Here is a 110,124-nt window from a genome sequence, read left to right as displayed (position 1 = left end):
GTGACGAACATGATGGCGACGAGAGAGGCTCCGGCGAGAACCACTGGGAAGACCCCGGTATTCTCGATCCCGATGCCCACTCCCACCACGACCGAGACTCCCGAGCAGCGCACCGCGCGGTTCGAGCGCGAAGCGCTGCCCTTCCTGGACCAGATGTACGCCGCGGCGATGCGGATGACGCGCAACCCGTCCGACGCCGAGGACCTGGTGCAGGACACCTTTGCGAAGGCGTACAGCTCGTTCCACCAGTTCACGCCCGGCACCAACCTGAAGGCGTGGCTGTACCGGATCCTGACGAACACCTTCATCAACGGGTACCGGAAGCGTCAGCGGCAGCCGACGCAGTCGCCGACCGAGGAGATCGAGGACTGGCAGCTGACCGCCGCCGAGTCGCACACTCCCGGTGGGCTGAAGTCGGCCGAGGCGGTCGCCCTCGAGCACCTGCCCGACTCCGACATCAAGTCCGCCCTGCAGGCGATCCCGGAGGACTTCCGGCTGGCCGTCTACCTGGCCGATGTCGAGGGCTTTGCCTACAAGGAGATCGCCGAGATCATGGGTACGCCCGTGGGAACGGTGATGTCACGGCTGCACCGCGGCCGCCGCCAGCTCCGCGACCTGCTGGGCGACTACGCCCGCGACCGCGGCCTGATCCCGGCAGCGGACGACAGCACCGAGACAGCTGCGGAGAAGGAGGAGTCGTGAGCTGCGGCGAGCACCACGACGTCGACTGCGGGGAGATCCTGCAACGGGTCTACGTCTTCATCGACAACGAACTCGAGGACGCCAGTTCCGACGAGATCCGCCAGCACCTCGAAGAGTGCGCCCCCTGCCTCGACGAGTACGACCTGGAACGCTGCGTCAAGAAGCTGGTCCACCGCTCCTGCGGCTCCGACCACGCCCCCGACGCCCTCCGCCAGAAAATCCTCCTCAGACTGACCCAAATCCAAATCGAAACAACGATCACCACTACCGACTGATTTTGTCAGAGGAAATGCACCCTGAGGGCGAAGGTGTAGGTTTTTCCCCGCCTCAGCTGGGTTAGGAGCTCGAGGGCGTCGGCTTCGTGGATTGCTGATGCCCCGTGGAGTTTGGTGATCGCGTTGCGCAGGTCGTCGAGTGCCTGCGAACGATCGCCCCGCGCAGCGTCGATTCTGGCCAGGTCGAGGTAGAGACGACCTTCCCGGATAATGTCGCGGGACCGGGCGGCGAAAAGCATGCCGGTGACGATCGCAGCTCGCGCGTCGTCGTATTTGCCCTCCGCGGCGAGCGTGAGCGCAATGAGATGGTGGGACTCAGCCTGCGCGAGCCCGTCCCCGAGTTGCCCGGCGGTGGTCAGCCCTTTCGTCGCCATATCGAGGGCGTCCTGGTGACGACCGACTCGCAGGTGCGACAGCGCCGCGTTGATGTAGCGTTTGAACGTCGACCGCGGGTCGTCCGACCGCAAGGCCAGAGCGATGCCGGCCGCGAACGCCTGATCTGCACGCTCGAAGTCGCCTCTGCGGTCGTAGAGGCCGCCGACGGCAGTCAGCGACACACCCTCGAGTGTCTGGTTCTCGAGCGATCGGCTCAGTGCGAGGGCCTCCTCGCCGTACTCCAGCGCCTCGTCGACCCGGTCGACGACCCCCAGCAGGTAGGCGAGCGACGAGCAACAACGGGCCTGGCCGGAACGGTCGCCGAGCTCGCGGAACATCTTCAGGGCCGTGATGATCCAGTCGACGGCGGTGGCTGCGTCACCGTTCTCCGCCTCCGGGATGGCGGCATCGTGCTGCAGCCACGCCGCGGCAACCGGCAGCCGGTGTGCCAGCGCAGTCTCGACGGCACCCTCGCCGATCTCGACCATCTCGGGCCAGCGCCGCCGGGACTCGTGGTACCCGAAGAGTGCCAACGCCAGTTCGGGAAAGGCCGCCGTACCGGCCAGGGGACTGCGCTTCGCCTGCCGGAACCGGTCCATGAGGTTGCGTTGTTCCTCGTCCAGCCAGTGCTGAGCCGCCTGACGATCCCGGAACACGGGAACGTCGCTGTCCCGAACCGTTGCGAGCGGCAACCGGGGACTCGCCGGATGTGTCAGGGCCTGGCACGCCCAGCCGACCGCGATGTAGAGGTTGAGGACGCGGGCCAGGCTGCTGGTCTGCTCCGTGGAGTCGAGCTGTTGCTCTGCGAGCTCGCGAGCGTACGCACGGATCAGGTCGTGGAAGCGATACCGCTCGGGCGCGACGGATTCGAGCAGGCTCAGGTCGACGAGGCGCTCGAGGAGCAACCGGGTACGCCGCACCGGAAGATCCAAAAGCCTGGAGGCGACAACGGTCAACAGGTCGGCGCCATCCGGAACGCTCAGCATCGGCAGGCTCCGCGCGGCCTGCCGGTCGAGCTCGCGGTCACTGGACTCGAGGAACCGGACCGAGCTTGCGATGCTGGCGCGGACACTGGTCTCGTCGGTGCCGAGACTGTCGAGGCGGCGCTCCTCGTCCTGGAGGATGTCGACGAGATGGTGGATCGGCCAGGTTGGCCGCGTCGCCAGCCGGCCGCCGATCAGCCGGACCGCCAATGGCAAGCGACCGGAGTACATCGCGAGGGCCTTGGCTGCCTCGGGCTCGGCGGCCACCCGGGACTCCCCGATCAAACCACTGAGCAGGTCGATCGACTCTGCGTCGGACAGGACATCGAGGTGGATCTGGCGAGCGCCCGCCAGGTTCACCAACGAGCCACGGCTGGTGATGATCGCAGCCGATCCCGAGCTGCCCGGCAGCAGCGGAGGAACGTACGACGTGTGCGCGGCATTGTCGAGCAGCACCAGGATGCGCCGTTTGGCCAGCTTGGAGCGCAACAGTGCAGCAGCCTCTTCGACATCCTCCGGCAGGAGCCGAATGTCGTGGCCGAGTGAGCGGAGCAGATGACGCTGGGCGTCTGCGACGGACATCGGCTCACCGGGGCCGTAACCGCGGAGGTTGAGATACAGGTGGCCGTCCGGATAACTGTCCGTCAGCAAGTGTGCTGCCTGCACCGCAAGCGTTGTCTTGCCGATACCGCCCATGCCGGTGATCGCCACCAGACCGACCGGCCCGATCCCGCGCGGGTTGCGCAGCACGGACAGGATGGCATCGAGCTGCGCGGCCCGACCGGTGAAGTCTCGCGCTGCCGGCGGTAGTTGCCACGGCGCCGCAGACGCGTCGGATGCATCGGCCGGTCCGGCAGTCCGGTTCGGCGCCGACCGACTGCTCTTGCCGCGGGCAACAGTGAGGAACAGATCGGCTTCAGCGGGTGACAGGTCGAGGGCAGTGGTGAGTGAGCGGACGGTGTCCATCCGTGGGCGGCTGCGGGTCCCGCGCTCGAGGACGCTGATGGCCTGATCACTGAGGCCTGCCTGCTCGGCGAGGGCGGCTTGCGTGAGACCGACCCGGGTACGGAAGGTGCGGAGCAGCTCGCTGAAGGTCGTCGTGGCCGGCTCGCTCACTCCCCACCCTCCTCGGATCCATATCGGTCAGTACCGGAAACATGCCGGGGCTAACTCTAGGTGGATCCGTCTCTGGGTGCTGGCCGTTGTCCACAGGTCCCAGCCGGAGGTTTCGCGAATGTCGAACGATCGTTGAAGGATCGCATTCAGTGTGCAACTGCGGACTCTCCGAATACAGAACCTCTGTTTAGCTGGTCTGCTGTAAAGCTGTGACCAAATCGCAAAGACCCCGGATTTCTCCGAGGTCCTCGCTGTCTGTAGCCGCCTGGGTCAGGCGTTCGGGCGCTTGCCGTGGTTTGCGCCCTTCTTCTTGCGTGCACGGCGCTTCCGGCCGGTCTTTCCCATTCCTAAGCCTCCTTGAAACAACTGCAAAGAGTCACAGTCTCTCATACCATGCCCGAGGTGTTCACGTCGTCCGGCGGGTCACGGTTGGGCTTACAGTGTTTCGCGGCGCGCCTGATGAAGCAAAATCATGAAGAGTCGGCGATGTGCTGTCTTGCCCCCCTACGCCCCCTGCTCTGTGGGGCGTAAGACTGCGACCGCTGATCGGAGGTGACCTGACGTGCTTGGTAGTGACGCCTGGGAGTGGTGACGGTTAGAGTTCACGGGTGAACAGCCGCTGGCCGCTCCGCCTGACGGTGGCGTTCTGCGCCGGTATAGCGGTGATGGCACTCTCCATTGCGCTGTTCCATACGAGGCCTGACGCCGCCACGATTGCGCTTGGCCTCTTGCTGCTGGCGGGTGTACTGCTCCGATCCAAGGTCGGACCGGTGCGCGCCTCACTCGATTACGTTGTCGGTATCGCGCTTTTCCTCTTGTCAGGCCCGGCTGCCGCTGTCGTGGTATCGGTATTGCTGCCCCTGACCCAAGACCGTCGCCTTCCCCTGATGCGACGGGTGTTCAACGGGGCGATGGCCGTCCTGTGCGCCTCTGCCGCCGGTCTGGTCTTTCTCCGTGCGGGTGGTGTTCGCGGAGCTGCCGTCTTGGACGCACCTGGTCGTGCCCTGGTTGCGGCCACGGCGGCGATTGTCACCTGGCTCGCGGTGAGTGCCCTCCTGATGTGCATGGTGCTCTGGCTCGATCGCGGTACGACCTCACCTCTCGACTTCCTCCGCCGGGTCGCGGCACCGACCGTGCTCCCGATGATGGGATACGGACTGCTCGGCGTTCTGCTCGCAGTGGTCTGGATCGGTGGACTGGGTATCTTCGCCGTCTTCCTGGTAGTGGTACCGCTACTGGTCGCGCGGTGGACGCTCAGCCTCTACGAGGCGGAGCGAGAAGCGCAGGCCGCGACAATGCGGGCGTTCATCGAGGTGATCGAAACCAAGGACCTCTACACCAGGGGACACTCCGAGCGGGTCAGTGCCGGTGTCGGCATGCTCGGTCGGCAACTGCGGCTGAACGACGACCGTCAGCAGGCACTCGAACACGCCGGGCTGCTGCACGATGTCGGCAAGGTCGGCGTGCCTACGAGCATCATCCAGAAGCCCGGCCGTCTCGAGGACTTCGAGATGGACGCGATCCGGTTGCATCCGGCGCGCGGTGTCGAACTGATCGGCAACATCCCGTTCCTTGAAGAAGTCAAGTCCGCGATCCTCCACCACCACGAGAAGTACGACGGGACTGGCTACCCAGCCGGCCTGAGCGGCGACAACATCCCGTACTTCGCGCGCATTATCGGCATCGTCGACGCCTTCGACTCGCTGACGTCCACCCGGTCGTACCGGCCGGCTCGTGGGGTCGACGAGACCCTGGAGATCTTGCTGCAGGACCGGCACACACACTTCGATCCGCAGCTCGTGGATGCTTTCGTCGAAGTCATTCGCAAGCATGGCTGGAACGTGCCGATGACCGAGCAGCCAGCTCCGGACGAGAGCGTCCGGGGCGCGATCGACCATGACGACCTCAGCCTGGGTAGCGGTGGTGGTGCGTCGGGTTCAGCGGCCGGACCGGATGCATAGGGGGCTCGGCGTGGACGAAAATACGGCGGGGCATCGGCTGGGGAGCGGAGTCGTCGTCCTGGTGGCGGGTGCCGTGGTCGGTGTGATCGCGTTGGCCTTGACGGCACGCCGTGGCGTCACCGAGTGGCCGTACGCCCTGACCTTCGGGCTGCTGGTCGCCGTCGGCGAGATGATCCAGTTCCGGGTCGACCGGAGTCGTAACCGGGCGCCGATCGCCACCAGTGGTGCCCTGGGCTATGTGTTGCTCCGGCCGCCGGAGGTGGCGATCTCGCCGGACGTCGCGCAGGTCATCGCGGTGGTCGGGCTCGCAACGCTCGCAGGGGTCGTACCGCGGATGATCGCCGGTCTCCGTTGGGACATGGTCGTGTCGGCCCGGCGGCTGCTGTCGGTGGCGGCGGCCGCCGCGATCTTCGCCGCAGTCGTACCTGGGGACCTGTACTGGGACGGGTCGTGGGTGGCGGCCATCGCGCTGACCGGTGCGATGCTGCTGTCGGTCCTCGCGGCTGTGGTGATGGATGCGCTCGTCGGCGCCGGACAGGCGACAGAGCAGTTCAACCAGCCGTTCCCGGCCGCGTTGCGGGACGAGGCAACAGTCGCCGCGCGGATCGGGATGGCGATGGGGATCAGCGGAATGCTCCTGGCGATCGGTACGTCGTTGCTCGGGTTGTGGGGCCCGCCCCTGGTGGTGGTGCCGCTGTTCCTGACGCAGTTTGCGTTTCGGCGGTTTGCTTCGGCGCAGCGGACTTATCGGACGACGGTTCGGTCGATGGCTCGGAGTACGGAGATCGCCGGGTTCAGTAGTCCGGGGCAGAACGCGCGGACGGCTGCGCTGGCGGTGGCTATCGGCAACGACCTGGGGTTGACGCCTTCGCGGATGGAGGCGTTGGAGTATGCGGCGTTGCTGTCCGGGGTGGGGCAGTTGGCGTTGGCGGATCCGAGTCCGGGTGGGGCCTCGTTGTTGCGGACGCGGGCGGAGCGGCAGCGGGCGGCGGAGATCGGGGCGGCGGTGATCGAGCGGTCGGGGGTGCTGGATCATGTCGCCGAGATCGTCCGGCACTCCAACGATCCGTACCGGCACGGCCGGGCCAACGACGCGTCGATCCCGGTGGAGAGCGGGATCGTCAACGTCTCGCTGGCGTACGAGCAGCTGGTCGGTGAAGGGTCGGGGCAGTCGCCGGACAAGGCGATGGAGTCGATCGGGCTGGGCATCGGCGCGGAGTACGACCCGGTCGTCGTGGAGTCACTTCGGCGGGTCGTCGGCCGGGGCTTCAGGTTCTGAGAGTTCGCGGCTGGCCTTCTCGGACAGGTGCAGCACGGCAGGGGTGCCGGCGCAGGGCTCGAGTTCGGCCCAGATCGGTGCCGTGGTTGCAGGTACGCGGCCGTTGGCGCCCATCCCGGCGTACAGCAGCAGTCCGGCGCCGGCGGCGATCAGTACGTCGCCCGGGCTGATCGCCTGTCCCAGCCCTGGCAGGGCGACGGGTACGACGTCGCCGAGCCAGGGGAGGTGGGTCGTCGCGTGGGAGAGTTCGTGGCGCGCATCGGTGATCGAGGCGTCGCCGACCCCCGCGCGCTGCAAGGCGCGCAACGACACCGGCATCGCGCCGTTCAGTGCGACGACGAGCGCGTTGCTGAAGAACCCGAGTGCCAGCAGGCCGACGCCTGGGTGTTGCAGGTTCATCCGCAGGAAGACCGCGATGCAGACCGCGGACCCGATCAGCCCGACCGGGTACGCCGTACCGCCGAAGAGGGAGCCGAGCAGTTGGCCGATCGCGGCCGCCGCCAGCCAGTGGACGCCGGTCACGGTGTTGCCGGCCAGATTGCCGAACCGTCCGCCGGTCGCCAGGGCCGCGCCGGCGGCGAGCACCATGACGAGGAGGACCAGCAGCACGGGTGAGATTCTGCCGAATCAAAGGCCCGAAACCGGGCAAGCTGACCCCGCAGCGTGTCGACTTAACCGCAATAGGTGACGGCGGCCCGGAAACACCGGGCCGCCGTCAACGACCTCAGGGCTTGACCGCAGCCGCTCCGCCGTCCTCGATCACGTCCGCGACACCGGGGTCGCCGCGGTCCGCGGTGTAGTCCGAGGGGTGGGTGGTGTCCTGCCCGTCCGCGACCTTCAGGGCCCGGAGCAACAGCGTCAGCACAACGACCACGATCACGTTCAGCACGAACGCGGTCAGCGCGATGTACGCCTGCGTGTCGGTGAACGGGATCTTCGCCAGCGAACCACCGAAGTGCTTCTTGGTCGCCGGGTTCACCACGTTGTACGCCGAGATCGTGCCGAACACCATCGCCACCGCCCAGCCGGCCAGCAGCGCCCACTTGTGGAACCAGCGGGTGTACAGGCCGACCACGATCGCCGGGAACGTCTGCAGGATCCAGATCCCGCCGAGCAACTGCAGGTTCAGCGCGATCGTCTTGTCCATCGCGAGCACGAACACCAGCGCGCCGACCTTCACCAGCAGGGACGCGAGCTTGGAGACCTTGGCTTCCTGCGCCGGGGTCGCCTCCGGCTTGATGAAGGCCCGGTAGATGTTGCGCGTGAACAGGTTGGCCGCCGCGATCGACATGATCGCCGCCGGTACCAGCGCACCGACCGCGATCGCCGCGAACGCGATCCCCGCGAACCAGGACGGGAACTCCTGGTCGAACAGCCGCGGGATCGCCAGCTGCGGGTTCGCCAGCCCGTCCAGGCCCTTGACGTTGACGTTCGCCTTGATCGCCATGAAGCCGAGCAGGGCGAGCAGCCCGAGCAGCAACGAGTACGCCGGGAGGATCGCGGCGTTGCGCCGTACGACGTTCCGCGTCTTCGTCGACAGTACGGCCGTCACCGAGTGCGGGTACATGAACAGCGCCATCGCGGAACCCAGACCCAGCGTCCAGTACGACACGTAGCCCGCGTCGCCCGGGATGAACGACCCGGTCGGTTTGCCGGTCACCGGGTTCGGCTTGGCCATCTTCTCCTGGGCCGCGTGGAAGATCCCGTCCCAGCCGCCGAGCACGTGCGGCAGGTAGAAGATCGCGACCAGGATCACGACGTAGATCAGGAAGTCCTTGACGAACGCGATCATCGCCGGCGCCCGCAGACCCGACGAGTACGTGTACGCGGCCAGTACGGCGAACGCGATCAGCAGCGGGAGGTCCTTGGCCAGGGTGTTGTTGCCGCCGAGGCCCATCGTCTCGAAGACCGCCTGCATACCGACCAGCTGCAGCGCGATGTACGGCATCAGGGCCAGGATGCCCGTCACCGCCACCGCCAGCGAGAGCAGCTTGCTGCCGTAGCGACCCTGCACGAAGTCGGCCGGCGTCACGTACCCGTGCCGGTGCGAGACCGACCACAACCGGGCCATGAAGATGAACACGATCGGGTAGGCGACGATCGTGTACGGCACCGCGAAGAAGCCGCTGATCGCACCGGTCGCGTACATCGCGGCCGGGACGGCGATGAAGGTGTACGCCGTGTACAGGTCACCGCCGAGCAGGAACCAGGTGATGAACGTACCGAACCCGCGGCCGCCCAGCCCCCACTCGTCGAGGCTGTCGAGGTGGCCGGCGCTGCGCCAGCGGGCCGCCATGAAGCCCATCACGGTGACGGCCGCGAAGATCACGACGACGATGATCAACTGCACCCAGTCGACCTTGGTGTTCACTGGTCGCCCTCCTTCTCGGGGTCACCGAGTCCCTGGGCCGCGCGCCGTTTACGCTCCTCGGCTCGGACCAGGCGGTAGCTGATGCTGACCAGGATCGCGGACAGGAACACCCAGAGCAGCTGGTACCAGTAGAAGAAGGGGAATCCCCACAGGTGCGGGTCCTTCTTGGCGTACGTCGGCACCAGCAAGGGCACCACGATCGCCACCAACAGGAGCACTCCGGAGATCCAGTACGCGGGTTTGACCGCGGACAATCGGGACACTGCAAACCTCCTCGGGACACAGCAGGCGCAACCGAGCACGCTACCGTTCGTCCGGACAAGCGACTAGACCATCAGGTTGGTGCATGGATAACGAAAAGGCATGGTTCGTACGGCGCGTCGTGCTGTCCGTGCTGTTCCTGCTCATCGTTGCCGTGCCGCTCTTTCCGGAGCTGTTCGGCCTGGACGAGCTGACGCCGTTCACCCAGCTGGCCGCGTTCCGCCCCCAGTGCCTGGTCGTCGTACTCGTGCTGGCCCTGCTGATGCTGGTACGGCGCGGCTGGCGGATCGCCTCCGCGCTGGTCGCCGTACTGGCGCTCGTCGGCACGGCGCTGACGGTGCCGCGGGAGTTCTCCCGCGCGCGGCAGGCGCCGGAGGGGGCCAGGGTGCTGACGATCATGGTCGCGAATGTCCTCGGTGGCGGCGCCCGGGCCGCGGACGTCGCGGCGGTGATCCGCGCGCAGCAGCCGGACCTGGTTTCGTTGCCCGAGGCACAGGCCGACGTCCGCGAGCAGATCAGCGTGCAGCTGCAGGACCTGCGGTACAAGGGATTCACGGCCCAGCCGATCCCCGCGGCGCCGAGCGCGACAAGCGTACTGGTGTCGGCGTCGCTCGGCGACGTGACGTTCGCGTCCGAGCCCGGGACGACCTTCGGGAACATCGTCGTGACCGCCGGGAACCTCGGCGCGGTGCAGCTGATCGCGTACCACGGCTACCCGCCGCTCGCGGGCGCCGTGCCGACCTGGAAGCACGACCTGCTGAAGGTCAGGCAGTGGTGCTCGCAGGATGCGCCGACGGTGATCGCGGGCGACTTCAACGCGACCGTCGACCACGCGGACTTCCGCAACGCGCTGAACGGCTACTGCCGCAGTGTCGGGCCGTCGATCGGTAGCGGGCTGGAGGGCACCTGGCCGGCGGATCAACCCGGCGTACTGCGGACGCAGATCGACCACGTGGTGGCGACGAGACAGCTCGAACCCGAGACCTTCGCGACGTACTCGATCCACGGCACCGACCACCGGGCCGTGGTCGCGCGCGTCGCCCTCAAGCCCTAGGAAGTCGTCGCGGGGCGGTAGATGTACGGCTGGGAGGACTGGACTGCCTCGGTGAGCATCAGCAGGAGGTCGGCGCGGGCCTCGATCGGGCGGCCGAAGAGTTCGTCGTCGCCGGGGATCGGGAAACCCTTCACGCCGATCGCGAGCTGGCTGAGCAGGACGTGCAGCACGCCACGGGCGTTGAACACGTTCGGCGACGGCCACTCCGGCAGCGTCTCGTGCATCAAGGGCTGCTGGCCGGCGGTCGCGGCGATCGGCTTCAGCCAGCGCTCGAGCTCGTCGCTGGTCAGCATGTTCCGGTGCAGGACCGTCATCACCGCGTGCGCGACCCGGTCGTGTTCCTCGTGCACCCAGCGGTACGGCGTGTCCTTCACGATCCGGTCCGCCAGTACGTCGAGCAGCGCCCGCAGGACGCCGGTGTCGCAGTGCCGGGACCGTGCCAGCGCACCGATCGCGTCGGCGCCGTGCGCGACCGCGTGCGCCCAGCCGCAGTCCTGGACGTACCCGCGCAGGTCGCGTTCGCGCAGCAGCCAGGTCGCCAGCCGGTCACCCCAGCGCATCACCACCTCGTCGTGTACGAGGAACTCGGCGTTGTCGCGGTGGATCACCTCCGCCAGGGTCAGCGCGGTGAACGAGCGGCGGAAGACGGTGTCGGTTCCGTCCTCGCCGAGTCCGTAGTTCAGGCCGGCGCAGAGGCCGTCACCGAAACCGGGCAGCAGGTCGTCGTACACCCCGCGCTCGAGCCAGGTGGCGAGCGTCGGGTACGCGAGGGCGTCGCGGACCTGTGGGTTGGTGCTGGCCAGACCGCGGACGAGCTCCTCGGTGAGCTCGGTCAGCGTACGGTCGTGGGGTACCGCGTAGTCCGCGGCCATCACGTCCTGCCAGTACGTCGACTCCACCCGAGCATCCTTTCACTAGTCGCTGATCAATCAACACCCACACCCCACCACTTGTCGAGCGAACCACCGCAGGCGCTGGTATAAGACCTCGGTAGCATCGGACCGTGCCGTCTTTGACCGATGTGGCGCGCAACCACACCACGCTCGACCAGGCCGACCTGGACCGTCTGCAGCTGCTCGTCTCGGACTGGCAGATGCTCGCCGACCTGTCGTTCGCCGACCTGGTGCTCTGGCTGCCGGACACCGAAGGGCTCGGGTTCTGGGCCGGTGCGCAGATGCGCCCGACCACCGGACCGACCGCCTACCTCGACGACATCGTCGGCAGCTTCATCCCGCGCGGCCGCCGGCACCTGCTGGACCAGGCCTACGACGGCGGCCGGATCTGCCGCGAGGGCGACCCGGAGTGGCGCGACGACGTACCGGTCCGGGTCGAGACCATCCCGGTCCGGCGCGGCTCCCGGGTGATCGCGGTGATCGCGCGGAACACCAACCTGCTCGGCGTCCGGACCCCGTCCCGGCTGGAGATCGCGTACCTGCAGAGTGCGACCGACCTGGCCCGGATGATCACCGACGGCATCTTCCCGTACGGCGGCGAACGGCTGCTGTCCACCACCCCCCGCGTCGGCGACGGCTGTATCCGGGTCGATCGGCACGGAATGGTGACGTTCGCGAGCCCGAACGCGTTGTCCGCGTACCGGCGGATGGGGCTGGTGACCGACCTGGTCGGCTCCCGGCTGAAGGACGTCACCGCGGACCTGCTGCAGTCCGGGCACAAGGTCGACGACGTGCTCGCGTCGGTGGTGACCGGGCGGGCCGCCAAGGAGATCGAGATCGAGAACTCCGACGCGACCCTGTTCCTGCGGGCGATCCCGCTGCGGTCGGACGGCCAGCACGTCGGGGCGCTGATCCTGCTCCGGGACGTGACGGAGCTGCGCAGCCGGGAACGGGAGCTGGTCACCAAGGAGGCGACCATCCGGGAGATTCATCATCGCGTCAAGAACAACTTGCAGACGGTCGCCGCGTTACTGCGGATGCAGGCCCGGCGGATCACCGTTCCCGAAGGGCAGGACGCGCTGGCCGAGGCGGTCCGCCGGGTCGGGTCGATCGCGATCGTGCACGAGACGCTGTCGGAGTCGTTCGACGAGCACGTGGACTTCGACGACGTCGCGGACCGGGTCGGCGCGATGGTCGCGGACGTGTCGACGGTCGCGACCACGGTGGAGACGCGCCGGAAGGGTTCGTTCGGCGTACTGGACTCGGAGATCGCGACGCCGCTGGCGATGGTGCTGACCGAGCTGATGCAGAACTCCGTCGAGCACGCGTTCGGCGGCCGGGACTCCGGCACGGCCGGCGGTTCGATCGAGCTGACCGCGGAGCGTTCGGTCGGCCGGCTGCACATCGACGTCGTCGACGACGGCCTGGGCCTGCCGGACAACTTCGACTCCGAACTGTCCGGCAACCTCGGCCTGTCCATCGTCCGCACCCTCGTGATCGGCGAACTGGACGGAACCCTGCAGTTCGGCCCCCGCCACGACGGCAAATCAGGTACTCAGGTCACCCTCGATATTCCTGTGAAGGATTAGGCAGCACCGGCGCGATCACCTGGGGAGTGCTGCTGACTGTCAGGCGCAACGGTCGCCCCTTCGAGTCAGTGTTCGTGTCCTTGAGGAGAAGTACCAGCCCGTCGATCAACGACCAAATGCCGAGGCCGCCGAAGGTCAGCAGCTGACCGATCGCGATTCCGATATGGCCGGTGTAGAAGCGGCCGACGCCCCAGACCCCGAAGAAGAGCTGCAGGACACCCGCGACGTTCCGGGACTTGTCGGAGTACGGACGCCCATAGGGGTCATGACCGAATGGGGCCGGGTAGGGAGCCCCGTAGCCGGGGTAATGCATCGGATCTTGCGGCAGCTGGCCTTGGTACGACACTGAGCCTGTCCCTCGCTCTCGGTACTGGACGAGCGGAGCATGTCATCAGGGCCTGAATGCGGGCTGACCCGTCGCTGAAGGCCGTGCCGAGCGGGAAACACAAAGGCCCCGCGGGACTTTCCGCGGGGCCTCGAAGGAGGACTTGCTCAGGCGGTGCGGATGCGTTGGCGGGCGTTGCGGCGCTTCAGCGCGCGACGCTCGTCCTCGCTCAGGCCGCCCCAGACACCGTGGTCCTGGCCGGCTTCCAGCGCCCACGCGAGGCACTGCTCACGCACGTCGCAGCGTCGGCACACCTGCTTGGCCTCCTCGATCTGCATGATCGCGGGCCCGGTGTTGCCGATGGGGAAGAACAGTTCCGGGTCCTCGTCGAGGCATACGGCCCGGTGGCGCCAATCCATGGCGGATCCCATCTCTCTCAGTAGTTGACGTATGCTGACGGGTAGGTCTGTGCCCGATCAGCGGTGCTGTACTCGTCGGTTCGTGAGGCACGGGGGTTTGGTGCCGCGTCTGTTGTGAACGCTTTCACGAACGAGACCATGTTCCCAATCTTGGCGGATCGAAACAAGGGTTATGCAGTTGTCGATCCGATCACAACGCTTCCTTAACACTTCGAACCGGCGCGCAGCGGCGCTCTCCATCCGGTTATCGGACGAAGCGGCCCGTCTGCAAGTACCCGTTCACTGCAGGTAACCGTTCCAACCATCTTTTGGTTACGCAGAACCTCAAATCCCTGTGGGGCCGGGGCTCGCATGACCTCCGGGACCGGCAGCACTCATTAAGCTGGCGAAGTGCCGACCGACTCCCCAGTTGCCGCAGTCCCGAGACCGCTCAAGCTAGCCGCGGCAGTGGTCGCTGTGGAAGGGCTTGTGCTCATTGTTTTGGGATTTGCCCAAGCCTTGACGATCGACAGCGGCCGGCTGGTGCTCGGAGTCACCACCACGGCCTTCTTCCTGGTGTACGGCGTGGGCCTGGTCTTCGTTGCTGTGCGTGGCCTGTGGAAGGCCGCGCGGTGGAGTCGCGGACCGACGGTGTTCACGCAGCTGATCCAGCTCCTGGTCGCGTACAGCCTCTGGAGCGGCGGTACGGCAGTGGTCGCGATCGGCCTTGCCGTACTGGCCGTCGTGATCCTGGTGTGCGTTTTCCAGAAGGCCTCCACCGAGGCCCTGACCGGTGGTGACTCCAACGATCACCCGGTGCTCTGAGCACCTACTCCTTCAGCAGACCGGTCCGGAGTTCGGTCAGCGTACGGGCCAGCAGCCGGGAGACGTGCATCTGCGAGATGCCGATCTCCTCGGCGATCTGGGACTGGGTCATGCCGCGGAAGAACCGCAACGTGAGGATCCGCTTCTCCCGGGTGTCGAGCTGGGCCAGCAGCGGTTTCAGCGACTCCCGGTACTCGACACTCTCCAGCGCCTCGTCCTCGCCGCCGAGGCCGTCCAGGACCGTGGTCGCGTCGGTCTCGTTCTGATCCGGAGCGTCCAGGGACAGCGTGTTGTAGGCGTTCGCGGACTCCAGGCCCTCGATCACCAGGTCCGGTGAGAGCCCGAGGCGTTCGGACAGTTCGGCCACGGTCGGCGCGCGGCCGAGTTCCTGGGTCAGCTCCGCGGTCGCGGCGGTCAGCGACAACCGCAGCTCCTGCAGCCGCCGCGGTACTCGGATCGCCCAGCCCTTGTCCCGGAAGTACCGCTTGATCTCGCCGAGGATCGTCGGCGTCGCGTACGTCGAGAACTCGACGCCGCGCTCGGAGTCGAACCGGTCGATCGCCTTGATCAGCCCGATCGTCGCCACCTGGACGAGGTCGTCGTACGGCTCCCCGCGGTTGCGGAACCGGCGCGCCAGGTGCTCGACCAGCGGCATGTGCAGCGCCACCAGCCCGTCCCGGGCGGCCGGATCCCCCGGGGCGGCCGCCATCCGCTGAAAGAGCTCGGCCGTCCGCGTCCGCAGATCAGGAGATTCCTGAGTGTGCTCGTCTGTCACAGGGTCTCCGTGGCGGTGGCGGTGGCCGTCACGGTGATGGTCAGCCGGCCGTCGATGGTCTCCGCGGCGGCCGACTCCACCAGCGCGGTCAGCACGGTCCAGCCGAACGACGCGGTGTCCGGGCGCCAGCCGTTCGGTACGACGGCACTCGTGCGTACGGTCAGCTGCGGCGGCGCGATCTGGAACACGCACTCCAGTACGCCGTCGGCCGACTGCGGCAGCAGCAGCGCGCACGCCTCGTCGACGGCGATCCGCAGATCGTCGATCGCGTCCAGCGTGAAGTCGTTGCGGGCCGCGAGGTTACCCACCACCGACCGGGGTACGGCGATGTACGCGCTGTCCGCCGGGATGCTCAGGCGAACCTCGGCGGCTCCTGCGCTGCTGGTCACGTCGTCTCCCTCGTATCAACTCCACTCGCCGTACATCATCCAACCTCAACGCGTTCGATGCACGGCGAGCGGGGCCGACCGAGGAAGAAAGAACTGCTACGGGTGTTCGTGCTCCGACCGCAGGCGGGCCAGGAACGCCTGCGTACGCGAGTGCTGCGGGTTGCCGATCACGTCCTTGGGCGGGCCGGCCTCGACGACCACGCCGCCGTCCATGAACACGACGGTGTCCGCGACGTCGCGGGCGAACGCCATCTCGTGGGTGACCACGATCATCGTCATCCCGTCCAGCGCGAGCTCCCGCATCACCGCGAGCACCTCGCCGACCAGCTCCGGGTCGAGGGCGGACGTCGGCTCGTCGAACAGCATCAGCTTCGGCTGCATGGCCAGCGCCCGCGCGATCGCCACCCGCTGCTGCTGACCGCCGGACAGCTGCGCCGGGTACGCGTTGCAGCGGTCCGCGAGGCCGACCCGGTCGAGCAGCTTCATCGCCCGCTCGCGCGCGCTCTTCTTCGACTCGCCCCGGACCTGCGTCGGCGCCTCGACGATGTTCTCCAGCGCGGTCTTGTGCGGGAACAGGTTGAACCGCTGGAACACCATCCCGATCTCACGCCGCTGCGCCGCGATCTCCTTGTTCTTCAGGCGGTACAGCTTGCCGTCGCGGTCGGCGTACCCCATCAGTTCGTCGTCGACCCAGATCCGGCCGCCGTCGATCGTCTCGAGCTGGTTGATGCAGCGCAGGAAGGTGGTCTTGCCCGACCCGGACGGGCCGAGCAGACAGACCACCTGGCCGCGTTCGACGTCCAGGTCGATGCCCTTCAGCACCTCGTTGTGGTGGAAGGACTTGGTCACGTTGACCGCGTGTACGAGCGGCATCAGGCACCTCCCGCCCCGGCCGGGCGCGCGGCCCGCGGCGCCTTGGTCCCGAAGCCGCGACCGAAGTGCCGCTCCAGGAAGTACTGCCCGACCATCAGCACGCTCGTCGCGGCCAGGTAGTACAGCGTGGCCGCGACCGCGATCGGGAACGTCTTGTAGTAGTTGCTGCCGATCGACTGCAGTTGGTAGAACAGCTCGCCGATCACCGGTACCGCGACCAGCAGCGAGGTGTCCTTCAGCATCGCGATCGTCTCGTTGCCGGTCGGCGGCACGATCACCCGCATCGCCTGCGGCAGTACGACCCGGCGCATCACCTTGCCGCTGTTCATCCCGAGCGCCTGCGCGGCCTCGGCCTGGCCCTTGTCCACGCTCATGATCCCGGCCCGGGCGATCTCGGCCATGTACGCGGCCTCGGACAGCCCGAGGCCGATCACACCGGCGACCAGCCCGGTGAACACCTGGTTCGCGTCCAGGTTCAGGAACCGCCAGTCACCCGACAGCCCGAACCAGTCGATCAGCTTCCAGTCGAACGGGAACCCGAACGAGATGCCCTGCGGGAACAGGATCCCGAGCGTGCCCATCGTGAACAGCAGGATGTACCGCGGGATGCTCCGGAAGAACCAGGTGAACACCCACGAGACACCCGACAGGATCGGGTTGTCGGACAGCCGCATGACGGCCAGCAGTACACCGCCGCCGACACCGACGACCATCGACAGCGCGGTGACCAGCAGCGTGCCCTTCAGGAACCCGTTGATCACCGGCTGCTGGTTCATCGCCTGGAAGACGAACTTCCAGTCGAACGCGCTGTTCGTCACCAGCAGGTGCACCAGCATCGCCACCAGGATCGCGATCACCGCGATCGCGACCCAGCGGCCCGGATGCCGCACCGGTACGGCATCGATCGCACCCGGCCGCTCCGGAGCGGCGTCCTGCGGCCGGGCTTCCGTTTCCGTACTCATGATTCAGCTCACGGATTCACGGCGAAGTCGGTGATGGCGCCGGAGTCGTTGTTCCACTTCTGCAGGATCGACTTGTAGGTGCCGTCGGTGTTCAGTGCCTGCAGTGCCTGGACGATCGCCTGCGCGAACGCGGTCTCCGACTTCGGGATCACGTAGCCGTACGGCGCCGCGTCGTAGATCTGGCCGAGCTGCTCGAGCTGGCCGTTGGTCTGCTTGATCGCGTCCAGGACGACGGGGGAGTCGGCCAGCATCGCGTCCGACTTGCCGGACACCAGGTCCGCGGTCGCCTGGTCCTGCTTGTCCCGCGGCAGTTCCTTGAAGGCCGGCTTGCCCGCCGACGTGCACTTCTTCAGCCGCACCGGCAGGTCGTCCTGCTGCTGGGTCGTACCGGTCTGGACCCCGATGGTCTTGCCGCACGGGTCGTCGGCGCTGACCCCCTTCGGGTTGCCCTTCTTCACCGCCCAGAGCGTGCCGGCGCTGAAGTAGCTGACCATGTTGACCTGCTTCTTGCGCTCGGCGTTGATGGTGAACGACGAGATGCCCATGTCGTACTTGCCACCCTGGACGCCGGTGATGATCGTGCTGAAGGTGGCCGGCTGCCACTCGACCGTGACGCCGAACTTCTGCGCCACCGCGTTGAACAGGTCGACGTCCATGCCGACCACGTTCGTACCGCCCTGCAGGAACTCGTTCGGCCGGTAGGTCGCGTCGACGCCGACGACGATCTTCTTGGCGGCCTTGATCTTCGGCGGCAGCGATCCGCTCAGGTCCGGTCCGCTGCTCGACGGAGCGCTGGAGGGGGCGCTCGACGGAGCAGTCGACGGGGACGAGCCCCCGTTCTCGAGAGAGTTCGAACCGCAGCCGGCAGCCGCCAGAACCAGGACGCCGGACAGCACCAGCGCCCTCCGCAGGACAGACATCTGGTCCTCCAAAACCGGGCACCGGTCGGCCCGGTGCCGTGTGTCCGCATCTTGACACAGCGACCTGCGGACAGCGCACGGACCAACCCGGAACAGAGACCTATTCGTAGTCTGACCGCGGCCACGCTGCGTATCCGTCGACCACCCGGACACGCAGCGTGACTGAGATCGTGCTCAGGTCTCCACGTGGGTCGGGTCCAGCACCCGGCGCAGGAAGGTCCGGGTGCGTTCCTCCTTCGGGGCGCCGATCACCTCGGCGGGCGGGCCCTGCTCGACGATCACGCCGCCGTCCATGAACACCACCCGGTCCGCGACCTCGCGGGCGAACGCCATCTCGTGGGTGACGACCAGCATCGTCATCCCGTCCAGCGCGAGCTTGCGCATCACCGTCAGGACGTCGCCGACCAGTTCCGGGTCGAGCGCCGACGTAGGTTCGTCGAACAGCATCAGCGCCGGGTCCATCGACAGCGCGCGGGCGATCGCCACCCGCTGCTGCTGACCGCCGGACAGCTGGGCCGGGTACGCGTCGATCTTGTCGCTCAGCCCGACCCGCTCCAGGTTCGCGCGGGCGACCCGGTCGGCGTCCTCCGCGCTCCGGCGCAGAACGGTGCGCTGGGCAACGGTGCAGTTCGCCAGCACGGACAGGTGCGGGAACAGGTTGAACTGCTGGAACACCATCCCGATCTGCTGCCGGGCCGCGTCCAGGTGGCAGTCCGGGTCGGTGATGTCCTCACCGCGGACGATCACCTGTCCTTCCTGCGGGGTCTCCAGCAGGTTCACGCACCGCAGCAGCGTGGACTTGCCGGACCCGGACGGGCCGATCACGCACACCACCTCGCCCTGCTCGACGGTGAAGTCGATCCCGCGCAGGACGTGGTTGCTGCCGAACGACTTGTGCAGGTTCTTGATCTCTACCAGGGCCATGTCAGCGCGTCCTCGCAGTTCTGGCTTCGAGCCGGCGGGCGAGGATGCCCAGCGGCAGGGTGATCACCAGGTAGCAGAAGCCGCAGACCACGATCGGCGTCAGGTTCGAGTCCGTGTTCGCCAGGTCGCGGCCGAACCCGGTGAGCTCGTACCCGTCGGCGGCGACGCCGATCATGAACACCAGTGACGAGTCCTTGACCAGCAGGATCAGGTCGTTGGTCAGCGGCGGCAGCACGATCCGGAACGCCTGCGGCAGCACGATCTTCCGCATCGCCAGCCCGGCCGGCATGCCGAGCGAACGGGCCGCCTCGACCTGGCCGCGCGGTACCGCCTGGATGCCGGCCCGGATCACCTCGGCCATGTACGCCGACGCGACGATGCCGAGCGCGAGCCACACCACGCCGTACGGGTCCCAGGGGATCGTCAGGCCCGGGAACGCCAGCGGCAGCAGGCTGAACGCGATGAACACCACGATCGCCGGCAGCCCACGGAAGAACTCGATGTAGGCGGTCGCGATCCACCGGTACGGCCCGACCTGGCTGAGCTTCATCAACGCCAGCAACGTACCGCCGCACAGGCCGATGACGAACGCACCGGCGGTGTACTCGAGCGTCTTGAGCAGTGCCTTGAGGACGCCGTTCTCGAACGTCGACTTGATGAACTCCGGCCGGAAGAACACGTCCGCGATCTGGTGCCAGTTCGCCGTGAACACGGCGGCCAGGATCAGTACGACGAGGATCGCGTACTGGATCCAACGGGAGCGCTGGGCCCGCTGCCGCGGACTCAGCCCTCTTCGCTCAACGGTTTGTGTGCTCACTTCTTCGGCTCAACCCCGAACCACTTCTTGTAGATCTCGTTGTACTTGCCGTCCGACTTCGCCTTGGTCAGCAGTTCGTTGAACTTGGCCACCAGTTTCGGGCCGCTGCCGTCCTTGAGCGCACCGAAGCCGTACTGCTCGCCGGTGTTGAACTCGGCCACCACGGCCATGTCCGGGTTGTCCTTGACGAAGTCGTACAGCACGCCGTTGTCGTTGATCGCGGCGTCGACCCGGCCGGACTTCACGTTGTTCTCCTGCAGCGCGAGATCGTTGAACGGGATCACCGTGTAGCCGTTCGCCTTGGCGTTCTCGTCGGCGTACTTCTTGCCGGTGGTGTCGGCCTGGGCGCCGACCTTCTTGCCCTTCAGGTCGGCCAGCGACTTGATGCCGGAGTCCTTCTTCGCCATCAGCACCTGGGTGGCGTCCATGTACGGGTCGGTGATGCTGATCGCCTTCTGGCGCTCCGGCGTGATCGTCATCGCGCCCATGCCCATGTCGCACTTCTTCGCCTGGAACGCGGCGCCCGAGGTGACCTGCGACCACTCGATGTTCACCACGTCGTACTTCAGGCCGAGGTCCTGGGCGACCAGGTCGAGCAGGTCCACGTCGAACCCGACGACCTTGTCGCCGTCCTTGTACTGGAACGGCTTGTACGGCAGGTGCGTGCAGATGGTCAGCTTGCCGGACTTGACGAGCGTGATGCCGGCGGCCTTCGCCTTGTCATCGGATCCGCTACCGCCGGAACCGCCACCACAGGCGGTGAGGGCGAGGGCAAGTACGGCGACCGCGGCGACAGCCTGCGCCCGGCGCTTGCGGAGAGTGGGGACGATGTTCATCGCGGATTCTCCTCGACAGGGGTTGTGAATTCTGAGAATCCTGGCACACCGAGGGGGATGTGGGACCCCTCACAGCAGACCAGTGAGGTCTGTGGTTTACTCATCCGCACGGGCGATCCCCTGCTTCTGAACACTGAATCCGAGTTTTCCGAGAGGGTCCGTCCATGGTCGCCCAACCTGTTGAAATCCCCGTTTCCGATCCCTACGCCGGCGACGCCGTGTTCGAGCTGCACCGCGGCGGCAAGATCGAGGTCACGTCGTCGATCCACGTCAAGGACGCCGACGACCTGTCGAAGGCGTACACCCCCGGCGTCGCCCGGGTCTGCACCGCGATCGCCGAGGACCCGTCGCTGGTCCGGCGGTACACCTGGAAGTCGAACGTCGTGGCAGTCGTCACCGACGGCACCGCGGTCCTCGGCCTCGGCGACATCGGCCCGGCCGCGTCGCTGCCGGTGATGGAGGGCAAGGCGCTGCTGTTCAAGGAGTTCGGCGGCGTCGACTCGGTGCCGATCGCGCTGGACTGCACCGACGTGGACGAGTTCGTCGAGACGGTCGCCCGGATGGCGCCGACGTTCGGCGGGATCAACCTGGAGGACATCTCCGCGCCGCGCTGCTTCGAGATCGAGCGCCGGCTGAAGGAACGCCTGGACATCCCGGTGTTCCACGACGACCAGCACGGTACGGCGGTCGTCGTACTCGCCGCTCTCCGGAACGCCCTGCGGGTGACCGGCAAGCGGATCGAGGACATCCGCGTGGTGATCTCGGGTGCGGGCGCGGCCGGCGTCGCGTGCGCGCGGATCCTGCTGCAGGCGGGCGTCGGCGACCTGGCTGTTGTCGACAGCAAGGGTGTCCTGCACGAGGACCGCGCCGACCTGAACCCGGTGAAGCTGTCGCTGGCCCGGGACACCAACACCGGCGGCATCTCGGGCCGCTTGGTGGACGCCCTGGCCGGCGCCGACCTGTTCCTCGGGGTGTCCGGCGGGACGGTGCCGGAGGAGGCCGTCGCGCAGATGGCGGCCGACGCGATGATCTTCGCGCTCGCGAACCCGAACCCGGAGGTCCACCCGGACATCGCGCACCGGCACGCCGCGGTGGTCGCGACCGGTCGTTCCGACTTCCCGAACCAGATCAACAACGTGCTGGCGTTCCCCGGCATCTTCCGCGGCGCCTTCGACGCGAACGCCTCCCGGATCACCGAGGGGATGAAGCTGGCCGCCGCCGACGCGCTGGCCGGCCTGATCTCGCCGGCGGACCTCCGCCCGGACTACGTCATCCCGTCGCCGTTCGACGAGCGCGTCGCGCCGGCGGTCTCGGCCGCGGTCGCCGCCGCGGCGGTATCGGAAGGCGTCGCCCGGCCTGCCTGAACGCCGAAGCGTTGCTGAGAGCAACTTCTTTGGTTGTTTTCCGCCAGTTATCAAACGCTTCTTGGAAAGGTATTGACTTAACAAACTGCCGCCGCCACCATTGGCCTGGTTTTTCCAGACCCGTACTCATGGTGGGAGGCGTTCATGAAGCTCAGGACCGCATTCGGAGCGGCCGCGGCGATCACCGCCGCGGCCCTTGCTCTGAGTGGGTGCGCGCAGAAGAGCACCGCCACCCAGGGCGGCGGCGCCGGCGATGTGAAGACGGTCAGGGTCTTCATCAGTGGCGACACGAACATCCAGAAGCTCTGGACCGACGATCTCGGCCCGGCGTTCGAGAAGGCCAACCCCGGCTACAAGGTGCAGATCACGCTCGACCTGCACGGCGAGCACGACGCGCAGACGATGGCCAAGCTGTCCGCGTCGGTGGCGCAGAAGAAGGACCCGGGATTCGACCTGGTGGACGGCGGTTTCGTGGCGAAGGCCTCGGCCGCGAACCTGCTCGACCCCGTCGAGGAGTCGAAGTTCTCCACGCTGAACGACATCCCGGCCGACGTGGTGAAGGCCGGCGGCACCGGCGGCATCCCGTACCGCGGTTCGTCGGTCCTGCTCGCGTACGACTCGAAGGCCGTACCGGCGCCGCCGAAGACGCTCGACGACCTGCTCGCGTGGATCAAGGCGAACCCGGGCAAGTTCACCTACAACTCGCCCAAGTCCGGCGGGTCCGGTGGCGCGTTCGTGGCGACGGTGCTGGACAAGTACGTCCCGGCCGACGCGCGGCAGAAGATGACGGTCGGCTACGACAAGGGCCTCGAGTCCAACTGGGACCAGGGCTTCGCGACGCTGCACGGCCTGAACCCGTACGTGTACCAGAAGGGTGTCTACCCGAACGGCAACCAGCAGGTGCTGGACCTGCTCGCGAACGGGCAGATCTCGATGGCGCCGGTCTGGTCCGATCAGTTCACCACCGCGGTCGCGAACGGCGCGATCCCGTCGACGGTGAAGGCCGCGCAGATCTCCGACCCGTCGTTCACCGGCGGCGCGGCGTACCTCGGCGTACCGGCGAGCAGCCCGAGCAAGGACGCGGCCGTCAAGCTCGCGGACTTCGTCCTGCAGCCTGCGCAGCAGGCGATGATCGTCAAGGACATCTCCGGCTACCCGGCGATCTCGCTGGCCAAGCTGCCGCCGGAGCTGCAGAGCAAGTGGGCGAATGCGAACACCGACAACCTGCGCAAGGGCTACTTCGACTCGATGACGAAGGACCTCAACAACCTGTGGGACCAGAAGGTGCCAGGGAAATGAGGGCGGCGGCGGGTAGGTGGGACCAGAAGGTGCCGGGCAAGTGAGGGCGGGGCGGGCGCGCGGGTTCTTGATGGCGCTGCCGCCGATGGTGTTGATCGCGGCGTTCATCGGGTTCCCGGTGGTGCTCGCGCTCGGCTTCAGCCTCGGCTTCACCGGCGGCCTGAACCGGACCGTCGCGCTGATCGGCCAGAACGTCCACTCCGCGCACGGCATCGTGCCGACGTTCTCGGCGTACGGCGAGATGTTCACGAACTCCCGGTTCCTCGGCGACCTCTTCGTGACGGTCGTCGTCACGCTGATCAGTACGTCGCTGGTCGTCCTGCTGGCCGTCGGCATCGGGCTGTACCTGAAGTTCTCGCCCGGCCTGCTCGGCAAGGTGCTGTCCACGCTCGCGGTGGTGCCGCTGTTCATCCCGGTCGTCATCGCGTCGTGGGCGATCCTGGGCTTCTACTCCGCGAACGGCTTCCTGCGCAGTGTGGCCTCGCAGTTCGGGCTCGGCTTCCCGGTGTGGTCGTACACGCTGGTGACCGTCGTCATCGGCTCGGTGTGGACGTCGCTGCCGTTCGCGACGCTGCTGGTCAGCTCGGGGTTGCAGGCCGTTCCGCAGGCGATGATCGATGCCGCGCGGGACGCCGGTGCCTCGTTCTGGCGGGTGGTCGTCAGCGTCGTGGTGCCGATGGCCGGCGTACCGATCGTCATCGCGACCACGTTCACCGCGATCGGCATCCTCGGCTCGTTCACCGTGCCGTACTTCACCGGCCCGAACTCGCCGAACATGCTCGGCGTCGACATGTCGAACTATTTCTCCGCGTTCAACCAGCCGCAGCAGGCGGTGGTGATCGCGTTCATCGTGTTCGCGATCGCGTCCGGGATCGCGGCCGTCTACGTGTGGGCGAACTTCCGCTCCGCCAAGGAAGCCGGGGCGGTCTGATGGCCAAAGGGTTGACCCGCGCCGCGGTCGTCGTGTTCGCGGCCGTACTGGCGCTGTTCATCATCGGGCCGCTCGGCTGGCTGGCGGTACGGGCGTTCGCGACCACCTGGACGTACCCGAACCTGTTCCCGGACGGCTGGACGTTCCGCTGGTGGAACGTCGTGTTCAGCGATCACGCGCTCGCGGTCGCCGTCCAGAACTCGTTGTTCTTCGCGCCGATCACGGTCCTGGTGTCCGCGGTGATCTGTCTGCCGGCGGCGTACGCGTTCGCGCGGTTCGAGTTCCCGGGGCGGCGGTTCTTCCTGATCGGAGTGTTCGCCGCGAACGCGTTCCCGAAGATGGGGCTGTTCGTCTCGCTGGCGGCGTTGTTCTACGCGCTCAACCTGATGAACACGATCCTCGGCATCCTGGTCGTGCACGTACTCGGCACCGTCGTGTTCATGACCTGGATCCCGGCCGCCGCGTTCGCCGCCGTACCGCGCAGTCTCGAGGAGGCCGCCCGGGACGCCGGCGCCTCCAAGCTGCGGACGTTCTTCAGCGTCACGCTGCCGATGGCGCTGCCGGGGATCCTGGTGGCCGCGATCATGAGCTTCCTCGCGTCCTTCGACGAGGCGCAGGGTACGTACCTGGTCGGCGCACCGGACTACATGACGATGCCGACCCAGATGTACAGCCTGGTGCTGAACTACCCGACCCAGGTGGCGGCAGTGTTCTCGATCCTGCTGGCCATCCCGTCCGTCGCGCTGCTGCTGGCCGCGCACAAGCACATCGTCGGCGGCCACCTCGCCGAGGGCTTCCAGATCAAGTAGGGGCAGATGACCACACCAGTTTCCGGCGGCCTCAAGATCGAGGGTCTGCACAAGGCGCTCGGCGGGCGGACCATCATCGACAGCCTCGACATGGAGGTCCGGCAGGGCGAGCTGGTCTCGCTGCTCGGCCCGTCCGGCTGCGGCAAGACCACGACCCTGCGGATGATCGCCGGCTTCCTGACCCCGGACGCCGGTTCGATCAAGGTCGGCGGCCGCGAGGTCGTACACCTCGGCCCCGAGCACCGCCCGAGCGCGATGGTGTTCCAGAACTACGCGCTCTGGCCGCACATGACGGTGGCCAAGAACGTCGGCTTCCCGCTCAAGCTGCGCAAGCGGCCGAAGGCGGAGATCGCCGAACGCGTCGACGCCGCGCTCGCGCTGGTCAACCTGACCCACCACAAGGACTCCCGCCCGGCCCGGATCTCCGGCGGCGAGCAGCAGCGGACGGCGCTCGCGCGGGCGCTCGTCCAGGAGCCGGAACTGCTGCTGCTCGACGAGCCGCTGAGCAACCTGGACGCGAAGCTGCGGGTCAAGGTCCGCGAGGACATCCGCGAGATCCAGCAGCGGCTGCGCATCACGACCGTGATCGTCACGCACGACCAGGAGGAGGCGATGTCGGTCTCGGACCGGATCGCGGTGATGAACAACGGCCGGATCGAGCAGTTCAGTACGCCGGCCGAGCTGTACAGCGCTCCGGCGACGGAGTTCGTGGCGACCTTCATCGGCAGCCTGAACCGGATCGAGGGCCGGATCAAGAACGGCCGGATCGTGTCCGGTGAAGGCGTACTCGGGATCCGCCCCGAGGACGTCGTGTTCGCGCCCGGCTCGGACGCGGGCGGCCTCGCCGCGACAGTCGTCCGCGTCGTACCGCGCGGGCATTTCTCCGAGCTGTATCTGCGGCGGGAGGACGTGGAGCTGCGGGCGTACGTGACCGGTGCCCCGCCCGCTGTGGGTGCGGAGGGATCGGCCCGGATCGAGAAGTGGCTCGAGTTCGAGGACGGCAAGCTCGTGGGGGCGCGCGCGTGAGTACGGCACCAGTTCGGACCACGGCAGTGACCGCGCACCGCGGTGACGTCGAGCGGTACCGGGAGAACACGGTCGCGGCCGTACGCTCGGCCGTCGAGGAGGGCTGCGACTTCGTCGAGGTCGACGTACGGGTGACCCGCGACGGCCACATCGTACTGCTGCACGACGCGACGCTCGCCCGCCTGTGGGGCCTCGACCGGCCGGTCGCCGAGGTCGACTGGGCCGAAGTCTCCGCGCTCGGCTCCGACGACGAGCGGATCCCGCTGCTCGCGGAGGTGCTGCCTCTTGCCGGCGACGCCACCCTCCTGATCGACGTGAGCGAGCCGTCGGTCGCCGAGGCCGCGGTGCCGGTCGTGCTCGACGCCGGCGTGCAGGTCGCGTGGTGCGGCGACCTGGACGCGATGAGGACCGTACGGCGCCTCGACCCGGAGGCACGGATCTGGTTCCCGTGGGACCGCCGCGACGTACCGCCCGCCGACGTGCTCGCCGCGCTGCGGCCCGAGGTGGTGAACTCCGAGTACGTCGTACTCAGCAAGGCGCTCGTCGACGCCGTCCACGACGCCGGGCTCTCCGTCGCCTGCTGGACAGTCGACGACGCGGACGCGATGCGCTGGGCCTTCGGACTCGGCGTCGACGCGGTCACGACCAACCGACTCAGGCTTTTCGGCCAGGTCGTCACGGAAGGCCCGGGGTCGTGGCAAGGCGCGCGGCGGCCGGCCAAGCTGACCGGCGACGAGCTGACCGAGGCCGTCGCCGTCGCGCGGGAACTCGCGGCGTGGGCCAACGACTTCACCGCCCACGCCGACCTCGGCGAGGTCCGTACGAAGGCCGACGCCGCGGACCACGTCACCGCCGTCGACGTCGCCGTCGAGGAACACGTACGGCAGGTCATCGCGGACCGCTTGCCCGGCCATCTCGTCGTCGGCGAGGAGCTCGGCGGTACGGCCGAACCGGGCGTGCCCTGCTGGTACGTCGATCCGGTCGACGGGACGGCGAACCTGGCGAACGGCGTGCCGTGGACCGCGTTCTCGCTCGCGCTGGCGATCGACCGCGAGCCGCTCGTCGCCGTGGTGGGTGATGTGTGGCGCGGCAAGGTGTTCTTCGCGGCCGCGGGTCAGGGCGCCGAGCTCGACGGGCGACGCCTCGACCTGCGCGGTGGCGCGGAATCGAGCCTGGCCGGGAAGATCGTCAGTACCGAGCTGCTGAACCACTCGCCCTGGCCCGGGATGGACGCCTTCGTGGACGGGCTCCGCGAGCGGTTCTGCACGGTCCGGGTGATGGGGTCCGGAACGCTGACGCTCGCCGGACCCGCGGCGGGTCGTGGTGCCGGCGCCGTGATCGAACGCTTCAGCCCGATCGACCACCTCGCGTCGGCGCTCATCGTCCGGGAGGCGGGCGGCGTGTTGCTGGACGACAACGGCAACGAGACCGTCTGGCCCGAATCGGGTGGCATTCTCGCGGCCCGGCCCGAGAACGCGCGGGAGCTGTACGACCTCTGGTCCGCGGCCCGCGCGGTGACATCGGTAACTGACTCCGCGTAGACCACCGCCTAGGGTGGTCCGCATGCTTGCTGCTTATGCTGCGAAGTTCGACGCCGAGAACCCGATCGCCGCGCTGGAGGTGGGGGAGCGGCCCGACCCGACGGTGCCCGACGGTTGGGTGACGATCGACGTGAAGGCAACGGCGCTCAACCACCACGACCTGTGGTCGCTGAAGGGCGTCGGGCTGGCCGAGCAGAACCTGCCGATGATCCTCGGCTGCGACGCGGCCGGCGTCGACCCGGACGGCAACGAGGTCGTCGTGCACGCGGTGGTCTCGGACCCGGCGTGGAAGGGCGACGAGACGCTCGACCCGAAGCGGTCGCTGCTGAGCGAGCGGTACCAGGGCACGCTGGCGCAGAAGGTCGCCGTGCCGGCGCGGAACGTCGTACCGAAGCCGGCCGGGATGTCGTTCGAGCAGGCGGCCTGCCTGCCGACGGCCTGGCTGACGGCGTACCGGATGCTGTTCACACAGTCTGGGCTGAAGCCGGGCGACACCGTACTCGTGCAGGGCGCCGGTGGCGGGGTCGCGACGGCGCTGATCACGCTGGCGCGGGCGGCGGGGATCCGGGTGTGGGCGACGTCGCGCGACGAGGGCAAGCGGTCGAAAGCGCTGGAGATCGGGGCGCACGACGCGTTCGAGTCCGGCGCGCGGCTGCCCGAGCGGGTGGACGCGGTGATGGAGACCGTCGGTCAGGCGACCTGGTCGCACTCGCTGAAGTCCTTGAAGCAGGGCGGCACGCTGGTGATCTCGGGCGCGACCAGCGGCCAGGCGCCGAAGTCCGCCGAGCTGAACCGGATCTTCTTCCTCCAGCTCCGCGTCCAGGGTTCCACGATGGGCACCCGGACCGAGCTGGCCGAGCTCGTCCAGTTCATGGCGAACGCGGGCATCTCCCCGCACATCGACTCGGTACTGCCTCTCGCCGAGGCCCGGGCCGGATTCGAGAAGATGAATTCGGGCGACGTGTTCGGCAAGATCGTTTTTACTGTCTGAATGCAACCCGAGATCAGGCTCGCCACGGTCGACGACGCCGAGGCGGGGGCGTGGTGTCACCTGTTGTGCTGGCGGGAGGCGTACGCCGGGCTCGTACCGGACGACGTACTGCTCGAGCGTACGTCGGACATCGAACGCCGGATCTCGCGGTGGCGGGCCAACCTGGGCGAGGGGCGGACGCGGTGGATCGCGGTGCGCCCGGGCGCGGCGGTCGAGGACCGGGTGGCCGGGTTCATCGGGACCGGGCCGGGGCGGGACGAGGACGCGCCGGTGCCGTTCGAGCTCGAGGCGATCTACACCCGGCAGGCGTACTGGAAGACCGGCCTCGGCACCCGGCTGCTGGACGTTGCCGTCGGCAAACAGCCCGCGTTCCTCTGGGTCTTCGAGGCAAACACCCGGGCCCGCGCCTTCTACGAACGCCACGGCTTCGAACCCGACGGCACCGGCAAGCACGACCCCTACTTCGACCTGTATGAGATTCGCATGGTCCGTCACTAAGTTTCATGCCTGAAACATTGGCGTCGCACCGGGGCAACGCGGCCGAGTCAATCTGTTCCTACCGATCCGCCCGATCGACGAGGAGCAGGGGAACTCATGAGGCCTACTTTGACGGTGATCGTTGACCCGGCCGACAACTGGATGGCGAAGGCCGCGTGCGTCGGCCACGCGCCGTCGTACGACGAGTCGGCCAGCCAGTGGGAGCAGCGCAAGGCGCAGGCGATCTGCCTGACGTCCTGCCCGGTGATCGACCAGTGCCGGGAGTGGGCCCGCCGCACCAAGTTCACCGGCACCGCCGCCGGCGAGAAGTTCCTCTCCGGCCGCCGCCGCGGCCGCCCGGGTCCCCAGGAACGCCGCAACCGCCCGCCACTCACCGCCGAGGTCCTGGGCGGCGAGCAGCGGGCGAGCTGATCAGTTGTTACAGAGGAGCTGCAGCTCGAGGTTGAAGTGGGTGGCGTCATTGGACGTCTCGTAGTACTTGAGCCCGGGGTGCTTCGAGATGTCGAGATCCAGTTTCAGCTCACCGTGGTTGCCAGCGGGCAGCGATCCGGTCTTACCCACCGCACTGTCGTCCGAGGTAAGGAACACGGTGACGGATTCACGGGGGACGTCGATCAGTGACGTCTTCGAGGAAGCCTTGATACACCCGCTGTCGTCGAGGTAGATGTCCGGCCCGAGGTGGGAGTAGTACGCCGTGACCTCGAGGGTGCTCTTCGTGGGATCCTGCGGCACGAGCTGCATTGTATTCACGTGAGAGCTGATCACCTGAACGGGCGACTTGGTGAACGCGCCTCGCCAAACGTAGTGGCTGAAGGACTTAGCTGTCGAGACGCCGGCGCCGAAGGGGCCACGCGCAGCGACAAGGAGGCGATAAGCGTCGACGGAGCCATGGCGAGTGGCGACGATGGTCGCCTTGCCGGCCGTTGTCCTGCCGATCGCTTGATTCACGTAGGTACGCGAGTCCTTGCTGTAGCGCTGCAGGTAGACCAGCGTGCCGTTCGGGGGCGTCGGTACAACGCGGCCCGTCGCCGTGAGCTGGCCAGTCGTGGCGTTCGTGGTTGTGATGGTGTCGAACGCGACTACCTGGGTCGTTACGGGGTAACGCACAGGGCTGAACGCGCGGGCGTGGCCTGATGACCCTGGGAAGTAGACGCGGTAGTCGTAGGCCGAGACCTGCTGCACGGCGAATGTGTAGGCTCCGGTGGACGTCGTCCGTCCCTTGAGCAGGTTTCCGTAGCGAGCGCGCCCGTGGACGGACCGCTGCAGATAGATCGTCGCCCCGGATAGTCCGGTCGTTGTACCGCTCTTACGAACCAGTCCGGTGAGCTTGATCGTTGATCCGTAGGCACCGGATGCCGGTGCGCTCAACGTGATCGATGTCGCCGATGCGGCTGCTTGTGCCGATGGCACGACCAGCAGCGCGGCAAGCGAAACGACGCTAATCGCCGCTCCTGTGGCGATTGCGCGAATCCGAAACATGCACCCCTCATTTCCGTCACTGACGCGAGAACGCGCGTATGTCGGCCCACCGTGCCATGAGGGGATTGAACGGACCTGATGTGAGGCTGAAGAGCTAGACGTTCACCAGTTCGCGTTCCGTCTCGGCTACTGCTGCCGTACGGCGGAACGGGGCGGTGACGGTCTGCGCCAGGTACTTGCGGTTGTGGATCGCCGCGCCGATCGCGAGGACCAGGTAGATCACGCTGATCACGTACCGGCCCGTCTGGCCCGGCACGGCGAACTGGACCGCGAACAGGCCGAGCAGTGTGAACGCCGCCCAGCGAGGGAAGCGGAGGTTCAGCAGGATCGCGATACCGAGCAGGGTCTGTGTCGCGGTCAGCAGGAACTCCTCGACCTGCCGGCCGTCCAGGTGCAGCGCGGCCCCGCCGCCGCCGATCCCGTACGCGATCGGCAGGCTGCCGATCAGCAGGGTCCACTGGTTCACCTTCGCGGAGATCAGCAGGCCCAGCGCGGCCGCGCCCTTGCCCCGCCACGCGAACAGGATCGCGACGATGAACTCCGGCGCCTCGGACGCGAGCGGCGCCAGCCACTGTACGAGCAGGAACTGGTCGATCCCGAGCGCCTGACCACCCGCCACGAGCGAGTCCGCGAACGGCTCCGCGGCCGCCAGGATCACCGCTGCCGAGACCAGGAACATCGCGGTCACGACGATCCGGCGCTGCAGCTGAGGCAGCGCACCGATGGTCGCGGCCGGGCCGATCAGGTCCGGCTCGTCGTCGTGGTCCGCGGTCGCCGCGCGGTACAGGTAGAACGCGAAGAACGCGAGCAGCAGGATCCCGAGCAGCAGGTGGATCTGCCCGGTCACCGGGATCACGAACGCGACCACACCGGCGACCGCGAGGAAGCCGAGCTCCCTCCGGTACCCCGACTCGAGGACCAGGGACTTCACGGTGCGCCCGCTGCGCCGCGAGGCGACGTACAGGCTGATCAGCACGACGGCGGACCAGCCGAGGCCGAGCAGCAACCGGTTCGACCCGGTCATGTTGGCGGCGGCGTACTGCACGTAGTCCGGGTTCGACCCGGCGGTGTGGGCGAAGTACAGGTCGACGGCGTACTCCGGAAGGACCGCGATGACCGCCAGCAGCGCGATCGCCAGACCGCCCGAGATGTCCATCTCCGCGGCCTCCGCCGCCCAGGCCAGCACGAACGACGCGGCGACCACGGCGATGCCGAAGATCGCCATCGACGCCAGCGCCGGCGGGTGGGTGCCGAGCAGCCGGAGGACGACCGCGGGGATCGCCACCAGGAGCAGCAGCAGGACGGGGCGGAGCGCTCGGAACATGGTTCCATCCTGCCTCGGTTTTGATACTTTCGCAATTGCGAAAGTGTGAGACCGTGGTCACCACGGCCCGGCGCGCTGTCCGCTGACCGGTCCACCGGTCACAATGACTGCGCGATGACCAACCCTGATCCGACGAAGGCGCAGCTCGAATCCGCCGCGGGCACCTTCGCCATGCTCTCCGCTCCGGTCCGGCTGCACCTGGTGTCGCTGGCCGCACAGGGGGAGTACGACGTCGGCACCTTGGCGGACCGCGTCGGCGTGAGTATCGCCACCGCGAGCCAGCACCTCGGCAAACTCCGGCTGGCCGGCATCATCACCGCCCGCCGCGAAGGCCGCCGGCACATCTACACCGTCGACGACCCGCACGTCCTGAACCTGGTCGACCAGATCTTCGAACACATCGCCCCGGACGGCTCCCTCGCCCCTGATCCACCTCGCCGCACACGGCCGCCGCACACGGACTGACGCCGCTGGGTGGTCGACCGTCAGAGCAGCGCGTCGATCAGCGCGATCGCAACAGTGTTGGCGGCCGCGAGGACTTCGTCGTCGGTGAACGTCGTCTGCGTGGCCGCGTCGACGGCGGCGTTGATGCTCAGCAGCGCCATCCGGAGTTGCAGCACTTTGGATGGGCTCTGGTCGGGCAGCAGGCCGGTGAGCCGGTCCACCAACTGATTCAGCGTCGAGCCGATGCGGTCGTTGGTGCGGCCTTCGAAGGTACGTCCGATCAGCGGATTGGCGGACAGGAACCGGATGCCGCGGAGCTTCTCGGCGGAGAACGACTGCACCCAGCGGAGCACGGCCGCTCCGACCAGTTCGGGTGTCTGGGGCTGCTCGCCGATCCACTGCAGCAACTGCTCGGCTTCGTCGCCGCGCTCGTCGAACAAGGCGCGGAGAATGTCCTCCTTGCCTTTGAAGTGGTAGTACAGCGACGGCTTCTGAATGCCCAGCTCGTCGGCGATCTCGCGCAGCGACGTCGCCTCGTACCCCTTCTCGGTGAACAGTTCGAGGGCGACGCGCTGGATCGCGGCGCGGGTGTCCGGTCCGGAGCGGCGCCTGCTGATCTGATCCTCCATGGAGTCCAGCCTACCGCACGGTAGGCTGGACTACCTAACGTTAGGTAGGCTAGCTTTGAGGCATGAGCCAGTACACCGTCGTCCGCGAATACGACTACCCGATCGACGAAGTCTGGACCGTACTGACCGATCCGGCGTACGTCGCGCAGTGGACGACAACCGGTCAGGGCGGCCGGCCGGACGGGTTCGCCGCTGTACCGGGAACCAAGTTCCGGTTCATCGGCAAACCGACGATCGGCTGGGCAGGCATCGTCTACTGCGAGGTCGTCGCCGTCGACGCGCCCCGCTCGATGCACTACACGTGGCGCGGGGACCAGGACAGCGACGACATCACCGACGTGAACTACCTGCTAGAGGAAACCACCGGCGGCACCCGGGTCACCTGGACCCACACCGGCTTCACGGGCATCGGCGGATTCGCCATGTCACTACTCTTGGCCAAGGTACGCCGCAAGATGCTGACCAACGGCCTCCCGCCCGTCCTGGCCGCCTACCACGCAACCTTGAGCTAGACGATGTGCCGCAGGTACCGCTCGGGCGCCTGCAGGTAGGCCTTCCAGTTCTGCACAAGCTCCAGCTCGTCCCAGGTGGTCCGCCGCAACCCCACTCCTCGACTTCGACGATCGTGGCCCCCGGCAACGAACACACCACGGGCGAGTGTGTAGCGCACAACACCTGCGCCCCACCAGCGGCCAGCTCCCCCAACACCCCGACCAACGCCAAACTGGAACTGAACGACGCGGGTGAGTTGCAGGTCGCGGGACAAGGACGACTCGGTCTCGCGGGTGGTGAGGCGGGCTCCTGTTGAACCGCCTTCCGGTGACATGCCGAATGCCATCGCGACAGCCTCCACGATGGTGGATTTCCCAGCACCGTTCTCACCGACGAGGAATGTGACGCCCGCGGTGAGGTCCAAGCCTTCGGTCAGGAGTTGGTGGACGGCGGGGATGGTGTGGGGCCAGATGCCGGAAGGACGAATGCCCTCCGCCGCGGCGACCCGGCGTACGGGCTGCGTGGCGAAGGGCATTCGCACAGACTAACTACTCGTCCTCGTCGTCCAACCGGGCCAGCCAGGTGGCGAAGCGTTCGATCGGGGTCTCGAACTCCGGGTTCAGGTCGACGAACTCGCGTAGCCGCTCGGCGACCCACGCCAGCGTGACATCCTCCTCGCCACGCCGCTTCTCGAGTTCCTCGATCCCGCGATCGGTGAAGTACATGTCAGCTGAAGGCCTGCTTGAGCAGCGTCGCCTGCTCGGTGCCGTGCACACCGTGCGAGCCGACCGCCGGAGCGGACATGGCCGGCCGGGACACCCGGTAGAACGGCTTGCCGCCCAGGTGCTCGGTCAGGTTCAGCGCCATGAACGGCCACGGACCCTGGTTCGCCGGCTCGTCCTGGACCCAGCGGATCTCGGTCGCGTTCGGGTACTTCGCCAGCTCGGCGACGACCTCGTCGGCAGGCAGCGGGTACAGCTGCTCGACCCGGAGGATCGCGGTGCCGATCTTGTCCGGCTCGACCTTCTTCCGCTCGGCGAGCAGGTCGTACACGATCCGGCCCGAGGCCAGGATGACCCGCTCGACGGCGGCCGGGTTGGCCTCCGCCTCGGCGTCGCCGAGCACCGGCCGGAAGGTGCCGTGGGTCAGCTCCTCCGGCTGCGACACCGCCTCCTTGCGCCGCAGCAGCTGCTTCGGCGTGAAGACGACCATCGGGACGTGCTCCTCGCCGAGCGTGTGCCGGCGGAGCAGGTGGAAGTACGACGCCGGGGTGGACGGCTGCGCGACGGTCATCGCGTCCTCGGCGCACAGCTGCAGGAAGCGCTCGATCCGGGCCGAGGTGTGGTCCGGGCCCTGGCCCTCGTAGCCGTGCGGGAGCAGCAGCACGACGCCGGACTTCTGGCCCCACTTCGCCTCACCGGACGAGATGTACTCGTCGATGACCGACTGCGCACCGTTCACGAAGTCGCCGAACTGCGCCTCCCAGAGCACCAGCGCCTCCGGACGGGCCACGGAGTACCCGTACTCGAAGCCGAGGGCGGCGTACTCGCTCAGCAGCGAGTCGTACACGTAGAAGTTCGCCTGGCTGCCCTCGTCCAGGTGCTGCAGCGGGACGTGGTCCTGCCCGTTGACCCGGTCGATGACGGCGGCGAACCGCTGGACGAACGTACCGCGGCGACTGTCCTGACCGGCCAGCCGGACCGGCCGCCCGTCGAGCAGCAGCGAGCCGAAGGCCGTGATCTCCGCCGACGCCCAGTCCAGCGGGCCCTCGGTGATCGCGTGCGCCCGGCGCTGCAGCTGGGGCTGCACCTTCGGGTGCACGGTGAAGCCCTCGGGCAGGGTCGTGTACGCGTCGGCGATCTTCTTCAGCGTCTCGCGGCTGATCGCGGTCGCGTCCGGGCCTTCCGGCTTGTCCGGGTAGACCGGGACGGTGACGTACGGCGCCGGGGTGTCGGGCTCGTTCTTGGCGTCCCGGACCTCGGCGAACACCCGCTCCAGCCGCTGCTGGAAGTCCTGCATCGCCTGCTCGGCCTCTTCGATCGTGATGTCGCCACGACCGATCAGGGCCTCGGTGTACAGCTTGCGGACCGAGCGCTTCTGCTCGATCAGGTCGTACATCAGCGGCTGGGTGAAGCTCGGGTCGTCGCCCTCGTTGTGACCGCGGCGGCGGTAGCAGACCAGGTCGATGACGACGTCCTTGTTGAACGCCTGGCGGTACTCGAACGCGAGGTCCGCGACCCGGATGCAGGCCTCGGGGTCGTCGCCGTTCACGTGGAAGATCGGCGCCTGCACCATCCGGGCGACGTCGGTGGAGTACATCGACGAGCGGGACGAGGCGGGCGAGGTGGTGAAGCCGACCTGGTTGTTCACGATCACGTGGATCGTGCCGCCGGTGCGGTACCCGCGCAGCTGGGACAGGTTCAGCGTCTCCGCGACCACGCCCTGGCCGGCGAACGCGGCGTCACCGTGGACCAGGACCGGCAGCACCGGGAACGCGGCGCCGCGGTCCAGGATGTCCTGCTTGGCCCGGACGATGCCCTCGAGCACCGGGTCGACGGTCTCCAGGTGCGACGGGTTCGCCGCCACCGAGACCTTGATCTTGTCGCCGAACTCGGAGACGAACTCGCCCTCGGCGCCCAGGTGGTACTTGACGTCACCGGAGCCCTGCACGGTCCGCGGGTCGATGTTGCCCTCGAACTCGCGGAAGATCTGGCCGTACGACTTGCCGACGATGTTCGCCAGTACGTTCAGCCGGCCGCGGTGCGCCATCCCGATCGCGACCTCGTCCAGCCCGGCGCCGGCCGCCTCCTCGCAGAGCTCGTCGAGCAGCGGGATGGTGGTCTCCGCGCCCTCGAGCGAGAACCGGCGCTGACCGACGTACTTGGTCTGCAGGAAGGTCTCGAACGCCTCGGCCTCGTTCAGCTTGGCCAGGATCCGCAGCTGCTCCTCGCGCGGCGGCTTCGTGTGCGGGCGCTCGACCCGCTCCTGGATCCACTTGCGCTGCTCGGGGTCCTGGATGTGCATGTACTCGATACCGGTGGTCCGGCAGTACGAGTCGCGCAGGATGCCGAGGATCTCGCGCAGCTTCATGAACCGCCGGTCGCTGCCGCCGAACGAACCGGTGGCGAACTCGCGGTCCAGGTCCCACAGCGTCAGGCCGTGGGTGGCGACGTCGAGGTCCGGGTGGCTGCGCTGCTTGTACTCCAGCGGGTCGGTGTCGGCCATGATGTGGCCGCGCACCCGGAACGCGTGGATCAGCTCGAGGATCCGGGCCTGCTTGCTGATGTCCTCCTCGTGGCTGTGCGGGAGGTCGGCGGCCCAGCGGATCGGCTCGTACGGGATCCGCAGGCTCTGGAAGATCTCGTCGTAGAAACCCTCCTGGCCGAGCAGCAGCTGGTGGATCCGGCGCAGGAACTCACCCGACTGGGCGCCCTGGATGATCCGGTGGTCGTACGTCGAGGTCAGCGTCATCACCTTGCTGACCGCGAGCTTGGCCATCGTCTCCTCGGCCGCGCCCTGGTACTCCGACGGGTACTCCATCGCGCCGACGCCGATGATGCAGCCCTGGCCGGTCATCAGCCGCGGCACCGAGTGCTGCGTACCGATCGTGCCGGGGTTGGTCAGGCTGATCGTGGTGCCCTGGAAGTCCGGCAGCGCGAGCTTGTTGTCGCGCGCCCGGCGGACGATGTCCTCGTAGGCCATCCAGAAGTCGGCGAACGACATCTCGTCGGCGCCCTTGATCGACGGCACCAGCAGCTGCCGGGTGCCGTCCGGCTTCTGCATGTCGATGGCCAGGCCGAGGTTGATGTGGGCCGGCTGGACGTGCGTCGGCTTGCCGTCGGTCTCGTCGTACGACGCGTTCATCTCCGGCAGCGTCTTCAGCGCCTTGACCAGCGCCCAGCCGATCAGGTGCGTGAACGACACCTTGCCGCCGCGGGCGCGCTTCAGGTGGTTGTTGATGACGATCCGGTTGTCGATCAGCAGCTTGACCGGCACCTGGCGAACGCTGGTCGCGGTCGGAACGGAGAGGCTGGTCTCCATGTTCTGCGCGGTCCGCGCCGGGGCACCGCGGAGGATCTGCCGCGTGGTGTCGGTGCTGGTCGCGGGGGCAGCCTTGGGCTGAGCGCTGGGCGGCTGGTTCACCGTGCCTCCGGTCGGGGCGCCGGACTGGGCCGGTGCTTGCTTGGCTGCGGGCTGCTGGGGTGCGGCCTGGGCAGCGGCCGGAGTCGGTGCGGAGGGCTGCGCGGCCGCGGTCGTCGCGGCGGGAGCGCTCGAGGCGGGCGCGGCGGCAGCTGTGCCGCGGCTCGGCGCCTCGGGGGTCTTGTTGTCGGACACCGCGTCCGGACGGGGAGCGTCGGCCGGGGTGGTCGTCACCGGCTTCGCTGCACCATCAGGGTCGTACGTCTTGAAGAACTCGAGCCATGCCGGATCCACCGAATTCGGGTCCTGCTGGTACTTCTCGTACAGCTCGTCGACCAGCCATTCGTTCGCACCGAAGGCTGCTAGGGGATTGGTGTCTGATGGCTCGGTGGCCACTTGGCAGTTCGCCTCTTCCGATTTCGGGTCCGGTACCGCGGTTCTTACTGCTGATGTTATGGGTGGTGCCCCAAGCAAAGGCTAATAGCACCGGGACCACTTCCACAGCCGGGTACCACCGGACCAGTGTGTCGAGTGGTCGGCCTCCGGTGGGTCGATCCATCGCCGCCTGAAACACTGCCCACAAAGGTGTTTCAGGCCACACGCCGTCGGCTCGGTCCGGCCGGATGCGGAGAGCGACGGCGACAGTTGCGAGACTCCTTGCAGTTGTGGAGTTCCGGCCGTCTTTCCGGGCCCGCCCGGACCTGGTCCTGAGCGCGGCTGGCCACTGTATGCAGTTGCACGCTCGCCGCCGGTGATGGTCAGCACTGTGCAGAAGTGTGGCCAACGTCACGCTCAGAATCAGTCCACCTGGGCATGATTGGCCTTCATCGGTTGCTGAGTCTGCGGACCAGTTTGAGGCCCGACCAGGTGGCGTCGATCGCGCACACCTTGACGTCGACGACCCCGAGCGGGAGGGCGAGTTCGCGGATGCCGTTCTCGTCCAGGTCGGTCGGTACGCCGGACGACCGCTTCGGCCAGGCGGCCCAGATCATCCCGGCGGTCACGGTCCGCGGCAGCAGTACTGGCAGCCGCTTCGCGAGCCGGTCCCGGTCCGGACAGAACATCAACACAACGTCGTACGGCGTACGTCCCGGCCTGCGCACCACCTCCGTACCCACCGGCAGCCCCTCGACGACGAAGCCCGCCGGCGCGTTGTCGAGCAGGAGGCGATGCTCCGCCTTGATCCCGAGCTTGGCGGCGAGCGGTTTCCCCGAGTAACCCGGCGTCGAGGTCATCCTCGGATGCTAGCTGGCGGCATACTTACGAGATGGCGTTGACGGATGAGGCGATCGTCAAGATCAAGGGGATGATCACCTCGGGGGAACTGGGGCCGGGGGACCGGTTGCCGAAGGAGGCCGACCTGGCCGCCCGGCTGGGGCTGTCGCGGAACTCGCTGCGTGAGGCGGTGAAGGCGCTGACGCTGGTGAACGTACTGGACGTCCGGCACGGTGACGGTACGTACGTGACCAGCCTCGACTCGGCGCACCTGCTGGACGCGCTGAGCTTCATGGTCGACCTGCACCGCGACGACTCGGTGCTGCAGTTCTTCGAGGTCCGGCGGTTGCTCGAGCCGGGCGTCGCCGCGCTGGCCGCGACCCGGATCACCGCGGAGAAGATCGCCGAACTGCGGCTGCTGTGCAGCGACCTGGCCGCCGACGCGGGCGTCGAGGAACTGGTCGCGAACGACCTGCAGTTCCACCGCGGGATCGCCGAGGCGACCGGGAACCAGGTCGTCTGCTCGCTGTTGGACGGCGTCTCCGGCGCCACCCAGCGGGCCCGGATCTGGCGTGGTGTCACCCAGGCCGGCGCGGTCGAGCGGACGCTGTCCGAACACGCCGCGATCCTGGACGCGATCGAGAGCGGCGACGCCGAGGCGGCCCGGGCCTGGATGACCGCCCACATCGCCGGCGTCGAAACCTGGCTCCGCAAGGCTCCTTAGGGGTACATCGGAGGTATGTACGAGCCGCCTCCACCGCGCAGTGCGTTGACGTTGCGGATCGTGCTGTCGGCGTTCGGGGTGGTGCTGTTCGCGGTCAGTACGGCGCTCGCGGTCGGGTACCGCCTGCCGTCGGGGTGGGTGATCGTGTTCGGGCTGCTCACCGGGGTGGCGCTGGTCGACCTGGTGGTCGTTGCCTGGCGCAAGTACTCGGAAAACAGTTGATCGGCTCCGGCGCGGTCCGTATGCTTCAGCTGTCACATTCCCGACGTCAGGGGTTCGAGTTGTCGAACTGAGGCTCTCGCCTTCACCGATCGATCGCCACCTCTCTGGTGCGCGGTCTCGTCCGAGACCTCAGCAGGAGTCGACAACTCATGAGCTTTTCCCTGTCCTGTACCGACCTCTACTTCGCCTGGCCCGACGGCGAGGTGCTCTTCGACGGCCTGACCTTCGTGGCCGGTCCGGTCCGCTCCGGACTCGTCGGCCGCAACGGCGCCGGCAAGTCGACGTTGCTCAAGCTGATCGCCGGCCGGCTCACCCCGCAACGCGGGGCGATCCGCGTCAGCGGCGAACTCGGGTACCTGCCGCAGGACCTGACCCTCGACACCACGCTGCGGGTCGACCAGGCGCTCGGCATCGAAGCGGTCCGGCGCGCGATCACCGCGATCGAATCGGGTGACGCGTCCGAGGAGAACTTCGCGATCGTCGGCGACGAGTGGGACGTCGATGAACGCGCCGAGGCGCTGCTCGGCAAGCTCGGCCTGGGTTCGATCGGCCTGGACCGCAGTGTCGGCGAGCTGTCCGGCGGCGAGACGATCCTGCTCGGGCTGGCGGCCGAGTTGCTCCGGCGTCCCGACGTACTGCTGCTCGACGAGCCGACGAACAACCTTGACCTGCGGGCGCGGCGGCACCTGTACGACGCTGTCGACCAGTTCCGTGGTGCGCTGCTGATCGTGTCGCACGACCGGGAGCTGCTCGACCGGGTCGACCAGATCGGCGACCTGCGCAAGGGCGACGTCACCTGGTACGGCGGCAACCTGACCGCGTACGAGGAGGCGGTCGTGGTCGAGCAGGAGGCCGCGGAGCGGATGCTCCGGGCGGCGGAGGCCGACGTACGCAAGCAGAAGAAGGACCTGATCGACGCGCGGATGAAGATGGACCAGCGCCGCGCCCGGGGGCAGCGTGCCTTCGAGCAGGGCGGGATCCCGAAGATCGTGGCCGGCAACCTGAAGCGCGGTGCGCAGGTGTCGGCCGGCAAGCACCTCGGGATGCAGTCCGAGCGGCTCGAGTCCGCGCAGGAGGCGCTGGCGGACGCGGAGGACAAGGTCCACGACGACGAGACGATCCGCGTCGACCTGCCGAAGACCGCCGTACCCGCTGGGCGCATCGTGCTGAAGCTCGAGGACCACGTACTGCGGACCGGGGCGCACGTCGACCTGGAGATCCGGGGTCCGGAGCGGATCGCCCTGACCGGGCCGAACGGCGCCGGGAAGACCACGTTGCTGCAGTCGGTCGTGGCAGGGGAGTTGCCGGTGGTGCCGTTCCGGTACCTGCCGCAGCGGCTCGACCTGCTGCGCGACGACCTGTCGATCGTCGACAACCTGGCGCTGCTCGCTCCGGGGACGGAGAACCAGGAGCGGCGGTCACGGCTGGCGCGGTTCCTGTTCCGCGGGCGGGCGGCGGATCAGCTGGTCAGTACGTTGTCCGGCGGCGAGCGGTTCCGGGCGACGCTGGCGGCGTTGCTGCTCGCGGAACCGCCGCCGCAGTTGCTGATGCTGGACGAGCCGACCAACAACCTCGACCTCGGGAGCGTGGCGCAACTGAAGGACGCGCTCGCGTCGTACAACGGGGCGCTGGTGATCGCGAGTCACGACGTACCGTTCCTGCGCGAGATCGGGATCACGCGCTGGGTCGAGCTGACGCCGGAATCGCTGTCGGACATCGATCCGCTGTAGGGCCGTCGCCGTAGGGGTTTGCGGCTGCCCCGTCGCCTTCGGGTGGCGGGGCTTTCGCTTGTGCTTGAAACTGATACCCCTAGGGGGTATGGTCTCGGGCATGAGCGAGCACGAGCAGCACCAGCACGGTGGTCACGAGGACCACTCCATGGGTCATGGTGGGCACGAGGGGCACGGGGGGCATGGCGGTCACGGGGATCACGCGGCGCAGTTCAAGGACCGGTTCTGGATCAGTCTGGGGCTGGCGGTGCCGGTGGTGTTCTTCAGCCACATGTTCGCGGACCTGCTCGGGTACATGCCGCCGGAGTTCCCGGGTTCGGGGCTGATCGCGCCGGTGCTCGGCACGGTGATCTTCCTGTACGGCGGGCAGCCGTTCCTGACCGGCGGCTGGAGCGAGCTGAAGTCGCGCCGCCCCGGGATGATGCTGCTGATCTCGATGGCGATCACGGTGGCGTTCGTCGCGTCCTGGGTGACCACGCTGAAGCTCGGCGGGTTCGACCTGGACTTCTGGTGGGAGCTCGCGCTGCTGATCGTGATCATGCTGCTCGGGCACTGGCTGGAGATGCGGGCGCTCGGCGCCGCGTCGGGTGCGCTCGACGCACTGGCCGCGCTGCTGCCCGACTCGGCCGAGAAGGTGACCGACGACGGCGTGGTCGAGGTCTCGCTGCAGGAGCTGCAGGCGGGCGACGTCGTACTCGTACGCTCCGGCGGGCGGGTGCCGGCGGACGGCACGGTGGTCGACGGGCAGGCCGAGGTCGACGAGTCGATGATCACCGGCGAGTCCCGCCCGGTGTCGCGCGCCGTCGGCGACCAGGTCGTCGCCGGAACCGTTGCCACCGACAACGCTCTGCGGGTCGAGATCACCGCGGTCGGCGACGACACCGCGCTCGCGGGTATCCAGCGGCTGGTCGCCGAGGCGCAGGCGTCGTCCTCCCGAGCGCAGGCGCTGGCGGACCGCGCGGCAGCGTTCCTCTTCTACTTCGCGTCGATCTCCGGCCTGATCACGTTCGTGGTGTGGGCGTTGCTGGGCAAGCTGGACGAGGCCGTCACCCGAACCGTGACGGTGCTGGTGATCGCCTGCCCGCACGCCCTCGGGCTGGCCATCCCGCTGGTGATCGCGATCTCCACGGAGCGGGCCGCGAAGGCCGGCGTACTGGTCAAGAACCGGCTGGCCCTGGAGCGCATGCGCACCATCGACGCAGTCCTCTTCGACAAGACCGGCACGTTGACGAAGGGCGAACCCGCCGTCACCGGGGTCGCGGCGGTCGGAGCGGTCTCGAAGGACGAGTTGCTGGAGTTGGCCGCGGCGGTCGAGGCGGACAGTGAACACCCGTTGGCGAAGGCGATCGTTCGGGCGCATGCCGAGCGTGTGCCGGTCGGTGGCGGGCGTGTGGTGGCTTCCGACTTCCGGTCGTTGACCGGGCGGGGTGTGCAGGCTGTGGTGAACGGGTCTGAGGTTGCGGTCGGTGGGCCGGCGTACCTGCGGGAGAACGGGCTGGCTGAGCCGGACGGGCTCCAGACCGAGGTGGCTGCGTGGAAGGAACGGGGTGCGGCGGTGCTGCACGTCGTTCGGGACGGGCAGGTGCTGGGGGCGATCGCGCTCGAGGACGAGGTACGGGACGAGTCGAGGCAAGCGGTCGCCGCGCTGCACCAGCGGGGCGTGAAGGTCGCGATGATCACCGGCGACGCGCACCAGGTCGCCGATGCGGTGGCTCGCGAGCTCGGCATCGACGAGGTGTTCGCCGAGGTCCTGCCGCAGGACAAGGACGCGAAGGTCGCCGAACTGCAGGCGCGTGGGCTGAAGGTCGCGATGGTCGGCGACGGCGTGAACGACGCGCCCGCGCTGGCCCGCGCCGAGGTCGGGATCGCGATCGGCGCGGGTACCGACGTCGCGATCGAGTCCGCCGGGGTGGTACTGGCCGCGGACGACCCGCGGGCGGTGCTGTCGGTGATCGACCTGTCGAAGGCGAGCTACCGCAAGATGTGGCAGAACCTCGTCTGGGCAACCGGGTACAACGTCATCACGGTCCCGCTGGCGGCCGGCGTACTGGCCTTCGCCGGCGTCGTGGTGTCACCAGCCGTCGGTGCGCTGCTGATGTCGATCTCGACGATCGTCGTCGCGCTCAACGCGCAGTTGCTGCGGCGGCTGGACCTGTCCCCGAGCCGGCTCGCCGCGTAGTCCGCTCAGCGTCACCGCCACCAGGCGGCGTACCGCCGCTTTCGACGGTACGGCGCCTGCGGCGTCGAGGGCATGTACGGCGTACGCGGCGAGCTCCTTCTTCGGTACGTCACTCCGTACGTCACCGAGGCGCTCCGCGACGAAGTCGATCAGGTGGTCGCGGGCGTGATCGACGTGCTGCTCCCGGTGTAGCGACGGAGCCGCTGTCGGCGGGTGCTCGTAGCGGATCAACGCGTACGTCTCCAGTACGGCGTCGATCCGGTGGGTGCGATCCCATACGTCTTCGAGCTGCTGCAGGTGGGCAGTTACCTGACGCCGATGCCACGCGGACAACACTGCGTCGGCGTCGCCGTAGTACTTGTACAGCGTCGCCCGCCCGACCCCGGCGCGCTGGGCGAGCTCGGCCATCGTCAAGCCAGTCACCCCGCGCTCGTCCACCAGCCCGGCGGCCGCGTCGAGGATCGCCTCGTGGACCGCGGACCGGTGCGAGGCGATCGTGTGCTCCCACAACTTAGGCATGGCTTGACTGTATATGATCGAGACACAGTGTCTCGAAAAATGGAGTCCGCCATGCCAGCTCTGGAAGCCCACGTGGAAACCCCACGCGCCGACCGCTACCTGACCCAACTCACCAGCCACCTCGCCCACGGCCCCGGCGGCCTCCAAGTCCTGTCCGAGTCCCCGGACGAACTGGTGGTCGACCTCGGCTCAGCCACCTGGACGATCCATTCGACCCCAGATGAGCTGATCCTCCGCCTGCAAGCAGACGACCCGGCCACCCTGGAAGCCCAGAGCAGCCGGGTCACCCACCGCATAGAACAACTCGGCCGCCGAGACAACCTCCAAGTCACCTGGCAACCGTCCTGACGGAGGACTCAGGCGATGGGTGGCGAAGCGGGGTGCCGGCCGGGCCTCCAGCCCACACCCCGACTGCCCCGCCTCCGCGCTCGCGTCCGCCTGGTGGTTAGGCCGCCGGGAGGCGGCCGAGTAGGCGTTGCATGGTGGCGATTTCGGTGGTTTGGGCTGTTTGGATCTTCTTCGCGAGAGCGACAGCCGCCGTGCTCTTGCCGGTCGACTGTTCGGTTTTGGCCATGGTGACTGCGCCCTGGTGGTGCTTGATCATCATCGTGACCCACATGCGGTCGTACATGCTGCCGCTCGCCTTGGACAGGTCGGCCATCTCCTGCGGGCTCATCATGCCGGTCATCGTGTGACCGGCATGCTCGCCTGGCGTCGGGACCGGCTTGCCCCACGCGGTCAGCCACCCGGACATCAGCTTGATCTCCGGGTCCTGCGCCGCCTTGATCGCCGTCGCCAGCTTCTTGACCTCGGCGGTCGTTGCCTTCTGCAACGCAGAGTCCGCCATCTCAACGGCCTGCTGGTGATGCGGAATCATCTGCGACGCGAACATCACGTCCGCGTCGTTGAAGGCTCCGGCGGAGTTGCTCGGCGCTGTCGTCGGCGTCATCGGCATGCTCGAGCCGTGGCTCATCCCCGGCATCGACCCCGAGCCGGTCTTGGAATCACCGCAGCCGGCGAGGCCGAGCGCAGCGGCGAGCAGAGCGGCCGAGGCCGCGGTCGTACGGTAGACGTGCGTCATCACATTCCTTGGTTTGTGTGTAGGTACGGCGGAACAAAGGCGCACGTCGGCCTATATCCGCAGTACTCCCAAGGAAGACAGCACGACCCGCGGCGGCGACCGCTCGCCCAGCACCCGAGTCAGCCGATAGACCGGCACACCGACCGCGCGCCACACCAGCAGACTGCGCAGTCCGAGCAGCAGCGACAGCAACAACACGAGCCCGGTCAGTACGGCCATACAGGCGCCGCCCATGTCCTGCATCTCGTCCGCAGGCATCACATGGACCCCGGCCGGATGCTCCATGACCACCATCGACGTACCAGGCATCGCCATCGCGGCGTCGTGATGGGACGTGAGGCCGTGCATCGCGAACACCCCAGCGACCACGGTGAGTACGCCGAGGACGCGGAGCAGTCGCGCTCCGCAGTTGGGTATGCGTCCGGCCATCGCGACAACAGTACAGACCTGGGCGAGATGCACAGTCGGAACCCGCCGGGTGTGCACACTGGACGGTGAGGCGGGCCACGCGCGGACGTACGTTCGGTGAAATCCCTGAGCTGGAGGTCCCACCATGGCCGGTTCTTCTGTAGGTGCCGACGACTACGCCCTCGCCCGGGTCCCCGAGCATGCGCGGTACTCCTGGTGGTCCGTCGCGACGCAGCGGTTCGGGCAGATCTCGGCGCTCAGCCAGTTCCTGCTCGGTGCGACGCTCGGGTTCGGGATGAGCTTCTGGCACGCGTTCTGGGCGCTCACGCTCGGCGCGGTCATCCTCGAGATCGTCGCGATCTTCATCGGCGTCATCGGTGCCCGCGAAGGGCTGCAGACCTCGGTGATCGCGCGCTGGACCGGTTTCGGCCAGGCCGGCTCGTCGCTGATCGGGCTGGCGATCGGGATCAGCCTGATCGGGTGGTTCGGGATCCAGTCCGCGGTGTCCGCGGCCGGCCTCAGCCAGCTGATCGGCGTACTCCCGACGTGGGGCTGGTCGCTCGTGTTCGGCCTGCTCGTGACGCTGGTCGTCCTGCGCGGTTTCCACTCGATGGCCTGGGTCGCGTACGTGACCGTACCGGCGTTCCTGCTGCTCGTCGGTTGGTCGATCATCAGCGAACTGTCCGACCACAGCCTCGGCTCGCTGGTGAATGCGGCCCCGCCGGGTCCGCACCTGAGCCTGCTGGAGGGTACGACGCTGGTCGCGGGCGGCTTCATCGTCGGCGCGGTGATCACGCCGGACATGACCCGGTACAACCGTACGGTCGGCGACGTCGTGAAGCAGACGGTGCTGGGCGTGACGCTCGGCGAGTACGTGATCGGGCTGGTCGGCGTACTGCTCGCGCATGCCGTTGGTTCGGCCAACGTGATCACGATCGTCACCTCGTCGGTCGGCTGGGTCGGCACGCTGGTGATCATCCTCGGCACGCTGAAGATCAACGACTGGAACCTCTACAGCTCCGGGCTCGGCGTGGTGAACTTCATCGGCACGGTCTTCGGCCGGCGGGTCAACCGGGCGGTCGTCACGCTCGCGGTGGGCGTGCTCGGCAGCGTGCTCGCGGCCGGCGGGATCCTGGACAAGTTCACCGAGTTCCTGATCGTGCTCGGTGTCGCGTTCCCGCCGATCGCCGGGATCATGGTGGCGGAGTACTTCGTGGTGAAGCGCTGGCGCCCCGACCTCGAGGCCTCGCGCGCCGGCGGGACGCTGCCCGCGACCGCGCCGACCTGGGTACCGGCCACGATCGTGATCTGGATCGGCGCGGCGCTGATCGGCAAGTACGTCGCCTGGGGCCTGCCGAGCATCAACTCGCTCGTCGTCGGCTTCCTGGCGTACGTCGTGGCCGGCAAGCTCGGCCTGATCCGCGGCATCGGTACCAGCCGCACGATGGAGACCGAACCCGTCACCGACGTGAACGCCCTCCCGGCAACCAACTGAAGGGACTTCCACGAATGCGTATCGGTATCGATGTCGGTGGGACCAACACCGACGCCGTACTGCTCGACGGCGAGGGTGCCGACGTCAACGTGCTGGCGGCGAACAAGTCCGCGACCAGTGCGGACGTGACCGCCGGCATCATCGACACCCTGGACCGGCTGCAGGCGGAGCGATCCTTCGACCCGGCGCAGGTACAGGCCGTGATGATCGGCACCACGCACTTCATCAACGCGCTGATCGAGGCCCGTCGCCTCGCCCCGACTGCGGCACTGCGGCTCGGTCTCCCGGCGACGGCGTCCCTGCCCCCGCTGGTCGACTGGCCGGAGCGGCTGGTCGAGGCGGTCAGCGGGCGGAGCTACCTGGCGCACGGCGGGCACGAGTTCGACGGCCGGCACATCGCCGAGCTGGACGCGGACGAGCTCCGCCGGCACGCCGCCGACATGCTGCGGCACGGCGTCCGGTCGGTGGCGATCTCGTCGGTGTTCTCGCCGGTCAGCAACGAGTTCGAGCTGCGTGCCGCGGAGATCCTGCGTACCGAGCTCGGCGACGACGTGGCGATCTCCCTGTCGCACGAGATCGGCCGGATCGGTCTGCTGGAGCGCGAGAACGCGACCATCATCAACGCCGCACTCCGCGAACTCGCCGCTTCGATCGTCGACGGACTGGCCAGTGCCGTCGCGGGTCACGGCATCACCGCGCCGCTGTACCTGAGCCAGAACGACGGCACGCTGATGGACGTCGACTTCGCCCGCCGGTACCCGGTCGCGACGTTCGCGTCCGGCCCGACGAACTCGATGCGCGGTGCGGCGCTGCTGTCCGGCCTGGACACCTGTGCGGTGGTGGACGTCGGCGGTACGACGAGCGATGTCGGCGTACTCACCCACGGGTTCCCGCGGGAGGCGACCACCGAGGTGGACGTGGCCGGCGTACGGACCAACTTCCGGATGCCGGACGTACTCAGCATCGGCATCGGCGGTGGCAGTCTGGTTGCCTCGGACAACGATGTCGTGACGGTCGGCCCGCGGTCGGTCGGGTACCGCCTGACCGAGGAGGCTCTGGTCTTCGGCGGCCGGACGCTGACGGCCACCGACATCGCGGTCGCGGCGGGCCGGGCCGACGTGGGTTCCGCGGACGCGGTGGCCGAGCTCGATCCGACGCTGGTGAAGGCCGCGCTGGCGCGGGTGGCCGCGGACATCGCGGACGCGGTGGAGCGGATGCGCACTTCGCCGGACCCGCTGCCGGTGGTGGCGGTCGGCGGTGGGTCGATCCTGCTCCCGGACGACCTGCCCGGCAGCCTCGCCGTCCACCGGCCGGAGAACTTCGCGGTCGCGAACGCGATCGGCGCCGCGATCGCTCAGGTCGGCGGCGAGGTGGACCGGGTGTACGCGATCGACCCGGGCCGCCGCGATGCGGTCGTCGACGAGGCGCGTCAGGAGGCCGTCGACCGGGCGGTCGCCGCCGGCGCCGACCCCGCCGCCGTCCGCATCGTCGACTTCGACGAGGTCCCGATCCCGTACCTCCCCGGCAACGCCACCCGCATCCGCTGCAAAGCCGTCGGCGACCTCCGCCTGGGAGAACCCCGATGAACGCGGATCTGCAGGCCATCACAATCCAACGCCGGGCGACCCGCCCCGCCGGGCGGCTGGCGGCCTCGGCGATTGTGATGGCGTGGGCATCCGCCCCCCACCGACCCGCCGCTGGAGTGGAGTGGTTGGGATGAAGCTGCGGGCTGAGGATCTTGGGGCGCTGGCGCGTGGGGCGGCTGTGTTGGGGACCGGTGGGGGTGGGGATCCGCACATCGGGCGGCTGCTGGCGCAGCAGGCCGTGCGCGAACACGGGCCGGTGGAGATCGTTGCCGTTGGCGACCTTCCGCACGACGCCTGCGTACTGCCGGTCGCAATGATGGGCGCACCAACGGTGATGGTGGAGAAGCTGCCGTCGGCGGACCAGATCTCGGTCGCGGTGCAGACGCTGGCGAAGTACGTCGGGAAGACGCCGACCCACCTGGCCTGTATCGAAGCCGGCGGCGTCAACTCGACCGTACCGGTGATCGCCGCCGCGCAACTCGGGCTGCCCCTGGTGGACGGCGACGGGATGGGCCGGGCATTCCCCGAACTGCAGATGGTGCTGCCGACGCTGGCCGGCATCGAGGCGACGCCGATGTCGATCGTCGACGAGAAGGGCAACCGCGGCGTCTTCGACACAGTCAGCAACGAATGGGCCGAACGCCTCGCCCGCTCCGCAACCGTCGACATGGGCTGCTCGGCGATCGTCTCGCTGTACGCGATGACCGGCGCCGAGGTGCGCGGTTCGTTCGTGGCCGGGACGCTCAGCAAGTGCGTCACGATCGGCCGCGCGATCGAGCGGGCGCAGCGCGCGCACACCGATCCGGTCGCGGCCGTGGTCGACGAGCTCGGCGGGCGGCTGCTGCACGTCGGCAAGGTCGTCGACGTACAACGCCGTACGACCACCGGCTTCGCGCGCGGCGACGCCGCCGTCGACGGACTGGACGCGTCCCACGGACGCCTGCTGGTACTGCGCCTCCAGAACGAGCACCTCGTCGCGGAACTCGACGGTACGGCGGTCGCGACCACGCCCGACCTCATCATCGTGCTCGACACCGAGTCCGGCGAACCGATCACCACCGAGGCCCTGCGGTACGGCCACCGGGTCAGCGTGCTCGCGGCGCCGTCCGACGAACGCTGGCACTCGCCGGAAGGCATCGAGTTGGTCGGCCCGCGGTACTTCGGCTACGACCTGGACCCGATCCGCGCCCTGGAGACCGTATGAGTTGGGAACTCGGCATCGAGCATCTGAAAGATCTCGCCCGCGGTGCGGCGATCCTCGGTACCGGTGGCGGCGGCGACCCGTTGATCGGGCGGCTGCTCGTCGAACAGGCGATCCGCGAACACGGGCCGGTCACCGTCCTCGATCCGGACGAACTGGCCGACGACGCGTTCGTGATCCCGACCGCGCAGATGGGTGCGCCGACCGTGATCGTGGAGAAGATCCCGCGCGGCAGCGAACCCGTCGGCGCGCTGCGGGCGCTGGAGAAGCACCTCGGCCGGCGCGCCGACGCGACGATGCCGATCGAGTGCGGCGGCATCAACTCGATGATTCCGCTGCTCGTTGCCGCGCGCACCGGTCTGCCGGTGGTCGACGCGGACGGGATGGGCCGGGCGTTCCCTGAGCTGCAGATGGAGACCTTCTCGGTGTACGGCGTACCGGGGTCGCCGATGGCGATTGCGGGGGAGCACGACGAGACGGTGGTGATCGACACCGGTACGGACAACCGGCATATGGAGTGGCTGGCGCGCGGGATCACGATCCGGTTGGGCGGGGTCGCGCACATCGCCGAGTACTCGATGACGGGTGCCGAGGTTCGTCGTACGGCGGTACCGCGGACGTTGTCGCTCGGGCTGTCGATCGGGCGGGCCGTCCGCGAGGCGCGGGCGGCGCACGCGGATCCGGTCGAGGCGATCCGGGCCGCGCTGGCGCCGACGTTGTACAGCCACCTGCGGGTGCTGTTCCGCGGCAAGGTCGTCGACGTGGAACGCCGTACGCTCGAGGGCTTCGCGCGCGGGCGGGCGCGGTTCACCTCGTACGACGGTACGTCCGAGCTGGCGCTGCGCTTCCAGAACGAGAACCTGGTCGCGGAGGTCGACGGCGAGGTGGTGTGTACGGTGCCGGACCTGATCTGCGTACTGGAGGGCGACACCGCGGAGCCGATCACCACCGAAGGCCTCCGCTACGGCCAGCGGGTGACGGTCGTCGGCATCTCGACCCCCGATCTGATGCGCACCCCCGAGGCGCTGGCAGTCTTCGGCCCGTCCTGCTTCGACCTGGACGTCGAGTTCACCCCCGTCGAGCGCCGCTCGGACGTGCTCGTCCCCTGACCCTCGGCTCGCCGTGCTGACCCCTCCGCGGCGGGCCGGGGTTCCAACCCGGACTTCCAGCACTCACACCTCCTGGTGCGCGTCCGTCGCACGCTCGGGGGGCGTGCGGCGCGGCCGGTTCGGCGCAGTTGATGAGTGGTGGAGATCCGCGGTGGGAGGATCGGGGGATGGCGACGACGGTTCGCGAGCAGGATCTGGAGGCGCTGGTCGTCGGGGTGACGTTGCTCGGCTCCGGTGGCGGGGGCGATGCGGGCGCGTTCGGGCGGATGCTGCGGCGGCGGCTCGGCGCGGGGGAGCTGGTACTGCGGGATGCATCCGACCTGCCCGGTGTGTCGGTGAGCCCGATCGGGGTGGTCGGGGCGACCAGCGTGTTGATGGAGAAGCTGCCGAGCGGCGGTGAGTTCGAGACCGCTGTACGCGCAGTCAGCCGGTGGACCGGGGTGGACGTGACCGGGCTGATGTCGCTGGAGGCCGGCGGACTGAACGGGCTGACGTCGTTGATCGCCGCGCTCGATCTCGGGCTGCCGGTCGTCGACGCGGATCTGATGGGCCGGGCGCTGCCGCGGCTGGATCAGTTCTCGTGGGCGGTGGCGGGCCGGTCGCTGACCCCGTGTGCCTTGAGCGAGCCGAGCGGCCAGGTGATCGTGGTCGACAACGTCGACGCTGGTGGGTTGGAGCGGGCTGTGCGTAGCTTCGTCGCTCACACCGGCGGGTGGGCCGTACTGGCGCTGGCGCCGACGCCCGTCGAAGCTGCTGCGGTGGATGCGGTCGAGGGGAGTCTCACGCGGGCTCTTGGTCTTGGACGGGCGCATGCTGCGCTTGAGCCGGGCGCTGGGCCTGCTGACGTTGCGGATGGTTTGGGTGGGCGTTTGCTCGGCAGTGGGCGGGTGGAGGAGGTCGCTCGGCACGTGATCGCCGATGGTGGTGCGGCGTTCGGTCGCGGGAGCCTGTGCGTGGTGGACACCGCGAGCCGGGCGGTCATCCGCATCGAGACCGAGAACGAGTACTTGCTGGCGTTGGTCGACGGTGCGCCTGTGGTCACCACACCAGACCTGCTGTGTGTACTGGATCGCCGTACTCTCCAACCGATCGCGGTGGACGCCGTTCGTACCGGCGACGAGGTAGTAGTCGTAGCTCTCCCAGCCCCAACTTGGTGGCACCACCCGGACCGCCTCCCGCACGTCTCCCCAGAAGCCTTCGGCCTCGCCTGCAACCCCCAACTCCTGGAGGCGTCGTGACCACCCTCGCCGCCCTGCTCGCTTCCCCCGGTTGGAAAGACGTAGTCGTCCTGGCTGGACCAGAGCAGGACACCGCTTCCCTTACCGGGTCTTCTGTGGTGCTGGGGGTTGGAGCTCAGCCTGAGGGGCTGGCGGGGCGGGTGTTGGTGGTGTTGGTGGTGGACGATCACCGGGACTGGCGGGTGGATGCCTTGATCAGTCGGGCGGCGGCTGCGGGGGCTGGGGCTTTGCTGCTGGCAGGGACTGAGCGGTTGGGGCGTGGGGCCGAGCTGCTCGCGGAGCGGTTGCAGTTGCCGGTGCTGGGGTGCCCGGATCCGTTGGCGGCACATGAGTACTTGCGACGCGTGACCGCCGAGCCAGAGGTACTGCGATCAGACCTCGTATTGCGAGCGGTTGCCGCGCTCAGGCGGGCCAGTGGTGATCTCACGTCGGTACTACGGACAACGTCCGCCGTCCTGGATCGTCCCGTGACGCTGGCGGGTGCTGACGGCGGCACGCTCGCTGGTGATCCGCTGGAGCCGGAGGATCGCGCTGCGCTGGCGGCCGCGCTGCCTCAGGTGCCAGTGGCGTGGGCGGCGCCGTACCGGGTGGATCTGGCGAGCGGGGCTGTGCTGCTGGCCGTGGCGGTTCTAGGTGTGGGGCCTGTGTGCTGGCTGGTGGCGCGGTTGCCCGGTGTGGTTCCGGCTGAGGTTGCGGCCGTACCGGAGGTGCTGACGGTGGTCGCACCTGCTGTGGGGGAGCGGTTGGCGCTCAGACGGCTCGAGTTGGAGCGGGACGCGCGTCAACGTACTTCGCTCCTCGGTGAGCTCCTGCACGGGGAGCCGTCCGAGGCGACGCGGAGACGGGCCGTCGATCTCGGCTGGCAGCTCGACGGCTGGCACACCGGGATCCGGATCGGTGCTGACGGCCAGGTGGACGTGGCGGGTCGACGCACCGACGTCGTGGAGGCGTTCGACGCGGAAGGGCTGCGGGCGGTCGTGGTGGAGCAGGGGGACGGGTGGTCCGCGTGGATCACCGCAGTACGTGAGCCGACTGCGACCGAGGTACAGCAACAAGCTGCCGCGATCCGCCGGGTCCAGCGCCGGCTGGTGCAGACGGTTGACACGTACGTCGGTGTGGGGCGGGTGCAGGCGGGTCCGAGTGGTATCGCCACCACCCTCGCAGAAGCAGGTGATGCTGCCGGGCTGGCTCGTGGTCGGGCCGAGACGGGCCGCTTCCTGCATGTGGACCGGTTGGGCTTGGCGCAGTTGCTGCTTGCGTGGACGCGTACGGACACGTTCCAGCCGGCCGCCCGGGCGCTCCTTGCTCCCATCAAGGATCAACCGGGCGACCTGGTTACCACACTGGCCGTCTATCTCGACACGGAGTCGTCGTTGGCCGAAACAGCCGCAGTACTAGGCATCCACCGCAACACAGCGTCCGCCCGCATCAACAAGATCCAGCACCTACTAGGCGTAGACCTAACCAACCCAGACGAACGCCTAGCCCTCCACCTAGCCTCACGCACCACACCTACGGAGTAAGCGCGCCGGGGCCTGCGGCCCCGGCGCGCGGGAGATGCAGGCGGCGCCGGCGGGCGGGTGGTGTGGCGCGGTGGGCTAGGGCGTGGGAGCGTCTGTGCGGAGTAGGTCGGCTGACTTGAGGTCGGACCAGAGGGCTGGGGGGATCTCGGTTCGGGCGAGGGTTGCGTTGGTGTGGACCTCGTCCGGGGTGCGGCAGCCTACGGCTATGCCTGCGACGGCTGGGTGGGCCAACGGGAACGCCAGGGCGGCGGCGGGGAGGGTGGTGCCGTGGGACTCGCAGATGTCGGCGATCTTGTTCGCCTTGTCCAGCAGGGCTTGGGCGGCGGGTTCGTAGTTGAAGGTGGTGCCGGCTGCCGGGCGGGGCTGGGAGAGGAGGCCGGAGTTGAAGATGCCTACGGCAACTACCTGGACGTTGTTGTCGAGGCAGGCGGGGAGTACGTCGTCCAGCGCGTCCGGGTCGATCAGCGAGTACCGGCCGGCCAGCATGATCACGTCGATGTCGACCTCCCGCACGAACCGGGTCAGCATCGCCGACTGGTTCATCCCGGACCCGACCGCCCCGATCACGCCCTGCTCGCGGAGCTCGATCAGCGTCGGGAACGCCGTCGCGACGGCCTCCTCGTAGTGGTCGTCCGGATCGTGCACGTACACCACGTCCAGCCGATCGGTACCGATCCGCCGCAGCGAGTCCTCGATGCTCTGCAGTACGCCGTCGCGCGAGAAGTCCCAGCGCCGCCGCCGCGTCGTACTGACGTTGAAACCCTCGTCGTCCAAAGCAGCATCGGACGCCTCGTAGATGATCCGCCCGACCTTGCTCGACAGCACGTACGAGTCCCGCGGCTTGCCCCGCAGCCCCAGACCGAGCCGCTCCTCGGCGAGACCGAGCCCGTAGTGCGGAGCGGTGTCGAAGTACCGCCAGCCCTCGTCCCACGCGGCGTCGACCGTAGCGATCGCGTCGCCCTCGTGGACCTCGCCGAGCAGGTTGCCCAGCGGCGCACCGCCGAGCCCGACGCGCTGACCTTCCGGAAAGAGCTTCACGAGCGCACCGCCGGGAGCCGCAGGTTCTGCATGCCGCCGTCGACCGCGAGCGCCGTACCGGTCGTCGAACCCGACAACGGACTCGCCAGGTACGCGATCGCCGCGGCGACCTCGTCGGCCGACACGAGCCGGCCCATCGGCTGCCGGGCCTCGAGCGCGGCGCGTTCCGCGACCGGGTCGGCCGCCAGGTCGAGCAGGCGTCCGACCCAGGGCGTGTCCGCCGTACCGGGGTTGACGCAGTTCACCCGGATGCCTTCGCGGACGTGGTCGGCGGCCATCGCCATCGTCAGCGCGAGCACGGCGCCCTTGCTGGCGGAGTACAGCGCGCGATTGGGCAGGCCGGCGACCGCGGCGATCGAGCAGGTGTTGACGATCGCGGCCGCGGCCGACTTGCGCAGGTACGGCAGGGCGGCGCGGGTGACGCGCGCGACGCCGACGACGTTCACGTCCAGGACCCGGTGCCACTGCAGGTCGTCGTTCGCGGTCACGTCGCCCTGGGCGCCGATGCCGGCGTTGTTCACCAGGATGTCGATGCCGCCGAGCTGCAGCGCCGCCGCGGCGACCGCGGCCTTGATCGAGGCGTCGTCGGTGACGTCGGCGGCGATCCCGGTCAGCGGCGCGTCGACCTCGGGCTTCAGGTCGAACACGACCACCTCGGCGCCCCGGGACGCCAGCAGCTGGGCCGCCGCCAGCCCGATCCCGGACGCACCGCCGGTGACAACAGCCCGCAGGCCGTCGAAATCGCTCACGAGTTCTCCTTAAGGTCGGTCCAGATCTTGCCACCCGGGTACCGGAAGTCTGTCAGCGTCTCAGCATCCAGCTCCGCGCCGAACCCGGGCCGTACCGGTGCCACGTAGTGCCCGTCCCGGATCCGCACCGGGTCCAGGAAGTGTTCGTGCAGGTGGTCGACGTACTCGATCACCCGGTCCTGCGTCGATCCGCTGACCGCGACGTAGTCGAACATCGACAGGTGCTGGACCAGCTCACACAGTCCTACCCCACCCGCGTGCGGGCACACCGGTACCCCGAACTTGGCCGCCAGCAGCAGGTTCGCGATGTTCTCGTTCACGCCCGCGACCCGGGCCGAGTCGATCTGCAGGAACGACAGCGCCTCGGCCTGCAGGAACTGCTTGAACACGATCCGGTTCTGTACGTGTTCACCGGTCGCGACCCGGATCGGCGCGATCGCCCGCGCGATCGCCGCGTGCCCGAGGATGTCGTCCGGGCTGGTCGGTTCCTCCACCCACCAGACGTCGTACGGCGCCAGCGCCTCGACCCAGCGGATCGCGTCCGGGACGTCCCAGCGCTGGTTGGCGTCGATCGCGATCCGGATGTCCGGGCCGACCGCCTCCCGGGCGAGCCGCATCCGGCGGATGTCGTCGTCGAGGTTCGCGCCGACCTTCAGCTTGATCTGGGTGAAACCGTCCGCGACCGCCTGGTGGCAGAGCCGGACCAGTTTCGCGTCGTCGTACCCGAGCCAGCCGGGGGTCGTGGTGTACGCCGGATACCCGCGCTCGCGCAGTACCGCCTCCCGCCCGGCGCGGCCCGCCTCCGCCTTGCGCAGGATGTCGAGCGCGTCGTCCGGGGTGAGTGCGTCGGTCAGGTACCGGAAGTCGACCAGGGCGACGATCTGCTCCGGGGTCAGGTCCGACAGCAGTTTCCACAGCGGTACGCCGGCGCGCTTGGCGGCCAAGTCCCACACCGCGTTGACGACCGCGCCGATCGCCATGTGCATGACGCCCTTCTCGGGGCCGAGCCAGCGCAGCTGCGAGTCGTGCACGAGCGACTTCCAGAACCCACCGAGGTCACCGAGCGTGGCGTCCAGGTCGAGCCCGAGCACATGGTCGCGGAGCGCCTCGATCGCGGCGGTCTCGATGTCGTTGCCGCGGCCGATCGTGAACGCGAAGCCGTGTCCCTCCAGCCCGTCCCCGGCGTCGGTCCGCAGGATGACGTACGCCGCGGAGTAGTCCGGGTCGGTGTTCATCGCATCGGAGCCGTCCAGGTCCAGCGACGTGGGGAAACGGACGTCGTACGTCTCGAACTCGGTGAAGCGTGCCATGCGGGAGCCGTTCTGCAGCGGTGGGCGGGATGTTGCACGAGATCCTATAGGATATGGGGAGGTTTGGGCATCCCGGGCAGCTCGTCGTCGCTCGCGGACTTCCGGCGTACGCTGGGAACTGCCGGCGACGGCACAGCGCCGGATTCCATCGCGGGTGCGGAATCGGGGTGGGGCGACGTGTCGGGGGAGCAGCCGGCGCCGTTCGTCGGCGCCTTGAGCTCGGTGCATTCGCTGCTGATCGCCGGGCCGGATCTGCAGGACCTGCTGGCGAAGGTGGCGGAGGTCGCGGCCAAGATCGTCGAGCCGCCGGCCTCGTGCGGGATCACCACGCGGTACGACGGCGAGCCGGTGACGTTGGTCGCGAGCGACGCGCGGGCGGCGCTGATCGACGAGCAGCAGTACAGCCTCCGCGAAGGACCGGCGCTGGACGCGCTCGAGAGTGGGGCCGTGGTCGACGTACCGGACCAGGCGCGGGACCGGCGATGGCGCGCGTACGGCCCGGCTGCGCGTGAGCTGGGGGTGCAGGCGTCACTGGCCGTTCCCCTGATTGTCGAGGGTCAGATCATCGGCGTGCTGAACCTGTACGGGTACGACCGCCCGGACACGTTCAGCGAGGCCGATCGGGAACGCGCGGCGGCTTACGCGGAGCAGGCGGCGACGACGCTCGCGTTGGCGGCGCGGTCTGCCCAGTCGGAACTGGGTGCGCAGCTCGAGCAGGCTCTGGCCTCTCGGTCGGTGATCGACCAGGCGCTCGGCGTACTGATGGGCCAGCAGCGGTGCGACGCGCGGACAGCGTTCGAATTGCTGCGCCGTCACTCGCAGAACAACAACCGGAAACTGCGTGAGGTCGCCGCCGACCTGATCGCGCGGCTGACCGGACAGCCACCGGTCGACAGCCGCATCTTCGAAGCCGAGCGCCCTCCCGACGGTGGTGACGCCGGGGCGTGACCCTCCCGAACACGCCCCGACGTCAGCTCGGGTACCACCTCCGACGACCGTCTACTGTTCGGCTGAGAGCTCGCCGACGACGGTTCGGTGGCCCGTCCTGGCCTGCGCGAGGCAGGACCAGGTCCACGCCCTGGGGCGCGCGCTGCCGATCGGCTGCAGCAGGGTCTCGAAGATGGGTGGCGGGTCCACCGGCAGGTACAGGCCCAGCCAGATCGTCATGATCTGGACCCGGTGCCCGGCACATCCCACGACGTCGCTCGCGATCACGACGTACTCGGGTCGTGCGGACAAGGCCCGCCAGATGGTGCGATCGATGCGGCGGCCGTGCCGGTCGACGTACCCGATCCTGGCCGGCGACGGCAGTGCCGTACCCACCGGGCGTCAGCCGCCGATTCTCGTTGCCAGGCGCAACCATTCGACGCCTGGAACAAGGCGATGCCGACGAGGAAGGTTCGGGAGGGTCATGGGTCCACCTGCGTGATTCGCACTTCGCCGCAGGCTGTGCTCCCAACCTGGAGACACCATAAACAGCAATTCCTGACGAGACAAGTACCCGCCTCGGTGGGCAGCGCCCCGTAGAGTCGGCTGCGTGGCAGACGACGGAATCCTCCGCCTCGGCACCCGGACGTTCCGGGCCGGGGAGTTCGCGCTGATGGCGATCGTCAACCGGACGCCGGACTCGTTCTTCGACCGCGGCGCGACCTACGCGACCGACGCGGCGTACGCGGCGATCGACAAGGCGGTCGCCGAGGGCGCCGACCTGGTCGACATCGGCGGCGTCAAGGCCGGGTACGGCGAACCCGTCAGCGAGACCGAGGAACTGCGCCGGACCGTGGACTTCGTCGCCGGGATCCGCGCTCGGCACCCGGAGCTCGTGATCAGCGTGGACACGTACCGCAGCGGCGTCGCGCGCCGGGTCGCGGACGCGGGCGCGGACCTGATCAACGACACCTGGGCCGGCGCCGATCCGGACCTGGTGAACGCGGCCGCCGAGTTCGGTACCGGCCTGGTCTGCAGCCACGTCGGCGGCCTCTCGCCGCGCACCGATCCGCATCGGATGGCGTACGACGACGTGGTCGCGGACGTGATCCGGACGACGACCGCGCTCGCGGACCGCGCGGTCGCGGCCGGCGTCCGGCGGGACGGGATCCTGATCGACCCGACGCACGACTTCGGCAAGAACACCCTGCAGTCGCTCGAGCTGACCCGCCGGCTGGACGAGCTCGCCGCCACCGGCTGGCCTGTCCTGGTTGCCGTGTCGAACAAGGACTTCATCGGCGAGACGCTCGAGCTTCCGCCGGGGCAGCGCGGCAACGGCACGCTCGCGGCGCTGACCGTGTCCGCGTGGCTGGGTGCTCGCGTGTTCCGCGTACACGACGTACCGGCCGCTCGGCAGGCGCTCGACTTCGTTGCCGTACTGCGTGGAGCAAGGCAGCCTGCCGGAACCCGAAGGAGTCTCGCGTGATGCAACAGCTGGATGACCTGTCTGACGACGAGCTGATCGCGGTGTACGAGGTCGCGGACCGGTCCGTGCCGCATCTGCGGGCGAACTTCGTCAGCAGCCTCGACGGCGCGGTCGAGATCGACGGGCAGTCGAAGGCGCTGACGAGTGAGTCCGACAGCCGGGTGTTCAGCGTGATCCGGCGGCTCGCGGATGTGGTGCTGGTCGGGGCAGGGACGATCCGGGACGAGGGGTACAACCCGCTGAAGCTGTCCGGCGCGGCACGTTCGTGGCGGCTCGCGGCCGGGCTGGCGGAGAACCCGACGTTGGCGATCGTGTCGTCGCGGCTCGAGCTCAGTCCGGTGAACCCGGTGTTCAAGTCCGCCGTACGGCCGATCGTCGTGACGCACGCGGCGTCGCCGCCGGATCGGCGCGAGGCGCTCGCGGAGGTCGCCGAGGTGCTGGTGCTCGGGGACGCCGAGGTTGATCTGCGGGCGGTGGTGGACGAGTTCGGTGCGCGCGGCATGACGCAGGTGCTGTCTGAGGGTGGGCCGCATCTGCTTGGTTCGCTGACCGTTGCCGACCTGGTCGACGAGCTCTCCCTGACGCTGGCGCCGCTGCTGGCCGGTCCTGGTTCCAGCCGGATCACCGCCGGTGCGCCGTCCACGCTCACCCGTCAGCTCAAACTGAAGTCGTCGCTGGCCGCGGCCGACGACTACCTCTTCTTCCGCTACCTCCGAGAGGCCTGACCCGTGCCCGTCACCGCCGCCGCGGTCTGCCCCCACCCACCCCTCCTCATCCCCGAACTAGCCACCGGCGCCACCCCCGACCTAGACGACCTACGCACCGCCTGCCTAACCGCCATAGACCACCTGTCCAACACCACCCACATCATCGTCATCGGCTCCGGGATTGAAGGCGCTTATGACGCCGAGGCCGGTGGTGGGTTCGGGGCGTACGGGGCGCCGCAGGTGCGGATCGGGGCTGGGGCGGAGGTGTTGCCTTTGTCCTTGGCTGTTGGTGGGTGGTTGCTGGAGCAGACGAAGGCGGCCGGGGTGCCGCGGACCTACCGGGCGGTGGCGGTTGATGCTGCGCCTGGGGACTGTGTGGAGCTCGGGCGGGAGATTGCTGGGGGCAACGAACGGGTCGGTCTGCTGGTGATGGGGGACGGATCACCTCGCCGCAGCGAGCACTCGCCCGTACACCTGCACCCGCGTGCGGAGATCTTCGACACCACCGTCGCGAACGCCTTCCAGCACAAGGATCTCGACGTACTCAAGGCCCTCGACCCAGCCCTCGCAACCGAGCTGAAGGCAGCCGGCCGCGCCCCGTGGCAGGTCCTCGCCGGAGCCCTGGAAGGTACGGCGCTGAACGGCGACCTGACCTACGAAGCAGCACCGTACGGCGTCGGCTACTTCGTCGCGAGCTTCACGTGACCGACGACGACCGGGCAGGGTATCGGCGGTCGGCGAAGTCGCCGCGGGGTGAGGCGCGGCGGCGGGAGCTGCTCGACAAGGTCGCGGACGACCTGGGCGAGAACGGGCTGGTCGACTTCTCGCTGCGGCGCGCGGCGCGGGCGGCCGGTACGACGCACAAGGTGCTGCTGTACCACTTCGACGGCCCGGAGGACCTGCTGACGCAAGCGGTCCTGCAGTTGCGCGACCGCCGGATCGCCCGCGCCGTCACGGCCGCGGCCGCGCAGGGCGGATCGCTCGCGGCGCGAGTGCGGTCGATGTGGCCGACGCTGATCGGCGAGGAGTCGTGGGTGCTCGACCAGGCGATCGGCCTGGCGATGTACGACGCCGCGCGGTATGCCGATCTCGCCCGGTCGGCGTCGCGCCAGTACCTGCCGACGTTGCTGGGGTTGTGCCCGGAGGAGTGGGACGAACAGCGCCGTACGGAGGTGGCGGAACTGATCCTCGGAACGCTGCGCGGGTTTCTGATCGAGTGGCGTACCAGTGGGGACGCCGCCGGCATCGAGGCGGGGTTCGCCGCGCTGACCCGGGCTTTGGAGCGCGAGGAACGGGCGTAGACAGATTTGCGAACCACGTGGTTCACTTCTCGTATGCGCGAGAAGGTGAACTTCACGAGTGCCGGGGTTGCGTGTGCGGCCTGGCACTACCCGGGTACCAACGGCGGGTGCGTGGTGATGACCGGCGGCTTCGGAGTCACGAAGGAGCCGGGTACGGATCGGTTCGCGGAGCGGTTCGCCGCGGCCGGATTCAGCGTGCTGGCGTTCGACCACCGGCACTTCGGAGAGAGCGCGGGGGAGCCGCGGCAGGTGGCGAGGGTACGTGACCAGCTGGACGACTGGCGGGCGGCGATCGCGTACGCGAAGACGCTGCCTGGGGTCGAGCGGGTCGCGATCTGGGCGTTCTCGCTTCCTGGCGGGTACATCGTCCAGCTCGCCTCGGAGGAGCTGGGCATCGCGGCGGCGATCGCCCAGTCCGCCAACGTCGACGGGCCTACTGTCACTCGGCATGCCTCCCGGTACCAGTCGACCGGCGGTGCGCTACGCCTCCTCGGCCGTTCGCTCGCGGACATCGTCGGTGGTTGGTTCAACCGTCCGCCGCGGCTGGTGGACCTGGCGGGCCCGACCGGAACGGTAGCCCTCCTCAACACGCCGGACGCCCTGCTGGGCAGCGAAATCCTCAGCCCCGACAACCGCTACCCCGACTGGCAACAAACGATCGCGGCCCGCTCGGTCCTTCCCGCAGCGTTCTACCGGCCCGCGAAGTACGCCCCCGACGCCCGCTGCCCGATCCTCTACGTCGTCTGCAAGGACGACAAGTCAGCCCTGGCAGCACCCACCCTCAAAGCAGCAGCCACCACCCCCAAGGCGGAGGTCCTCCAGGTCCCTGGCAACCACTACGCGCCGTTCACCAACGCCCACGAGGAGGTAGTCGCGCGGGAGGTGGCTTTCCTCGGGCGGTGGCTGCTTTCCGGTAAGAAATCGGCGTCTGGCGCCGAAAAGGTTCCGGAAAGCCGCTAGTTCGTCTCCACGGGCACCGTGGGCCATCGATCTGCGGTCGCAGCGAGGTCATCTCGACCCGCGGCCCGCAGCTGGTCGACCAGTTCGGTGCGGGCTGTTTGTACTGCGGCTACTGCCTCGTCGGACGTGGGGTGTGGGCCGGACCAGTTGCAAACGGCGTCGCCGGCGTACCAGCCGGGGCGTACGTGGGAGGTTGCCAGGCGGGCGGCTGGTAGTGGTAGGTCGGCCAGCTGTACCACGGCTTCTACCGCGATCACGTCTGCGGACAGGTCGAGCAGGGGGCGGAGTTCGACGGCGTCGGTGAGGACGAACTCGTAGCCGGCCGGTGCGCGTTCGGCGAGCCAGGCGAGCGCTTCCTGGGCGGTGTCGTGCAGGAGCTGGGCGTTCGACGGGTCGGCCAGGGTGTGTACGCCGCAGCGGCGGGTGTGGGTCGGGCGGAGCTCGTTCTGCCAGAGGCGGACCTGGAGCTCGTCCCGCCCGGTCAGCCGCCGGCCGAGGATCCGCGCCAGGCCGACGACGTCGAAGTTCAGCTCGTCGGTCGTCCGCCGCCGCCCGGGGACCGGCGCCTCACCCGGCCGCGTACCCCGGGTCGTCCACGGTCCGGCGTGCCACCGCGTGAGAGCCGTCATGCACCCGACCCTACCCGCGCGGGATCACTCCGGCTTGACGGGCGCGGGTACGCCGAACGTCTTCGCCAGGTCGTCCAGGATCGACCACGCGCCTTGCAGACCGACCGCGGTCATCCAGGTCAGGTCCGGTACGTCGTGGACCTTCGGCGCGAGCGGCTTCCACAGCGGGTTCGCCTTGAACTGAGCGGCGGTCTTCGCGCTCAGGCCCTTCTCGTCGGCGTACGTGGTGACGAAGATCGCGTCGGCGTCCGCGTCCTTGATCCGCTCCGGGCTGATCTCCAGCGCGAACCCGTTCACGTCCTGCGACTTCGGCCGCTTCAGGCCGGCGTCCTTGAGCACGATCCCGGAGTAGCTGGCGTTCTGGTACAGCCGGGTCGGCCCGTCGACGAACCGGACCACCGAGATCGTCGGGTGGTTCGCCTTCGCGTTGATCGCGTCGCCGACCGTCTTCGCGGCCTTCTCGTACGCCGAGATCTCCTTCTCCGCGAGGGCCTCCTGGCCGAGCGCCTTCGCCTCGAGCCGGATGTTGTCCTTCCAGGTCGCGCCGGTGGTCTCGGACATGATCGTCGGCGCGATCGCGGACAGCTGGTCGTACAGCTTCTCGTGCCGGACCTTGGCGGTGATGATCAGGTCCGGGTTCAGCGCGGCGATCTTCTCCAGGTTCGGTTCGGCGAGGGTGCCGACGGACTCGGCTTCGGAGCCGTACGTCTTGCGTGCGTCGCCGAGGTAGTCCGGGAGCTTGCCGTTGATGGTGCGGTAGTCGGTGTACCCGACAACCTGGGTGTCGAGGGCGAGCGTCGCGTCGACGTAGCTGGTGTCGAGCGCGACCACCCGCTTCGGCTTGGTCTTGATCTCGGTCTTGCCCATCGCGTGCTCGATCGTCCGCGGGAACCCGTCGCCGGCCGCACCGGTGGCCGGGTCGTCATCGGATCCGGACGATCCACAGGCGGTCAACGCGAGGGCAGCAGCGGCGAGCAGGGCGGCGATGCGGGGCAGGCGCACGGGTGTCTCCAGATCGGCACGAGTGGCAGGTTAAGGTGGCTCTCCACCTCACAAGTAAGGCAAACCTAACCATATGTCCTCGCCGCCCGCCCAACCACCCGTGTCGCCGCCCCCACCGAACCACCCGCCGGCGCCGGGTGAGGCGGTGGTGGCGAGTCGGCCGTCCCCCTCGCCAAGCCAGCCGCCGTTGCCCGCCGCCCAGCCGGCGGTACGTCGGGCCGGTGCGTTGCTCGGTCTCGGCCTACTTCTGCTGTTGGCGTTCACGGCCAGTCTTGCGTTGGGGGCTCGGTGGCTGGGGCCGGGGGCGTTGTGGCATGCGTTGGCTGTGGACAACGGGTCGGATGCGGATGTGATTGTGCGGAGTTTGCGGCTTCCGCGGACGGTGGTTGCGGTGTTGATCGGGGGGTGTCTCGGGATCGCCGGGACACTCATGCAGGGGCACACCAGGAACGCGCTGGCCGAACCCGGCATCTTCGGGGTGAGTTCGGGCGCGGCGTTCGCGGTGGTGCTGGGGTTGCAGCTCGGAATGGTCGACTCGGTGGCGTCGACCGTCTGGGTCGCTCTGATCGGCGCGCTGATCGCGACGTTCGCCGTCCAGCAGTTGGCGTCCCGCGGCTCCGGCGCGTCCCCGGTCGGCCTCGCGCTGACCGGCGCCGCGGTGGCCGCGATGCTCGGCGCGTTGACCTCGTCGATCGTGTTGCTCGACGCGAACACCTTGGACAGCTACCGCTTCTGGGCGGTCGGCTCGGTCGCGGGCCGCGGGTTGGACGTGGCCGGCCAGGTACTGCCGTTCGCCGTACTAGGCCTGGTCCTCGCCGCAGTCAACGCCCGCGACCTCGACCTGCTTGCCCTGGGCGACGACGTGGCCGCCGGCCTCGGCTTGTCTGTACGTCGGGCGCGCCTGGTCGGCCTTGCCGCGATCGGTTTGCTCACCGCGGCCGGGGTCGCCGCGTGTGGTCCGATCGGGTTCCTCGGACTGCTGTCCGGGCATGTCGCCCGGCGGATCTTCGGCGCCCGCAACACCTGGCTGATCCCCGCGGCGGGCGTGATCGGCGCGACCGCACTGGTACTCGCGGACCTCGTCGGCCGGCTCGTCGGCGGCGCCGGCGAAGTACAGGCGGGCGTGGTACTCGGCATCGTCGGCGCTCCGCTGTTCGTGCTCGTCGTACGGCGCCGGGCGGTGGCCCTGTGAGATCCCGGACCGTTGCCCTGAGCATCGTCTTCGCGGCGTTGGCGATCGTCGTCGCGCTGGTGTCGCTGAGCGTCGGTACGACGAAGCTCCCGGTTGCGGACGTGGTGGAGGTGCTGCTCGGCGGCGGCCGGCGTGGTACCCGGCTCGTCGTCCTCGAACTCCGCCTGCCGCGGGTCGCGACCGGCCTGCTGGTGGGGATCGCGTTCGCCGTCTCCGGTGCGTTGCTGCAGACGTTGTCGCGTAACCCGCTGGCCAGTCCGGACATCGTCGGCGTCAACTCGGGCGCGTCCGCGGGTGCGGTCGCAGTGATCGTGCTCGCGGGTACGGGCGGCGGCAACATCTCCGGGTTCGCCGCGAAGGTCGGGATCCCGCTGGCGGCCGTACTCGGCGGGCTGATCGCGACCCTGATCGTCGGCGCGCTCTCGGTCCGGCGCGGTGTGGTCGACGCCGGCAAGGTGGTGCTGATCGGCGTCGGCGTCGCGGCCGCGGCGAACTCGCTGGTCGCGTGGTTGCTGGTGATCGGCGACGTGAACGATGCGGGCCGCGCGGCCGCCTGGCTGGCCGGTTCGCTCAACGCGCGAGCGTGGAGCGACGGGATTCCGGTACTGATCGCGGTCGTCCTGCTGTTGCCCGTGGCAATGATGTTCAACCGGGACCTGTCCGCACTGGTGCTGGGTGACGACGTGGCGTCGTCGCTCGGTGTCCGAGTGGCCCGGATCCGGTTGGCGCTGCTGGTGATCGCCACCGTACTGGCCGCGATGGCGACCGCCGGAGCGGGACCGATCGCGTTCGTCGCACTCGTGGCACCGCAGGTCGCGCAGCGATTGACCCGGATGGAGCGGCCGCCCTTGCTGACCACCGCGATGCTGGGTGCGCTGTTCGTCGTCCTGGCGGATCTGCTGGCACGCAACGGTTTGCAGTGGGCACACGTCGGCCCGTACGAGTTGCCGGTCGGCGTGGTCACGGCCGCGTGCGGTGCGCCGTACTTGCTTCACCTCATCGGCCGTCAGCAGAAGGGACGCTGAACCGTGCACGTCGAGAACCTGACCCTCGCGTACGACGCTGCCGCGCCGGTCGTGGACGGTCTGACGCTGGAGGTCCCGGCCGGTCAGCTGACTGCGGTGGTCGGCCCTAACGGGTCCGGCAAGTCGACTCTGCTGCGTGGGATGAGCAGACTGCTCGTGCCGCGCAGTGGACAGGTATTGCTGGACGGTAAGGACATCCATCAGCTGCCGGCGCGTGAGCTGGCAAGAAGGCTTGGCGTGTTGCCACAGGGGCCTGTGACGCCGGAGGGAATCACCGCGGCTGAGCTGGTATCGCGGGGACGCCATCCGCATCGCGGTCTGTTCGGACGGCTGACTGCAGACGACGACGCTGCCATCGACGAAGCCCTGCGTGCTGTTGAGCTGACAGAGCTACGGGATCGCCCGGTGGACCAACTGTCCGGCGGTCAGCGGCAGCGGGTGTGGATTGCGATGGTGCTTGCGCAGGGAACGCAGCACCTGCTGCTCGACGAGCCCACGACCTACCTGGACCTGGCACACGCTGTCGACGTGATGAACGTGGTCCACGGTGCTGCCACGACAGGACGTACGGTCGTCGCAGTGCTGCACGACCTGACACTGGCGGCGCAGTACGCCGACCACCTGGTCGTGATGGGAGCGGGACGGATCGCTGCGGAAGGCCGTCCGGTCGACGTACTCACGGCTGCTTTGCTGGACGAGGTGTTCGGGCTCAAGGCGACCGTGGTGGAGGTCGGTGGCGCGCCGGTCGTCGTACCGGATCGTAGGCTGGCCGGGTGAGCTACACCGTGAGCCGCCTGGCGGACGTGCTGGCTGACTCGGTCAGCTGGCTGTCTGTGCGTACGGCGGACTCCGTACCGGGACCGGACTGGATCTCTTGTGCGGAGCTGATCGCGGAGCAGCAGGCCGGTGGGGATCCGACCGCGTCGTGGCGGGGTGCTGCTGCGGCTGACTACGCGCGGGACTATGCGATCGAGCCGCCGGTGCAGGTTGCGGCCATGTTCACGCTCATGTGGTACGTGCAGGTGCCTTCTCTTGTTGCCGCGGTCTGTGCGGCGGTGACAGGGGCTTCGCCTGAGGTTTCTCCTGGGGCGTTGGCGTTCAGGCGGCATCCTGTGGCTCACTATCCGGCTGAGGTGGCGCTGCTTTCTCGCGAGGTCGTTCCGGTTGAGGTTGCGGCTGCACAGCACAAGGAGCATGTGGGTGATTTCCTCGACTCGTATGAGCCTGGGGTCAAGCTTGGGTCGTTGCAGCGGTGGGGTGCTGTGGGGGATGAGGTGCGGGCTGCGTTGCGGTTGGTGGGGGACGGAGCGCACGTGGAGCGTGCGGCGACGGCGTTTGGGGTGTCTTTGGAGCAGAAGTTGCGGACGTCTTGTTGCTACTTCTACGTGCTTCCTGGCGTGACTGCCTGCACCACCTGCCCGCGTTTTCGTTGATTGGTCTAGGCGGGCTGCCGGCAGAGGATTGCCGGGTTCGCTGTGGCCGCGAAGGCTGGGCCGCATGCGCTGGACACGAGTAGTGGTGGCGAGTGGACTGATGGTGACGACGGCTGGTTCGGTGCCCCTTGCGCACGCGGCCGGCGCGACACCGGGCATGTGGACCGAGACGTCGTACAACTCGGTCTTCAAGGACAGCGGGCGGTCGCCCGAGGCAGGCAACGACATCCGGCTCGACACCGCGAAGAACGACTACGAGGCAGCCCAGATCGTGCTCCGCGGGCCGTCGGCGTTCACCGTGCGGGGCGTGGACTTCACCGCGCTGCAGGGCGTCGCCGACGCCATTCCGAAGACCGAGCTCAGCTACAACCCGGTCGGGTACGAGTACCTGGACCGCAACTCGTACAACGGCTGGGAGCCGGACAACTTCGTCGTACCGACGATCCGGACCGCGCCGGGCGACTTCCCGGACCGGCTGCTCAACCGGACGAGTATCGACGTGCCGGCCGACCAGACGCAGTCGATCTGGGTACGCGTACACGTACCGGCCACGGCCAAGGGCGGCGTCTACACCGGCCACGCGATCGTCCGTACGACCAACGGCAACCTGAACGTACCGATCCGCGTGAACGCGCGCAACGTGGTGATCCCACCGGCGAACCGGAGCGAGTTCACCAACGTGATGTGGACGAACTTCCTCGGGCTCACCTCGTGGGACCCGGGCGCGGGCGACACCGTCAAGCTGTTCTACGGGCACGACCGGTACTCGCCGCAGTGGTGGCAGCTGATCGACAACTGGGCCGACACGATGAAGCGGTACCGGCAGAACGATCTGCAACTGCCACTGATCAACCTGCTCACCGACGGCGGCAGCAAGGTCGATGCTGCTGGCAACTACACGTTCGACTTCGCACGCTTCGACCAGGTCGTGCAACGGTTCCTGGACAAGGGGGTGGTGAACCGGCTGGAGGGATTCACCGGCGCCGGTCCGCAGAACCCGGACCGCAACCCGCAGTTCCCCCGGTACCTGCAGGAGGTGACGCCCAAGCAGACCGGCAGCCAGATCCCGGACTTCGCGTACTGGGACTCGCCGGAGGCGGACAACTGGTACAAGCAGTTCTACCCCGCGCTGCGGCAACACCTGGCCGACAAGGGCTGGGCCGGCATGTTCTGGATGCACGTCGGTGACGAGCCGGGGGCCGGTGGCGACCCGGGCTGGTTCGGGATCGCGAAGAAACTGCGGCAGTACTGGCCGGACGTGAAGATCGGCGACGCGGTGGTGAACGACCTGGCGCCGCGGGTCGCGCAGGTCGAGGACATCGTGATCCCGAACCTGTTCACATACACGATCAACCCGAAGCCGTTCGACGACCAGCGCAAGGCGGGCAAGCCGCTGTGGTTCTACAACTGCAACGTCCCGGCCGGCAACCACCTGAACAGGTTCATCGACCAGCCGGAGTGGAGCCAGCGGCAGACCATGTGGCTCGCTTACGGCAAGGGCGCCACCGGGTACCTGCACTGGGCGTACGGCAACTGGCAGTACAAGATGAGCGACCAGACCGTGAAGGGCGACGGCTACATCGTGCGTCCGGACAAGGAACACAACACCGTCGAGGCCTCACCGCGGTACGAGTCGTTGCGGGACGGCATGGAGGACTGGGAGGTTCTCAACCATCTCGGCAAGACCAACCCGGGCCTGGCACACGACCTGGCGAACGCCGTGGTCCAGGCGAGCGACAAGTACTCGCCGGACGTGAGCTACATGCAGCGGATCCGTGTACTGGCGCTCGACGCGGCGGCAGGACTGCCTCTGAAAGGCCTGCGGTACACCAGGAACGGGCTGCAGTTCGACCTGGGCCGTCAGGCTCAGGTGGATGGTGTGCAACTCCACTGGGGCGGCACCCCGCCTAGTAAGTACCGCGTGCTGATCTCGTACGACGGTGTGAAGTGGGCGGATGCCGCGGACAACTCTGGTGGCGACGCGTTCCTAGGACTGAACGCAAAGGCTCGGTACCTCAAGCTCGTCGTGGACAGTGCGGGGACGTACGACCTGCAAGGGGTGGAGGTTGCGGGGCAGTATCTGGGGCAGCAGAACCTTGCCGGCGGGAAGACGTACGAGCGGACTGCGCCCTCGGCACGGTTCCCGGATGCGGGTAACGAGGCGACGGACGGGGTGCTGGGCGACAACTGGGGTGACGGCAAGCAGTTCGGCTACGAGCTGGCCTCCATCGGTGACAGCGTGCAGCCGATCGTCACCATCGACCTGGGGTCTGCCCAGAGCGTCGGCAAGGTGCGGGTGCACGCCTACGAGGAGTACCCGGACTACCGGCCCGACCAGATCACGGTCGCGACCAGTGAAGACGGCGTGAACTTCACGGATCGCGGACAGGTCAGCTCGGTGAACGGCGCCTCGAGAATCTGGTACGACCTCGATTTCGCGCCCGCGAAGGCCCGCTGGCTGCGCCTGACGTTCGACAAGACCATGCACGACAAGTACCAAACCGGCGTCTTCATCGACGAAATCGAGGCCTACCGGAACTAGCGTTCGCCCAGAGCAGAATCCGGGGGTAGCTCATCCGTCAGATTTCTGTCGGTGGCGCCGGGGAACATGGCGGGCATGAGTCGACTCGCTGCCCAGGCGTCACCGACCGGTAATTCTCTGGTCGGTTGTCCAGCCCTGGACCCGGAGCTAGGTTCGCTGACGTGACATCGCCCGGTGGTTTTCCGGCGACGACCCCGATCGGCTCCCGGGCCGAGGCTGAGGGTTACGTCGCGATGGTCTGTTTCAAGCACGGTCCACCTCGCCTGTACGGCGTCGAGCTCGAGTGGACTGTGCATCACGCGGAAGACCCGCACCGGCCGCTCGACGCCGGACAACTCAGCAAAGCCCTGGGCGAACACGCCCCCGCGACCCTGGTCCGCGGCAGTCCGCAGCTGCCGTTGAGCCGGGGCGCTCTGGTCACCGTTGAACCCGGTGGCCAGGTGGAGATCTCCGGGCCCGCGACGGACTCGATCCCGCGACTGATCGACGACACCGCCGCGGACGCCGCCGAGCTCACCTCACTCCTTCTGGACGCGGACCTGGTCCCCGGCTCGTACGGTCTCGACCCCTTCCGCGCACCCCGCCGCATCCTCAGCGTCCCGCGGTACGCCGCGATGGAACACGCCTTCCAGCGACTCGGACCCCACGGCCCGCGGATGATGTGCAGTACGGCCGGCCTGCAGGTCTGCCTGGACGCCGGCGAAGTTGACCAGACCGCTCTGCGTTGGCGGGCGCTGCACGATCTCGGTCCCGCCCTGGTCGCGCTGTTCGCCAACTCCCGGCGTCGGGCCGGCTCCGACACCGGCTGGGCCTCAGCTCGTACTCAGGCCACGTTCGGGACGTGCGCTCCGTTCACCGAGCCACCTCCGCTCGACGGCGACCCGGCGGCGGCGTGGGCACGGACGGCGATGGCGGCGCCGGTGCTCTGCCTGCGCCGCGGCGAGAAGTGGGACGCCCCGATCGGCCTCACGTTCGGGGCCTGGGTCGACGGCGCCCTGCCCGGTGACAGGCCGACGTACGACGACCTCGACTACCACCTGTCCACGCTCTTCCCGCCGGTCCGGCCGCGCGGGTACCTCGAGGTCCGCTACCTCGACGCGCAGCCAGGCGACGGGTGGATCGCCCCGACCCTGCTGCTCACCGCACTGATGTCCGCGCCGCTGGACCAGGTGCTGGCCGCGGCCGAGCCGGCCGCCGGCCGCTGGTTCCCGGCCGCCCGTGAAGGGCTGAAGGACAGGTTGGTACTGCGGGCCGCGCGCGACGTCGTCGCGCTGGGCACCGCGATCCTCGACCGGACCGGTGCGGATCCCGAACTGACCGCTGCCGTCGCGACCCGGCTGCAGCGCATCGTCGACAACACCCAAGGAAGGCGAGCTTCATGAACCACCAACTGTCCGACCTGTCGCCCGAAGGTCTGCGGGCCTACGCCGGCGAGCAGCTCGAGCGGTCGCGGGCCCGTACGGTGCAGCTGACCGACGCGGTCGACACCGACGACCTGGTCAAACAGCACTCGAAGCTGATGTCACCCCTCGTCTGGGACTACGCCCACGTCGGCAACCAGGAGGAACTCTGGCTGGTCCGCGATGTCGGCGGCCGCGAGCCGCTCCGCCAGGACATCGACGAACTGTACGACGCGTTCCAGCACCCGCGGGCGGACCGCCCGTCGCTGCCACTGCTCGGCCCGGCGGAGACACGCGTGTACGTGAACGAAGTACGCGACAAGGTGCTCGACGTTCTCGATCACGTGAAGTTCGATACCGGGCGTGAGCTCGTCGACAACGCGTTCGCGTTCGGGATGATCACGCAGCACGAGCAGCAGCACGACGAGACGATGCTCGCGACGCACCAGTTGCGCGAGGGTGCGCCCGTCCTGGATGCGCCGCCGCCTCCCGCCGGGCGCGCGCTGCCGTCGGCCGAGGTCTTCGTACCGGGTGGCGTGTTCGAGATGGGTACGTCGATCGAGCCGTGGGCGTTGGACAACGAGCGCCCGGCGCACGCGGTGCACGTGAAGCCGTTCGTGATCGACACGGTACCGGTGACGAACGGCGACTACCTGAACTTCGTGCTCGGTGGTGGGTACGCGGATCCGCAGTGGTGGTCGGACGCCGGCTGGGCGCACGTGCGGAAGGCTTCGTTGGTCGCGCCAAGGTTCTGGTCGCAGGCGGACGGGGAGTGGTGGCGGCTGCGGTTCGGGCACCGCGAGCGGTTGCCGCTGGACGAGCCGGTGATGCACGTCTGCTTCTACGAGGCGGAGGCGTACGCCAAGTGGGCCGGGAAGCGGCTGCCGACCGAGGAGGAGTGGGAGTTCGCGGCGCGGTTCGATCCCGCGACCGGGCGGACGCGGCGGTTCCCGTGGGGTGACGAGTCGCCCGGTCCGCAGCACGCGAACCTCGGCCAGCGGCACCTGTCGCCGGCACCGGTCGGGGCGTATCCGGCCGGGGCATCGCCGCTCGGGGTGGAGCAGCTGATCGGCGACCTGTGGGAGTGGACGTCGAGCGACTTCGGCGGCTACCCGGGATTCCGCGCGTGGCCGTACGACGAGTACTCGCTGGTGTTCTTCGGCCCGGAGTACAAGGTGCTCCGCGGCGGCTCGTTCGGCACCGACGAGGTGGTGGCGCGCAGTACGTTCCGCAACTGGGACTACCCGATCCGCCGCCAGATCTTCGCCGGCTTCCGCTGCGCCCGCGACCCGCGCCCCGAAGAACTCTGATGTGCCGGCACCTGGGCTACCTGGGCCCGCCGGTCACTCTCGCGTCGCTGGTCCTCGACCCAGCTCACTCCCTCTACGAACAGAGCTGGGCGCCGTCGGACATGCGCGCCGGCGGCACCGTGAACGCGGACGGCTTCGGAATCGGCTGGTATCCGGAAGGGGACGCGGCCGTGTCCGGTGGACCGGTGCGCTACCGGCGGGACGTCCCGATCTGGACCGACGAGAACCTCCCGGGCCTGGCCCGTTCGATCCGGTCGGGCGCGGTGGTCGCCGCGGTCCGGAACGGGACGGTCGGGATGCCGTACGGGCAGTCCGCGAGCGCGCCGTTCGCGTCGGACCACTGGCTGTTCAGCCACAACGGGCGGATCCCCGGCTGGCCGGAGACGACGCTCAAGCTGGCCGAGCAGCTGCCGGTCGCCGATCTGCTCGGCCTGGACGCGCCCACCGACTCGGTGTTCCTGTGGGCGCTGATCGCCCGGCGCCTGCACGACGGCGTACCGCCCGCCGATGCGGTCGCGGCCGTGGTGGGCGAGGTGGAGGCGGCCGCACCCGGCTCGCGCCTGAACATCCTGCTGACCGACGGCGAACAGCTGATCGCGACCGCGTGGACGCATTCGCTGCAGGTCAAGAAGACGAACCACTCCGTGACCGTCGCCTCCGAACCCTTCGGCGACGGCGAATGGCACGCAGTACCAGATCGTTCCCTGCTGGTGGCTACCGCCACAACGCTGCAGGTCACCCCGATGGAAGGACAGTTGTGACCCTCATCGACGTACACCTGACCCCGGACTACGCGGCCCGCGCATTGCGGGACGACGTTCGGGCGGGGTTGTCGGCGACGCCGAAATGGCTGCCGCCGAAGTGGTTCTACGATGCGCGGGGGAGCGAACTGTTCGAGGAGATCACCCGCCTCCCGGAGTACTACCCGACCCGTGCCGAGCGGGAGATCCTGCACGCTCGGAAGGACGAGATCGCCGCGATCACCAACGCCCACACGCTGGTCGAGCTCGGTTCCGGATCGTCGGAGAAGACCCGCCTGCTGCTCGACGGGCTGCGCGACCACGGCACGCTGACCAGTTTCGTACCGCTCGACGTCTCCGAATCGGCGCTCCGCGACGCCGCCGACGCGATCAACGCGGACTACCCGACCGTCGACGTGCACGGTGTCGTCGGCGACTTCACCGCGCACCTCGACAAGCTCCCGGGCGACCCGCCGCGGCTGGTGGCGTTCCTCGGCGGCACGATCGGCAACCTGATCCCGGCCGAACGGGAGACGTTCTACCGCTCGATCCGCGAGGTGCTCGAGCCCGGCGAATGGCTTCTGCTCGGCACGGACCTGGTGAAGGACCCGGCCACGCTGGTCGCGGCGTACGACGACGCGGCCGGCGTCACCGCGGAGTTCAACAAGAACGTGCTGCGGGTGATCAACCGGCAGCTCGGCGCGGACTTCGACGTCGACGCGTTCGAGCACGTAGCGATCTGGGACGCGGACAACGAGTGGATCGAGATGCACCTGCGCGCCACCCGCGCGATGCAGGTGCTGATCCCGGAGATCCACCTGGAGGTGAGCTTCGAGGCGGGCGAGGAGATCAGCACCGAGATCTCCGCGAAGTTCCACCGCGACGGCGTCGAGGCCGAACTCGGCAAAGCGGGCTTCACCCCAGCCGCCTGGTGGACCGACACCGAAGCCCGCTTCGCACTGTCACTGTGGGAAGCCGTTTAGCTTCCTTGCTTGATCAGGCCGTTGATCTTGTCGATGTAGGCAGGTAGGTCGGTGATCGGCTTCTTGCCGCTCAGGATGGGCTGGTAGTTGGCCGTGGTCAGGTCACCGACCTGGCTGGCCCACTGGGTGGTGAAGCGGACACCGACCGTCTTCTCCGCGGCCAGGTCGGCCTTGACCGTGTCGACGACCGTGGTCTGCTGCGCCTTGGTCAGCGCGTCGAAGTAGCTCGTCTGCGCGGGCGTGTACGCCGGCGGCGCGACCGGTGAGGCGGGCAGTACGGCGTCCCACACCTTGGTGTTGATGTACTCGAGCACCTTGAACGTCGCGTCCTGGTCCTTGGTGTACTGCGGCGTGCAGATCCCGACCGAGTCGTACAGCGTGGTCGGTGTGTCCACCTGCGGGAACGGCGCGAACCCGTACTTGATCTTCGGCTTGTCGGTCTGGAACCCGGCCGCCAGCCACTGACCGCCGAACGTCATCGGTACCTTGCCGGCCGCGAACAGCGACTGCACGTTGGACGCGTCGTACCCGGGCGGCGCGACCGATCCGTTCTTGATCGCGGCGGCCAGTTTCGTGACGCCCTCGGTGTACTTGCCGTCGGCCTCGGCCTTGGTCGGGTGGTTCACGTTGTCGGTGAACGGCGCGCCGCCGGCGGAGACGGAGTACATGCTCATCGTGAACGGACCGTCCGCGCTGGTCAGCTGGTCGGCGACCAGGCCGTACTTCGCGCCGTTCTTGTTCGCGAGCTTCGCGGCGTCGGAGTACATCTCGTCCCACGTCCAGCCGGCCTTCGGCAGCGGCAGGCCCGCGGCGGTGAACGCATCGGCGTTGTACCAGACGCCGTACGTGTTCATCAGCGACGGCAGGCCACCCATCTGGCCGTCGGACGTCTTCCAGTTGTCCATCGCGGACGGTACGAACTTGTCCGCCTTGAAGTCGCCGTCGCCGTTCTTGATCTTGTCGGCCCAGTCGACCAGCAGACCCTGGGACGTGTACTGCTGCTCGGTGTCGTTACCGCACCAGAACAGGTCCGGCAGCTTCTTCGCCTGGGTCAGCGACGCGAGCTTGTCGCCGTACTGACCACTCGGCGACTCCAGCAGGTCGACCTTGATGTTGTCGTCCTTGAAGTTGTCCAGCGCTTTCTTGATCGCTGCGTTGGTGTCGGCCGACTCCCACGTCATCACCGTCACGGTGACCGGACCGCTGCTCGAACCACCCGAACCCGAACCGCCGCAGGCCGTTGCCGTCAGCAACCCTGCACACGCCAGTGCAGTGACACCCATAATCCTCTTCACAACATCCTCATTTCTGGTTCGTGCTGCCGAGAGCACCGAGGCCCTGGATGAAATAGCGCTGCGCGGCGAAGAAGATGATCAGCGGCGGCAGCATGTACAGCAGGTTGGTGGCCATGTAGTAGCTCCAGTCCGGCGTCTTCCCGGCGAACGGCGAGATGAACGACGCCATACCCACCGACAACGGCCACTTGCCGGACGAGTACAGGTAGACCAGCGGATTCAGGTAGTCGTTCCAGGACGCCTGGAACGCGAGGATCGCCATCGTCAGCCAGGCCGGCCGGGTCAACGGCAGCATCACGCTGACGAAGATCCGTAGATGTCCGGCGCCGTCGATCTTGGCCGCTTCATCGATGGAATAGGGGATCGCAAGAAAGTACTGGCGGGCCAGGAAGATGAACAACGGGTTGCCGCCGAGGAAGGCCGGCACGATCAGCGGCAGCCACGTGTCGTACCACCCGATGCTCTTGTACATCTGGAACAGCGGGATCAGGCCGACCACGCCGGGCAGCAGCATGCTGCCGACGAACAGGTAGAACCACACCTTGCGGCCGGGGAACCGCAGCCGGGCCAGCGCGTACCCGGCCATCATCGCGGTCAGCACCCCACCCAGGACACTCAGCGCGGTGATGATGACCGAGTTCAGGAACAGCCGCGGGAAGTGGATCGCCTTCGGCCCGTTGAGGAAGTTGCTCCAGTGGAACTCGTGCGGCAGCAGCTTCGGCGGGATGTCGAAGACCGCGGTCTTGTCCTTCAGGCCGATCGTGATCATCCACAGCAGCGGGACGACCATCACCGCGCAGATGAACAGCGCCACGACGTACCACGCCGTCGTACCGATCGCCCGTGGTCGCTTCTTCTCCGGGCGGGCCACCTCGGACACTGCGGGCAGGGAGGCTTCAGTTGTTGTCACTGTACGTCCAGAGCGAGGAGAACTTCGCGGTCAGGGCGATCACGGCGATGATGATCACGAACAACACCCACACCTGCGCGGACGCGTACCCCAGCTGCGGGATCCGGCCCAGGGTGGGGAAGCCGTTGTTGTAGATCGAGAGCATCAGCACGTTGGTACTGAAGCCCGGCCCGCCGTTGGTGAGGATCTTCGGCTGGTTGAACGTCTGCAGCGCGGCCGTGGTCTGCAGGATCACCTGCAGCAGCATGATCGGGCTGATCATCGGCATCGTGATCCGGAAGAACACCGACCACGGGCCGGCGCCGTCTACCCTGGCCGCCTCGTACAGTTCGGTCGGTACCGACTGCAGCGCGGCCAGGAAGATGATCATCGTGCTGCCGACGCCCCACAGCATCACCAGTACTACGGACGGCATCGCCATCTTCGGGCTCTGCAACCACAGGCTCGTCGGCAGGCCGAGCCGGTCGAGGATCGTGTTCAGCAAGCCGACCTGCGGGTCGAGCATGAACTTCCACAGCGTGATGGTGGCGACCGCGGGCAGTACGACGGGCAGGTACGCGAGCGTACGGACCACGCGGACGCCGGCGAACCGCTGGTTGCAGAACATCGCCAGCGCCAGGCCGAGCACCAAAGACAACGGGACATAGAGCAACACCAGGTAGCCGGTCGCCCGCAACGCCGGCCAGAACGCCGGGTCGGTGCTGAACAGCCTCCGGAAGTTGCCGAGGCCAACGAAGACCGGGTCGGTCAACCCGTTGTACTTCGTCAGCGCGAGGTAGAACGATCGGATCAGCGGATACCCCACGAAGACTCCGAACCCGATCACCGCCGGGGCGATGAACAGGTACGCCGCCTTCACGTCGGAGCCGGCGTTGCGGCTCATACCCCCACGACTGCGCTTCTGCTTCGTGGTGGTTCCGCCTGGAGAGACTGAATTCATCCGGCCTCCTGGACGGTAACGTTTCCAACGTTTTACTGTTGGGTGACGATGCCGTGTCCCGAAAAGGAAGTCAACCCCGTGTCCGAAACGTTTCCAAGCCAGCCGGAGGTCGCCCGGCCGACGATGATCGACGTCGCGCGGCGGGCCGGGGTCGGGCTCGGCACGGTGTCGCGGGTCGTGAACGGCGGCCACGGTGTCCGGGACGAGACCGCCCAGCGCGTCCGCGCCGCGATCGACGAACTCGGCTTCCAGCGCAACGAGGTGGCGCGCGCGCTCCGCCCGGGCAAGAAGTCGACGAGTCTGGCGCTGGTCCTCGGTGACCTGACCAACCCGTTCTACGCGAGCATCGCGAAGGCGTCGCTCGAGGTCGCCGGGCAGTCCGGGTTCGCCGTCGTCCTCGGTAGCGTCGACGAGGACCCGGAAGGGGAGAAGCGCGCGATCAAGGAGCTGGTCAGCCGGCAGGTGGCCGGTCTGATGATCGTCCCTGACCAGGGCGATCACGCCTTCCTCCAGGGCGCCGGCGTACCGGTGGTGTTCGTCGACCGCCCGGCGACCGGGATCGAGGCGGACATCGTGATGGTCGACAACGAGGGCGGTGGCCGGATCGCGGCCGAACACCTGCTCAGCCAGGGCCACGAACGGATCGCGATCATCCTCGCCCCGTCGTACTACACCATCGGGCGCCGGCTGCGCGGGTTCCGCCGCGCGCACCGGGCCGCCGGGATCGAGGTCGACGAGTCGCTGGTGATCCAGCTGCCCGAGGGCAACGCGGAGGCGGCCGAGAAGGCGACCCGGGAGGTGATGCTGCGGGCCGATCCGCCGACCGCGATCTTCGCCTCGACGAACTTCCTGGTCGAGGGCGTGCTGCGGGCCCTCGGTGAACTCGAGCAGGATCCGGCGGTGGTCGGGTTCGACGACTTCCGGCTCGCCGACATGCTGCCGACGCCGGTCACGGTCGTTGCCTCCGACATCGCCGAGCTCGGTCGCAGTGCGGCCCGGTTGTTGCTCGATCGCGCCTCCGGTACGGACACCCGCCCGCCGCAGCGGATCGTACTGCCGTGTGCGCTGATCGAACGCGGCTCCGGCGAACGGCCGCCTTCTGCTGTGAACAGAAAGGCTCAGTGATCAGCGACGGCGCTGACTAAGGTCGCAACGTGTACTACGAGTCCTTCGGCACCGGCCGCCCGATCTTCTTCCTCCCCAGCTGGGGCGGCGACGCCGGCGAAGGCCGCGCTGTCCACGAGCCGATCTTCGAACACCGCAAGGGCTGGCGCCGCATCTACGTAAGCCCACCCGGCACAGGGCAATCGCCCGCCGACCCAACCATCACCAACCAAGACGCCATGCTGTCTTCCATTGCTGGGCTCATCAGTACGGTGGCGGGTGACGAACCATTCGCCCTCGCAGGTACATCGGCCGGCGCCCTGCACGCCCGAGGCATCCTCAAAAGAAACCCGACCCAAGTCCTAGGACTGTTGCTGAGAGCACCAGGCATCGTGATCGATCGCGCCCGGCGTACGCTTCCGACCGCGTCGGACCTGCTGCCGTCAGCGGCCCGCGACCGCCAGCACAAGTACTACGACGAGGCGGAACGGCTTGCGGACCTGGAGTTCCTCGGGCGGATCCAGCGCGACCCGTCGACGTACGGCCTCAGCGAAGACCCGTCGGCCCACTTCGAGCGCCCTACGCTGATCGTCACCGGCCGCCAGGACACCATTGCGGGCTACGCGGACGCCTGGCCGATCCTCGACGACTACCCGCGCGCGACGTACGCCGTACTCGACCAAGAAGACCACTACCTCCCCGGCCCCGGCTCCGCCGTGTACCGGGCGCTGGTGGAGGACTGGCTGGACAGGATCGAGCACCCGGACGCGTGAGGGGCGGTACGCGCGTCCAGGTGCTCGAGTCGATGGGGCCGGTTCAGAAGTTCGGCCAGGCCCAGCCGCGGTAGTTGGAGTAGTACGGGAGCTTGGCGAGGCCGATCGCGCCGTTGACGCTGGTGGCCCAGAAGTAGCCGTCACCGCGGGCCACGCCGACGTGGCCGTTCGGGGCGGCGAGGTTCCAGAAGACCAGGGCGCCCTTCGGCGGGTTCAGGTCGCCGGGGTGGGCGACACCACGGTTCACGGCGTCGTTCCAGTCCGCGGTGGCCGAGGCCCAGATCGCGGTCTTGCCGAACGAGTTCTCCGCGGCCATCTCGCAGTACCCCTGGAACGCCGTCGAACCGTTCCGGGAGGAGTACCAGGCGATCGCCGCGTCCGCGCGTGGGTTGCTGGTGCACAGCGGTGCGATCAGCCCGCTGCTGCCGGTGTTGACGTAGGAGTCGGTGATGAAGCCCTTGCCGGGGATGTGGTCCCAGATCAGGCTGCGGCCGTACTTGCCGGTGACGGGTTCGCCGTACACCTGGCAGTCGATCTCGACGGTTCCGTTCGGCTGGGTGCCGACCGAGGCGAAGCTGGTCGCGTTCCCGGACCGGATCGCGACGCCGGTTCCGCTGTCGGTGACAACGGTCCCGGTGGCGGCGCTGGCGGGGAGTACGCCGGTGCCGAGGGCGGCGGCACCGGCCAACAGGGTGGTGACGGCGACGCGGGCGGTGATGCGCAGGAGGGCGGTACGCATGGTGGTTGTCCTTTTCGCTGGGCGACTGGCGAAGCGGCACTTTTTTACAGAGAATCAGAGCGTTACGGTGTTGTCGCAGTGGGCAACGGTCGAACCGGAGAGTGCACTGTGAGGCCAGCACAGGCTCGCTTTGTGATCGGTTCCCGGATGCGCGAGCTCCGGGAGGCGTCCGGCATGCCGTTGAGCCGGGCGGCCGCCGAGTCGGGGTGGGACAAGGGGCATCTGTCCCGGGTCGAGCGTGGCCACACCAAGCCGAGCCGCGAGCTGATCGAGTGGTACGACGACTCGTTCGGCGCGAACCAGGCGCTGGTGAACCAGCTGACCGAACTCGACGCCGCCGTCCGCGCCGACCGGGACATGTCGCAGCGCGACCTCCGTCGGCACGTCCAGCCGGTGCTGCTCGGTGGGTCGGTACCGATCGACCATCACCCCGACGACCGGGCCGAGCTGGTGGGGGAGACCGTTCCGGACGGTACGCAGGTACGCCAGGACGAGACGTTCGAGAAGACGTGGGTGATCCGTAACAGCGGCGAGCGCCCGTGGTGCGACCGATGGCTCACCCGCCAGGGCGGCGCCGGCACCCCCGGGCACCTCCGCTCCCCACACCAGGCCCCCGTGCCCGACGCGGCCCCCGGCGACCTCGTCACGGTAACGATGTCCCTCCAAGCGCCACCCCAAGTAGGCGCCTCCACCGCCTACTTCAAAATCACCGACAAAGCAGGCCGCCTGTACTACCCAGGCCTCGAGTCCCCACCCATCTACTGCACAATCTTCACGGTCTACGACCTCTAGGCGCCGTACTCCGCGTCCAGTTCGGCGTCGAGTTCGGCTTTGCGTTTGATCCAGCGTTCGCTGAGGCCCTTGACCTCTTCGCTGATGAAGTCGATGAACTCGAGCGAGACGCGGATCCGGCGGTGGGCGTCGGTGTTGTCGCCGGCGGCGTCGAGGACCTTGCGGAGCGAGACGGACCAGCGCCCGAGCGACGCGTCCTCGGTCATCATCGTCTGGTACCAGGCGTCGTCCTGCACCACGTACACGTCGCGACGGCTGCCGGGCTCGCGCTCGCGGGTCGCGAGCCGGAGCTGGAGCAGGTAGTTCACCGCACCGGAGACGGCGGCCGGACTCGCCTGCAACTGGTCGGACAGTTCGGCCGCCGTCATCCGCCCGTCCACGCTGGAGAGGATCGCGGCGAACACCCGAGCCGCCATCCGCGGCCAGCCTGTCTCCGCCAGCAGGTTGCCGAACTGCTCGGTGTACCGCTTGACGGCGTCGTCGTCCCGATGTGCACTCACCGCCCCATCATCTCCTCTGCCGCGTCAGGATGTTGTTAGCAAGATTCACAAACTTCTGAATGAAGTGTACGTTATGAATCATGACATCAGCCATCGTGGTCTCCGGACTGCACAAGTCGTACGGAAGTACGCATGCCCTCGACGGGCTCGACCTCGAGGTCAAGACCGGTGAGGTGCACGGATTCCTCGGGCCGAACGGCGCCGGGAAATCCACCACCATCCGCGTCCTGCTCGGCCTGCTGCGGGGTGACGCCGGAGATGTCTCACTGCTCGGCGGCGACCCGTGGCACGACGCCGCGAAGCTGCACCGACGGCTCGCGTACGTCCCCGGAGACGTGAACCTGTGGCCGAACCTGACCGGCGGCGAAGTGATCGACCTGCTCGGCCGGCTCCGCGGCGGCCTGGACGAGAAGAAGCGCGACGAACTGCTGCGCCGGTTCGACCTGGACCCGACCAAGAAGGGCCGGACGTACTCGAAGGGCAACCGGCAGAAGGTCGCGCTGGTCGCCGCGCTCTCGTCGGACGTCGAGCTGCTGATCCTGGACGAACCGACCTCCGGCCTCGACCCGCTGATGGAGGAGGTGTTCCGGCAGTGCATCGAGGAGGAGCGCCGGCGCGACCGCACCGTACTGCTGTCGAGCCACATCCTCTCCGAGGTCGAGGCGCTGTGCGACCGGGTCAGCATCATCCGCCGCGGCAAGGTGGTCGAGACCGGCACGCTGGCCGAGCTGCGGCACCTCACCCGGACGTCGATCCACGCAGAGCTGGCCGGTTCGCCGAACGGTCTGGCGCAGCTGCCGGGGGTGCACGACCTCGATGTCGAGGGCAACCGGGTGCGGTGCGAGGTGGACACCGCCCAGCTCGACGCCGTGATGCGGCAGCTGTCCGCGAGCGGCATCAAGACGCTGGTCGCGCAACCGCCGACGCTGGAGGAGCTGTTCCTGCGGCACTACGAGGAAGACGTACCGGCCGAGGCCGGAGCTGAGGCGGCCGTGCGATGAACGACTTCGTCGGTACCGGGACGCTGGTGCGGCTCGCGCTGCGCCGCGACCGGCTGCTGATCCCGCTCTGGGTCGTCGTCTTCGTGATGACCGCCGCCGGATCGGCCAAGGCGACGATGGACCTGTACGCGGATCCGAAGACGCTCGTCGACGCGGCGCGGACGTCGAACGCCTCACCTGCGCTCGTCTCGCTGTACGGGCGCATCTTCGACGAGTCCTCGCTCGGGGAGGTCTCGCTGTTCAAGCTCACCGCGTTCGGCGCGCTGCTGGTCGGGTTGCTCGGCGGCATGCTCGTCGTACGGCACACCCGGACCGAGGAGGAGTCCGGGCGGCTCGAGCTGCTGAGTGCCGGCGTACTCGGCCGGTACGCGGCGCTGGCCGCCGCGCTGATCGTGTCCGGGGCGACGGTGCTGGTGCTCGGGTTGCTGACCGCGCTGTCGCTGCTGGGCAGCGGATTGGACGCGAAGGGGTCGTTCGCGTTCGGGTTGATGTGGACGGCTGCGGGGCTGGCGTTCGCCGGTGTGGCGGCGGTGACCTCACAGGTCACCGAGAGCGCGCGGGCCGCGAACGGACTGACCGCGATCGTGCTCGGTGTGTCGTACGTACTGCGGGCGATCGGCGACTCGTCGGCGGACGGCAGTACGCAGTGGGTGTCGTGGCTGTCGCCGATCGGGTGGTCGCAGCAGGTCCGCGCGTACGCCGGTGACCGATTTGCCGTACTGCTGGTGCCGTTGGTGTTCCTGGCTGCGATGGTCGCCGCGGCGACCGCGCTGATCCGGCGGCGCGATCTCGGTGCCGGTCTGGTTCGGCCGCGGCCCGGACCGCCGCGGGCGGCTGCTTCGTTGCGGTCACCGTTGGCGCTGGCTTGGCGACTGCACCGAGGTTCCTTGCTGGCTTGGGGTTTCGCCTTCCTGCTGCTGGGGCTGCTGGTCGGGAACATCGCCAGCAATGTCGACGGGTTCGTGACCAGCGACAGCGCGAAGGAGATGGTGCAGAAGCTCGGTGGCGTCGAGGGGATCACCGATGCGTTCCTTGCGACCGAGATGGGCGTGATGGGGCTGTTGGCTTCGGCGTTCGGCATCCAGGCCGCGTTGCGGCTGCGGTCGGAAGAGACGGCGTTGCGGGCAGAGCCGTTGCTGGCAACCGGTGTGACCCGGGCGCAGTGGTTGGCGAGCCACGTGCTGATGGCATTGTTCGGCACTGGCGTGCTGATCCTGGTCGCGGGTCTCGGCTCGGGCGTGTCCAGTGGCGCGTCGCTGGGCAACATGGGGCGACAGGTGCCGCGGATGCTCGCGGCGGCCGCCGTACAACTGCCTGCGATCTGGCTCGTCACCGCACTGGTCGTGATCCTGTTCGGGGTCGCGCCGAAGCTGGTCACTGCGGGATGGGGGCTGTACGGACTGTTCCTGCTGATCGGGCAGTTCGGCGAGATCTTCAACCTGCCGCAGTGGATGATCAACCTCAGCCCGTACGGCCACACGCCGCGGCTGCCCGGTGGTGAGTTCTCCGTCACACCTGTGCTCTGGCTGACCGCGATCGCCGCCGCGCTGACGATCGCGGGGTTCGCCACCTTCCGTCGGCGCGACATCGGCTGACGTTTCCCGATCGGCGCTGGTCTGAGGGGTCCGGCGCTCGCAGGCCCGCCCGGTTCACTGCCGGGCGGGCCTGTTTACGATCGCTGGGTGTTGAGTGAGCAACTGGTCGGGTTCTGGACCGAGCGGCACCTGTGCGTGCTGAGTACGGTCCGGGCGGACGGGACCGTACATGCAACCCCCGTGGGCGCGACGTTGGACGCCGAGGCCGGGGTGTTACGCGTCATCTGTTCCGGTACGTCGTACAAGGCCCGTACGATCCGCCGGCTCGGTGAGGCGTCCGTCGCCGTGACGCAGGTCGACGGCCGGCGGTGGAGCACGCTCGAGGGCCGAGCTGTCGTCAACGACGACCCGGCCCACGTCGCCGACGCCGAGACCCGCTACGCCAAGCGCTACAAGCAGCCCCGCCCCAACCCCGCCCGCGTAGTCATCGAAATCACCATCACAAAGGCCCTGGGCAATGCCGGCTGACCCCATCACAGTCGTAGGCATCGGCCCCGACGGCTGGCCCGGCCTAACCCCCGCGGCCCAATCAGCCCTCCAATCAGCCGATATCCTCCTAGGCAGCCCCCGCCAACTAGCGCTCGTTCCATCCGGCGAGTTTGAAAGTGTGGCTTGGCCCTCTCCGCTTTCCGAGGGGTTGCCTCGGTTGTTGGAGGAGTATCGGGGGCGCAAGGTGTGCGTGCTTGCGAGCGGTGATCCGACGCTTCATGGGATCGGTACGACGCTGGTGCGGCTGCTCGGTGCCGACGCGGTGCAGGTGATCCCGCACCCGTCCAGCGTCTCGCTCGCCTGCGCGCGGCTCGGCTGGGCACAGGACCAAGTGCAGGTGGTGAGCCTGGTCACGAACCCGACCGACCGCCTGCACCCACACCTCCAACCCAACCGCCGCCTCCTCGTCCTCAGTCGCACCGCCCAAACCCCCGTGGAAGTCGCCGAACTCCTGACCGCCCGGGGTTACGGCGACAGCACGTTCACCGTTCTCGAACAACTCGACGGCCCGACCGAACGCATCCGCACCTCCACAGCCACAGACTGGTCCGGAGAGGTCGACCCGCTGAACGTGATCGCCGTCGAGTGCCCCGCCGACGCCCCGATCCTCTCCACCGTCCCCGGTCTCCCCGACGACGCGTACGAGAACGACGGCCAGCTCACCAAACGCGAAGTACGCGCCGTCTCCCTCTCCCGCCTGGCCCCCGTACCCGGCCAGCTGCTCTGGGACATCGGCGGCGGCGCCGGCAGCATCGCGATCGAATGGTCCCGCCACCACCCGGCCTGCCGGGCGATCGCGATCGAACGCGACCCCACCCGCGCCAAACGCCTCGAACGCAACGCCACCACGCTCGGCGCCGCGGTCACCGTCGTCGAAGGCTCGGCACCGGCAGCCCTCGAAGGCCTCGAAGCACCCGACGCGATCTTCATCGGCGGCGGCGCGACCGCCCCGGGCCTGTTCGACACCTGCTGGAACGCCCTGCGCCCAGGAGGCCGCCTGGTCGCCAACGGGGTCACGCTCGAGACCGAGGCGCTGATCGTCCAGTGGTACAAGACGTACGGCGGCGACCTCGTACGCCTCGACGTACACCGCGCCTCCGCGATCGGCACGATGACCGGCTGGCGTCCGGCAATGCCCGTCACGATCTGGAGCGTCACCAAATGACCGTCCACTTCATCGGCGCGGGCCCGGGCGCCGCCGACCTGATCACCGTCCGCGGCCGCGACCTGATCGCCTCCTCGCCGGTCTGCCTGTACGCCGGTGCGCTCGTCCCCGTCGAGCTCCTCGACCACTGCCCGCCCGACGCGCGCAAGGTCGACACCGCGAACCTCAACCTCGACGAGATCATCGCCGAACTCGCCACCGCCCACGCGGCCGGCCACGACGTCGCCCGCCTGCACTCCGGCGACCCGTCCGTGTTCAGCGCGATGGCCGAACAGATGCGCCGCCTCGACGCGCTCGGCATCCCGTACGACGTCACGCCCGGAGTGCCGGCGTACGCGGCCGCCGCCGCCACGCTCAACCGCGAGCTGACTGTGCCGGAGGTGGGGCAGACGGTCGTACTTACCCGCATCGGCGGCAGCGCCAGCGCGATGCCGCCGGGGGAGGACCTGGCGACCCTCGGCGCGAGCGGCGCGACGATCGTCCTCCACCTCGCCGTCCAGCAGATCGATCGCGTCGTCGCCGAACTGCTTCCGAACTACGGGCCCGAATGCCCGGTGGCGATCGTCGCCCGGGCGTCGCGTGACGACGAGGTCGTACTACGTGGCACGCTGGCCGACATCGCCTCGCGAGTACACGCTGCAGGCATCCGCCGTACGGCCGTCGTCATCGCCGGAAAGGTGCTGTCGGCAACGACCTTCCGGGACAGTCACCTGTACTCGGCCGACCGCGCGCGATGAGGGTCCTCCTCCTCGGCGGTACCGGCGAGGCGCGCGAACTGGCCCGCCTGCTGGTTGCCGACGGCATCGAGGTCGTCTCCTCGCTGGCCGGCCGCACCACGACCCCACAGCAGCTGGCCGGGGAAGTCCGCACCGGCGGCTTCGGCGGCGCCGAAGGGCTCACGACCTGGCTCCAGAACAACCCGGTCGACGCAGTAGTAGACGCCACCCACCCCTTCGCCACCCAAATCACCACCAACGCAACCCTCGCCACCACCCGAACCAAGACCCCCCACCTAATCCTCCACCGCCCACCCTGGGAGGACGTCTCGGCTGACTGGCGGTGGGTTGATACGGCTGGTGGGGCTGCGGAGTTGCTGCCGCGGGTCGGGTCTCGGGTGTTTCTCACCATCGGGCGTCAGGGACTTGACGCGTTTGCGAATACCGGCCTGTGGACCCTGGCCCGGTGTGTGGATCCCCCCGAGCCGGCACCGACCTGGTGCGAGCTTCTCCTCGCTCGCGGCCCGTTCACCGAGCCCGAGGAGCTGGACCTCCTGCAGCGGCACCACATCGACGTACTGGTCACCAAGAACAGCGGCGGCCCCGCGACCGCCCCCAAACTCCGCGCCGCCGCGCACCTGCACATCCCGGTAGTCATTATCCGCCGCCCCCCACTCCCGGCCGGCGTGAACATCGTCAACTCACCCGCCGAAGCCCTCGCCTGGTTACGAAGGACAGTACGAGTCACCGGGTGACGTGGGCGAGCCACTCGCCAAGCACCTGACGCTCCCGTCCGTCAATATCCCAAGCTCCGGCAGGCACGCCTGCAGTCCGTTGGCCGCGGCAGGGTGCGTTTGGACAGGACGTGTCGGTCAGCAGGGTAGTGCACCTGAGCGTGGTCGCGTCCAAGCGTACAGTGTCTCACCAGTGCACTACCTGTCGTTCGGTCCCGTGCCCCGCCCATCCCCGTCGATGGCCGCGGCGTTTCAATGGTCGGTGGGCGACCTGTACCGGCTGACGAGGTTGCGGCGGGTGGTCGATAGATTGGCGCCATGGGGATTCAGATCGCGCCGAGTATTCTGTCCGCCGACTTTGCCCGGTTGGCCGACGAGGCGGCGGCTGTGTCGAACGCGGACTGGCTGCATGTCGACGTGATGGACAACCACTTCGTGCCGAACCTGACCCTTGGCATGCCGGTGGTGGAGTCGTTGGCGAAGTCGACCGACCTGCCGCTCGACTGCCATCTGATGATCGAGGACCCGGACCGCTGGGCGCCGGGGTACGTCGAGGCCGGCGCGTCCAGTGTCACGTTCCACATCGAGGCCTGCCGGGCGCCGATCCGGACCGCGCGGGAGATCCGCGCCAAGGGTGCGCGGGCCGCGATGGCGCTCCGGCCGGCGACCCCGATCGAACCGTACGAGGACCTGCTGGGCGAGCTCGACATGATCCTGATCATGACCGTCGAGCCCGGGTTCGGCGGGCAGAAGTTCCTGGACGTGTGCCTGCCGAAGATCCGCCGCACGCGGGAGCTGCTCGACAAGCACGGCCTGGACCTGTGGATCGAGATCGACGGCGGCGTCTCGGTCGAAACGATCGAACGCTGCGCCGACGCCGGCGCGGACGTCTTCGTGGCCGGCTCAGCCGTCTACGCCGCCGACGACCCGAACGCGATGGTCGAGGAACTACGCGGTCTCGCCGAGCAGTCCGTCGGCCGCTAGGTCAGGTCCAGCCGGCTTGGTCGGCCCCGGCGACTCCGGCCCACCGTCACGCCTCGCCTCGTCCGGCTCCACGACGGCATCGGATCCCGGCGCCACTTCGGGCGGGACGCGTAGCAGCAGGACCGTCGCGAGCAGCGCGAGTACGGCGGCGAGGAGCCACACGTAGCGGACGCCGAAGGTGTCGATCACCGCGCCCGACGCCGCCGCCCCGATCGCCGCACCACCCATCGCCGCGCTGCCCATCCACCCGAACACCTCCGTCCGCGCGACATCGGGCGTCAGCGCACCGAGTCGCTCGTACAGCGCGCCGATCGCCGGCGCCAGCGTCAGCCCGGAGACCGCCAGCGCGATCCCGAGCGACACCGACGACCAGGTCGCGAACACGCACAGCAGCATCCCGGCCGCGACCAACGCGGCCCGGCGCCACAGGTACGACGTACGCCGGCCGGGCAATGCGCCCGCCACCGCCCCGCCGACCAGGCTGCCGAACGCCCAGACGGCCTCGAAGATCCCGGCGATCAGCCGCTGCCCGTGATCGTCGGCGAACGCCACGATCGCCAGCGAGATCCCGTTGAACGACATGATCCACAGGCCGAAAGCAAGGATCAACGGCAACCGATGGCGATGCCACAGCAACTGCCGCGCGGTCAACGGCACCGCGCGGTGCGGGCCGTGATCCACCGGCGAAGGTTGTCGGAGCGCGTACCACCAGATGAAGACGGCCGACATGCCCGCCGCGAGCAATACGCCGAGCCGCGGACTCGCCACGCTCACCGCGGTCGCACCGAGCATCGGCCCGACCATGAACAACAACTCCTGCGCCGTCGCGTCCACCGAGTACGCCGTACGCAAAGCAGGGCCGTCGACGACCCGCGGCCAAGCGGCCCGCAACGTCTGCATCACCGGCGGCACCAACGCACCGGCGATCACCGCGAGCACAGGAAGGAACTGATGCCGGCCGGCGGGTAGCAACGCGATCGCGACCAGCGCCACGCTCCAGGTGATCCCGGTCAGCAGCAACACGCCCCGCGGCCCGCGACGGTCCGCCGTCCGGGACCACAGCGGTCCCGCGAGCGCCATACCGACCGAATAGGCACCGGCAACCACTCCGGCCCAGCGGAACGACCCGCTGGCGTCCTTCGCCAGGAAGGAGATCGGCACCATCGTCGCGAGCATGGGCAGCCGGGCGAGCAGCGACGACGCCAGCAACGGCAGCACGCCGCGTGCCTGCCACAAGTCGCGATAACCCATGTCCTGATTCTGGGCCAGGCCACCGACAATTTACGATGAGCAGCGTGACCGACCCCAAACCGGTGGAAACCTGGCTGACCGACATGGACGGCGTCCTCGTGCACGAGGAGCGCGCGATCCCCGGCGCCAGCGACTTCATTGCCGCGCTGCAGGCGTCCGGCAAGAAGTTCCTGGTCCTCACGAACAACTCGATCTTCACCCCGCGGGACCTCCGCGCCCGCCTGCTTGCCGCGGGCATCGAGATCCCCGAGACGTCGATCTGGACCAGCGCGCTCGCGACTGCCCAGTTCCTCGACGACCAGCGGCCAGGCGGGACCGCGTACGTGATCGGCGAGGCCGGGCTGACCACGGCGCTGCACGAGATCGGGTACGTACTGACCGAGCGCGACCCGGACTACGTCGTCCTCGGCGAGACCCGGACGTACTCGTTCGAGGCGATCACCAGGGCGATCCGGCTGATCACCGACGGCGCGCGCTTCATCGCCACCAACCCGGACCCGACCGGCCCGTCGCAGGAGGGCCCGCTGCCCGCGACGGGCTCGGTGGCCGCGCTGATCACCCGCGCGACCGGCATCGATCCGTACTTCGTCGGCAAGCCGAACCCGCTGATGATGCGCAGCGCGCTGAACCGGATCGAGGCCCATTCCGAGACGACCGTGATGATCGGTGACCGGATGGACACCGACATCATCAGCGGTCTCGAGGCAGGTCTGCGGAGCGTACTGGTGCTGTCCGGATCGACCGGCGAGCACGAGGTCGAGCGGTTCCCGTACCGCCCGACCCGGATCGTCGCCTCGATCGCCGACGTCGTACCGCTCGTGGGCGCCCTGTCCTAACAGGTGAGGGTGCGGAAGCCGTACCCCTGCGCCTTCAGTGCCTTCAGGATCGTCGGCAATGCGGCGACCGTCTGAGCTCTGTTGCCGCCGCCGTCGTGCATCAGGATCACCGAGCCGCTGTGCACGTTCTTCAGTACGCGTTGCACGATGGCCGCCGTACCGGGCTTGGTCCAGTCGCGCGAGTCGACCGTCCACACGACCAGGTCCTTGCCCAGTTGGCGCGCGCGTTGCCGTACGGCAGGGTTCACCCCACCGTACGGCGGCCGCAGACAGCCTGGCGTACTGCCTGTCTGCGCGCGGATCGCCTGGTCCGTCGACGTGACCTCCTGCTGGAACCTGGCGGCGGTCAGCTTGCGTAGATCGCTGTGGTCCCAGGTGTGGTTCTCCACGCTGTGACCGGCCGCGTGCAGCTGCTTGGTCAGCTCGGGGTGCTTCCGTACGTTCTGACCGACCTCGAAGAAGGTCGCCTTCGCGCCGTACAGCGCGAGGATGTCGAGGACCTTCGGGGTGTAGTCGGCATCAGGACCGTCGTCGAAGGTCAGTACGACGTACTTCGCCGGCAGCGGGGACGGCGACGGCGTGACGGAAGTCGGCGCGGCGGCCGGTGTCGTGGGCGTGACGGGCTGAGCCGGCGACTTCGCGGCCGCGACCACGACCGTACCGATCACCGCGCTCACCAGCATCATCATCGCCAGGCCGACGGCCCTGTTCCCGGCACGCGTCAAGCGAACAGCCATGTTCCCCCCAGGGCGGTGGGTGGTCACTTCCTCACCCGACCAACCCTGCGTGAACCACTACCGAAAGCCAGCGGCCACGCCGCTTCCGGGTCAACAATTCACGGATACCGGACGGTACTAGGTGCAGGACATCGTGGTGAACCCGAAGCCGCGGGCCTTCAGGGTCCGCAGGATCGCGGGCAGCGCGGCCACCGTCTGGCTGCGGTTCCCGCCGCCGTCGTGCATCAGGATCACCGAGCCGCTGTGCACGTTCGCCAGCGCCCGGCGCACGATCACCGACGAGCCGGGGCGGGACCAGTCGCGGGTGTCGATCGTCCAGACGCGGAGCTTCTTGCCGAGCGTGGCTGCCCGGCGGGCCACCAGCCTGTTCGTACCGCCGTACGGTGGCCGCAGGCAACGCGGGGTGTACCCGGTCTGGGCGCGGATCACCCGGTCGGTTCTTTGCACCTGGGATCTGAACACGGACCACGAGAGGTACCGGAGGTCCGGGTGCGACCAGGTGTGGTTCTGCACGCTGTTGCCCTGCTGGTAGACGCGCCTGGTCAGGTACGGGTAGCGGGACACGTTCTGCCCGAGCTCGAAGAACGTCGCCCGCGCGCCGTACGCCCGCAGAATCTTGAGGATCTGCGGGGTGTACGGGCTCGGGCCGTCGTCGAAGGTGAGATAGACGTACTTCGGCGCCCGGGCAGCGGCGGCTGTCGTGCCGGCGGTGCCGGCCGTGTCGGCTGCGGCTCGCGGTGGCGAGGCCGCGGCCATTCCCAGAGCGACCACCGCGAGCGCGAACGCTGCGACGAAGAACCGGCGAACAGCCATGGCCCACCACCCCCAGGTTTGCGGCGTCAGACCTCCATCGTGCGCCTCGAACGGCTCATTCAGAGCACCTGAGACAGGAACTGCCGCAGCCGCGGCGACTCGGCGCCACCGAAGATCCGCTCCGGTACGCCCGACTCGACCACGACGCCCTGATCCATGAACGCGACCTGGTCCGCGACCTCACGCGCGAACCCCATCTCGTGGGTGACCACGACCATCGTCATCCCGGCCGCGGCCAGGTCCGCCATCAACGCGAGTACGCCCTTCACCAGCTCCGGGTCGAGCGCCGACGTGGCCTCGTCGAACAGCATCACCTCGGGCTTCATCGCCAGCGCCCGCGCGATCGCGACCCGCTGCTGCTGACCGCCGGACAGGTTGCCGGGCCGGGCGGCCGCCTTGTGGGCGAGACCGACCAGCTCGAGTTGCTCGCGCGCCGCCGCCTGCGCGGACCCGGTGTCGAGCTTCTTGATCTTGCGCAGCGGCAGCGTGATGTTGTCGAGCACGCTCTTGTGCGGGAACAGGTTGAAGTGCTGGAACACCATGCCGATGCGGCGCCGCAGGACGTCCGGGTCACCCCGCAGTACCGATTCGCCGCCCAGCTTCACGTCGCCGGCGTCGGGCTCGAGCAGCCGGTTGATCGCCCGCAGCAACGTGGACTTCCCCGAACCCGACGGACCGATCACGCACGCGGTCTGCCCGGCCGGTACGGCGAGGTCGACGCCGCGCAGGACCTTGCTGCTGCCGAACGCGAGTTCGACGCCCTTGACCTCCAGGCTCGCTGCCTCAACGTGCTGCATCGGCCAGCTCCTCAGCCCGTACGTCGTCCGCCTCGGCCGGACGTCCTTCGCGGAGACGTTTGTCGAAGTGGTTCACCAGATGGGTCAGTGGCACCGTGATCACCAGGTAGAAGATGCCCGCGAGCAGCAGCGGCGACAGGTTGCCGTTCGTCGCCGCGGCGTCCTGCCCGATCCGGAACAGCTCGCGCTGACTCGCCAGCAGGCCGAGGAAGTAGACCAGGCTGGACTCCTTCACCAGCGCGATGAACTGGTTCACCAGCGCGGGCAGCACCCGCCGTACCCCCTGCGGGATGACGACCAGCCGCATCCCGCTGGGGTAGCTGAACCCGAGCGCGCGGGCCGCCTCGAGCTGGCCCTTCTCCACGCTCTGGATGCCGGAGCGGAAGATCTCCCCGATGTACGCGGCGGCGATCAGCGAGAGCGCGAGGATGCCGAGCGGGTACGGGTTCGGGCCCCACCAGTGCCGGGTGATCGGGGACAGGCCCTGGCCGATCAGCAGGATGGTCAGGATCGCCGGCAGACCGCGGAAGATGTCGGTGTAGATCTTCGCCGGCCAGCGCAGCCAGCGCGTCCTCGACAGGGCGAGGACCGCCACGAGCATGCCGAGCACAGTGCCCAGCACGACCGAGGCGGCCGCCAGTACGAGGGTGTTGACCAGCCCGACCTTCAGCATCTCGGGCAGGACCGCCTTCATCGACCCCCAGTCGAGGAAGGTGTCGTTCAGGGTGGACCAGATGTCCATCAGGCTTTGGGAGCCGTGAACTTGACCGACCCGCTGCCCGGCTTGAAGTTCGCCGGAACGGCGCGACCCGGGTAGTACTGCTCGACCAGCTTGGTCCAGGTGCCGTCCGCGATCACCTCGTCGAGCGCCTTGTTGACGGCCTCGCGGAGCTTGTCGTTGTTCTTCGCCACGGCGAACGCCATCGGCGCGTCACTGAGCTCCTTCGCGGCCAGGATCACCGTGCCGCCGCCCTGCTCCTTGGCCATCTTCTCGCCGATCTCGGCGGGGGAGACCCAGGCGTCCGCCGTACCGGCCTTGAGCTGGCCGAGCGCGGCGTTGTAGTTGGGTACGCGGACCGGGTTCAGGCCCTTGCCGGTCGCGTAGTCGTCCTGCACGGTGCCCTGGACAACGACTACCCGCTTGCCGTTGAGCTGGTCGAAGGACGTGATCCCGGAGGTCTTGGTGGTGTTGAGCCCGAGGTAGCCGAAGTCGTACCCGTTGCTGAAAGCAACCGTCTTCTTGCGGGCCTCGGTGACCGTGATCGACGAACTGCCGAGGTCGAACTGGCCGCCGTTGACCTGCGACAGCAGCGCGGAGAAGTCGGTGCCGACGAACTCCGGCTTCAGGTTCAGCTTGGCCGCGACGGCGGTGATCAGGTCGTTGTCGAACCCGGTGAACTTGCCGTCCTTCACGTACACGTTCGGTGGCGCGTCGGTCAGCGTGCCGATCCTGAGTGTCCCGGACTTGATCAGCCCGAGGTCCGGGCCGGAACCGGCGTCCTTCTGATCGCTGCCGCAGGCAACCATCGCCGCCGGCAAGGTGATAGCCCCGACCACCGCGACAACCCGCCTAAACGCACGCACAACTGTCTCCTCACACCGTCTGTCTTCATGCAACGAATGCAGGGCGATCGGCCCTGTCATCGCAACCCAACACCAGTCCGGGCCGGTCTGATTCCACGGCGACGAAGCGTGAGACGGCGGTCAAAGTGCAGTTGTCTTGTGCTATATCAGGTGCTGTCAGCCGTGATGCTGGTCATAGTGCGCGAGCGCGTCGGCGGTCCGGCCGGTGCCGTAGGCAAGCAGTAGCTCGGCAACGGCCGGCGACTCCGCAGCCGCCGCCGCAGCCGCCCGCTGAATCTCCTCGGCCGACGCCACCGCCCGAAACAGATCCTGAATCTCCCGCACAACCATCCGCGCCGCATGCTCCGCCGGAGCGCGGTGCCAGGGTGGAGCCACCTCCCACCCCGGACCCGCCTGCCAGGCCGGCGCCGGACTCTCCGCGGGGAGACCGCCAGGCGCCCCGAACGGCACTCCCGGACGCCCCAGCGACCCAGCGCCCGGCCCAGCTCCCGGCTCAGCTCCCGACCGAGCGCCCGTGCCGACTCCTGCGCTCGTGCCGGCTTCTGCGTCGGCGCCGGCTCCTGGCCGCGTGCTGGCCCCTGGTCCCGGCCCGGGTTCTGCCCGGGTGGCGGCTCCAGCCCCCAGGGGCGCCTCCGCTCCGGCCGCACCGGCGGGTTGGCGGCGGAGGTGGCTGGTGGTCTGGTTGGTGTAGGCGCCGGTCGCGGTCCGGATGTGGTCCAGCTCGATCGCCACCCTGTTCGGCAGGATCAGGTCGGCGATGGCGGCGTCCGCCAGCTCGGAGACGGCGCGCAGGCGGGATACCACGGCAGGGTTGCCGATCTTCACCCGCTGGGCGCTGACCAGTTGCGAGAGCATCGGCGCGGACAGCCCGAGCACCTGGGCGAGACCGCCCTGGGTCAGGTCGAGCGCCCCGGTCACCCGCCGCACCACCTCGCCCAGTGGTTCGCCGTACAGCTCGACCTGCTGTTGCACGTTCTGTGCGCTCTGCTCCATCGTCGTCTCCCCTTGCGGCCGTCTTGGCAACTGCAAAGATCTTCGCACTTGCGAACACGGATTTCCAGTCTGATCCGGCTTGACATTTGCGATCGCAAACTGCCAAGGTTTGCGGCAGCGAATCTCACCGGAGGAAACGATGACGACTCACCAGCGGCACCGCCGCCCGGCAGTGTGGGCGCTGCTCGCCGTCACGCTGACCGCGATTCTCGGCGGGGTAACGGCGCCGGCAGCGCTCGCCGACCCGGACCCGAGCGGCGGCAAACTGGTCCTCGTGCTGGACTCGTCCGGCTCGATGGCGGAGCCGGCCGGCGACGGGCACACCAAGATCGTCGCGGCGCGGACGGCCCTGTCCAGCGTGGTGACCAAGCTCCCCGCGACCGCCCAGGTCGGCCGGCGGGTGTACGGCGCGACTGTCTTCAAGCGCACCCAGCCGGGCGCCTGCACAGACACGCAGCTGACCGTCCCGATCGGGACCGGCAACCGCCCGCAACTCCGGTCGGCCATCGCGAAGTACAAGCCGTACGGCGAGACCCCGATCGCGTACGCGCTCCAGCAGGCCGCGAAGGACCTCGGGGCGAGCGGCCAGCGCACGATCGTGCTGGTTTCCGACGGTGAGGCGACGTGTGCGCCGGAGCCGTGTGCGGTGGCGCGCTCGATCGCCCAGCAGGGCATCGATCTGAAGATCGACGTCGTCGGTTTCCGGGTCGGCGGCAAGGCCCGCAGCCAGTTGCAGTGCGTGGCCCGTGAAGGCCGCGGCGACTACTACGACGCCGACTCGACCGTGGACCTCGAGGCCGGGCTGGATCGGCTGTCGGTGCGAGCCTTCCGCCCGTTCCGCATCTCCGGCACGCCGGTGCAGGGCGGCGCCCAGCAGGAAGGCGCCCCGGTGCTTGCCCCCGGCCACTACACCGACGCCTTCGGCAACGACTCCACCGCGAAGTACTACGTGATCAAGCGGACGATGGCGAAGTCGACCCTGCGGGCCGGTATCGCGTTCCGCCGGCCGTCGGGCGGCAGCTTCGTGCTGAAGGCCGAGGTCAAGCTGAACACGATCGGAGGTGAGGCCTGCGGCTGGAGCTATCCGCTGGCGTTCGAGGGCGACCAGGGCGTCGCGACCGGTGCCGCGTCGAGCTGGACCGGCGACTACCCGAAGGACTGCACGGACGGCGACCAGCTCGTCCTGACGGTCTCGGCGGGCGATGCGTACAAGGAGATGAAGGGCGTTCCGTACGAGCTGCGCATCGACGAGGAACCGCCGGTCGACTCCGCGGCAAACCTGCCGACCCAGGCCGGGGATCCGACCTGGACCCCGATGCCCGGCGCGAACCCGCGTGAGGTGGTCCCGGGTTCGAGCTTCGCCGATGCGCCCTACCTGGCCGCGGGTAGCTACAAGACCACGCTGATGCCGGGCGAAGTCCAGCTGTACAAGGTGAAGGCCGACTGGGGTCAGCGCCTACAGGCTCAGGTCAGCATTCCGCAGTTGGGCGCGGCCACCGGTAAGGCGTTCGGCACCTTGCGCTACCTCGACATGGGGCTGATCGCGCCGACCGGCGAAGACGCGCTGGCAATCTTCGCGACGCAGGTCCCGGGTAACGCCGGCCGCCGCGGGGTCGTCACGCCACAGGGCGCGGTCAAAGGCGCCACCACCAAGGAGATTCGGTACCTCAACCGCAACGGCGCCAACTCCATGGACGGCGGTACGTCGACACCCGGCGACTACTACGTGGCCGTCTCCCTGAGCCGGCAGGAGCAGGACCGGGCGTTCGCCATCCCGATGACGCTGACCGTCGGCCTGCTGGGCACGCCCGGGACTGGCAAGCCTGAGTACGTCAACGGGGCCTCCCCGGTGGACGGCGGTACGGTCACCCCCACGACCACCCCGACTAGCGAGCCGTCCGATCCCGGTGACAAGACCCAGGCAGGCGGGCCGGTCCAGGGCCGCAACGACGACGACAACGGCACCCCAGTTGCCCTGATCGCAGGACTCAGCGGCGGCGGGATCGCCCTCCTGCTGGTCGGCCTGCTACTGGTCGCCCGCCTACGCCGCACCCCCACCACTCCCGCCCCCAGCCCCACCCAGCACCTCGACCGCCCGCAGCAGCCGAACGGCCCGCAGTACCCGAACGGCCCGCGGCAGCCGAACGGCCCGCAGTACCCGGGTGGGCCGCCGAGGGGCTGACCGTGATCGTGGCCGTCGGGTGACGTGGGGTTGGTGCGTCGCCCGACGGTTGGGGGCGTGGGGAGGACTGGGGGAGGCGGTAGGTTCTGGGCGGTGGAGGCGTTTGCTGGGCGGTATCGGCTGATCGACCTGATCGGGACCGGCGGGATGGGGTCGGTCTGGCGGGCGTGGGACCTGCGGCGGTCGAAGTACGTCGCCGCGAAGGTTCTCGGGCAGCACGATGCGGCGGCGTTGCTGCGGTTCGTACGGGAGCAGTCGCTGCGGATCGAGCACCCCCACGTCATCGCCCCGCACGGCTGGGCCGCGGACGACGACAAGGTCGTGTTCGCGATGGACCTGGTGCGGGGTGGTTCGGTGGCGACGCTGCTCGGCGACCACGGGCCGCTTCCGGTGGCGTACGTCGCCGTGCTGCTCGACCAGTTGCTGCACGGGCTGTCCGCAGTGCACGCGGCCCGCGTCGTCCACCGTGATGTGAAGCCCGCCAACCTCCTGCTCGACGTCACCGGAACGGGCCGGCCACACCTCCGGCTGTCGGACTTCGGCGTCGCCGCGCTCCTCGACGAGCCCCGCATGACCCGCCAGAGCACAATCCTCGGCACCCCCGGCTACCTGGCCCCCGAACAGCTGTCAGGCGCCGACCCAGACCCACGCCAGGATCTGTACGCCGTCGGCGCGGTCGCGGTCGAACTCCTCACCGGCGAACGCCCTGGCGCAGACGGCAAACTCCCCGCCCTCACCGGCGATGCCGTCGCCCTGGCCGGCTTCATCACCCACCTGACCGCGACCGACCCCAACGCCCGCCCGGACACAGCCCTAACCGCAGGCCGCCTCCTTGCCGCCACCGGCGCGCTCCCGCCTCACAGCACCACCCCGTGGACCGCGTCCCCGGACGCCCCAGAGGTCTTCGACCAACTTCCGGCCCTCCCACCCACCTGGGCTCCGACCGGCCCCAAAACCTCGAGCCCGACCGGGGCACCTGCGGGTTCCGCGTCGCTCGCACCTGCAGCGCCTGAGATTGGTGGGCCTCCTGCACCCGGAGAGCCGGCAGTCACCTCCGCAGGGCCTCGGCCGGACGCTCCAAGTCCGGCGCGGGGGCGACCGGGCGGGCATGGGCTGTGGTGGGTTGCGACCGGTTGTTTCGTCGGGGCGGCCGGGTTGCTCGGGAGTGCGGTCTGGTTGTTGGTGCGATGAGACGCAGGCCGGCCATGGCGTGCGTGTGGTGGCCACGATGTGACCTGGGTCGTGGTGGGGGTTGGGGAAGGGGGCATACTTGAGGTACGAGTGAAACCCACTCGCGTGCTCCGGGGTCGGTGTAATTCCGAGCCGGCGGTGACAGTCCGCGACCCGTGACTTCGCAAGAAGGAGCGGTTGACCTGGTGGAATTCCGGGACCGACGGTGAAAGTCCGGATGGGAGGCGCACGCGGTCGGCGGGTGTGCTCTGGCGCCCGGCGGCGCGGAGCGTGGGCTGTGCGGCCCGCGGGACGCGGCGGCGAGGGTCCGGCGGCAGCGGACGCGAGTCCGGTGGTGCCGGCGGAACCGGTGAAACGGTTGTGGCGGCGGAGCAGATGTGCCGAGCGAGGCCCCGGCAGCGCGTCCGTGACGACGAGGGGCCCCTGTAGTGAACGACGTGTCGCCGATGGATGTCGCCTGGATGCGGCGTGCCGTCGAGCTGGCCGCCCGTGGCACCGGCAGCACCCATCCGAATCCGGTCGTCGGTTGCGTGATCACCGCGAGCGACGGGCATCCGGTCGGCGAGGGCTTCCATGCCGTTGCCGGCGGCCCGCATGCGGAGGTCGAGGCGCTCCGGATGGCCGGTTCCCGCGCCCGGGGCGGTACGGCGTACGTGACGCTGGAGCCCTGCAACCACACCGGCCGTACCGGCCCGTGCGCGGACGCGCTGATCGAGGCGGGCGTCGCGCGCGTGGTGTACGCCGTACCCGATCCGAACAAGACGGCTTCCGGCGGCGCCGACAAGCTGCGCAGCAAGAACATCGAGGTCGTACAGGGCGTACTGCAGACCGAGGCGGAAGCCGTCAACCACGTCTGGCTGCACAGCGTCCGCGTCGGGCGGCCGTTCGTGACCTGGAAGTTCGCGACCACGTTGGACGGGCGGTCCGCGGCTCCGGACGGTACGAGCAAGTGGATCACCGGCCCGATCGCGCGCGCCGACGTCCACCGGCAGCGCGCCGAGTGCGACGCGATTGCCGTCGGTACGCAGACCGTGCTCGACGACGACCCGGAGCTGACGGTCCGGGACGAGAACGACGTACCCGCGGCGCGGCAGCCGTTGCGGGTGGTGGTCGGCGACCGGGAGGTCCCGCCGACCGCGCGGGTGCGCAACGACCGCGCGCAGACGTTGCTGCTGCCGACCCACGACCCGGCCGAGGTGCTCCGGCAGTTGGACGACCGGCACATCCGGCACCTCTGGCTCGAAGGCGGCCCGACCCTGGCGGCGGCGTTCCTGCGCGCCGGCCTGGTCGACCAGATCGTCGCGTACGTCGCCCCGGCCGTGCTGGGTTCGGGGTTCGCGGCGGTCGGCGACCTCGGCGCGGAATCGATCGACCACCTGCGGCGGTTCAAACTAGCGGACGTCACCCGGCTCGGGGACGACGTCCGGTTGACCCTGGTTCCTCTGGGAGGAAAGTAGATGTTCACCGGCATCATCGAAGAACTCGGTACGGTCGAGTCCCTGGACGTCGACGGCGACGCGGCCCGGCTCACGATCCGCGGCCCGCGGGTGATCGAGGACGCGGCGCACGGCGCGTCGATCGCGGTCAACGGCTGTTGCCTGACGGTGGTCGAGTACGGCGGCGGCGTCTTCACCGCGGACGTGATGCGCGAGACGTTGCAGCGTACGAGCCTCGGCGGCCTGGAGAAGGGCTCGCCGGTCAACCTCGAACGCGCCGTCGCCGCGCACGAACGGCTCGGTGGGCATATCGTCCAGGGCCACGTCGACGGTACCGGCACGATCGCGTCGCGGACGCCCGGCGAGCGCTGGGAGGACGTCCGGATCGCGACCTCGCCGGAGATCCTGAAGTACGTCGCCGAGAAGGGCTCGATCGCCATCGACGGAGTGTCGTTGACGGTCACCGATGTGGACGACGCGAGCGGGACGTTCGGGGTCAGCCTGATCCCGACCACGCTCGAGCTGACCGTGCTCGGTTCGAACCGGGTCGGCGACACGGTGAATCTCGAGGTCGACGTGATCGCGAAGTACGTCGAACGCCTGCTGACCGCGGGCGTCACCCCCTCTTCTGTTGCTGGAGGCAACAAGTGAACCCGATCGACTGGCTGCTCACCTCGCAGGTCACGATCGCCGGCTCGCCGGTACTGGTGCGGGAGATCGTCGGCAACGTGTTCGGCCTGGCCAGCGCGCTGTTCGGGATGCGCCGCTTGGTCGCGGCGTGGCCGGTCGGCATCGTTGGCAACGTGCTGCTGTTCACGGTTTTCGTCGGCGGGATCTTCGACACCCCGCAGGACAAGGACCTCTGGGGCCAGGCCGGCCGGCAGGTGTTCTTCGCGCTGATCAGCCTCTACGGGTGGTACCGCTGGTACCAGACCCGGCATCACGGGGCCGCGCAGGCGGTCCAGCCGCGCTGGGCGACGCTGCGGGAGCGGCTCGAGCTGCTCGGCATCGGCGTGGTGCTCTACGCGATCGCGTACTTCGTACTGAAGGCGCTCGGCTCGTGGGGTCCGCAGTGGGACGCATGGATCCTCACCGGATCGATCCTGGCGACGTACGGGATGGCGCGCGGGTTCGTCGAGTTCTGGCTGATCTGGATCGCCGTCGACGTGGTCGGCGTACCGCTGCTGGTGCAGGCGAAGTTCTACCCGTCCGCGACCATGTACGTGGTGTACGGACTGTTCTGCGTGCTCGGGTTCGCGTCCTGGTGGAAGATCCAGAACCGCGAACGCGCTGCGACGCCCGAGCCAGTGGTGGTGGGCTGAGATGAGCGAGTCGTTGCGGCTGGACACGATCGAGGAAGCGATCCACGAGATCCGCGCCGGCCGTGCGGTGATCGTGGTCGACGACGAGGACCGGGAGAACGAAGGCGACCTGATCTTCGCCGCGTCCAAGGCGACACCGGAACTGCTGGCGTTCCTGATCCGGTACAGCTCCGGCGTGGTCTGCGTACCGATGGAAGGCGCCGAGCTCGACCGGCTCGGTATCCCGTTGATGACGCCGCACAACCGCGAGCGGATGCGGACGGCGTACACGATCTCCGTCGACGCCCGCGACGGGATCAGCACCGGGATCTCGGCGGCGGACCGGGCGCGGACGATCCGCGTACTGGCCGACTCCGCCTCGGAGCCGTACGACCTGGTGCAGCCGGGACACGTGTTCCCGCTGCGTGGGCGCGACGGCGGCGTACTCGTCCGGCCCGGGCACACCGAGGCGTCGATCGACCTGGCCCGGATGGCCGGGTTGACGCCGGCCGCGGTGATCTCGGAGATGGTGAACGACGACGGGACGATGAAGCGCGGACCGGAGCTGCGCGAGTTCGCGGACGAGCACGGGCTGGTACTGGTCTCGATCGACGACCTGATCCGGTACCGGCGCCGGACCGAATCGCAGATCCAGCGGGTCGCGACCACGACACTGCCGACCCGGTACGGCGATTTCGTTGCTCACGGCTACCGCAACGTCGTGGACGGGTCGGAGCAGCTTGCGCTGGTACGCGGCTCGTTGGGTGCTGGGCCAACGCTGGTGCGGTTGCACTCGGAGTGCCTGACCGGTGACGTGTTCGGGTCGCTGCGCTGCGACTGCGGGCCGCAGTTGGACGAGGCGATGCGGCAGGTCGCGGCCGAGGGCGGAGTCGTGGTCTACCTGCGCGGGCACGAGGGTCGGGGGATCGGGCTGCTGCACAAGCTGCAGGCGTACGAGCTGCAGGACGCCGGGCGGGACACCGTCGACGCGAACCTGGATCTCGGTCTGCCGGCGGACGCTCGCGACTACGGCACCGGGGCGCAGATCCTTGCCGACCTCGGCGTGAAGTCGGTGCGGCTGCTGACGAACAACCCCGACAAGCTCGCGGGCGTCCAGGGCTACGGCATCGAGGTCGTCGAGCGGCGCGGGATCTCGATCGACCCGACCGAGCACAACCTGCGGTACCTGCGCACCAAGCGCGACCGGATGGGCCACCACCTTCCCGATGGCCTGCTCACCGAAGAGAACGGAGCCGTCTGATGTCCGGCAGTGGAGCCCCCACCATCGAGGTCCCCCGCGCCGACGGCGCCCGCGTCGCGATCGTCGCCGCCCAATGGCATCCGAAGGTCACCGACGGCCTGCTCGCCGGCGCGCTGCGTGCCTTGGAAGACTCGGGCGTCACCGACCACACGGTGATCCGCGTACCGGGTTCCTTCGAACTGCCGGTCGCATCGTTGCACGCGGCAAAGGCCGGGTACGACGCTGTGGTCGCACTCGGCGTGGTGATTCGAGGCGACACCCCGCACTTCGAATACGTCTGCCAGGCGACGACCGACGGCCTGATGCAGGTCGGCGTCACCACCGGCGTACCAGTCGGCTTCGGAGTCCTCACCTGCGACAACGACCCCCAGGCCCTGGACCGCGCCGGCCTACCAGACAGCCGCGAGGACAAAGGCTACGAAGCAACCCAAGCCGCCCTGGCCACCCTGACCGCCGTCCGCCAACTCGGCTAGCCTGCCAGCGGCTGCGACCTCACTCCAGACGCGTGTGTTCCATGTACCAGTTTGTTGTCCAGGTCTGGCCGTTGTCTGTGGAGAAGGCCTGTTCCCAGGCGGCCTTGTCGGTGCCGGGGGTCCAGAGGAAACGGACGTCGATGGGTTGGCCGTCCCATACGTCCGGGCCTTCGAAGGTGCCGGTGCCGTTGGAGAACGAGCCGATGACGGGGGTTTCGAGCTGGCCGCGGGTGCTGTTGATCCAGTGGATCGACCAGGTCTTGTCGACCGGGTCGTACAGCCGGAAGGTTGCCCCGCGGAAGCCTTCGCTCGGGAACCAGCCTTCGTCGAAGCTGATCGCGCCGTCGAAGTACGTGGTCGCCTGCATCGTCGCCTCGTGCTCGTACCAGCTGAACGGCTCGCCCAGCACCGGACGCCGGCGCCGGTTGTGGAAGGCCCACCGCCCGACCAGGAAGTCGAAGTCGTCGGTCAGCTTGGGCAGATCCAGAGCCGGCGGAGGAGTGGCACGACGGGTGAAGTCCATGATCCAGTTCGTCTCCCACGTGGCCCCGCCGTCGTTGGAGTACGCCTGTTCCCAGTGCGCGGTCTCGTCCGTGATGTCCGACCACTCGTAGCTGCACAGGATCGGCTTGCCGTCCAAGGTGTCTTCACCGACCAGCCGGCACCCTGACCCGTCCGTTGACCATCCGCCTTGCACCGGCGGATACAGCTGCATGGTGCGGCTGTCGACCCACCAGATGTTCCACACCTGCGCCACCGGGTCGAACAGCCGTAGCGACAGCCCGTACGAGCCCTTCGTCGGGAAGCGCATCTCGTCGACGCTGATCTGCCCGTCGAAGTACGTCCGCGCCGTCGTGGTCCCGTCGTACTCGAGCCACTCGTCGCACCCGGCGAACGCCTGCTTCAGCGTCCGGTGGTGTACGTCGAAGTACCCGTTGAGGAAGTCGAAGTCCCCGGTCACCTTGTCCCATGTCATACGCCAAGCGTCCGAGCAATACCTGACAAGGAACGGCAGCGTTAGGCGGATCAGGGTCAAGTCAGTCGGTTTTCAGAGCGCGGATGCATGGTTGAGCGCCGCCTTCGTGCCGAACGCGGCATGTTCGATGCGCTTCAACGGGAGGAACAGAATGCGGGTACCGGACTGGAAGGGGCCGCTGGGCGAGGCGTTCCTTTGCGCGCTCGACTACCTCGAGGGGCTTCAGGACCGGCCTGTTGGCCCGCGGGCGACTCCAGCCGCGCTTCGGAGCGCGTTCGCCGGTCCGTTGCCGGAGATCCCGGGCGATCCTTGCGATGTCGTGCGCGAACTGGCGGGTGCTGCCGAGGGCGGTCTGTTGCCTAGTGGCAGCGGCCGGTTCTTCGGGTTCGTGTTCGGCGGCGCGACGCCGACCGCGCTTGCGGCTGACTGGCTGGCAACGGCGTGGGATCAGAACGCTGCGCTCTTTGCGACGTCTCCTGCGGCCGCGGCCGCGGAACAAGTTGCTGCGGAGTGGCTTGTCGAACTGTTCGGACTGCCCGAGACCGTGTCGGTCGGTTTTGTGACGGGTGCGCAGATGGCCAGTTTCACGGGTCTCGCGGCCGCGCGGAACGAGACGCTCATGCGGGCCGGGTGGGACGTGGAGCGTGACGGTCTCATCGGAGCGCCCCCGATCCGGGTTCTCGTTGGTGCCGAGCGGCACGACACCATCGACCGTGCTTTGCGGTTCTTGGGGTTGGGGACCAGTTGTATGACTGTCGTTCAGAGTGACGACCGGGGCCGTATGCGTGCGGACGCGCTGGCCGAGGCTCTGGCGGCCGGCGAAGGGCCGACGATCGTTTGTGCTCAGGTCGGGAACGTGAATACCGGCAGCATCGACCCGGTCGGTGAGATCTGCGACCTAGCGCACGCAGCCGGCGCTTGGGTGCATGTCGACGGAGCATTCGGGCTCTGGGCGGCCAGCAGCCCAGAGCTGAGGCATCTGGTCAGCGGTATCGAGCGCGCTGATTCATGGGCGTCCGACGCGCACAAATGGCTGAACGTCCCGTACGACTCGGGACTCGTGTTCTGTGCGCATCCGCGGGCGCACAATGCGGCGATGGCGATTCGAGCCAGTTATCTGATTCACGACGCCAACGGCGAGCGTGACTCGCTCGACCACAATCCTGAATTCTCCCGGCGAGCCCGTGGATTCGCGATCTATGCGGCGATCCGGGCGTTGGGCCGACGTGGGATCGCCGAGATCGTCGAGGAATGTTGTGCACTCGCCGGTGTGTTCGCGGACGAACTGGCCGCCGCGACCGGTGCCGTCGTGCTGGCGCACGATCTGAATCAAGTGTTGGTGAGCTTCCGCTCGCCTACCGGTGATCACGACGCGCTGACCCGCGACGTCGTGACACGAGTACAGGCCGAAGGCACGTGCTGGATGTCCGGGACGAACTGGCGGGGTCAAGACGCAATGCGTATCTCGGTCTCCAGCTGGGCGACTGATGCCGGCGACGTCCGCCGCGCCATCGAAGCAATCCTGCGCTGCGCGGACGCGGCTCGGCTGGCGATCCGTGCCGACGACAAGAACGACCTGATCTCCGCGTAAAAGGCTGGGTACGCCCGGACTTCAACGTCGCATGTCCCGGCGCTCGTCAGAGGCCACGACGGCAATACCTGACAACCCATGGCAGCGATCGGGATTAACCTCGGAGTATGCGTTCGAGCCGGCTGCTGTCGATCCTGTTGCTGCTGCAGACACGCCGGCAGTTGACGGCGCGGGAGCTCGCCGATGAGCTCGAGGTGTCGCTGCGGACGATCTACCGCGACGTCGAGGCGCTCGCGGCTGCTGGTGTGCCGGTGTACGCCGACCAGGGCCGCGCAGGCGGGTACCGCCTGGTGGAGGGCTACCGCACCCGCCTCACCGGGCTGACCGAACAAGAAGCGGCCGCGCTCTTCCTCGTCGGTATGCCAGGAGCTGCCGCGGCGCTGGGGCTGACCGCGGAGACGAGTGCGGCCGAGCTCAAGCTCCTCGCAGCGCTCGCACCGGACCAGCGGGACCGGGCTGGCCGTTTGAAGAACCGCTTCCACCTGGACCTACCTGCTTGGTACCAGGACGCCGAGAACTCACCACAGCTCGCAGCAGTAGCCGATGCGGTTCTCCACGACCGCCGTGTGAAGGTGCTGTACCGCAGGTGGGAGGAGCCGCGCGAGGTGGAACGCGTGCTCGAGCCGTACGGTCTGGTGCTCAAGAACGGAGCCTGGTACGTCGTAGCGGCCACCGCGACCGGACTGCGTACGTACAGGGTCTCCAACATCCTGGAGCTCACACCGACGGAGGAAGGGTTCGAGCGGGCCGACGACTTCAACCTCGAGCAGTTCTGGCAGGACCATCTGGAGGGGTTCGACCGCGTCCGCTTCACCGCGGAGGCAGTGGTCAGGGTGTCTGCCAGTCTGGCGAGAAGGATGTACGACGTCTCGTTCCCCGCGCTGGTGAAGGCGGTCGCGGTCACCGCGCCTGAGCAGGACGGCAGCGTGGTCGTGACCATCCCGATCGAGTCGGTTCCTAATGCAGCCGCCACGCTCTGCCGCTTCGGTGACGCCGTCGAGGTGCTGGAGCCGCAAGAGCTCCGGACAGAACTCAGAGAGCTCGGCCAGAAGCTGCGCGACCTCTACTCCTGAGCCGGCCTGCCTCCGATCTGGGGGTGGCGCGTGTCACCTGATTATGTCTGTTCCATATCTTATGAATTCCGTACGATATGAGTTACAGATCAGAATCGGCGCACAGGAGGCGTTCGGATGAGGATCACGGTGTTCGGCGCGACGGGCGGGATCGGCGGCCACGTCGTACGGCAGGCACTCGACGCGGGGCACAAGGTGACGGCGGTGGTCCGTACGTCGTCCGCGTTCGAGCTGGAGCACCCGTCGCTGGACGTGGTGCGGGTACCCGGGCTGGACGCGGCCGAACCGCTGCGCGAGGCGGTCGACGGCAGTACGGCGGTCATCTCGGGCGTGGGGCCGCGGGGCCGCAAGGACGGGCCGGTGGCGTCCGGGAGTACGAAATCGATTCTGGCCGCGATGGATGCGGCCGGGGTACGGCGGTTCGTGGCGGTGAGCGCCGCGCCGCTCGGTCCGGTGCCGCCGGACTTCCTGAACCGGCGGGTGGTGTTCCCGCTGATCAACCTGTTCGCGGCCGACGTGTACGCCGACCTGCGGGTGATGGAGGCGGACATCATGAGCAGCGGGACCGAGTGGACGATCGTCCGGCCGCCGAAGCTGAACAGCAGGGCGCTGACCGGGCACTACCGGACCGCGATCGGTGGGACCGTCACCCGCGGGTACCTGGTGTCGCGGGCCGATGTCGCGCATCTGATGTTGTCGGTTGTCGACGATCCAGCGACGATCGGTCAGCCGGTTGGTGTGGGCTACTGATGACACGAGTCGTACGTGGCGTGAGCCTGCTGTTCACGGGGTTGTTCAGCGGGTTTCTGCTGTGTGTGCTGGTGTTGGAGAACTCGCTGCGTGGGTTCGGCGGGTCGGTCTACACCCAGGTGCGGTTGGTTGAGTTGGACTCGTTGGACAAGCTTGCTTCGGTGACGTTGATCCCGGCCTTTGTCGCGACCGTGCTGGTTGCGGTTCGGAGCCGGGGGAGTGGGCGGCGGGTCGTAATGGTGGCGGTGGGGTTGCTGGTGGTCGTGTTCGTGACGACGTTCGTGGTGAACCTGCCGATCAACTCGGATCAGCTGTCGTGGTCGGTACAGCAGCCGCCGTCGGACTGGGCGTCCGTACGGGACCGTTGGCAGGTGGCGCATCTGGTGCGGACGGTGGCGGCGGTGGTTGCCTTCGGCATGTTGTTATCGCAGCAGGTCGTGGGGGACCGCGCGGGCCGTGTGGTTGTCGAAGCCGGTCGTGGTGCTGGCCATCGTCAGTGAGTTGAGGAGGGCCTCCTCGACGGATTCGGTGACGGCTTGGAACGGGGTACGGAGGTCGCGGTCGGCGTACGTCGCCGGACGCCCGGTGCTGAAGGCGATCGCGTAGTCGCCGCTGCCCGGTGCGTAGTCGGACCCGACCCGAGCCATCGCGAACACCGCCCGCCGCGCCAGCCGGCCCAGCTGACGCGAGTCGAGCGGCAGATCGGTCCCCACCACGATCATGCAGGAGTTGCCGTCGGCATCTATCGGTTGAGCAGGAACAGGCCGCCCGAGCACCGTCAGCAGCCCGGAGAAGTTCGCCTGCACAAGAGCACCCACAGTTCCTTCACCCAGTACTCGGGAGGCGGTGCCGATGCCGGCTTTGAAGCCTAGGGCGGCGGTGCCGGTTCCTGCGCCGACGCAGCCCTCGGCGGGAAGGGTGGAAGTGGCTGTGTCGAGGGCGTTGTGGACGTGGGCGGGGGTGATGGGGCGGCGGCGGATGTCCGACAAGTAGCCGTCGTTGGTCTCGCCGACGATCGGGTTGAGGCTGGTGGCTCGGGGATTGCGGTCCAGCAGCCAGGTGAGGAACGCGTCCGCGACCCGGAACGTGCTGAGCGTCCCGGTCAGCAGGATCGGCGTCTCGATCACGCCGAGCTCGTCCACCTGCGTGGTCCCGATCAACTTCCCGTACCCGTTGCCAACAGCAACCGCCGCCGGCAGCGTCCGCTCCCAGCCATCGGGAACGATCGCGGTTACCCCGGTGTTCAGCCCGTCCCCGGTGATTGTCGTCTGCCCGACCCGCACCCCAGGCACATCGGTGATCGCATTCAACGGCCCGGTAGGCAAAGTACCGACGACAACGCCCAGCTCGCGAACTCTCCGAGGACTCTGCATACGATTCTCAGCCGCGCTCGGCGGGGCCCAGCGGCGAACGATCGCCCACGAACCACAGGTGCCCGAACGGATCCAGGAACGACCCCTGCCGATGCGTGCCCCACGGTACGGCGTGGTCGCGGACCGGGTCGAAGCTCCCGTCGGCCCCGGCTTCGACGGCCCGCGCGACGAACGCATCCGGATCGTCGACGAACACCTCGACCCGGACCGTCGGCGCCCCGGTGTCCGCGGGCGTCTTCCAGATGTTGTTCCCCGGCTCGCCGAGGAAGAGCGGGGCGCCGTCGACACTCAGGCCGATCACGCTGCCCAGGTTCCACAGTTCGACGGCGCCGAGCGCCCGCGCGTACCAGGCCGCGGCCGCCGGAGCGTCCTCGACGGCCCGCATCACCGAGATCTCCACCCGCCCAGTATGGTCCGCCCACCGGACCTGGGCATCCGGCTCCTGGGCGGGACCCGTAGGCTGGGCGCGCGATGAAGACTTTTGACGAGCTGTTCGCCGAGCTGGGAGAGAAGGCGCGGACGCGGCCGGAGGGTTCCGGGACCGTGGCGGCGCTGGATGCCGGCGTGCACGCGATCGGGAAGAAGCTGGTCGAAGAGGCCGCCGAGTCCTGGATGGCCGCCGAGTACGAGGGCAAGGAGCGCGCCGCGGAGGAACTGTCGCAGCTGCTGTACCACGCCCAGGTGATGATGCACGCGCTCGGCCTGGACCTCGAGGACGTGTACCGACATCTGTAGGAGCCGCTCCCACAGATCACCGGTTCACACCCAGAAAGGGCAGTCGCCATGCTGCGCGTCGCAGTACCGAACAAGGGCTCGCTGAGCGAGGCCGCCACCGAGATGTTGTCCGAGGCCGGCTACAAGCAGCGCCGGAGCACCAAGGACCTGACACTGACCGACTCGGCCAACGAGGTCGAGTTCTACTACCTCCGCCCGCG

Annotated in this window: 115 protein-coding genes and 1 riboswitch (1 of these 116 running past the window's edge); of the genes, 68 read left to right on the top strand and 47 right to left on the bottom strand. The window is 68.5% G+C overall.

Annotation, left to right across the window (positions count from 1 at the left end; all coding sequences use genetic code 11):
* Window positions 1-72 precede the first annotated feature (72 nt).
* Window positions 73-702: a sigma-70 family RNA polymerase sigma factor gene (locus ACFYRU_RS00830; RefSeq protein WP_387651432.1), complete on the top strand. Its 630-nt coding sequence runs from the start codon at window positions 73-75 to the stop codon at window positions 700-702.
* A complete protein-coding gene (gene rsrA, locus ACFYRU_RS00825; protein WP_131467618.1) occupies window positions 699-977 on the top strand; it encodes a mycothiol system anti-sigma-R factor in 279 nt (92 codons plus the stop codon). Before ACFYRU_RS00830 ends, rsrA begins: the two co-directional genes overlap by 4 nt.
* A 5-nt stretch (window positions 978-982) precedes the next feature.
* Here the strand turns inward: rsrA and ACFYRU_RS00820 are convergent, their stop codons facing one another.
* Window positions 983-3,451: an NB-ARC domain-containing protein gene (locus tag ACFYRU_RS00820; protein ID WP_387651429.1), complete on the bottom strand. Its 2,469-nt coding sequence runs from the start codon at window positions 3,449-3,451 to the stop codon at window positions 983-985.
* Between the two features lie 270 nt (window positions 3,452-3,721).
* Window positions 3,722-3,796, bottom strand: coding sequence for a 50S ribosomal protein bL37 (locus ACFYRU_RS00815; protein WP_369759046.1), 75 nt, complete (start codon window positions 3,794-3,796; stop codon window positions 3,722-3,724).
* Window positions 3,797-4,089: 293 nt separating this feature from the next.
* Between ACFYRU_RS00815 and ACFYRU_RS00810 the strand changes: the two genes are divergently transcribed.
* Together ACFYRU_RS00810 and ACFYRU_RS00805 are read left to right on the top strand one after the other, a co-directional pair.
* On the top strand, window positions 4,090-5,412 hold the full coding sequence (locus tag ACFYRU_RS00810) for an HD-GYP domain-containing protein (protein ID WP_387651426.1): 1,323 nt from the start codon (window positions 4,090-4,092) through the stop codon (window positions 5,410-5,412).
* A 10-nt stretch (window positions 5,413-5,422) separates the two neighbouring features.
* Window positions 5,423-6,691, top strand: coding sequence for an HD-GYP domain-containing protein (locus tag ACFYRU_RS00805; protein ID WP_387651424.1), 1,269 nt, complete (start codon window positions 5,423-5,425; stop codon window positions 6,689-6,691).
* Here the strand turns inward: ACFYRU_RS00805 and ACFYRU_RS00800 are convergent.
* The 3 genes from ACFYRU_RS00800 to ACFYRU_RS00790 all read right to left on the bottom strand — a co-directional run bounded on the left by ACFYRU_RS00800 (window position 6,653) and on the right by ACFYRU_RS00790 (window position 9,325).
* Window positions 6,653-7,300 (bottom strand): DUF5317 domain-containing protein, encoded by a 648-nt coding sequence (locus ACFYRU_RS00800; protein WP_387651422.1) that lies wholly within the window; start codon window positions 7,298-7,300, stop codon window positions 6,653-6,655. The two genes, ACFYRU_RS00805 and ACFYRU_RS00800, sit on opposite strands and share 39 nt — an antisense overlap.
* Window positions 7,301-7,415: 115 nt before the next feature.
* Window positions 7,416-8,996: a monocarboxylate uptake permease MctP gene (gene mctP / locus ACFYRU_RS00795; protein ID WP_387657968.1), complete on the bottom strand. Its 1,581-nt coding sequence runs from the start codon at window positions 8,994-8,996 to the stop codon at window positions 7,416-7,418.
* A gap of 62 nt (window positions 8,997-9,058) precedes the next feature.
* On the bottom strand, window positions 9,059-9,325 hold the full coding sequence (locus ACFYRU_RS00790; protein ID WP_387651420.1) for a DUF3311 domain-containing protein: 267 nt from the start codon (window positions 9,323-9,325) through the stop codon (window positions 9,059-9,061).
* Window positions 9,326-9,408: 83 nt separating this feature from the next.
* Here ACFYRU_RS00790 and ACFYRU_RS00785 point away from each other — a divergent pair, with 83 nt between their 5' ends.
* Window positions 9,409-10,377, top strand: a complete 969-nt coding sequence (locus ACFYRU_RS00785) for an endonuclease/exonuclease/phosphatase family protein (RefSeq protein WP_387651417.1) — start codon at window positions 9,409-9,411, stop codon at window positions 10,375-10,377.
* Here ACFYRU_RS00785 and ACFYRU_RS00780 read toward each other — a convergent pair.
* The gene (locus ACFYRU_RS00780) at window positions 10,374-11,276 is read right to left on the bottom strand and encodes a DUF2785 domain-containing protein (RefSeq protein ID WP_387651414.1); all 903 of its coding nucleotides are present in this window, start codon (window positions 11,274-11,276) and stop codon (window positions 10,374-10,376) included. The two genes, ACFYRU_RS00785 and ACFYRU_RS00780, sit on opposite strands and share 4 nt — an antisense overlap.
* Window positions 11,277-11,380: 104 nt before the next feature.
* On the opposite strand from ACFYRU_RS00780, the gene ACFYRU_RS00775 reads away from it, so the two are divergent.
* Window positions 11,381-12,859, top strand: coding sequence for a sensor histidine kinase (locus tag ACFYRU_RS00775; protein ID WP_387651412.1), 1,479 nt, complete (start codon window positions 11,381-11,383; stop codon window positions 12,857-12,859).
* On the opposite strand, the gene ACFYRU_RS00770 is transcribed toward ACFYRU_RS00775, so the two are convergent.
* Together ACFYRU_RS00770 and ACFYRU_RS00765 are read right to left on the bottom strand one after the other, a co-directional pair.
* Window positions 12,831-13,205, bottom strand: a complete 375-nt coding sequence (locus tag ACFYRU_RS00770) for a TM2 domain-containing protein (RefSeq protein ID WP_387651410.1) — start codon at window positions 13,203-13,205, stop codon at window positions 12,831-12,833. The genes ACFYRU_RS00775 and ACFYRU_RS00770 overlap by 29 nt on opposite strands.
* A gap of 146 nt (window positions 13,206-13,351) precedes the next feature.
* Window positions 13,352-13,603, bottom strand: coding sequence for a WhiB family transcriptional regulator (locus tag ACFYRU_RS00765; protein ID WP_130383822.1), 252 nt, complete (start codon window positions 13,601-13,603; stop codon window positions 13,352-13,354).
* A gap of 498 nt (window positions 13,604-14,101) precedes the next feature.
* Here ACFYRU_RS00765 and ACFYRU_RS00760 point away from each other — a divergent pair, with 498 nt between their 5' ends.
* Window positions 14,102-14,407, top strand: coding sequence for a hypothetical protein (locus ACFYRU_RS00760; protein ID WP_387651408.1), 306 nt, complete (start codon window positions 14,102-14,104; stop codon window positions 14,405-14,407).
* A 4-nt stretch (window positions 14,408-14,411) separates the two neighbouring features.
* Here the strand turns inward: ACFYRU_RS00760 and ACFYRU_RS00755 are convergent, their stop codons facing one another.
* From ACFYRU_RS00755 to ACFYRU_RS00720, 8 genes are all read right to left on the bottom strand, one after another.
* Complete coding sequence (locus tag ACFYRU_RS00755; protein WP_387651406.1) at window positions 14,412-15,182, bottom strand: RNA polymerase sigma factor SigF; 771 nt, start codon at window positions 15,180-15,182, stop codon at window positions 14,412-14,414.
* Entirely contained in the window at window positions 15,179-15,571 is a 393-nt protein-coding gene (locus ACFYRU_RS00750) for an anti-sigma regulatory factor (RefSeq protein WP_387651404.1), read from the bottom strand. The genes ACFYRU_RS00755 and ACFYRU_RS00750 overlap by 4 nt, the downstream gene beginning before the upstream one ends.
* Before the next feature lie 96 nt (window positions 15,572-15,667).
* Entirely contained in the window at window positions 15,668-16,444 is a 777-nt protein-coding gene (locus tag ACFYRU_RS00745; protein ID WP_387651401.1) for an amino acid ABC transporter ATP-binding protein, read from the bottom strand.
* Window positions 16,444-17,406 carry an amino acid ABC transporter permease gene (locus ACFYRU_RS00740; protein WP_387651398.1) on the bottom strand — a complete coding sequence of 321 codons (963 nt, stop codon included), beginning with the start codon at window positions 17,404-17,406 and terminating at the stop codon, window positions 16,444-16,446. The genes ACFYRU_RS00745 and ACFYRU_RS00740 overlap by 1 nt, the downstream gene beginning before the upstream one ends.
* Before the next feature lie 8 nt (window positions 17,407-17,414).
* The gene (locus ACFYRU_RS00735; protein ID WP_387651395.1) at window positions 17,415-18,326 is read right to left on the bottom strand and encodes an ABC transporter substrate-binding protein; all 912 of its coding nucleotides are present in this window, start codon (window positions 18,324-18,326) and stop codon (window positions 17,415-17,417) included.
* A gap of 174 nt (window positions 18,327-18,500) precedes the next feature.
* On the bottom strand, window positions 18,501-19,250 hold the full coding sequence (locus ACFYRU_RS00730; RefSeq protein ID WP_387651393.1) for an amino acid ABC transporter ATP-binding protein: 750 nt from the start codon (window positions 19,248-19,250) through the stop codon (window positions 18,501-18,503).
* Between the two features lies 1 nt (window position 19,251).
* Window positions 19,252-20,067: an amino acid ABC transporter permease gene (locus ACFYRU_RS00725; protein ID WP_387651391.1), complete on the bottom strand. Its 816-nt coding sequence runs from the start codon at window positions 20,065-20,067 to the stop codon at window positions 19,252-19,254.
* A complete protein-coding gene (locus ACFYRU_RS00720) occupies window positions 20,064-20,903 on the bottom strand; it encodes an ABC transporter substrate-binding protein (protein ID WP_387651390.1) in 840 nt (279 codons plus the stop codon). Before ACFYRU_RS00720 ends, ACFYRU_RS00725 begins: the two co-directional genes overlap by 4 nt.
* 164 nt (window positions 20,904-21,067) lie before the next feature.
* On the opposite strand from ACFYRU_RS00720, the gene ACFYRU_RS00715 reads away from it, so the two are divergent.
* From ACFYRU_RS00715 to ACFYRU_RS00675, 9 genes are all read left to right on the top strand, one after another.
* Window positions 21,068-22,267: an NADP-dependent malic enzyme gene (locus ACFYRU_RS00715; protein ID WP_387651388.1), complete on the top strand. Its 1,200-nt coding sequence runs from the start codon at window positions 21,068-21,070 to the stop codon at window positions 22,265-22,267.
* A gap of 144 nt (window positions 22,268-22,411) precedes the next feature.
* Window positions 22,412-23,566 (top strand): extracellular solute-binding protein, encoded by a 1,155-nt coding sequence (locus ACFYRU_RS00710; RefSeq protein WP_387651386.1) that lies wholly within the window; start codon window positions 22,412-22,414, stop codon window positions 23,564-23,566.
* Window positions 23,567-23,606: 40 nt separating this feature from the next.
* Window positions 23,607-24,497: an ABC transporter permease gene (locus ACFYRU_RS00705; protein WP_387651384.1), complete on the top strand. Its 891-nt coding sequence runs from the start codon at window positions 23,607-23,609 to the stop codon at window positions 24,495-24,497.
* Window positions 24,497-25,306, top strand: a complete 810-nt coding sequence (locus tag ACFYRU_RS00700; protein WP_387651381.1) for an ABC transporter permease — start codon at window positions 24,497-24,499, stop codon at window positions 25,304-25,306. The genes ACFYRU_RS00705 and ACFYRU_RS00700 overlap by 1 nt, the downstream gene beginning before the upstream one ends.
* A 6-nt stretch (window positions 25,307-25,312) precedes the next feature.
* Window positions 25,313-26,332 (top strand): ABC transporter ATP-binding protein, encoded by a 1,020-nt coding sequence (locus tag ACFYRU_RS00695; protein ID WP_387651380.1) that lies wholly within the window; start codon window positions 25,313-25,315, stop codon window positions 26,330-26,332.
* On the top strand, window positions 26,329-27,873 hold the full coding sequence (locus ACFYRU_RS00690) for an inositol monophosphatase family protein (RefSeq protein ID WP_387651377.1): 1,545 nt from the start codon (window positions 26,329-26,331) through the stop codon (window positions 27,871-27,873). Before ACFYRU_RS00695 ends, ACFYRU_RS00690 begins: the two co-directional genes overlap by 4 nt.
* A gap of 22 nt (window positions 27,874-27,895) precedes the next feature.
* The gene (locus tag ACFYRU_RS00685) at window positions 27,896-28,864 is read left to right on the top strand and encodes a zinc-binding dehydrogenase (protein WP_387651374.1); all 969 of its coding nucleotides are present in this window, start codon (window positions 27,896-27,898) and stop codon (window positions 28,862-28,864) included.
* The gene (locus ACFYRU_RS00680; protein ID WP_387651371.1) at window positions 28,865-29,362 is read left to right on the top strand and encodes a GNAT family N-acetyltransferase; all 498 of its coding nucleotides are present in this window, start codon (window positions 28,865-28,867) and stop codon (window positions 29,360-29,362) included. It begins immediately after the preceding gene.
* A gap of 96 nt (window positions 29,363-29,458) precedes the next feature.
* The gene (locus ACFYRU_RS00675; RefSeq protein WP_387651368.1) at window positions 29,459-29,773 is read left to right on the top strand and encodes a WhiB family transcriptional regulator; all 315 of its coding nucleotides are present in this window, start codon (window positions 29,459-29,461) and stop codon (window positions 29,771-29,773) included.
* On the opposite strand, the gene ACFYRU_RS00670 is transcribed toward ACFYRU_RS00675, so the two are convergent.
* The gene (locus ACFYRU_RS00670) at window positions 29,774-30,841 is read right to left on the bottom strand and encodes a hypothetical protein (protein WP_387651365.1); all 1,068 of its coding nucleotides are present in this window, start codon (window positions 30,839-30,841) and stop codon (window positions 29,774-29,776) included.
* Window positions 30,842-30,935: 94 nt separating this feature from the next.
* Window positions 30,936-32,165, bottom strand: a complete 1,230-nt coding sequence (locus ACFYRU_RS00665) for a sodium:proton exchanger (protein WP_387651363.1) — start codon at window positions 32,163-32,165, stop codon at window positions 30,936-30,938.
* Between the two features lie 114 nt (window positions 32,166-32,279).
* Here ACFYRU_RS00665 and ACFYRU_RS00660 point away from each other — a divergent pair, with 114 nt between their 5' ends.
* Window positions 32,280-32,630, top strand: coding sequence for an ArsR/SmtB family transcription factor (locus ACFYRU_RS00660; protein WP_387651361.1), 351 nt, complete (start codon window positions 32,280-32,282; stop codon window positions 32,628-32,630).
* A gap of 20 nt (window positions 32,631-32,650) precedes the next feature.
* Here ACFYRU_RS00660 and ACFYRU_RS00655 read toward each other — a convergent pair whose 3' ends face one another.
* Window positions 32,651-33,238 (bottom strand): TetR/AcrR family transcriptional regulator, encoded by a 588-nt coding sequence (locus ACFYRU_RS00655; RefSeq protein WP_387651360.1) that lies wholly within the window; start codon window positions 33,236-33,238, stop codon window positions 32,651-32,653.
* Between the two features lie 62 nt (window positions 33,239-33,300).
* Here ACFYRU_RS00655 and ACFYRU_RS00650 point away from each other — a divergent pair, with 62 nt between their 5' ends.
* Window positions 33,301-33,750, top strand: a complete 450-nt coding sequence (locus ACFYRU_RS00650) for an SRPBCC domain-containing protein (protein ID WP_387651358.1) — start codon at window positions 33,301-33,303, stop codon at window positions 33,748-33,750.
* On the opposite strand, the gene ACFYRU_RS00645 is transcribed toward ACFYRU_RS00650, so the two are convergent.
* The 4 genes from ACFYRU_RS00645 to ACFYRU_RS00630 all read right to left on the bottom strand — a co-directional run bounded on the left by ACFYRU_RS00645 (window position 33,747) and on the right by ACFYRU_RS00630 (window position 39,105).
* Complete coding sequence (locus tag ACFYRU_RS00645; protein WP_387651356.1) at window positions 33,747-34,265, bottom strand: AAA family ATPase; 519 nt, start codon at window positions 34,263-34,265, stop codon at window positions 33,747-33,749. The genes ACFYRU_RS00650 and ACFYRU_RS00645 overlap by 4 nt on opposite strands.
* Window positions 34,266-34,278: 13 nt before the next feature.
* Window positions 34,279-34,455, bottom strand: a complete 177-nt coding sequence (locus ACFYRU_RS00640; protein WP_387651354.1) for a DUF6104 family protein — start codon at window positions 34,453-34,455, stop codon at window positions 34,279-34,281.
* A 1-nt stretch (window position 34,456) separates the two neighbouring features.
* Entirely contained in the window at window positions 34,457-38,266 is a 3,810-nt protein-coding gene (locus tag ACFYRU_RS00635) for a multifunctional oxoglutarate decarboxylase/oxoglutarate dehydrogenase thiamine pyrophosphate-binding subunit/dihydrolipoyllysine-residue succinyltransferase subunit (RefSeq protein ID WP_387651352.1), read from the bottom strand.
* A 428-nt stretch (window positions 38,267-38,694) separates the two neighbouring features.
* Window positions 38,695-39,105 (bottom strand): DUF3052 domain-containing protein, encoded by a 411-nt coding sequence (locus ACFYRU_RS00630; protein ID WP_387651350.1) that lies wholly within the window; start codon window positions 39,103-39,105, stop codon window positions 38,695-38,697.
* A 32-nt stretch (window positions 39,106-39,137) separates the two neighbouring features.
* Here ACFYRU_RS00630 and ACFYRU_RS00625 point away from each other — a divergent pair, with 32 nt between their 5' ends.
* The 4 genes from ACFYRU_RS00625 (at window position 39,138) to ACFYRU_RS00610 (ending at window position 43,940) form a co-directional block, all read left to right on the top strand.
* Window positions 39,138-39,809 (top strand): FadR/GntR family transcriptional regulator, encoded by a 672-nt coding sequence (locus ACFYRU_RS00625; protein ID WP_387651349.1) that lies wholly within the window; start codon window positions 39,138-39,140, stop codon window positions 39,807-39,809.
* A gap of 15 nt (window positions 39,810-39,824) precedes the next feature.
* Window positions 39,825-40,031 (top strand): DUF6343 family protein, encoded by a 207-nt coding sequence (locus ACFYRU_RS00620; RefSeq protein ID WP_387651347.1) that lies wholly within the window; start codon window positions 39,825-39,827, stop codon window positions 40,029-40,031.
* Between the two features lie 149 nt (window positions 40,032-40,180).
* Complete coding sequence (locus tag ACFYRU_RS00615; protein ID WP_387651345.1) at window positions 40,181-41,761, top strand: ABC-F family ATP-binding cassette domain-containing protein; 1,581 nt, start codon at window positions 40,181-40,183, stop codon at window positions 41,759-41,761.
* Window positions 41,762-41,861: 100 nt separating this feature from the next.
* Complete coding sequence (locus ACFYRU_RS00610; RefSeq protein WP_387651342.1) at window positions 41,862-43,940, top strand: copper-translocating P-type ATPase; 2,079 nt, start codon at window positions 41,862-41,864, stop codon at window positions 43,938-43,940.
* Here ACFYRU_RS00610 and ACFYRU_RS00605 read toward each other — a convergent pair.
* Complete coding sequence (locus ACFYRU_RS00605; RefSeq protein WP_387651340.1) at window positions 43,833-44,459, bottom strand: TetR/AcrR family transcriptional regulator; 627 nt, start codon at window positions 44,457-44,459, stop codon at window positions 43,833-43,835. The two genes, ACFYRU_RS00610 and ACFYRU_RS00605, sit on opposite strands and share 108 nt — an antisense overlap.
* A gap of 51 nt (window positions 44,460-44,510) precedes the next feature.
* Here ACFYRU_RS00605 and ACFYRU_RS00600 point away from each other — a divergent pair, with 51 nt between their 5' ends.
* Window positions 44,511-44,807 (top strand): DUF2218 domain-containing protein, encoded by a 297-nt coding sequence (locus ACFYRU_RS00600; protein ID WP_387651337.1) that lies wholly within the window; start codon window positions 44,511-44,513, stop codon window positions 44,805-44,807.
* A gap of 97 nt (window positions 44,808-44,904) precedes the next feature.
* Here ACFYRU_RS00600 and ACFYRU_RS00595 read toward each other — a convergent pair whose 3' ends face one another.
* Window positions 44,905-45,540 (bottom strand): DUF305 domain-containing protein, encoded by a 636-nt coding sequence (locus ACFYRU_RS00595; protein WP_387651335.1) that lies wholly within the window; start codon window positions 45,538-45,540, stop codon window positions 44,905-44,907.
* Window positions 45,541-45,591: 51 nt separating this feature from the next.
* Window positions 45,592-45,969, bottom strand: a complete 378-nt coding sequence (locus ACFYRU_RS00590) for a DUF6153 family protein (RefSeq protein WP_387651333.1) — start codon at window positions 45,967-45,969, stop codon at window positions 45,592-45,594.
* A 124-nt stretch (window positions 45,970-46,093) separates the two neighbouring features.
* Here ACFYRU_RS00590 and ACFYRU_RS00585 point away from each other — a divergent pair, with 124 nt between their 5' ends.
* The 6 genes from ACFYRU_RS00585 to ACFYRU_RS00560 all read left to right on the top strand — a co-directional run bounded on the left by ACFYRU_RS00585 (window position 46,094) and on the right by ACFYRU_RS00560 (window position 54,100).
* Window positions 46,094-47,443, top strand: a complete 1,350-nt coding sequence (locus ACFYRU_RS00585) for a purine-cytosine permease family protein (RefSeq protein WP_387651331.1) — start codon at window positions 46,094-46,096, stop codon at window positions 47,441-47,443.
* 14 nt (window positions 47,444-47,457) lie between these two features.
* Window positions 47,458-49,029 (top strand): hydantoinase/oxoprolinase N-terminal domain-containing protein, encoded by a 1,572-nt coding sequence (locus ACFYRU_RS00580; RefSeq protein WP_387651328.1) that lies wholly within the window; start codon window positions 47,458-47,460, stop codon window positions 49,027-49,029.
* A 130-nt stretch (window positions 49,030-49,159) separates the two neighbouring features.
* The gene (locus ACFYRU_RS00575; RefSeq protein ID WP_387651326.1) at window positions 49,160-50,233 is read left to right on the top strand and encodes a DUF917 domain-containing protein; all 1,074 of its coding nucleotides are present in this window, start codon (window positions 49,160-49,162) and stop codon (window positions 50,231-50,233) included.
* Entirely contained in the window at window positions 50,230-51,339 is a 1,110-nt protein-coding gene (locus ACFYRU_RS00570) for a DUF917 domain-containing protein (RefSeq protein ID WP_387651323.1), read from the top strand. The genes ACFYRU_RS00575 and ACFYRU_RS00570 overlap by 4 nt, the downstream gene beginning before the upstream one ends.
* A 167-nt stretch (window positions 51,340-51,506) precedes the next feature.
* Entirely contained in the window at window positions 51,507-52,577 is a 1,071-nt protein-coding gene (locus ACFYRU_RS00565; protein WP_387651320.1) for a DUF917 domain-containing protein, read from the top strand.
* 158 nt (window positions 52,578-52,735) lie between these two features.
* On the top strand, window positions 52,736-54,100 hold the full coding sequence (locus ACFYRU_RS00560; RefSeq protein ID WP_387651317.1) for a PucR family transcriptional regulator: 1,365 nt from the start codon (window positions 52,736-52,738) through the stop codon (window positions 54,098-54,100).
* A gap of 75 nt (window positions 54,101-54,175) precedes the next feature.
* Here ACFYRU_RS00560 and ACFYRU_RS00555 read toward each other — a convergent pair whose 3' ends face one another.
* The 3 genes from ACFYRU_RS00555 to ACFYRU_RS00545 are packed head-to-tail and all read right to left on the bottom strand — an operon-like array spanning window position 54,176 to window position 57,197.
* Window positions 54,176-55,138: an aldo/keto reductase gene (locus ACFYRU_RS00555; protein ID WP_387651315.1), complete on the bottom strand. Its 963-nt coding sequence runs from the start codon at window positions 55,136-55,138 to the stop codon at window positions 54,176-54,178.
* Complete coding sequence (locus ACFYRU_RS00550) at window positions 55,135-55,887, bottom strand: SDR family NAD(P)-dependent oxidoreductase (RefSeq protein ID WP_387651313.1); 753 nt, start codon at window positions 55,885-55,887, stop codon at window positions 55,135-55,137. Before ACFYRU_RS00550 ends, ACFYRU_RS00555 begins: the two co-directional genes overlap by 4 nt.
* Complete coding sequence (locus ACFYRU_RS00545) at window positions 55,884-57,197, bottom strand: L-fuconate dehydratase (RefSeq protein WP_387651310.1); 1,314 nt, start codon at window positions 57,195-57,197, stop codon at window positions 55,884-55,886. The genes ACFYRU_RS00550 and ACFYRU_RS00545 overlap by 4 nt, the downstream gene beginning before the upstream one ends.
* Before the next feature lie 63 nt (window positions 57,198-57,260).
* On the opposite strand from ACFYRU_RS00545, the gene ACFYRU_RS00540 reads away from it, so the two are divergent.
* Window positions 57,261-58,145, top strand: coding sequence for a GAF and ANTAR domain-containing protein (locus ACFYRU_RS00540; RefSeq protein WP_387651308.1), 885 nt, complete (start codon window positions 57,261-57,263; stop codon window positions 58,143-58,145).
* A 51-nt stretch (window positions 58,146-58,196) separates the two neighbouring features.
* Here ACFYRU_RS00540 and ACFYRU_RS00535 read toward each other — a convergent pair whose 3' ends face one another.
* Entirely contained in the window at window positions 58,197-58,520 is a 324-nt protein-coding gene (locus tag ACFYRU_RS00535; protein ID WP_387651306.1) for a hypothetical protein, read from the bottom strand.
* 214 nt (window positions 58,521-58,734) lie between these two features.
* Here ACFYRU_RS00535 and folP point away from each other — a divergent pair, with 214 nt between their 5' ends.
* The 5 genes from folP to ACFYRU_RS00510 are packed head-to-tail and all read left to right on the top strand — an operon-like array spanning window position 58,735 to window position 62,578.
* Window positions 58,735-59,610, top strand: a complete 876-nt coding sequence (gene folP / locus ACFYRU_RS00530; protein WP_387651304.1) for a dihydropteroate synthase — start codon at window positions 58,735-58,737, stop codon at window positions 59,608-59,610.
* Entirely contained in the window at window positions 59,610-60,335 is a 726-nt protein-coding gene (locus tag ACFYRU_RS00525) for a pyrimidine reductase family protein (RefSeq protein ID WP_387651302.1), read from the top strand. Before folP ends, ACFYRU_RS00525 begins: the two co-directional genes overlap by 1 nt.
* Window positions 60,336-60,338: 3 nt before the next feature.
* Window positions 60,339-61,022: a class III extradiol dioxygenase subunit B-like domain-containing protein gene (locus tag ACFYRU_RS00520; protein WP_387651300.1), complete on the top strand. Its 684-nt coding sequence runs from the start codon at window positions 60,339-60,341 to the stop codon at window positions 61,020-61,022.
* Entirely contained in the window at window positions 61,019-61,618 is a 600-nt protein-coding gene (locus ACFYRU_RS00515) for a hypothetical protein (RefSeq protein WP_387651298.1), read from the top strand. The genes ACFYRU_RS00520 and ACFYRU_RS00515 overlap by 4 nt, the downstream gene beginning before the upstream one ends.
* Window positions 61,619-61,651: 33 nt before the next feature.
* Window positions 61,652-62,578 (top strand): alpha/beta hydrolase, encoded by a 927-nt coding sequence (locus tag ACFYRU_RS00510; RefSeq protein ID WP_387651295.1) that lies wholly within the window; start codon window positions 61,652-61,654, stop codon window positions 62,576-62,578.
* Here the strand turns inward: ACFYRU_RS00510 and ACFYRU_RS00505 are convergent.
* Window positions 62,575-63,207 (bottom strand): hypothetical protein, encoded by a 633-nt coding sequence (locus tag ACFYRU_RS00505; protein WP_387651292.1) that lies wholly within the window; start codon window positions 63,205-63,207, stop codon window positions 62,575-62,577. The two genes, ACFYRU_RS00510 and ACFYRU_RS00505, sit on opposite strands and share 4 nt — an antisense overlap.
* A 24-nt stretch (window positions 63,208-63,231) precedes the next feature.
* A complete protein-coding gene (locus ACFYRU_RS00500) occupies window positions 63,232-64,209 on the bottom strand; it encodes an ABC transporter substrate-binding protein (protein ID WP_387651289.1) in 978 nt (325 codons plus the stop codon).
* 187 nt (window positions 64,210-64,396) lie between these two features.
* Here ACFYRU_RS00500 and ACFYRU_RS00495 point away from each other — a divergent pair, with 187 nt between their 5' ends.
* The 9 genes from ACFYRU_RS00495 (at window position 64,397) to egtD (ending at window position 74,834) form a co-directional block, all read left to right on the top strand.
* Entirely contained in the window at window positions 64,397-65,401 is a 1,005-nt protein-coding gene (locus ACFYRU_RS00495; RefSeq protein ID WP_387657965.1) for a FecCD family ABC transporter permease, read from the top strand.
* Complete coding sequence (locus ACFYRU_RS00490) at window positions 65,398-66,426, top strand: FecCD family ABC transporter permease (protein ID WP_387651286.1); 1,029 nt, start codon at window positions 65,398-65,400, stop codon at window positions 66,424-66,426. Before ACFYRU_RS00495 ends, ACFYRU_RS00490 begins: the two co-directional genes overlap by 4 nt.
* Window positions 66,427-66,429: 3 nt before the next feature.
* Window positions 66,430-67,203: an ABC transporter ATP-binding protein gene (locus tag ACFYRU_RS00485; RefSeq protein WP_387651283.1), complete on the top strand. Its 774-nt coding sequence runs from the start codon at window positions 66,430-66,432 to the stop codon at window positions 67,201-67,203.
* On the top strand, window positions 67,200-67,859 hold the full coding sequence (locus ACFYRU_RS00480) for a (2Fe-2S)-binding protein (RefSeq protein WP_387651281.1): 660 nt from the start codon (window positions 67,200-67,202) through the stop codon (window positions 67,857-67,859). Before ACFYRU_RS00485 ends, ACFYRU_RS00480 begins: the two co-directional genes overlap by 4 nt.
* Window positions 67,860-67,923: 64 nt before the next feature.
* Window positions 67,924-70,401 (top strand): glycoside hydrolase domain-containing protein, encoded by a 2,478-nt coding sequence (locus tag ACFYRU_RS00475; protein ID WP_387651278.1) that lies wholly within the window; start codon window positions 67,924-67,926, stop codon window positions 70,399-70,401.
* A gap of 161 nt (window positions 70,402-70,562) precedes the next feature.
* Complete coding sequence (locus ACFYRU_RS00470; RefSeq protein WP_387651275.1) at window positions 70,563-71,783, top strand: glutamate-cysteine ligase family protein; 1,221 nt, start codon at window positions 70,563-70,565, stop codon at window positions 71,781-71,783.
* Window positions 71,780-73,111, top strand: a complete 1,332-nt coding sequence (gene egtB, locus ACFYRU_RS00465; protein WP_387651273.1) for an ergothioneine biosynthesis protein EgtB — start codon at window positions 71,780-71,782, stop codon at window positions 73,109-73,111. Before ACFYRU_RS00470 ends, egtB begins: the two co-directional genes overlap by 4 nt.
* Window positions 73,111-73,872: an ergothioneine biosynthesis protein EgtC gene (gene egtC / locus ACFYRU_RS00460; protein WP_387651271.1), complete on the top strand. Its 762-nt coding sequence runs from the start codon at window positions 73,111-73,113 to the stop codon at window positions 73,870-73,872. Before egtB ends, egtC begins: the two co-directional genes overlap by 1 nt.
* Window positions 73,869-74,834: an L-histidine N(alpha)-methyltransferase gene (gene egtD / locus ACFYRU_RS00455; RefSeq protein WP_387651268.1), complete on the top strand. Its 966-nt coding sequence runs from the start codon at window positions 73,869-73,871 to the stop codon at window positions 74,832-74,834. Before egtC ends, egtD begins: the two co-directional genes overlap by 4 nt.
* Here the strand turns inward: egtD and ACFYRU_RS00450 are convergent.
* Genes ACFYRU_RS00450 through ACFYRU_RS00440 form a run of 3 tightly spaced genes read right to left on the bottom strand, consistent with a single transcriptional unit; the run spans window position 74,831 to window position 77,922 of the window.
* Entirely contained in the window at window positions 74,831-76,117 is a 1,287-nt protein-coding gene (locus ACFYRU_RS00450) for an ABC transporter substrate-binding protein (protein ID WP_387651265.1), read from the bottom strand. The two genes, egtD and ACFYRU_RS00450, sit on opposite strands and share 4 nt — an antisense overlap.
* A gap of 19 nt (window positions 76,118-76,136) precedes the next feature.
* Entirely contained in the window at window positions 76,137-77,039 is a 903-nt protein-coding gene (locus ACFYRU_RS00445) for a carbohydrate ABC transporter permease (protein WP_387651263.1), read from the bottom strand.
* Complete coding sequence (locus tag ACFYRU_RS00440) at window positions 77,026-77,922, bottom strand: carbohydrate ABC transporter permease (protein WP_387651261.1); 897 nt, start codon at window positions 77,920-77,922, stop codon at window positions 77,026-77,028. Before ACFYRU_RS00440 ends, ACFYRU_RS00445 begins: the two co-directional genes overlap by 14 nt.
* A 135-nt stretch (window positions 77,923-78,057) precedes the next feature.
* On the opposite strand from ACFYRU_RS00440, the gene ACFYRU_RS00435 reads away from it, so the two are divergent.
* Together ACFYRU_RS00435 and ACFYRU_RS00430 are read left to right on the top strand one after the other, a co-directional pair.
* The gene (locus tag ACFYRU_RS00435) at window positions 78,058-79,104 is read left to right on the top strand and encodes a LacI family DNA-binding transcriptional regulator (protein WP_387651259.1); all 1,047 of its coding nucleotides are present in this window, start codon (window positions 78,058-78,060) and stop codon (window positions 79,102-79,104) included.
* Window positions 79,105-79,133: 29 nt separating this feature from the next.
* Window positions 79,134-79,856 (top strand): alpha/beta fold hydrolase, encoded by a 723-nt coding sequence (locus tag ACFYRU_RS00430; protein WP_387651257.1) that lies wholly within the window; start codon window positions 79,134-79,136, stop codon window positions 79,854-79,856.
* Between the two features lie 43 nt (window positions 79,857-79,899).
* Here ACFYRU_RS00430 and ACFYRU_RS00425 read toward each other — a convergent pair whose 3' ends face one another.
* Window positions 79,900-80,595 (bottom strand): CHAP domain-containing protein, encoded by a 696-nt coding sequence (locus tag ACFYRU_RS00425; protein ID WP_387651255.1) that lies wholly within the window; start codon window positions 80,593-80,595, stop codon window positions 79,900-79,902.
* Window positions 80,596-80,727: 132 nt separating this feature from the next.
* On the opposite strand from ACFYRU_RS00425, the gene ACFYRU_RS00420 reads away from it, so the two are divergent.
* Window positions 80,728-81,387: an NBR1-Ig-like domain-containing protein gene (locus ACFYRU_RS00420; RefSeq protein ID WP_387651253.1), complete on the top strand. Its 660-nt coding sequence runs from the start codon at window positions 80,728-80,730 to the stop codon at window positions 81,385-81,387.
* Here the strand turns inward: ACFYRU_RS00420 and ACFYRU_RS00415 are convergent.
* Window positions 81,384-81,887, bottom strand: coding sequence for a GbsR/MarR family transcriptional regulator (locus tag ACFYRU_RS00415; RefSeq protein WP_387651251.1), 504 nt, complete (start codon window positions 81,885-81,887; stop codon window positions 81,384-81,386). The genes ACFYRU_RS00420 and ACFYRU_RS00415 overlap by 4 nt on opposite strands.
* A gap of 80 nt (window positions 81,888-81,967) precedes the next feature.
* On the opposite strand from ACFYRU_RS00415, the gene ACFYRU_RS00410 reads away from it, so the two are divergent.
* The 7 genes from ACFYRU_RS00410 to rpe all read left to right on the top strand — a co-directional run bounded on the left by ACFYRU_RS00410 (window position 81,968) and on the right by rpe (window position 88,571).
* Complete coding sequence (locus tag ACFYRU_RS00410) at window positions 81,968-82,888, top strand: ATP-binding cassette domain-containing protein (protein WP_387651248.1); 921 nt, start codon at window positions 81,968-81,970, stop codon at window positions 82,886-82,888.
* Entirely contained in the window at window positions 82,885-84,483 is a 1,599-nt protein-coding gene (locus tag ACFYRU_RS00405; protein WP_387651245.1) for an ABC transporter permease, read from the top strand. Before ACFYRU_RS00410 ends, ACFYRU_RS00405 begins: the two co-directional genes overlap by 4 nt.
* An 87-nt stretch (window positions 84,484-84,570) precedes the next feature.
* A complete protein-coding gene (locus ACFYRU_RS00400) occupies window positions 84,571-84,951 on the top strand; it encodes a PPOX class F420-dependent oxidoreductase (protein ID WP_387651242.1) in 381 nt (126 codons plus the stop codon).
* Window positions 84,941-86,137: a precorrin-6y C5,15-methyltransferase (decarboxylating) subunit CbiE gene (cbiE, locus tag ACFYRU_RS00395; protein WP_387651239.1), complete on the top strand. Its 1,197-nt coding sequence runs from the start codon at window positions 84,941-84,943 to the stop codon at window positions 86,135-86,137. Before ACFYRU_RS00400 ends, cbiE begins: the two co-directional genes overlap by 11 nt.
* Complete coding sequence (gene cobM / locus ACFYRU_RS00390; RefSeq protein ID WP_387651236.1) at window positions 86,134-86,874, top strand: precorrin-4 C(11)-methyltransferase; 741 nt, start codon at window positions 86,134-86,136, stop codon at window positions 86,872-86,874. The genes cbiE and cobM overlap by 4 nt, the downstream gene beginning before the upstream one ends.
* Window positions 86,871-87,608 carry a cobalt-precorrin-6A reductase gene (locus ACFYRU_RS00385; protein WP_387651233.1) on the top strand — a complete coding sequence of 246 codons (738 nt, stop codon included), beginning with the start codon at window positions 86,871-86,873 and terminating at the stop codon, window positions 87,606-87,608. The genes cobM and ACFYRU_RS00385 overlap by 4 nt, the downstream gene beginning before the upstream one ends.
* Before the next feature lie 297 nt (window positions 87,609-87,905).
* Entirely contained in the window at window positions 87,906-88,571 is a 666-nt protein-coding gene (gene rpe, locus ACFYRU_RS00380) for a ribulose-phosphate 3-epimerase (protein WP_387651231.1), read from the top strand.
* On the opposite strand, the gene ACFYRU_RS00375 is transcribed toward rpe, so the two are convergent.
* A complete protein-coding gene (locus ACFYRU_RS00375; protein ID WP_387651228.1) occupies window positions 88,536-89,822 on the bottom strand; it encodes an MFS transporter in 1,287 nt (428 codons plus the stop codon). The genes rpe and ACFYRU_RS00375 overlap by 36 nt on opposite strands.
* A gap of 35 nt (window positions 89,823-89,857) precedes the next feature.
* Between ACFYRU_RS00375 and ACFYRU_RS00370 the strand changes: the two genes are divergently transcribed.
* The gene (locus ACFYRU_RS00370) at window positions 89,858-90,658 is read left to right on the top strand and encodes an HAD-IIA family hydrolase (RefSeq protein ID WP_387651225.1); all 801 of its coding nucleotides are present in this window, start codon (window positions 89,858-89,860) and stop codon (window positions 90,656-90,658) included.
* On the opposite strand, the gene ACFYRU_RS00365 is transcribed toward ACFYRU_RS00370, so the two are convergent.
* The 6 genes from ACFYRU_RS00365 to ACFYRU_RS00340 form a co-directional block, all read right to left on the bottom strand.
* Window positions 90,655-91,395 carry a polysaccharide deacetylase family protein gene (locus ACFYRU_RS00365; RefSeq protein WP_387651222.1) on the bottom strand — a complete coding sequence of 247 codons (741 nt, stop codon included), beginning with the start codon at window positions 91,393-91,395 and terminating at the stop codon, window positions 90,655-90,657. The genes ACFYRU_RS00370 and ACFYRU_RS00365 overlap by 4 nt on opposite strands.
* A gap of 117 nt (window positions 91,396-91,512) precedes the next feature.
* On the bottom strand, window positions 91,513-92,208 hold the full coding sequence (locus tag ACFYRU_RS00360) for a polysaccharide deacetylase family protein (protein ID WP_387651220.1): 696 nt from the start codon (window positions 92,206-92,208) through the stop codon (window positions 91,513-91,515).
* A gap of 59 nt (window positions 92,209-92,267) precedes the next feature.
* Window positions 92,268-93,005 carry an amino acid ABC transporter ATP-binding protein gene (locus tag ACFYRU_RS00355; RefSeq protein ID WP_387651217.1) on the bottom strand — a complete coding sequence of 246 codons (738 nt, stop codon included), beginning with the start codon at window positions 93,003-93,005 and terminating at the stop codon, window positions 92,268-92,270.
* Complete coding sequence (locus tag ACFYRU_RS00350) at window positions 92,992-93,747, bottom strand: amino acid ABC transporter permease (RefSeq protein ID WP_387651214.1); 756 nt, start codon at window positions 93,745-93,747, stop codon at window positions 92,992-92,994. Before ACFYRU_RS00350 ends, ACFYRU_RS00355 begins: the two co-directional genes overlap by 14 nt.
* Window positions 93,747-94,589, bottom strand: coding sequence for a substrate-binding periplasmic protein (locus tag ACFYRU_RS00345; protein ID WP_387651212.1), 843 nt, complete (start codon window positions 94,587-94,589; stop codon window positions 93,747-93,749). The genes ACFYRU_RS00350 and ACFYRU_RS00345 overlap by 1 nt, the downstream gene beginning before the upstream one ends.
* Window positions 94,590-94,745: 156 nt before the next feature.
* Window positions 94,746-95,582, bottom strand: a complete 837-nt coding sequence (locus tag ACFYRU_RS00340; protein ID WP_387651209.1) for a helix-turn-helix domain-containing protein — start codon at window positions 95,580-95,582, stop codon at window positions 94,746-94,748.
* A gap of 139 nt (window positions 95,583-95,721) precedes the next feature.
* On the opposite strand from ACFYRU_RS00340, the gene ACFYRU_RS00335 reads away from it, so the two are divergent.
* The 7 genes from ACFYRU_RS00335 (at window position 95,722) to ribH (ending at window position 103,426) form a co-directional block, all read left to right on the top strand.
* On the top strand, window positions 95,722-97,764 hold the full coding sequence (locus tag ACFYRU_RS00335; RefSeq protein ID WP_387651207.1) for a VWA domain-containing protein: 2,043 nt from the start codon (window positions 95,722-95,724) through the stop codon (window positions 97,762-97,764).
* A gap of 93 nt (window positions 97,765-97,857) precedes the next feature.
* Window positions 97,858-98,955, top strand: coding sequence for a protein kinase (locus ACFYRU_RS00330; RefSeq protein ID WP_387651205.1), 1,098 nt, complete (start codon window positions 97,858-97,860; stop codon window positions 98,953-98,955).
* A gap of 101 nt (window positions 98,956-99,056) precedes the next feature.
* Window positions 99,057-99,189: riboswitch (FMN riboswitch) on the top strand.
* 212 nt (window positions 99,190-99,401) lie between these two features.
* Entirely contained in the window at window positions 99,402-100,412 is a 1,011-nt protein-coding gene (gene ribD / locus ACFYRU_RS00325) for a bifunctional diaminohydroxyphosphoribosylaminopyrimidine deaminase/5-amino-6-(5-phosphoribosylamino)uracil reductase RibD (RefSeq protein WP_387651202.1), read from the top strand.
* Window positions 100,413-101,042: a riboflavin synthase gene (locus tag ACFYRU_RS00320; protein ID WP_387651199.1), complete on the top strand. Its 630-nt coding sequence runs from the start codon at window positions 100,413-100,415 to the stop codon at window positions 101,040-101,042.
* Window positions 101,039-101,713 carry a nicotinamide riboside transporter PnuC gene (pnuC, locus tag ACFYRU_RS00315; protein WP_387651197.1) on the top strand — a complete coding sequence of 225 codons (675 nt, stop codon included), beginning with the start codon at window positions 101,039-101,041 and terminating at the stop codon, window positions 101,711-101,713. Before ACFYRU_RS00320 ends, pnuC begins: the two co-directional genes overlap by 4 nt.
* Before the next feature lies 1 nt (window position 101,714).
* Window positions 101,715-102,953, top strand: coding sequence for a bifunctional 3,4-dihydroxy-2-butanone-4-phosphate synthase/GTP cyclohydrolase II (locus tag ACFYRU_RS00310; RefSeq protein WP_387651194.1), 1,239 nt, complete (start codon window positions 101,715-101,717; stop codon window positions 102,951-102,953).
* Window positions 102,953-103,426 (top strand): 6,7-dimethyl-8-ribityllumazine synthase, encoded by a 474-nt coding sequence (gene ribH / locus ACFYRU_RS00305; protein ID WP_387651191.1) that lies wholly within the window; start codon window positions 102,953-102,955, stop codon window positions 103,424-103,426. The genes ACFYRU_RS00310 and ribH overlap by 1 nt, the downstream gene beginning before the upstream one ends.
* 19 nt (window positions 103,427-103,445) lie before the next feature.
* Here ribH and ACFYRU_RS00300 read toward each other — a convergent pair whose 3' ends face one another.
* The gene (locus ACFYRU_RS00300; protein WP_387651188.1) at window positions 103,446-104,402 is read right to left on the bottom strand and encodes a hypothetical protein; all 957 of its coding nucleotides are present in this window, start codon (window positions 104,400-104,402) and stop codon (window positions 103,446-103,448) included.
* Window positions 104,403-104,553: 151 nt separating this feature from the next.
* Between ACFYRU_RS00300 and ACFYRU_RS00295 the strand changes: the two genes are divergently transcribed.
* The 4 genes from ACFYRU_RS00295 (at window position 104,554) to ACFYRU_RS00280 (ending at window position 108,316) form a co-directional block, all read left to right on the top strand.
* Window positions 104,554-105,993: a pyridoxal phosphate-dependent decarboxylase family protein gene (locus tag ACFYRU_RS00295; RefSeq protein WP_387651186.1), complete on the top strand. Its 1,440-nt coding sequence runs from the start codon at window positions 104,554-104,556 to the stop codon at window positions 105,991-105,993.
* A gap of 107 nt (window positions 105,994-106,100) precedes the next feature.
* Entirely contained in the window at window positions 106,101-107,066 is a 966-nt protein-coding gene (locus tag ACFYRU_RS00290; RefSeq protein ID WP_387651183.1) for a helix-turn-helix transcriptional regulator, read from the top strand.
* A gap of 117 nt (window positions 107,067-107,183) precedes the next feature.
* Window positions 107,184-107,816, top strand: coding sequence for an NAD(P)-dependent oxidoreductase (locus ACFYRU_RS00285; RefSeq protein WP_387651181.1), 633 nt, complete (start codon window positions 107,184-107,186; stop codon window positions 107,814-107,816).
* The gene (locus ACFYRU_RS00280) at window positions 107,816-108,316 is read left to right on the top strand and encodes an anthrone oxygenase family protein (protein ID WP_387651178.1); all 501 of its coding nucleotides are present in this window, start codon (window positions 107,816-107,818) and stop codon (window positions 108,314-108,316) included. The genes ACFYRU_RS00285 and ACFYRU_RS00280 overlap by 1 nt, the downstream gene beginning before the upstream one ends.
* On the opposite strand, the gene ACFYRU_RS00275 is transcribed toward ACFYRU_RS00280, so the two are convergent.
* Entirely contained in the window at window positions 108,239-109,108 is an 870-nt protein-coding gene (locus ACFYRU_RS00275; RefSeq protein WP_387651175.1) for a P1 family peptidase, read from the bottom strand. The genes ACFYRU_RS00280 and ACFYRU_RS00275 overlap by 78 nt on opposite strands.
* An 88-nt stretch (window positions 109,109-109,196) precedes the next feature.
* Window positions 109,197-109,589 carry a VOC family protein gene (locus ACFYRU_RS00270; protein ID WP_387651172.1) on the bottom strand — a complete coding sequence of 131 codons (393 nt, stop codon included), beginning with the start codon at window positions 109,587-109,589 and terminating at the stop codon, window positions 109,197-109,199.
* Between the two features lie 71 nt (window positions 109,590-109,660).
* Here ACFYRU_RS00270 and ACFYRU_RS00265 point away from each other — a divergent pair, with 71 nt between their 5' ends.
* The gene (locus tag ACFYRU_RS00265) at window positions 109,661-109,924 is read left to right on the top strand and encodes a phosphoribosyl-ATP diphosphatase (protein WP_141853093.1); all 264 of its coding nucleotides are present in this window, start codon (window positions 109,661-109,663) and stop codon (window positions 109,922-109,924) included.
* 48 nt (window positions 109,925-109,972) lie between these two features.
* Window positions 109,973-110,124 carry the 5' end (the start) of an ATP phosphoribosyltransferase gene (hisG, locus tag ACFYRU_RS00260; RefSeq protein ID WP_387651169.1) on the top strand. It continues 697 nt past the right edge of the window, so only the first 152 of its 849 coding nucleotides appear in the window; the start codon lies at window positions 109,973-109,975; its stop codon lies off the right edge, out of view.

The sequence above is a fragment of the Kribbella sp. NPDC004536 genome, from assembly GCF_042873835.1.
Taxonomy (GTDB): Bacteria; Actinomycetota; Actinomycetes; order Propionibacteriales; family Kribbellaceae; genus Kribbella.
Note: the sequence above shows the minus strand (reverse complement) of the source record. Positions and strands in the feature narration are given on the sequence as shown.

Bases quoted from the DNA above. Each gene is read 5' to 3' on its own strand.
- ACFYRU_RS00655 (WP_387651360.1), bottom strand. From the start codon at position 33,238: ATGGAGGATCAGATCAGCAGGCGCCGCTCCGGACCGGACACCCGCGCC.
- ACFYRU_RS00450 (WP_387651265.1), bottom strand. From the start codon at position 76,117: ATGGGTGTCACTGCACTGGCGTGTGCAGGGTTGCTGACGGCAACGGCC.
- ACFYRU_RS00320 (WP_387651199.1), top strand. From the start codon at position 100,413: ATGTTCACCGGCATCATCGAAGAACTCGGTACGGTCGAGTCCCTGGAC.
- ACFYRU_RS00680 (WP_387651371.1), top strand. From the start codon at position 28,865: ATGCAACCCGAGATCAGGCTCGCCACGGTCGACGACGCCGAGGCGGGG.
- ACFYRU_RS00585 (WP_387651331.1), top strand. From the start codon at position 46,094: ATGGCCGGTTCTTCTGTAGGTGCCGACGACTACGCCCTCGCCCGGGTC.
- ACFYRU_RS00665 (WP_387651363.1), bottom strand. From the start codon at position 32,165: ATGTTCCGAGCGCTCCGCCCCGTCCTGCTGCTGCTCCTGGTGGCGATC.
- ACFYRU_RS00605 (WP_387651340.1), bottom strand. From the start codon at position 44,459: ATGCCTAAGTTGTGGGAGCACACGATCGCCTCGCACCGGTCCGCGGTC.
- ACFYRU_RS00630 (WP_387651350.1), bottom strand. From the start codon at position 39,105: ATGACCTCGACGCCGGGTTACTCGGGGAAACCGCTCGCCGCCAAGCTC.
- ACFYRU_RS00650 (WP_387651358.1), top strand. From the start codon at position 33,301: ATGAGCCAGTACACCGTCGTCCGCGAATACGACTACCCGATCGACGAA.
- ACFYRU_RS00685 (WP_387651374.1), top strand. From the start codon at position 27,896: ATGCTTGCTGCTTATGCTGCGAAGTTCGACGCCGAGAACCCGATCGCC.
- ACFYRU_RS00710 (WP_387651386.1), top strand. From the start codon at position 22,412: ATGAAGCTCAGGACCGCATTCGGAGCGGCCGCGGCGATCACCGCCGCG.
- ACFYRU_RS00265 (WP_141853093.1), top strand. From the start codon at position 109,661: ATGAAGACTTTTGACGAGCTGTTCGCCGAGCTGGGAGAGAAGGCGCGG.
- ACFYRU_RS00375 (WP_387651228.1), bottom strand. From the start codon at position 89,822: ATGGGTTATCGCGACTTGTGGCAGGCACGCGGCGTGCTGCCGTTGCTG.
- mctP (WP_387657968.1), bottom strand. From the start codon at position 8,996: ATGGGCTTCATGGCGGCCCGCTGGCGCAGCGCCGGCCACCTCGACAGC.
- ACFYRU_RS00360 (WP_387651220.1), bottom strand. From the start codon at position 92,208: ATGGCTGTTCGCCGGTTCTTCGTCGCAGCGTTCGCGCTCGCGGTGGTC.
- ACFYRU_RS00610 (WP_387651342.1), top strand. From the start codon at position 41,862: ATGAGCGAGCACGAGCAGCACCAGCACGGTGGTCACGAGGACCACTCC.
- ACFYRU_RS00625 (WP_387651349.1), top strand. From the start codon at position 39,138: ATGGCGTTGACGGATGAGGCGATCGTCAAGATCAAGGGGATGATCACC.
- ACFYRU_RS00570 (WP_387651323.1), top strand. From the start codon at position 50,230: ATGAGTTGGGAACTCGGCATCGAGCATCTGAAAGATCTCGCCCGCGGT.
- ACFYRU_RS00475 (WP_387651278.1), top strand. From the start codon at position 67,924: ATGCGCTGGACACGAGTAGTGGTGGCGAGTGGACTGATGGTGACGACG.
- ACFYRU_RS00720 (WP_387651390.1), bottom strand. From the start codon at position 20,903: ATGAACATCGTCCCCACTCTCCGCAAGCGCCGGGCGCAGGCTGTCGCC.
- ACFYRU_RS00765 (WP_130383822.1), bottom strand. From the start codon at position 13,603: ATGGATTGGCGCCACCGGGCCGTATGCCTCGACGAGGACCCGGAACTG.
- ACFYRU_RS00620 (WP_387651347.1), top strand. From the start codon at position 39,825: ATGTACGAGCCGCCTCCACCGCGCAGTGCGTTGACGTTGCGGATCGTG.
- ACFYRU_RS00525 (WP_387651302.1), top strand. From the start codon at position 59,610: ATGCAACAGCTGGATGACCTGTCTGACGACGAGCTGATCGCGGTGTAC.
- ACFYRU_RS00675 (WP_387651368.1), top strand. From the start codon at position 29,459: ATGAGGCCTACTTTGACGGTGATCGTTGACCCGGCCGACAACTGGATG.
- ACFYRU_RS00510 (WP_387651295.1), top strand. From the start codon at position 61,652: ATGCGCGAGAAGGTGAACTTCACGAGTGCCGGGGTTGCGTGTGCGGCC.
- egtC (WP_387651271.1), top strand. From the start codon at position 73,111: ATGTGCCGGCACCTGGGCTACCTGGGCCCGCCGGTCACTCTCGCGTCG.
- ACFYRU_RS00405 (WP_387651245.1), top strand. From the start codon at position 82,885: ATGAACGACTTCGTCGGTACCGGGACGCTGGTGCGGCTCGCGCTGCGC.
- ACFYRU_RS00695 (WP_387651380.1), top strand. From the start codon at position 25,313: ATGACCACACCAGTTTCCGGCGGCCTCAAGATCGAGGGTCTGCACAAG.
- ACFYRU_RS00410 (WP_387651248.1), top strand. From the start codon at position 81,968: ATGACATCAGCCATCGTGGTCTCCGGACTGCACAAGTCGTACGGAAGT.
- ACFYRU_RS00385 (WP_387651233.1), top strand. From the start codon at position 86,871: ATGAGGGTCCTCCTCCTCGGCGGTACCGGCGAGGCGCGCGAACTGGCC.
- ACFYRU_RS00310 (WP_387651194.1), top strand. From the start codon at position 101,715: ATGAGCGAGTCGTTGCGGCTGGACACGATCGAGGAAGCGATCCACGAG.
- ACFYRU_RS00645 (WP_387651356.1), bottom strand. From the start codon at position 34,265: ATGCCCTTCGCCACGCAGCCCGTACGCCGGGTCGCCGCGGCGGAGGGC.
- ACFYRU_RS00830 (WP_387651432.1), top strand. From the start codon at position 73: ATGCCCACTCCCACCACGACCGAGACTCCCGAGCAGCGCACCGCGCGG.
- ACFYRU_RS00295 (WP_387651186.1), top strand. From the start codon at position 104,554: ATGCGGGTACCGGACTGGAAGGGGCCGCTGGGCGAGGCGTTCCTTTGC.
- egtB (WP_387651273.1), top strand. From the start codon at position 71,780: ATGAACCACCAACTGTCCGACCTGTCGCCCGAAGGTCTGCGGGCCTAC.
- ACFYRU_RS00340 (WP_387651209.1), bottom strand. From the start codon at position 95,582: ATGGAGCAGAGCGCACAGAACGTGCAACAGCAGGTCGAGCTGTACGGC.
- ACFYRU_RS00745 (WP_387651401.1), bottom strand. From the start codon at position 16,444: ATGCCGCTCGTACACGCGGTCAACGTGACCAAGTCCTTCCACCACAAC.
- ACFYRU_RS00730 (WP_387651393.1), bottom strand. From the start codon at position 19,250: ATGGCCCTGGTAGAGATCAAGAACCTGCACAAGTCGTTCGGCAGCAAC.
- ACFYRU_RS00355 (WP_387651217.1), bottom strand. From the start codon at position 93,005: ATGCAGCACGTTGAGGCAGCGAGCCTGGAGGTCAAGGGCGTCGAACTC.
- ACFYRU_RS00545 (WP_387651310.1), bottom strand. From the start codon at position 57,197: ATGGCACGCTTCACCGAGTTCGAGACGTACGACGTCCGTTTCCCCACG.
- cbiE (WP_387651239.1), top strand. From the start codon at position 84,941: ATGCCGGCTGACCCCATCACAGTCGTAGGCATCGGCCCCGACGGCTGG.
- ribD (WP_387651202.1), top strand. From the start codon at position 99,402: ATGGATGTCGCCTGGATGCGGCGTGCCGTCGAGCTGGCCGCCCGTGGC.
- ACFYRU_RS00505 (WP_387651292.1), bottom strand. From the start codon at position 63,207: ATGACGGCTCTCACGCGGTGGCACGCCGGACCGTGGACGACCCGGGGT.
- ACFYRU_RS00280 (WP_387651178.1), top strand. From the start codon at position 107,816: ATGACACGAGTCGTACGTGGCGTGAGCCTGCTGTTCACGGGGTTGTTC.
- ACFYRU_RS00425 (WP_387651255.1), bottom strand. From the start codon at position 80,595: ATGCGTACCGCCCTCCTGCGCATCACCGCCCGCGTCGCCGTCACCACC.
- ACFYRU_RS00285 (WP_387651181.1), top strand. From the start codon at position 107,184: ATGAGGATCACGGTGTTCGGCGCGACGGGCGGGATCGGCGGCCACGTC.
- ACFYRU_RS00700 (WP_387651381.1), top strand. From the start codon at position 24,497: ATGGCCAAAGGGTTGACCCGCGCCGCGGTCGTCGTGTTCGCGGCCGTA.
- ACFYRU_RS00580 (WP_387651328.1), top strand. From the start codon at position 47,458: ATGCGTATCGGTATCGATGTCGGTGGGACCAACACCGACGCCGTACTG.
- ACFYRU_RS00740 (WP_387651398.1), bottom strand. From the start codon at position 17,406: ATGAGTACGGAAACGGAAGCCCGGCCGCAGGACGCCGCTCCGGAGCGG.
- ribH (WP_387651191.1), top strand. From the start codon at position 102,953: ATGTCCGGCAGTGGAGCCCCCACCATCGAGGTCCCCCGCGCCGACGGC.
- ACFYRU_RS00575 (WP_387651326.1), top strand. From the start codon at position 49,160: ATGAAGCTGCGGGCTGAGGATCTTGGGGCGCTGGCGCGTGGGGCGGCT.
- ACFYRU_RS00640 (WP_387651354.1), bottom strand. From the start codon at position 34,455: ATGTACTTCACCGATCGCGGGATCGAGGAACTCGAGAAGCGGCGTGGC.
- ACFYRU_RS00590 (WP_387651333.1), bottom strand. From the start codon at position 45,969: ATGGCCGGACGCATACCCAACTGCGGAGCGCGACTGCTCCGCGTCCTC.
- ACFYRU_RS00660 (WP_387651361.1), top strand. From the start codon at position 32,280: ATGACCAACCCTGATCCGACGAAGGCGCAGCTCGAATCCGCCGCGGGC.
- cobM (WP_387651236.1), top strand. From the start codon at position 86,134: ATGACCGTCCACTTCATCGGCGCGGGCCCGGGCGCCGCCGACCTGATC.
- ACFYRU_RS00615 (WP_387651345.1), top strand. From the start codon at position 40,181: ATGAGCTTTTCCCTGTCCTGTACCGACCTCTACTTCGCCTGGCCCGAC.
- ACFYRU_RS00595 (WP_387651335.1), bottom strand. From the start codon at position 45,540: ATGACGCACGTCTACCGTACGACCGCGGCCTCGGCCGCTCTGCTCGCC.
- ACFYRU_RS00565 (WP_387651320.1), top strand. From the start codon at position 51,507: ATGGCGACGACGGTTCGCGAGCAGGATCTGGAGGCGCTGGTCGTCGGG.
- ACFYRU_RS00600 (WP_387651337.1), top strand. From the start codon at position 44,511: ATGCCAGCTCTGGAAGCCCACGTGGAAACCCCACGCGCCGACCGCTAC.
- ACFYRU_RS00370 (WP_387651225.1), top strand. From the start codon at position 89,858: ATGAGCAGCGTGACCGACCCCAAACCGGTGGAAACCTGGCTGACCGAC.
- ACFYRU_RS00350 (WP_387651214.1), bottom strand. From the start codon at position 93,747: ATGGACATCTGGTCCACCCTGAACGACACCTTCCTCGACTGGGGGTCG.
- ACFYRU_RS00290 (WP_387651183.1), top strand. From the start codon at position 106,101: ATGCGTTCGAGCCGGCTGCTGTCGATCCTGTTGCTGCTGCAGACACGC.
- ACFYRU_RS00440 (WP_387651261.1), bottom strand. From the start codon at position 77,922: ATGAGCCGCAACGCCGGCTCCGACGTGAAGGCGGCGTACCTGTTCATC.
- ACFYRU_RS00785 (WP_387651417.1), top strand. From the start codon at position 9,409: ATGGATAACGAAAAGGCATGGTTCGTACGGCGCGTCGTGCTGTCCGTG.
- ACFYRU_RS00365 (WP_387651222.1), bottom strand. From the start codon at position 91,395: ATGGCTGTTCGCTTGACGCGTGCCGGGAACAGGGCCGTCGGCCTGGCG.
- ACFYRU_RS00670 (WP_387651365.1), bottom strand. From the start codon at position 30,841: ATGTTTCGGATTCGCGCAATCGCCACAGGAGCGGCGATTAGCGTCGTT.
- ACFYRU_RS00715 (WP_387651388.1), top strand. From the start codon at position 21,068: ATGGTCGCCCAACCTGTTGAAATCCCCGTTTCCGATCCCTACGCCGGC.
- ACFYRU_RS00735 (WP_387651395.1), bottom strand. From the start codon at position 18,326: ATGTCTGTCCTGCGGAGGGCGCTGGTGCTGTCCGGCGTCCTGGTTCTG.
- ACFYRU_RS00335 (WP_387651207.1), top strand. From the start codon at position 95,722: ATGACGACTCACCAGCGGCACCGCCGCCCGGCAGTGTGGGCGCTGCTC.
- rpe (WP_387651231.1), top strand. From the start codon at position 87,906: ATGGGGATTCAGATCGCGCCGAGTATTCTGTCCGCCGACTTTGCCCGG.
- ACFYRU_RS00300 (WP_387651188.1), bottom strand. From the start codon at position 104,402: ATGACATGGGACAAGGTGACCGGGGACTTCGACTTCCTCAACGGGTAC.